Below are 112,130 nucleotides of genomic sequence, written 5' to 3' on the forward strand. Positions count from 1 at the left end.
TAAGTGCTTGATTTTCAAGCCCCTTCAGCATCTGCGCCGGAAGTGGGGCGCATTATAGGGGAGTTTCAGGACAGGTCAACAGGTTATTTCAAGAATCTTCAATAAAGCGGAATGGGCGCCAGGCGATAACCCGCCTCGGTCGCGATGATCCGGTACTGCTTGATCTCGCCAGGGGTCAACAGAATGGACTGGGAGACGCTGCTCGCCATGGGCGCTGCGCAACCACCCGGACCGGAAGAGGTAAGGCTCACGGCGATTTCGCCAGGCGGCAGATTAAAGGAAGCACTCTGGCCCGCCATGAGGGTACCGGCCAGTCGCCCCTGTATCACCAGACCTATGTCGCATCCCGATCCGGAATAGGCATCGCCTCGGGTGATCATGAGGATGCCCGGCTGACCCGTCCCGCCCTGGGGAACCTGAGCCGATGCGAAAGAGCTGCAGAGCAAGGCCGTCAGTACACCGATAAGCAACTTCATGACTATCTCCTGCGGGGTCGCCAAGCACCTTAGCACTGCGCAGCCCCCTGTGCGCTGTTTCGCAGCAGGGCCGCTGCAGGCGCCGCTTCAGGGCACGAAAACTGAGCAAGTGGTCAGGTTTGGTGCCACGCCAAGCATCCGAAAATTTCCATAATCCTTATACAAGGCTTTGAAAAATAACTATTTTCGCCCGCCCACCGGAGCTTGGCGTCGATCTTGCTGAGCACGGCGGACGCTGCACATAACGAGAAAGCACTTCCAGGAGCCTACATGCGCAAGACCCTAACTACCGCGCTGCTGACCACCAGCCTGCTCGCAGCCGGTGTCGCCAACGCCGCAGACAGTCCACTGCTGTGGCATGGCGAAAGCCTCACCTATCTATATGGCAAGGATTTCCGGGTCGATCCCCGTATCCAGCAGACCGTCACCTTCGAGCATGCCAGCAGCTGGACGTGGGGCGATCTCTTCCTCTTCGTCGACAGCATCTGGTTCAACGGCGCGACCAATGCCAGCGATGGCCACCAGGGCTTCTATGGCGAGCTCAGTCCACGACTGTCCTTTGGCAAGCTGTCCGGCCGGGATCTTTCCTTTGGCCCGGTCACCGATGTGCTGCTCGCCACTACCCTGGAATACGACCAGAACGATGGCGAGGGCGCCGGCCGTGATCAGCGCAACTATCTGGTCGGTCCGGGTTTCGACCTCAAGGTGCCGGGCTTCGACTACTTCCAGCTGAACCTCTATTACCGCAAGCCGGATGGCGGCAGTGCGCCCTCGGGTGCCTGGCAGCTCACGCCGGTATGGGCCTACACCCTGCCCCTGGGCAATTCGGATCTGCTCATCGATGGCTACATGGACTGGGTGATGAACAACAAGGGCAGCTACCACGCCAACCTGCACTTCAATCCACAGGTCAAGTACGACCTGGGCAAGGCCATGGGTTACGAGGCCAAGCACCTTTATGTGGGTACCGAGTACGACTACTGGTCGGACAAGTACGGCATCAAGGACAGCGAGGGATTCCGTACCGACCAGAGCGTTTTCAGCTTCCTGGTGAAGTATCAGTTCTAGTCAGGCCAGACCCACTTGCGGCGCTGTAGCCACCTTCCGGCCAGCCGCGCCACTGCGAGGTAATCATCATGCCCAGTCCCGTCCGCGATGATCTGCTCTATGGCCTGGACGATCGCCCGGCCCCGCTCGCGGCCTTTTGCGCTGCCCTGCAGCACGTCCTGGCGAGCTTCGTGGGGATCGTCACCCCACCGCTGATCATCGCCGGGGCCCTGGGTCTGCACGAGCACCTGCCCTATCTGATCAGCATGGGGCTGATGGTGTCGGGCGTCGGCACCTTTCTGCAGGCTCGCGGTGCCGGTGGGCTGGGGGCGGGCATGATCTGCCTGCAGGGCACCAGCTTCTCCTTTCTGTCCGCGGTGCTGGCAGCCGGGATGCTGGTCAAGCAACGCGGCGGGACACCGGAGGACATCCTGGCGATGATCTTTGGCGTCTGCTTCTTTGGCGCCTTCGTCCAGATCGGCCTGAGTCGTTGCCTGGGCCTGCTGCGCCGGGTGATCACGCCCCTGGTGACCGGTATCGTCATCACCCTGATCGGCATCAGCCTGATCAGGGTGGGCATCACCGATCTCGGCGGGGGCGCCAAGGCCGCCAACTTCGGCGCGCCGATCAACCTGGCCCTTGGCGGCCTGGTCCTGGTGGTCATCATCGGCCTGAACCTGTCGCGGCGACCCTGGTTGCGGCTGTCGGCGGTGATGATCGGATTGCTGGTGGGCTCCCTGGTCGCCTGGAGCTGTGGTCTGCTGAAACCCCAGGCATTGCCGGATCTGCCCCTGGTCAGCGTCCCCCTCCCCTTTCGTTTCGGTTTCGCCTTCGACTGGTCGGCCTTCCTACCGGTCGCGCTGATCTATCTGATCAGCACTCTGGAGACCACCGGCGACCTGACCGCCAATTGCCTGATCTCGCGGCAACCCATCGAAGGCCCCGGCTATCTGCGGCGGTTGCGGGGCGGGGTCCTGGGTGACGGCGTCGCCTGCCTGCTCGCGGCCACCTTCAACACCTTTCCCAGCACCACCTTCGCGCAGAACAACGGGGTGATCCAGCTGACCGGCGTGGCCAGCCGCCATGTCGGCTACTGGATAGGCGCCATCCTGCTGGTGCTGGGTCTGTTCCCCATCCTGGGCGCCGTCCTGCAGCAGATTCCCAAGCCGGTGCTGGGCGGTGCGACCCTGGTGCTGTTCGGCAGTGTCGCCGCGGCTGGAATACGGTTGCTGGCGCAGTGCACGCTGGATCGTCGCAGCCTGCTGATCATCGCCACGTCTCTTGGCGTGGGCCTGGGTATCGCCAGCCAGCCGACCCTGCTGGATCAGCTGCCACCACTGGTGAAGAGTCTCTTCGACACCGCGATCACCAGCGGCGGCATCACCGCCATCCTGCTCAACCTGCTGCTGCCCGAAGAGCGCAGTGCAGCGCTGACGGAATGCAGCTCGCCGGCGCCGCACCCATAAAAGAGCCCTTGTGTCCGGGACCGGGGGTACGCTATTGATGCCTGCCGCGCCTTTGGATCCTGTAGTTGTCATGACCCTTCTCGTACCCGCCCATCACGCCGGCCAGGACAAGCCGGCCGGACGCATCCGGCAGAAGAATGAGGAGCTGATCCTGAGCGCGGCGGAGGAAGAATTCGCCCGCCACGGCTTCAAGGGCACCAGCATGAACACCATCGCCCAGCGCGTCGGGTTGCCCAAGGCCAATCTCCACTACTACTTCAACAACAAGCTCGGTCTCTATATGGCCGTGCTGGGCAACATCCTCGAACTCTGGGACAGCACCTTCAACCACCTGACCGTGGATGATGATCCGGCCGAGGCCCTCAGCCGCTACATCCGCGCCAAGCTGGAATTCTCGCGGCGCCAGCCGCTGGCCTCGCGGATCTTCGCCATGGAGATCATCGGCGGCGGTCACTGCCTGTACGAGTATTTCGATCAGGACTACCAGACCTGGTTTCGCAGCCGGGCAGCGGTGTTCGAGGCCTGGATCGCAGCCGGCAAGATGGATCCGGTGGATCCGGTGCACCTGATCTTCCTGCTGTGGAGCAGTACCCAGCACTATGCCGACTTCGCCAGCCAGATCTGCCAGGTGACGGGACGCAACCGCCTGACCCGGCAGGACTTCGACGAAGCGGCGCGGACCCTGACCCATGTCATCCTCAAGGGACTGGGTCTCCAGGCGCCATGACCTTCACCCTGATCCGGGATGCCGCCTGCGAAGAAGAGGTGCGCAAGAGTCGTTTCCTGGCCCTCGCCGCGCCCGTCACCACCGTGGAAGCGGCCATGGCCTTCATCGAGCGCGTGAGCATACCGACCGCGACCCACAACTGCTGGGCGTGGAAGCTTGGCAATCAATACCGCTTCAATGACGACGGCGAGCCCGGCGGCACCGCGGGCCGGCCCATCCTCGCCGCCATCGAGGGCCAGGATTGCGACCAGGTGGTGGTGGTGGTCATCCGCTGGTACGGCGGCATCAAGCTGGGTACCGGCGGCCTGGTACGCGCCTATGGCGGTTGCGCCGCCCGCTGTCTGCAACAGGCGGACCGGCAGCCGCTGGTGGTGCGGCAGGACTGTGGCTTCGCCTGTACCTATGCGGAGTGGCCGCTGATCAAGGCGCGCCTGGCAGTCCTGGCGGTGGTGGTGCTCGAAGAGGACTACCAGGCGCTGGAGATCGCCCTGCGGATCGCGGTGGAACCGCAGCGTCGCGACGAGGTGGCGACCCTGCTGACCAATCTGAGCAGCGGTCGGATCGTTCTGCGCTCGCTTTAGCGGCACGACCTTTGCCGTCTGGTGGTGCACGCCGTTCCGATTCGCACCGCCCTGGCGCATCCCTGCGTCAATTCCCCGTTGCGCTCTGTCTGGCGGCAAAGCTGAACCTGCCGAGAGCTGCGATGCGCCCCAAAAACGCGCAATAAGCAGCCGCCAGGCATGTTTTTGGTGCAACTCTTAGCGACGACTGCCCTGATGAACGAATTGCCTTCTGCCGTGGCGACCCTGGTCCACAGTGCCAATACCCTGTTCCTGCTGCTGGGCGCCGTGATGGTGCTGGCCATGCACGCCGGTTTCGCCTTTCTCGAAGCCGGCACCGTGCGGCACAAGAACCAGGTGAATGCCCTGTCCAAGATCCTCGCCGACTTCGCCATTTCCACCCTGGTGTATTTCTTCGTCGGCTACTGGATCGCCTATGGCGTGACCTTCTTCGCGCCCGCCCAGGTGCTGACCGCCGACAGCGGCTACGGGCTGGTGAAGTTCTTCTTCCTGGCCACCTTCGCCGCGGCCATTCCCGCGATCATCTCCGGCGGCATCGCCGAGCGGGCGCGCTTCGTGCCGCAGCTGTGCGCCACCGCGCTGATCGTGGCCTTCGTCTATCCGTGCTTCGAAGGCCTGATGTGGAACAACAACCTGGGGCTGCAGGACAGCTTCGAAGCGCTGTTCGGCGCGCGCTTCCACGATTTCGCCGGCTCGGTGGTGGTGCACGCGGTGGGTGGCTGGCTGGCCCTGGCGGCGGTGCTGCTGCTGGGGCCGCGTCAGGGTCGCTATCGCGAAGGCCGGCTGGTGGCCTTTCCGCCGTCGAACATTCCCTTCCTGGCGCTGGGCTCCTGGATCCTGATCGTCGGCTGGTTCGGCTTCAACGTGATGAGCGCCCAGAGCCTGGCGGGTGTCAGCGGGCTGGTGGCGCTGAATTCGTTGATGGCCATGGTCGGCGGGACGGCGGCTGCCCTGCTGCTCGGGCGCAACGACCCCGGCTTCCTGCACAACGGCCCCCTGGCGGGGCTGGTCGCCGTCTGCGCCGGTTCCGACCTGATGCATCCCATCGCCGCCCTGGCCACGGGCCTGGTGGCGGGCGCCCTGTTCGTCTGGGCCTTTACCGCGGTGCAGACGCGCTGGAAGCTGGATGACGTCCTGGGCGTCTGGCCACTGCATGGCCTGTGCGGCGCCTGGGGTGGCATCGCCTGCGGTCTGTTCGGCCAGACGGCGCTGGGTGGCCTGGGCGGGGTTAGTCTGCTGGCGCAACTGGCGGGCACGGGACTGGGTATCGCCATCGCCCTGATCGGCGGGCTGGCCGTATACGGGTTGCTCAAGGCCGTGCTGGGCTTGCGGCTGAGTCAGGAGGAGGAATACCAGGGCGCCGATCTGTCGATCCATCGCATCGCCGCCAACAGCCACGATGGCTAGTGGCCCAGGTTACCCACAGGTAGCGTGTACAGTGATGTGGATAACCCGTGCATGAAGTCACGAGAACGCCACAGAGACCGGTCTGGCGGCGACTGGTGAAGAAATGAGCACGTCGCGGGTGTCGTGGGAGCAACCGTGGATGGCGGGCATCCGGTAGCCGGCCGGCAACCGGAATCGGTAGAGTGGGCGATCCTTTTTCCAGGAGCGCTCCATGCCTGCCCTTTCGACCCTGCTGCCCTGGCTCCGCGAGGTGGACCGCACCACCCTGAAGGCGGATCTGGGGGCGGGTCTGCTGGGCGCTGTCCTGGCGCTGCCCCAGGGCGTGGCCTTCGCCACCCTGGCCGGACTGCCTCCGCAATATGGCGTCTATGGCGCCGTGGTGCCCTGCATCGTCGCCGCGCTGGCGGGTTCCAGTCGCCATGTGGTGACCGGTCCGACCAACGCCAACTCCCTGGCCCTGCTGGCGGCGCTGTCGCCGCTGGCGCTGGCGGGCTCAGGCCCCTACATCGATCTGGCCCTGGCGGTGACCCTGCTGGTCGGTCTGCTGCAACTGACCGTGGGCGCCCTGCGCCTGGGCGCCGTGGCCAACTTCATCTCGCCTTCGGTGCTGCTCGGCTTCATGAGCGGTGCGGCCGTGCTGATCGGGCTCTATTCGCTCAAGGACCTGTTCGGGTTGTCGCCGCCACTGGGCACCTCGGCCTTCGGCGTCCTCGGCTATGTCCTCGCCCATCCGCTGGCGATCCACTGGCCCTCGCTGGTCATCGGCGTGGTGACGCTGGTCGCCACCCTGCTGCTGCGCCGGCTGCGCCCGCGCTGGCCGACCATGCTGCTGGGCCTGCTGGCCGGTTGCCTGAGCGCCTGGATCCTGGAGCGCAGCGTACCGGGCGCGGCTCAGGGGATCGCCACGGTCGGCCGGATCCCCTCGGCGCTGCCGCCTTTCCATCTGCCCGACGTCACCCTGCAGGATCTGGGCAATCTCTCCGGGATCGCCGTGGCCCTGACGCTGGTGGCCCTGGGACAGTCGCTGTCGATCGCCAAGGCGGTGGCCCAGCGTTCCGGACAGCGACTGGACGTCAATCGCGAATTCCGTGGCCAAGGGCTGGCCAATCTGGTCGGCGGCTGCTTTTCGGCCTATGTCTCCTGCGGCTCGCTGAATCGCTCCATGCCCAATTTCGAAGCCGGGGCCCGCACCCCGCTGGCGGCGGTGTTCGCCGCCCTGCTGGTGGTGGCGCTGGTGGCCTTTGGCGGCGCCCTGATCGCGGCCATTCCGCTGGCCGCCATCGCCGCCACCCTGCTGCTGGTGGCGCGCGGCCTGCTGGACCTGGGGCGCTGGCGCGAGGTGCTGAGGGTCAGTCGCACCGAGGCGCTGGTGGCCGGGGTGACCTTGCTGGCGACCCTGACCATTCCCCTGGACCGCGCCGTGCTGCTGGGCACCCTGGTATCCCTGGTGGCCTACCTCTATCGCACCTCGCACCCGGCGATCCGCCCGCTGGTACCGGATCCGCGAACGCCCGAGCGCCGTTTCACGCCGCTGGACGAACTGGGCCAGCCGGCGCAGGAGTGTCCGCAACTCAAGCTGGTACGGGTGGAAGGCTCGGTGTTCTTTGGCGCCGTACCCCATGTCGGCGATCAGCTGGATGGCTTTCGCAGTGCCCAGCCCGGGCAGAAGCATGCCCTGTTCATGACCAAGAGCATGAACTTCATCGACCTGGCGGGTAATGACCTGTGGCGGCGGGAATGGCGCGAGCGCCGGGCCCAGGGTGGCGATCTCTATTTCCACCGCCCGCGCACACCGGTGCTGCAGCTGTTCGCCAAGACCGGGTTTCTCAAGGAGCTGGGCGACGGCCACGTCTTCTCGTCCAAGGACCAGGCCCTGCGCAGCATTTATCCGCGGCTGGATCCGGAGGTCTGCCGCAGCTGCACCGCACGGACCTTCGTCGAATGCGCGGCGCGCGCGGCGGAGCAGGCGCCGGGCGCGGACGCCGCCCGGACGGACTGCTAAGCTGGCGGTTTCCTTCTGCCGCCGGAGATCCCCATGACCGCTGCCCTGCGTCTCGCTCGCCGCCTCGCCCTGACCGCTCTGCTGTTGCCGGGCCTGGCCCTGGCCCACGGCCATCTCAAGAGCGCCGAGCCCGCGCCGGACAGCACCAGCCCGGCACCGAAGCAGCTGAGCCTGAGCTTTTCCGAAGGGGTCGAGGCGTCTCTCAGTCAGGTACAGCTGCAGCGGCTGGATGGCCAGGCCAGCACGGCGATCACCACCGGCAAGGTGATTTCCGGTCGCGACGAGCGCACCCTGGAGGTGCCGCTGGAGGCGCCGCTGGAAGCGGGTCGCTACCAGGTCAAATGGCGGGTGCTGGCCAAGGACGGACACAAGACCCAGGGCGATTATCGCTTCACCGTCCAGTAAGGATGGACGGCGGACTGGCGACGCCCGATGCCTGGCGCCCCCTCGCCCGCGCCCTCTTCCTGCTGCCACTGCTGCTGACCTGGGGCTATCTGGCGCTGGCGCTCTGGCTGGGTCGCCCCGCTTTGCGCGGCTGGCTGCTGGATCGGGCGCGCCCTGCGGCCCGCCTGCTGGGGGCCCTGCTGCTGCTCGGGGTGCTGAGTCAGTTGCCGCTGCAAGCCGCGCTGGTGGGCGATGGCTGGACGGATGCCTTCAACCTGCCACTGTGGCAGCTCTATCTGGCCACCGCGGCCGGCCATGGCTGGCGCTGGCAATTGCCAGTGGGCCTGTTGCTGGCGCTGTGGCTGCTGGTGGGACCGGGGATTCGCGGCAGTCGGTGGCTGTGGGGATTCAGCGGTCTGCTGCTGGCCAGTCTGGCCCTGGGTGGCCATGCCGCCGCGACGGCGGGCGGGCTTGGCCTGGCGCACCAGCTGAACCAGGCCCTGCATCTGCTCACCACGGGGCTCTGGCTGGGCAGTCTGCCCGGGGTGCTGCTGTGCCTAGGGCGGCCACCGGCCCGGCTCAGGGGGGAGGTCCAGCGGCTGCTGCGGGGTTACTCGCTACCGGGGCAGATCAGCGTGGCGCTGGCCTTGCTCAGCGGTGCGCTGAACAGTCTGCTGATCCTCGGACCGGCCGGCCTGCTGCGGCTGACGCCCTACTCCGCTCTGCTGCTGGCCAAGGTACTGGTGGTGGCGACCATGGTCGTCCTGGCGCTGGCCAATCGTTATCTGCTGGTACCGCGACTGAGCCAGGGACCTCAGGCATGGCAGCTGCTACGCCGGGCCACGGCCATGGAGATCGCCTTGGGGATGGTCGCCGTGGCGCTGGTGGCGGCCTTCTCGGGTCTGGATCCCTTCAGCTGAAAGCCGGGGCGCCCACGGTCGCCCCGGCCCGCCTCAGAAATAGACGTTCATGCCCAGGTAGATTTCCTTGGTGCTGTCGAGCTCGGTCGAGCCGAGCTTGGTGCCGTCTTCGTCGATATCGGGCTTGGCGTTGCTCCGCAGGTAGCGATAGCCGGCTTCCAGGGAGGTGCGGTCGTTGACCTGCTGCAGGATGCCCGCCTGGACGCCGGCCAGGTAGCCGGTATCACCGTTGTGGCTGTAGCTGGAGCCATCCTGGGTGACCCGCGTCAGACCCAAAGTGCCACCGCCGAACAGCTTGGTGCTGTTGCTCAGCGGGTAGAAGGCATCGTAGCTGCCGGTGAGATCCTGCTGCCGGAGCTTGATGCCATCGCTGCTGCCGCTGACCTGGTCGAGGGTCGCGTAGTAGCGCCCGGCGTCGTTCTGCTGGCCGAGGCGCAGACCCCAGGTGTTGTTGCCGTCGATGGCGCCGTCAGTGTCGGGGCTATTCAGGTTGCGGTCGAGGGCGTGGCTGTTGTCGAAGTTGTCGTAGCTCTTGCCATAGGTGAGGCCGGCGAAGTTCTGGGTATCGGCGGCGAAAACCGAGTGGCTGGCCAGGGCCAGCAGGCCGAAGAGGACGACACGGGATTTCAGGGCGTTCATGTTGATGACTCCTCACGCAATTCGAATACAGCCCGACCGGCTGCGCGGCCATCTTCGGCGGACGCGGATTAGCGCAGGATTAAGGAGACTGAATCGGAACTGAACGGCGAGAGAGGTGGAGAGCGAAGCGACCAGACCGCCCATTGCAGGCGGTCCGGCAGGGAAGGATCAACGCTGACGATGGTACTCGGTCACGCGCTGGACTTCTTCCTTGGAGCCCAGGAACACCGCCACCCGCTGGTGCAAGCCGTCGGGCTGGACATCGAGGATGCGCTGGTGACCGTTGGTGGCCGCGCCACCGGCCTGCTCCACCAGCAGGGCCATGGGATTGGCCTCGTACATCAGGCGCAGTTTGCCGGGCTTTTCCGGTTCGCGGGCGTCGCGCGGGTACATGAAGAGGCCGCCGCGGGTAAGGATGCGATGGACATCGGCCACCATGGAGGCGATCCAGCGCATGTTGTAGTTCTTGCCCAGGGGACCTTCCTTGCCCGCCAGCAGCTCGTCCACGTAGCGCTTGACCGGGGCTTCCCAGTGGCGTTGGTTGGACATGTTGATGGCGAATTCGGCGGTGGTCTCGGGAATGGTGATGTCTTCGTGGGTCAGCACGAAGCTGCCTAGTTCGCGATCCAGGGTGAAGCCCTTGACGCCGTCGCCCAGGGTCAGCACCAGCATGGTCTGGGGACCGTAGATGGCGTAGCCGGCGGCCACCTGCTCGGTACCCTTCTGCATGAAGGCTTCTTCGGTCACGTCACCGGTGGTGCTGCTGACGAAGTCCTTGCGCAGGATGGAAAAGATGGTGCCGACGGAGACATTGACGTCGATGTTGGACGAGCCGTCCAGGGGATCGAACATCAGCAGGTAGGCGCCCTTGGGATAGTGACCGGGGATCTGATGGACCTGGTCCATTTCCTCCGAGGCCATGCCGGCCAGGGTACCGCCCCACTCGTTGGCTTCCAGCAGAATCTCGTTGGACAGCACGTCCAGCTTCTTCTGCACCTCGCCCTGGACGTTCTCGGTGCCCATGCTGCCGAGCACGCCACCCAGCGCCCCCTTGGACACCTCGTAGCTGATGCGCTTGCACGCCCGTGCCACGACTTCGATGAGGAAGCGCAGGTCGGCCGGGGTTTTGTGGCTGCGGGTCTGCTCGATGAGGTAACGACTGAGGGATATCCGGGACATCGCGGTGCTCCTTGTAATGATGGGCGCGAGTGTAGCGCCAAAGCTCAAGCTCCGTCTCAAGCAGAGCGGACCGTCAGGCCAGGTCTGCCAGCCAGTGCCGATTCCGGGCTCTATCGCCAGGGCGAGGAGGCGCCGGGCAGCGGCGGCCGACAGGGAACGCGTGCCTAGCGCGCGTTCGGGGTCTCCACGGCCAGCAGTACGCCTCGGCCAACACGGAGATTTTCGGCGCTGGGATAGACTGCCGAGTCGGGTTCCAGTTCAGGCTGACGGCTGTCCAGCTGTATCACCCAGTGATGTCCGTCACGTGACGAGGGCAGTCGCAGGTCGATTTCCTCCCGGCGCGGCTGGAAGGCCAGCCAGATCCGTGCGGCCTGGGGCTGCTCCTCGCCATCGAGGGGCTCCAGGGTGAGGGCGAGCGGCAGGCTGGCCCCGGCCTGCCAGCGGCCGTCATCCATGGGCGCACCGTCGGCATCGAGCCATTCGATCCGGACCCAGCCACAGGGATCGGGTCGTCCCAGCAGCCGCTGTGCCTGCAAGGCCGGTAGCTCCTTGCGCAGCGCCATGAGGCGGCCGACAAAGGCAGTCTGCAGCCTTCCGGCGGGGCTGGCGGCCTGCTGCCAGTCCAGCCAGGATAGCTCGTTGTCCTGCACATAGGCATTGTTGTTGCCCTGCTGGGTACGGCCGAATTCGTCGCCGGCGGTGAGCATGGGTTCGCCCCCGGCGAGGATCAGGGTCGCCAGCAGGGCGCGCTGGTCGGCGGCGCGGGCCGCCAGGACGGCCGGATCGTCGCTCGGGCCTTCGACGCCGTTGTTCCAGCTCTTGTTGTCGGTGGTGCCGTCGCGATTGCCTTCGCCATTGGCCTCGTTGTGCTTTTCGGCATAGCTGACCAGGTCGGCCAGGGTGAAGCCATCGTGGGCGGTGATGAAGTTGACGCTGGTGCGCAAGGTGCGATCGCCCGCGGCGAAGAGATCGGCGCTGCCGGCCAGACGGGTCGCCAGGGCGCCTCTCAGGCCTTCGTCGCCGCGCCAGAAGCGGCGCACGTCGTCGCGGAAGGCGTCGTTCCATTCCTGCCAGGGTGCGCGAAAGGCGCCGACCTGATGACCGCCGGGGCCGATGTCCCAGGGTTCGGCCACCAGCCGCACCTCACGCAGTACCGGATCCTGGGCGAGGGCCTGCAACAGCGGTGCATCGCGGTCGAAGCCGCTTTCCAGACGACCGAGCGCGGGCGCCAGGTCGAAGCGGAAGCCATCGACGCCGGCGGCGGTGACCCAGTGGCGGAGGCTGTCCAGGGTCAGGCGCAGTGCCGGCGGGCTGTAGAGCGCCAGGCAGTTGCCGCAACCCATGTCGTTGATATAGCACGCCGGATCATCCGGCTGCAGGCGGTAGTAGCCGGCATTGTCCAGGCCGCGCAGATTGAAGGTGGGGCCGAGTTCGTCGCCTTCGCCGGTGTGGTTGAAGACCACGTCGAGCAACACCTCGAAGCCGGCGGCCTGCAGGGTGGTCACCGTCTCGCGCAATTCGCTTAGGGCCTCGTGCCCCGCCAGCCGCGGATCGACGGCGGCCATGAGCACCGGGTTGTAGCCCCAGTAGTTGGCCAGGCCCAGGGCCGGCAGATGACGATCATCGGCCCAGGCGGCGATGGGCAGCAGCTCAAGGGTGGTGACGCCGAGGCGCTGCCAGTGTTCGATCAGGGCCGGATGCCGCAGCGCCGCCAGGGTGCCGCGCTGGCGGGCGGTCACCTCCGGATGCAGCCGGGTCTGGCCGCGCACGTGCAGCTCGTAGATCAGTCCGGCGCCGCGGCGCTTGGGCCCTGGCGTCAGGCTGTCGACCGGCGGCAGGACGATGGCCTTGGGGACATGGGCGCCACTGTCGCGCGCGTCCGGACGATCGGGATCATCGGGATGAAAGCCATAGGTGCTGGGGTACAGGTGGAAGGGCCGGTCCACCGCCAGGGCCCAGGGGTCCACCAGCAGTTTGTTGGCATTGAATCTGAGGCCGTCCCGGGGACGATAGGCACCCTGGGCGCGCAGGCCGTATTTCAGACCCGCCTTGGCACCGGCCAGGAAGCCATGCCAGACGCCGCCTTCGTGCTCGCGAAAGGCCAGCCGCTGGGTCTCGACCTCGCCCTGGGCGTCATAGAGGCAGAGTTCGACCGCTTCGGCGGCCGGCGACCAGACGGCGAAGTTGATGCCGCCCTCGACGAGGGTGGCGCCGTAGTGGGCGGGATTGCCCGCTTCGAGGCGGGTAGAGATGCGGGGCATGGGGACTCCGGTGACAGGCTTGCGGGGCGGATGCTGCAAGAATGTAGACGTCGTGGAAGGCGGGGGTTCTCAATCGGGGGATGGCTGATCGTGGCCCTAGCCGGCCACCGTAGGCTGGGTTGAGCGCAGCGAAGCCCAACATCACCTCGGGGCTGACAGTGTTGGGCTTCGACGATAGAGCCGTCTCAACCCAACCTACAGGCCACCGCAGGTTGGTTGAGCGCAGCGAAGCCCGACATTGGCTCGGGGATCGGCAAGGTTGGGCTGCGACGATGGAGCTGTCCCAACCCAACCTACGGGCCGCGAAACGTGCTCGACTACAGCGCCTTCCAGATCTCCGTGGCGTATTCGCGGATGGTGCGGTCGGAGGAGAACCAGCCCATGCTGGACGTGTTGATCACCGCCGATTGCCACCATTTGTCCGGCTGCTGCCAGCGCATTTCCACCTGGCGCTGGGCGTCCCAGTAGGCGTCGAAGTCGGCGCAGACCAGGAAGCGGTCGTGCCAGGTCAGGACGTCGAGCAGGCTGTTGTAGCGGGCCGGATCCTCGGGCGAGAACTGGCCGCCGCGCAATCCGGCGAGTACCTGGGCCAGGCGTGGCGAATTCTCGATGATGTCCGAGGAGATGCCGCCGCTGCGCTGGCGCTCCTCTACCTCGGCCGCCTTGAGGCCGAAGATGAACATGTGCTCTTCCCCGATCAGCTCGCACATCTCCACGTTGGCGCCGTCCAGGGTGCCGATGGTGAGGGCGCCATTGAGGCCGAACTTCATGTTGCTGGTGCCCGAGGCTTCCATGCCGGCGGTGGAGATCTGCTCGGACAGGTCCGCCGCCGGAATGATGACCTCCGCCAGGCTGACATTGTAGTTGGGCAGGAAGACCACCTTGAGCAGGTCGCGGGTCAGGGGATCGTTGTTGACCACCCTGGCCACGTCGTTGGCCAGCTTGATGATCAGCTTGGCCTGGTGATAGCTGGCGGCGGCCTTGCCGGCGAAGATCTTGACCCGCGGCGTCCAGTCACCATTGGGGTTGTCGCGGATGGCCTGGTACAGCGCGATGGTCTGCAGCAGATTCATCAGCTGCCGCTTGTACTCGTGGATGCGCTTGATCTGGACGTCGAACAGCGCGGCGGGGTCGAGGTCGATCTCCATCCGCTGCTTCACCAGACTGGTGAAGGTGTCCTTGTTGCGCTGGCGCTGCAGGGCGAAGCGCTCGCGGAAGTTGCTGTCGCTGGCATAGGGCTTGAGCTGCGGCAGGGTCTTTTCCGGATCATGCAGCACACCCTGACCCAGGGTATCCACCAGCAGGTCGGTGAGCGCCGGATTGGCCTGGTGCAACCAGCGGCGGAAGGTGATGCCGTTGGTCTTGTTGTTGATGCGATCAGGATAGAGGCGGTGCAGCGAGCGGAAGACCGTCTTGCGCATCAGGTCGGTGTGCAGACCGGACACGCCATTGGTGCTGTGCGAGCCGAGGAAGGCCAGGTTGCCCATGCGCACGCGGCGACCCTGGCTTTCGTCGATCAGGGAGACATAGGAGATCATGGCGCCATCGGTCTCGCCGCGGGCCCGCAGGGAGTCGAGGAACTGTGCATTGATCAGGTAGATGATCTGCATGTGCCGCGGCAGCAGGCGCTCCATCAGCTGCACCGGCCAGGTCTCCAGCGCCTCGGGCAGCAGGGTGTGGTTGGTGTAGCTGAGGGTGCCGACGGTGGTGCTCCAGGCGGCGTCCCAGGGAATGCCGTGGACGTCCACCAGCAGCCGCATCAGTTCGGCCACGGCGATCGCCGGGTGGGTGTCGTTGAGCTGGATGGACACGTGCTCGGGCAGACTGAGCAGGTCGTTGTGCTGCTTGAGGTGGCGGCGGGTCAGGTCGGCCAGGGAGGCGGCGACGAAGAAGTACTCCTGGCGCAGGCGCAGTTCCTGGCCGGCTTCGCTGCTGTCGGCCGGATAGAGCACCCGCGAGATGCTCTCGGCGCGCGCCTCGTTGGCCACGGCGCCGACATGGTCGCCGGCGTTGAAGGTTTCCAGGTGGAGGATCTCCAGCGGTCGCGCACGCCAGAGTCTCAGGGTGTTGGCGCCCTCCCCGCCCCAGCCGATCACCGGGGTGTCGTAGGCCACCGCGCGGATGCGTTCGCCGGGCGTCCAGGTCTGGCGGCGCGGATCGCCCTCGCCATAGGGGGCGACGTGGCCGCCGAAGCCGATCTCGTACACCACCTCGGCGCGCTCGAATTCCCAGGGGTTGCCGAAATCCAGCCAGTTCTCCGGCTGCTCCAGCTGGAAGCCGTCGGCGATCACCTGGCGGAACAGCCCGTGTTCATAGCGGATGCCGTAGCCGTGGCTGGCGATGCCCAGGGTGGCCATGCTTTCCATGAAGCAGGCGGCCAGCCGACCGAGGCCGCCGTTACCCAGGGCAGCGTCCGGCTCCAGGCCGCGGATGCGTTCCAGGTCGACGCCCAGGTCGGCCAGGGCACGGCGGGTCTCTTCGAGGATGCCGAGGTTGGACAGGCTGTCGATCAGCAAGCGACCGATGAGGAATTCCAGGGAAAGGTAGTAGACCCGTTTCTGGCCGGTGCGATAGGCGTCGCGGGTGCGACTCATCCAGCGGTCGACGATGTAGTCGCGGGCGGCCAGGGCGGTGGCCTGGAACCAGTCATGGTCGAGGGCGTTGTCGGGATCCTTGCCGACGGCGTAGGTGAGCTTGGAGAGGATGTTGGTACGGAGCGCGGAAACTTCGTTGGGCGAGATGAAGCGGGGTCTCGTCATCAGGATTGACCTCTGCAAGCGCTTAGGAATCAGATCGCGAAGTGGCCGCGGATAATGCGGCGCGTGCCGTTCGCCTTACTTTTAGGCGAAACGGCGGGGACGTCCAAGCTTTTTTTCGACACATCAGACGGTTAGCCGTCTCCCAGCCCTTCTCTCTAGCCCGAGGTTTTCACTATGCGCAAGACCCTGCTCATCACTGGTGCAAGTCGTGGCATCGGCCGCGCCACGGCCCTCGGCGCCGCCCGCCGCGGCTGGAACGTCGCCTTCAACTATCGCCAGGACGAGGCCGCGGCCCGGGCCACCCTGGCCGAGATCGAGGGCCTGGGCGCAGAAGGCCTGGCGCTGTGCGGCGACGTGGCCGACGAGGCCCAGGTGCTGGCGCTGTTCGAGCGCACGGTGGAGCGCTTCGGCGGGCTGGACGGCTTCGTCAACAATGCCGGCATCGTCGACCATTCCCAGCCGTTGGTGGACATGAGCGCCGAGCGCCTGCGGCGGATGTTCGAGGTCAACGTCTATGGCGCCTTTCTCTGTGCCCGCGAGGCGGCCCGCCACCTGTCGCGGGAGCGCGGCGGCCGCGGTGGCGCCATCGTCAATGTCTCCTCCATCGCCGCCCGCCTGGGTTCGCCCAACGAATACGTCGACTACGCCGCCAGCAAGGCGGCGCTGGACACCCTGACCCTCGGCCTGGCCAAGGAACTCGGTCCGCACGGGGTAAGGGTCAACGCGGTGCGACCGGGCGTGACCCTCACCGACATCCATGCCAGCGGTGGCCAGCCGGGGCGTGCCGAGCGCCTGGGGGTGAGCACCCCGCTGGGGCGTGCGGGTGACGCCGAGGAAATCGCCGCCGGCATCCTCTGGCTGCTGTCGGACGAAGCCTCCTACACCAACGGCGCCCTGCTGGATATCGGCGGTGGACGCTAGGGTCTAGTCGCGCCGGGGTGTGAGGGCATTGAGCACCTGTTGCGACAGCGCATGGTAGAGCGGCACCGGCATCAGCCAGCCGGAGACGGCGGCGGCCAGCAGGCAGGCCGCCAGCACCGGCAGCGCCATGTCCGGGCTGTGGGCCAGCTCCAGGGTGATGACGGTGGCGGTCAGCGGAGTACGGGTGACGCCGGCGAGGTAGGCGGCCAGGCCCAGCAAGGCACACTGGGCCAGACTGATGCCCGGCAGCCAGTCGACCAGCCAGGGGCCCAGGGCCGCCCCTACCGCCAGCGAGGGCGAGAACAAGCCGCCCGGGACCCCGGCCAGGTAGGAAACGACATTGGCGAGAAATTTCCACAGCAGGAAGTCGCCCCCGGTCACGGGTTCGCCGGCGAGGATGGCATGGGTCTCGGCATAGCCGGTGCCGAACACGTGCTGGCCGGAGCACAGCCCCAACGCCGCCAGCACCAGGCCACAGCCGGCGGCGAAGGCCACCGGGCGCCGCCCGCGCAGGGCATTCAGACGGCCCAGCCAGCCTCGGTCGGTGGGCAGCACCAGGCGGCCGTAGCACCCGCCGAGCAGTCCGCCGATGACGCCGATCACCGCCACGCCGATCCAGCCCAGGCCCCAGGTCAGGTGCAGGTCCAGGGCGCCGAGATAGCTGTAGGGGCCGACGATGCCCAGGGTGACGATGCCGCCGAGCAGCACGGCGGTCAGCACCAGGCCGCTGAAACGCTGCTCGAAGGTGTGGGTGAGTTCCTCGATGGCGAAGACCACCCCGCCCAGGGGCGTGTTGAAGGCGGCGGCGATCCCGGCGGCGCCTCCGGCGAGGATGAGTCCGGACAGGGTGCGGCGGCCATGCAGGCCGAGGCGCTTGCCGAAGCCGTAGAGCAGTGCGGCGCCGACGTGCACGGTGGGCCCTTCCCGACCCACGGAGCCACCCACCAGCAAGGCGCCGGCCGTGAGCAGCAGCTTGGCCAGGGCGATGGGTGGCGCCAGCAGCCGGGCGCGCAGATCCGCTTCGGGTCGTTCGAGGGTGGCGATGACCTGGGGGATGCCGCTGCCACGGGCATCGCGCAGCGCGCCCTGGGTCAGCCAGACCAGTCCGGCGAAACCGAGCGGCGTCACCAGCCAGGGCCAGAGGGCGCTGTGCTGCAGCAGCTGCTGAAAGAGGCCGAAGGAGGCGTCGGCCAGCCAGGCGAAGGCCAGCCCGGCCAGGCCCACCAGCACCGCGCCGACCCAGAAGGCGATGCGCTGGCGCCACTCGCGCAGCCGACGGCGCCGGCGATGGCGCAGCAGATGCAGCCGACGCCGGGCGGCGACTTCGGGATCGGTATCGGGAAAGACGGGATCGGACATGGAGAAGAGGACACCAGGAGGCGAGAGCCTCCCAGTGTAACCTCTTGTTACAGCGCTATCGTCAGGGCCCTGATCAGGCCGCGGGGACCAGTTCGGTGGCGGCCTCGTTGCGCTTGAGCACCGCGTAGATGACCCCGGTCACCAGACTGCCGGCGGCGATGGCGCCCAGATACAGCCAGGCATGGCTGATGGCGTTGGGGATCAGCAGCACGAAGAGGCCACCGTGGGGCGCCATCAGCTTGCAGTTGAACAGCATCACCAGGGCGCCGGTGAGGGCACCGCCGATGACGCTGGCCGGGATCACCCGCAGCGGGTCCTTGGCGGCGAAGGGAATCGCCCCCTCGGAAATGAAGCACAGCCCCAGCACCGAGGCCGCCTTGCCCGCCTCGCGCTCGCTCTGGGCGAACTTGTGGCGCGCCAACAGGGTGGCGATGCCCATGCCGATGGGCGGCACCATGCCGGCTGCCATGGTGGCGGCCATGGGACCGTAGGTCTTGGACGCCAGCAGGCCGACGGTGAAGGCATAGGCGGCCTTGTTGATCGGGCCGCCGAAGTCGATGCACATCATGGCGCCGAGGATCAGGCCGAGCAGCACGGCGTTGCTGGTGCCCAGGTTGTTGAGGAAGTCGGTGAGTCGACTCAGGGCACCGGCCACCGGGGTGCCGACCAGATAGATCATCACCAGGCCGACGATGAGGCTGGCGAACAGCGGGATGATCAGGATCGGCTTGAGCGCCTCGACGCTGGCCGGCAGTTTGACGTGCTGGGCGATGGCCTTGGCCACGTAGCCGGCCAGGAAGCCAGCGATGATGCCGCCGATGAAGCCACTGCCCAGACTGGCGGCCAGCCAGCCGCCGATCATGCCGGGCGCGAGGCCCGGACGGTCGGCGATGGAATAGGCGATGTAGCCGGCCAGTACCGGGACCATCAGCTTGAAGGCCGATTCGCCGCCGATCTGCATCAGCGCCGCCGCCAGGGTGCCCGGCTCCTTGAAGGCCTCGATGCCGAAGACGAAGGACAGGGCGATCAGCAGACCGCCCGCCACCACCATCGGCAGCATGTAGGACACCCCGGTGAGCAGGTGCTTGTAGACACCCGCGCCTTCCTTCTTGGCGGGCTTGGCGCCCTCGCCCGCCGCTGGCGCGGCGCTGCCGGCCAGGGTTTCGCCCTCGGCCAGGGCCTTCTTGATCGTCGCCTCGGGTTGCTTGAGGGCGACCCCGGTGCCGCAGCGATAGACGCGCTTGCCGGCGAAGCGCTCGACATTGACCTCGATGTCGGTGGCCAGCAGCACCACGTCGGCGTCGCGGATGGCCTCGGCCGGCAGCGGATTGCGCGCCCCCACCGAGCCCTGGGTTTCCAGGTGCAGGCGATAGCCGAGCTTCTTGGCCGCGTTCTGCAGCGCCTCGGCCGCCATGAAGGTGTGGGCGACCCCCGTTGGGCAGGCGGTGATGGCCACCAGCCGTGGCGTCTCGCTGGCACTGGCCGGCGCGCTCGGCGCAGCGCCACTGGTTGCCGGGGCCTGTTCCAGCACCTTCGCCTCGCTGGCGGCGCGTTGCAGGAAGGCATCGACGTCACGCAGGGCTTCGGCCGGCGCGGCGCGATAGACACGCTTGCCGACGAAGCGGGACAGGTCGACCGCCCCGGTATGGACCACCACCACCAGTTCGGCGCGCGCCACCTGGTCGTCGGTCAGCAGGGTGGCCTCGGGGCCGTCGTGGATCTCGACGCTGGTGGTCCAGCCGCGGCGCTGGGCGGCGGCGTCCAGCAGGCGCGCACTGAGCACGCTGGTGACCATGCCGGTCGGGCAGGTCGTGACGATGGCGATGTTCATGGGTTTACCCCTGATTCTTGTTCTAGCGGAAAGTCGGGAAGGACGCGTACCTGCACCTGGTCTTCGAAGACGGCGAGTTGCGCGGGATCGTTGATGCCGAAGCCGATCTGGGTGACCGCCAGGGCCGCGATGGCGGTGGCCGTGGTCAGGGTGCGCTCCGGCGACTGGCCGGTGAGCAGGCCGTGCAGCATGCCGGCCAGCAGGGAATCCCCCGCCCCGACGGTGCTCGCCACGGTGACCTTGGGCGGCTGCGCCTCCAGGGTCTGCCGACCGTACCAGCGCACGCCGTCGGCGCCCTGGGAGATCACCAGGTGCTCGATGCCGAGGGCCCGCAGCTGCTCGACCAGCAGCGCCTGCTCGGTGGCGGTCTCGGCCGGTGCACCACAGGCTTCGGCCAGTTCCTCGGTATTGGGCTTGATCAGCCAGGGACCGGCGGCCAGGGCGGCGCGCAAGGCGGCGCCACTGGTGTCCAGCGCCACCGGCAGACCCAGCGACTTGAGGCGACCGACCAGCGCGGCCAGCCACTCGGGCGTCACCCCGCGCGGCAGGCTGCCGGCCACCACCACGGCGTCATGGCCGGGCGCGAGACGATCCAGGGTCTCGAGCAATTCCTGCTGGGCCGCGGCGGACACCTCCGGGCCGGGCCCGTTGATGTCGGTGATGCGCCCGGCGGCCTCGGCCAGCTTGAGATTGCTGCGGGTTTCGCCGGCGACCCGGACGAAGGCATCGGTGAAGCCGCGGCGGGCGAACAGCGCCTCGAAGGCGGTGGCGTTGTCGGCACCGAGAAAGCCGCTCACGGTCAGGTCATGGCCAAGATCGGCCAGCACCTGGGCGACGTTGATGCCCTTGCCGGCGGCATGGACGATCACCGCCTCGCTGCGATTCACCGCGCCGGGCTTGAGCTCCGGCAGCTGGACGGTGAGGTCCAGCGCCGGGTTGAGGGTCAGGGTGAGGATGCGGCTCATCGCAGGGCCTCCACGCTCTGCCGCACTTCCGCGGCGGTGGCCAGTTCCAGGGCGCGGGCGGCGCAGGACTGCACCAGGCGCAGCTCCAGTTCGCGAACCCGGGCCTTGACCAGGGGCACGCTGCGGGCCGAGACCGACAGCTCGTCCACACCCAGGCCGACCAGTACCGGCACCGCCAGGGGGTCGGCCGCCAGCTCGCCGCAGACGCCCACCCACTTGCCGTGGGCATGGGCGGCACGCACCGTCATGTCGATCAGGCGCAGCACGCTGGGATGCAGGCCATCGGCCTCGCCGGACAGCAGCGGGTGGCCGCGGTCGATGGCCAGGGTGTATTGCGTCAGGTCATTGGTACCGACGCTGAAGAAGTCCACTTCCGGAGCCAGCACCGGCGCCAGCAGCGCGGCCGAGGGCACCTCGATCATGATGCCGACCTGCAGGTCGGTGGTGGGGATCTCCTCGCGCAGGCGGTCGAGGATGTCACGCGCCTGGCGCCACTCCTCGACCCGGCCGATCATGGGGAACATGATCCGCAGTGGCCGGCCGTCGGCGGCCTTGAGCAGGGCGCGCAGCTGGGTTTCCAGCAGCTCGGGGCGGCGCAGGGTCAGGCGGATGCCACGGATGCCGAGGAAGGGATTCTCTTCCGGCGGCAGCGGCAGATAGGGCAGCGGCTTGTCGCCACCGACGTCCAGGGTGCGCACCACCAGCGGCTTGCCGGCCAGGCCATCGAGGGCGCGGCGGTATTCCTGCTCCTGGGCGGCCTCGTCGGGCGCGCTGTCATGACTCATGAACACCAGCTCCGTCCGCAGCAGGCCGACGGCTTCGGCGCCCTGCTCCACCGCGGCGGCGGCCTGGGCGGTATCGCCCAGGTTCACGGCGATCTCGACGTGGTGGCCATCGCGGGTGGTGGCGCTTTCGAACCGCCGGGCCTCGGCGGCGCGGCGGCGCTCGGCCTGGACCTCGCGCTCGCGCTGCACGGCCTCGATGCGGCCGGCATCCGGGGCGATTTCCAGGGTGCCCTTGTCGCCATCCAGCAGCAGCACGCTGCGCGGCGCCAGGTCCAGCACCCGGCGACCGGCGCCGACGATGGCCGGGATGCCCAGGGCGCGGGCGACGATGGCGCTGTGGGAGCTGGCGCCACCACGGGCGGTGAGGATGCCGCAGACGCGCTCGCGATCCAGCCGCGCCACATCGCCCGGACCGACCTCGTCCATCACCAGCACATAGGGTTCTTCGGGTTCGCGGGCGGATTCGACCCCGCACAGCTGGGCCAGTACCCGACGACCGACGTCGCGCAGGTCGGCGGCGCGTTCGGCGAGCAGCCGGTCGTGCAGGGCTTCCTGCTGGCTGGCCGCTTCCTCGATCTGGGCGTCCCAGGCCGCGGCGGCGCTGGCGTTGGCCTTGAGCCGGGCGGCGATGCCCTGCTGCAGATCCGGGTCTTCCAGCATCTCCAGGTGGGTCAGGAAGATCTCGCGCAGGGCGCTGGCCTCGCTGCGCGCGATGAGCGCCTCGATGTCGGCGCGTACCGCGGCCAGGGCCGTGTCCAGGCGCTGGCGTTCGGCGGCGGCGCCTTCGCCAGTGGCGGGGTAGTCGAAGTGCTGGGGTGCCACCACATGGGCCGGGCCCACGGCCAGGCCGGGGGCGGCGGCCACGGCCTGGGCGCGATCGCCCGGGGCCAGCGGCAGCTGTTCGGAGGGGTCCACCAGGCTGATGGCGGTGACCCGGGCGGCACCGGCCGGAGCCGGGGTGCTGGCGGTGACCGGTTCCACTTCTTCGCCGAGACCGGCCTGCACGGCGCCGATCAGATCGTTCAGCGCGGCCGCGGCCGGGGTGCCGGGCTCGACCAGGAATTCCAGGGTCTGGCCGCGACGGGCGCCGAGCGCCAGCAGCCGCGACAGACTCTTGGCCGAGACCGGGGCGCCGTGGTCTACGCGCACGCGGATCTCGCCGTCATAGGCCTTGGCCAGCCGCGCCAGCTCCTTGGCTGGACGGGCGTGCAGGCCATGGGCATTGGCCAGCACCACCTGGGCACTGGGCCAGTCCGGGGCGACTTCGCCGCCCAGGGCTTCGAGCACGGCACGCCGGGAGGTGGCCTGGGCCAGCTCCTGGCCACGGCCGGCGACGAGCAGATCGCAGAGGCGTTCGAGCAGGGCGCGATGGCCCTCGCCCAGGCTGGCGAGGCAGAACAGGCCGCGCACCGGCTGCTCCTGCACCTGCAGGGTCTGCAGCGGGGTGACGAAGGCCAGGCCGGGGCGTTTCACCGCAGTCTCGCTGTTCAGCCACCAGAGGCCGTCGCCCAGCGGCAGCGGCTGGCTGGCCTGCAGGGCACCGGCGAAACCGGCCCCCACGCATTCCATGTGCTTGAGCATGCGCGCACCCTGCCAGGCCAGGTCTTCCAGGTCCTCGGCATCGATGGCCAGCTGCACCAGTTCTTCATCCAGCGCCAGCGCCTGGGGCGCGCCCTGCAGCAGGTCGAGGATCTGCTGGGGTTCGCGGGCGTCGCGCAGGGCCTGTTGCAGGTCGCTTTCGCCCAGGGCGCGGGTCAGCAGCTGCAGGATGCGCAGGTGTTCGTCGGATTTGGCGGCGATGGCGATGGCCAGGTAGGTCAGCTGACCGTCGCCCCAGTCCACCCCGTGCGGGAATTGCATCATCCGCACGCCGGTGACGAACACCTGGTCGCGGGTCTGCGGCGTACCATGGGGAATGGCGATACCCTGGCCGAGGTAGGTGGAGCCCTGGGCCTCGCGGGCCTTGAGCCCGTCGAGATAACCCGGGGCGACCAGACCGTCGGTCACCAGGGACTCGGCGAGCATGGCCAGGGCGGTCGCTTTGTCCGGCGCCTGCTGGGCCATGCGGATATGCTGGGCATTGAGTTCGAACATGGAAGGATACCTCCGGCGCCGCGCGCCTGATCCTGGCGCCGTGCCTTTCTTGTAATAGATGCTTGCCGGCTCGCTCAGCCCTGCAATCGCGTCGGGAGAGGCGTGGCAGGGCCCTTGGCAGATTCGTGCCAGCCCTCGGACAACAGAAAGCTGAAACGTTTCACCCAATGGGACTGGAACGTTACTCGATAATCGCCGATCCTTGAAGCACAACACACAATAAAGACCGTCTCGCCAGCGCCGTACAGCGCCAGGCCATTCAGGTCCCATGAGGAACAGGCGTGAAACTCAGCGACATCGCCCAATTGGCCGGCGTATCCCTCACCACCGCGAGCTACGTCATCAACGGCAAGGCCGCGCAAAGACGCATCAGCGCGGCGACCGTGGCGCGGGTCATGGCCGTGGTCGAAGCCCACGGCTACCAGCCCGACCAACGTGCCGCCGGCCTGCGCCGCGGGGCCACCCACACCCTGGGCTTCCTGCTGCCCGACCTGGAGAATCCCAGCTACGCGCGCCTGGCCAAGCAGCTGGAACGCCGGGCACGGGCGCGGGGCTATCAGCTGCTGATCGCCTGCACCGACGACAATCCCGACAGCGAACGCCAGCTCATCGCGCTGTTTCGCGCCCGCCGCTGCGACGGCCTGTTCACCGCCAGCAGCCTGGCCGAGGACGACGCCCCCTACCGGCAACTGCAGGAACACAACATCCCGATCATCGCCATCGACCGCCAGCTCGATCCGGCGCAATTCTGTTCGGTGGTCAGCGACGACCACACCGCCGGTCGGCAACTGGCGGCCACGCTGCTGACGCCGGACACCCACAGCATCGCGCTGATCGGCGCCCGCCCCGACCTGGCCATCAGCCGCGCCCGCGCCGCCGGCTTCGCCGCCGCCCTCGCCGATCATCCGGCACGCCACTGGGAGCGACATGCCCCCCACTACAGCCGGGAAGGCGGTCGCGCCCAGGCGCTGGCCATGATCGAAGAGCTCGGCCACTGGCCCGAGGCGCTGCTGACCACCTCCTATGTGCTGCTGCAGGGCGTGCTGGACGTGCTGCGCGATCATCCGCTGGGCGAAGGCGACACCCTGCGCCTGGCCACCTTTGGCGACACCCAGTTGCTCGACTACCTGCCGTTCAAGGTCAACGCCATCTCCCAGCAGCACGAAGTCATCACCGAGCGCGCCCTGGAGCTGATGCTGGACGCCCTGGAAAACGACCACTACCTGCCCGGAGTGCAGGCCATCCCGAGGGTGCTCAAACGCCGCCTGTCATGAGCCTGCTGATCGACACCCACAACCACCTGGACTATCCCGGCTTCGACGCCGCGCGACCGGGCCTGCTGGCCGAATGCGCGCGCCTCGGGGTGGTCCGCCAGGTGCTGATCGGCGTCGAGCGCAGCCAGTGGCCGCAACTCTGGCGGGTCGCCACGGCTAACACCGGCCTCCATGCGGCGCCCGGCCTGCATCCGCTGTACCTGCAGCGCCATCAGGAGGCCGATGTCGAGGCGCTCCGGGCCTTCTGCCTGGAACGCCGCAGCGATCCCCGCCTCTGCGCCCTGGGCGAGATCGGTCTGGACTATTTCGTCGCGGCGCCGGACAAGGCGCGCCAGGCCTGGTTCTTCGAGCAGCAGGTGCGCCTGGCCATGGAACTGGAGTTGCCGGTGCTGCTGCACGTGCGCCGCGCCCATGCCGATGTGGTCAGGATCCTGAAACGTCTCAAGCCACCCCGGGCCGGCATCGCCCACGCCTTTTCCGGCAGCTATGAAGAAGCCCGCGAATACCTGCGCCTGGGCTTCAAGATCGGCCTGGGTGGCGCGCCCACCTGGCCGCAGGCGAAAAGACTGCAGCGGGTACTGCCACAGTTGCCGCTGGAAGGCATCGTGCTGGAGACCGATGCTCCCGACATGCCACCGGCCATGCATCCGGACGTGCGCAACAGCCCCACCCATCTGCCGGCCATCTGCGCCGCTCTGGCGCCCCTCTGGCAGGTCTCACCCGAGACCCTGGCCACCGTTACCACCCGCAATGCCTGCGCAGTGTTCGGCTGGGACGCGGAGCGGCTGGCCTAGACGTCGCCGTCCTGCAACTCGGCGTACAGACGCTGCCAGTCGAACGCCGGTCCCGGATCGGTCTTGCGCCCCGGGGCGATATCGCTGTGGCCCTGGATGCGCTCGGCGGTGATCGCCGGATAGGCGCGCTGCAGCGCCCGCGTCAGCCGCCCCAGGGCACGGTACTGGGCGTCGGTGTAGGCCAGGTCGTCCGTGCCTTCCAGTTCGATGCCCAGGGAGAAGTCGTTGCAGTTCTCGCGTCCGTCGAAGAACGAAACGCCGGCATGCCAGGCGCGTTGCGCGCAGGAGACGAACTGGGTCACCGCCCCGTCGCGCTCGATGAGAAAGTGCGCCGCCACCCTCAGCTCGGCGATCTCCGCGAAGAAGGGGTGGGCCGAATGATCCAGGCAATTCTGGAAGAACGCCTGGACGCAGCCGGTGCCGAATTGCCCGGGCGGCAAGCTGATGTTGTGGATCACCAGCAGGGACACCTCGGTCCCTGTCGGGCGTTCGTTGTGGTTGGGCGAAGGACACAGCCGCGCCTCGCGATACCAGCCATCGACGAACACCCTGTCCATCAGCGGGCCTTGGCCTTGAGCGCGTCACGCAGCGCGCTGGCGTCGCTGAATTCACGCTGGCTGACGAAGCGACCATGGTCGAGGGTCACCCAAAGCACCTTGTCGGCAGCGCCCGGAAAGCGCGGCACGATGCGCGATTCGCGATCGAGCAGGACCCGGTAGCCATACTTGCGCATGGCGGGTACGGCAAACATCCGGGTGATGGCTGCCGGCATGCTGCTGATGTCGGCGATGTAGGCCACCCGGGTGCCGTCGATATAGTTTGCCGGCTGGTCGCGCATGGCTTCCTTGACCAGGCCGGAGCCGCTCATGCTGCGCGCCACCAGCAGGACCTGCAGCTGGTCGTCGAAGGTATAGGGCTGGTCACGCTGATCGAGCAGGGTGAAGGGCGCCACCCGCTCGCCGGGTTCGAGCGCCAGGGCGGTTAGGGGCAGCAGCAGGCACGACAGCAACAACGCCAGAACTCCAGCGCGCATGGCATCCTCTCTTGAACGGTCTATCGAGGCCGTTATCCTGCCCTACCGCTCGAATTGGCACCACCATCGCGTCGAGGAGCCCCATGATCCCCCTCAAAGAACTGCTCGCCCATGTCCCCCAGTCCGGCGAGGTGCGCTGGATCGGCGTGCGACCCGCCTCCCGCGCACCCATGGTCGAGATCGAGGCCGTGGAAGCCCGGCGTGACGCGGGCCTGACCGGCGATCATGCCCGCCCTACCGCGCGCAACCAGCGCCAGGTCACCCTGATCCAGTGGGAACACCTGCCGGTGGTGGCCGCGCTGATCGGCAAGACCGTCGCACCCGCCGATCTGCGCCGCAATCTGGCCATCGCCGGGATCAATCTGTTCAGCCTGAAGAACCGGCGCTTTCGCATCGGCCAGGCGATCCTAGAGACCACGGGCTGGTGCCAGCCCTGCGCGCGCCTGGAAGAACGCCTCGGCCCGGGGACCTTCCAGGCCATGCGCGGCCATGGCGGCCTCACGACCCGGGTGCTGGAAAGCGGCATCATCCGCCTGGGCGATCGGGTGGAAGTCCTGGATTGACCCCAGTTTCTCCAAGGTCGAATGGCCGGGTCAGCCCGGTTAAACTAGCACTACCTCTCGTCGCCGCAGATGTCCTTACCAGAGCAGATGCAAGCCGCTTCCCTTGAAAGTCATGACTTTTCGCCCATCTTCCTTGCTAGATGTCTCGACTCGCGCGCTTCGACGACCCCAGATTTCCACCGGCCCGGGACTGCGCCCGCTTGCGGCGACGCGCCCGGTCCGGCTCATGCTTTCCTTCTCTATGAGTGCTCTCCATGACCCATCGCATCGTTATCGTCGGCGGCGGCGCCGGCGGCCTGGAACTGGCTACCCGCCTGGGCCGTAGCCTCGGCAAGCGCGACCAGGCGCAGATCGTGCTGATCGACGCCAACGCCACCCACCTGTGGAAACCGCTGTTGCACGAGGTGGCCGCCGGCTCGCTCAACTCCACCGAGGACGAGCTCAGCTATGTCGCCCAGGCCAAGTGGAACCACTTCGAATTCCAGCTCGGACGCATGACCGGGCTGGATCGCGAGCGCCGCAAGGTGCAACTGGCCGCGATCGAGGACGACGGCGCCATCCTGGTCCCGGAACGGGAGATCGGCTACGACTCCCTGGTGCTGGCCATCGGCAGTACCACCAACGATTTCGGTACGCCGGGCGCTGCGGAAAACTGCATCTTCCTCGACACCCGGGCCCAGGCCGAACGCTTCCACCGCAAGCTGCTGACCCACTACCTGCGCGCCCATGTCAGCGAGCAGCCGGGCGAATACATCGAGGTGGCCATCGTCGGTGCCGGCGCCACTGGCGTGGAACTGGCCGCCGAATTGCGCAATGCCGCCGAAGAGCTGCAGGCCTACGGCATGGACCGCATCCGTCCCGAAGACCTGCGCATCACCCTCGTCGAGGCCGGTCCGCGCATCCTGCCGGCGCTGCCCGAGCGGATCGCCGGCCAGGCGCACCGCACCCTGGAGAAGCTCGGCGTGCGGGTGCTGACCGGCTCGGCGGTCAAGGAGGTCCGCGCCGACGGCCTGCAGACCGCGGGCGAATTCGTTCCGGCCAGCCTCAAGGTCTGGGCCGCCGGTATTCGCGCCCCGGCCTTTCTCAAGGACCTGGCGGGCCTGGAGACCAATCGCATCAACCAGCTGGTGGTCAACTCGACGCTGCAGACCACCCGTGATCCGAATGTCTTCGCCCTGGGTGATTGCGCGGCCTGCCCGCTGACGCCCGGCGACACCCGCACCGTGCCGCCGCGCGCCCAGTCCGCCCACCAGCAGGCCTCGCTGCTGGTCAAGACCTTCAAGGCGCGGCTGGAAGGCAAGCCGCTGCCCGACTATGTCTACAAGGACTACGGCTCGCTGATCTCGCTGTCGCGCTTCAGCGCGGTGGGCAATCTCATGGGCGGCGCCCTGGGCAGCCTGACCCTGGAAGGCTGGCTGGCACGGACCTTCTATGTCTCGCTGTACCGGATGCACCAAGTCGCCCTCTATGGCCCGCTGCGCGCCCTGGCGCTGTTTGCCGGCGATCACCTGAGACGCAAGACCGAACCGCGCCTCAAGCTGCACTAAGCGTTTGGCGCAGGCATGAAAAAAGCCGTCCCTCGGGACGGCTTTTTTGCCTTGCGCAGAACACTCAGGACGACGACTGGCCCCGCAGGTTGCCGATCACCGAGGTCATGGCCCGGTCGAACAGCAGGGCATCGTCCAGCAGCCGCACCCGACCTTCCTGGTAATCCAGCGCCAGTTCCTCACGGGTGCGATCCAGCACCTTCATGCCGGTCCGATTGACGAAGACCAGACGACCCATGGGCCGGATGACCGCGGCCAGCTTGCAGCGCAGCTTCTGCTCGACATCCTGGATCTCCAGCCAGGCGCCCACTGAGAGGGCATCCACCCACTCCAGGGAGTCGCTGGTCAGCCCGGTGATCCGCTCGCCTGCGCGTGGCAGCTCGAAGGGTTCGTCGGCAGGGGCCGCTGTCGGCACCACAATCTCCTTGTCCGCCGCCGCATCCGCCAGTTCGGGACGGGTCTGCTGAAAGGTCTGGACGTGCAGGGATTCGAGTTCGGTGAAGAATTCGGAGGTAGAGAAGGGATCGAAGGCCGCGCTGGCCAGGCCTTCCCGCAGTGCCTTGAGCAGGCCGGGCACCATCTCCAGCAGGCGCTGGCGCGACGCCACGTCGTGGTGCGGCTGGATGCTCCAGATCAGATCGTCCATGGTCTTGAGCGCTGCGCGCCATTCGCTGGAATCATAGCCCTGCTTCAGGCAGGTCAGCAGCAGCACCTGGCTCCAGGCTTCGCGCAGGACGCGCTGCACGGCAGCTGGCAACGGGTGTTCCTGCAGGCGCTGACTGAGGACGTGCTCGACCTGCAGCCGAGCGATCTCGGCGCGCGCCCGGCCTTCCTCGGCGTCGCGGGTGCGCTGTTCGAGCAATTCGCTGCGCCGCTGTTCGTCACTGACATAGGCCATGAAGTCGGCCAGCAGCTCGGCGAAGATCTCCGGATCGTCGACGAAGTCGGACAGCAGGCGCTGCACGATCTGCTCGATCTTCTGATAGAGGCCGTCACGCTGCAGATCGCTCTGCTCGCCCCAGCCCAGGGAAGCGGCGGCGATCTCGTTGAGCAGGCGCCGGGCCGGATGGCTGCCACGGCTGAAAAAGGTCTTGTCGAGGACCGCGACCTTGAGCATGGGAATCTGCAGGCGGGCGATCAGCGCCTTGAGCGAATCCGGCAGGGTGAGGTCGTCGAGAATGAATTCGAACAGCATCGCCACCAGGTTGATGACGTCTTCGTCGACCTGCCCCACCACGCGCTTTCGACCCGAGCGCTCGCTGATGCGACCCAGGGCCACACCCAGTTGCGCCTTGAGGTCGTAGCCCTCCAGCGACTGGCTGGAGATCTGCTGCTGCAGGTGCGACAGCAGGCGCATGAGGTCGTAGCTGGTGATGACCTGGCCATCACCGGTCGCGACGCCTTCATCCGCAGCCATTGCGCCACCCAGGGCCGCACTGGTCGGCGTCCGCAGCTGGGCCAGCAGGCCCTGCAGGGTGCCGAAGAGCTCCTGGCCGTCGTCTTCGCTGTTGACGTGGGCCGGGGTGCGTCCGCTGTAGCCCTTGGCCGAGCGGCTCGGCACCTGCTGGGGAATGGCCTTGAGCTGGGGCAGTACGCCCGCATCGACCAGCTGCCGATTGGATTCCGCGTACAGCTGACCCAGACCGTTGAGCACGAAGCGCTCGAACAGCTTGTAGATGATCAGCTTGACCTTGATGTCGGTGTCGAGATCGCGACAGGCTTCGACGAAGGCCTCGCACAGCCGGCGCGGGCCCAGCGGATGGGTCGAGTCGTCCAGCTTGCTCGACAGCTGGGTATTGAATCGGATGGTCAGGTGGCTGATGGCCATGGCGTTGTTGCTGAGCGCCTTGGCCACCATGGTGTCCACGGCGACGCTTTCTTCCAGCGCATCGTTCTGCACCAGGCTGAGGTCTTCGTAGGAGACGCTGTCCAGGCGCATTTCCGGCTTGCTGCCGACCAGGTTGTTCAGCGCCGCGAAGCGCTCGAAATACTGCTGGAGAAAGCTGCGCTCGATGCTCTTGCGTCTGAGGCGCAGATCGCGCATCGCTTCGAAGTAGAGGCTTTGTTCCTGGTTGCTGCCTGCCCGATCGGCCATTTCAAACAGCGCATCGTCGGCGTTGTCGAACAGCTGCTGCAAGGAAGCATTGAGTCGCTGAGCGGCGCGATCCCTGACCGGTAAAAGCACTGCAGGCAATCGGGAAGATGACTCCCCGAGCGCCTTGAAATGAACTACGTTTACGTCGTTCTGCACCACCGCCTCCCACAACCGTCCTTGCGTTCGGCTGAATCGCGTTCCACTACAGGAGCATTGAACAACGTTGGCCGCCCTGGCCGCGAGGTGAAACGTTGTCGATGTGCCATTATTTGCTTTGCAAAGGCATCGACCAATCGGCATCTGCACAGTACATGACAGGGTTCACAAGGCACCTGTCAGTCAGTGCCTGCCCTTAGAATAACTCAACGTTGTCTATCTCAGATCGTCAACCTCCCCTAAAGTTGCCCGCTCGCCTCCCGCAGCCCCTTTCGGAGTCCTTTCATGTCCAGCGCTACCCTCCCCGATCTTGCCCAGGTCATCACCGACAATGTCGCCGCCGCGCTGCGCGAAGACGTTGGCAGTGGCGACCTCACGGCCGGTCTGATCCCTGCCAGCCAGCACGCCCGGGCGCGGATCATCACCCGCGAGGCCGCGGTGGTGGCGGGCACGGCCTGGGTCGATGAGGTGTTCCGGGTGCTGGATCCCGCGGTGGAGGTCCGCTGGCAGGTGGCCGATGGCGAGCGGGTCGCGCCCGACCAGGTGCTGTTCGAACTCGCGGGGCCCGCGCGCGCCCTGCTCACCGGCGAGCGCAGCGCGCTGAATTTCCTGCAGCTGCTGTCCGGCACCGCCACCCGCTGTCGTCACTATGCCGACTTGGTGCAGGACACCGCCGTAAGGCTGCTGGATACCCGCAAGACCCTGCCCGGTCTGCGCCGCGCCCAGAAATACGCGGTCACCTGCGGCGGCTGCTACAACCATAGAATCGGGCTGTTCGACGCCTTCCTGATCAAGGAAAACCACATCGCCGCCTGTGGCGGCATCGCCCAGGCCGTGGCCGCCGCCCGGCAACTGGCGCCGGGGCGTCCGGTGGAAGTCGAGGTGGAAAATCTGCAGGAACTGGAGCAGGCCCTGAGCGCCGGCGCGGACATCGTCATGCTGGACGAGCTGAGCCTGGCCGACATGCGCACGGCGGTGGCCCTGACCGCAGGCCGGGCCAAGCTGGAGGCCTCGGGGGGCGTCAACCAGGACACCCTGCTCGGCATCGCCGAGACCGGTGTCGACTACATCTCCATCGGCACCCTGACCAAGGACGTCAAGGCCGTCGACCTGTCCATGCGCATCCTGAATTGAGCGGGATAGGCAAAGGGCCTCGCGGCGGCTAGACTCCGCAGCCGCGCCCTTTGCGCACCGGCTTCGAGCGGTCCTGACGACCGCTCGCCTCTCGCGACACTCGAACAAGATCGAACCCGTGACCAAAGATCAACTTCGCGCTGAACTGGAACGCCAGGCCCAGCGCTATCAGGATGTCTACGGTGGCGAAATCGTCACCTACGCCGCGCAACCCAAGCCCGATCGCAAGCCCTGGAAGAAGCGGCCGACCGTACAGGACGAGGTGTTCGCCTCGGAATTGCGCAAGATCGCCGACCTCAAGGCCAAGACCAGCGACGAGTCCATCGCTCAGGACACCTGAGTCGAGTCTTCAGCCCCGCTGTCCGGAGCGTCCGCCACGGCGTCTCCGGCGCCTTGCCGTGCCTGCAGCCGCCGCCAGAGCGCCGCGGCGGCACTGAAATCGGCGCCGCCTTCCAGGCTCATCGCCTGCAGGTCGTAGCGGGCCAGGCACCCTTCGCCCAGGCGCGGCGGCTGCTCCGCGGTACCGGGAGCAGCCACCGGGGAATCGCTGTCAGTCGAAGATGACGGTCTTGTTGCCATGGACCATGACCCGTTCTTGCAGGTGGTATCTCAGACCGCGGGACAGCACCATCTTCTCGACGTCCTTGCCCAGCCGCACCATGTCCTCGACATTGTCCCGGTGGCTGACGCGCTCCACGTCCTGCTCAATGATCGGGCCGGCATCCAACTCTTCGGTCACGTAGTGGCAAGTGGCGCCAATCAGCTTCACGCCGCGCTGCGAAGCCTGGTGGTAGGGCTTGGCGCCGACGAAGGACGGCAGAAAGCTGTGGTGGATGTTGATCACCTGATGGGCATAGCGCGCGCAGAGATCCGGCGGCAGGATCTGCATGTAGCGCGCCAGGACCACGGTGTCGGCCTGGTGCAGATCGATCAGCCGCGACACCTCGTCGAAGGCCGGCTGCTTGTTGGCGGGATCGACCGGCACGTGGAAGAAGGGAATGCCGTGCCACTCGACCATGCTGCGCAAGGTGTCGTGGTTGGAGATGACGCAGGGGATCTCGCAATCCAGCTCGCCGCTGTGCCAGCGGTGCAGCAGGTCGGCCAGGCAGTGGGATTCGCGGCTGGCCATGAGCACCACGCGCTTGCGCTGGGCCGAATCGGTGATCCGCCACTGCATGGAGAATTCCCGCGCGATGGGCGCGAAGGCCTGACTGAAGCCGGCCAGATCGAAGGGCAGTGAATCGGCGCGGATCTCATGGCGCATGAAGAACCAGCCACTCTCCGTATCCGAATGATGACTCGCTTCGGTAATCCAGCCGTTATAGGTCGCCAGGAAGTTGCTGACCTTGGCCACGATACCTACCCCGTCCGGACAGGCGATCACCAGACGAAACGTTTGCATAGCACAACCTCGAACGAAAAGGGGCTGCATTCTAGGCGCAGTCGCCTGCAGCGTCGAGCGGTGCAAGGCGCCACGGGGCGCGTCTGTACGGCGAGGGTAAAGACTTCGCAAAGGACAAGTAAGGGCCGACAAGTTCAACTGTTGTCCTGCTGAAAGTTGCTCGCCTTTTGCCAACATCGTTGTTGCGACCAATGCCGCTTTAATTATCGGGCCGTCATGCGGACAGTTTACTTATCCCGATAGCTAATCTATGATCGATGCAGACTTTCATCTCTGCATCACTCAGAACAAAGGCCGTTTATGTCGCTCATCAACGAATATCGTCAGACCGAAGAAGCCATCAAGGAATTGCAGGAGCGCCTGAAGTCCCTGCAAGAGGATGACAAACTGCAGCGCGAGCTGGAATTCGAAAAGAAACTCCGTTCGCTGATGGGTGAGTATCAGAAATCCCTGCGTGACATCATCGGCATTCTCGACACTGAAGCCAAGCCCGCACGCCAGACCCGCACTCCCAAGGCCAGCAGTGGCAGTACGCCCAAGCGCGCCCGTAAAGTTAAGCAATACAAGAATCCGCACAATGGCGAAGTGATTGAAACCAAGGGCGGCAATCACAAGACGCTGAAAGAGTGGAAAGCCAAATGGGGTTCGGACGACGTCGAATCCTGGGCAACGCTGCTGGATTGATCAGAAAGAAACGCCGGCCAGCCGGCGTTTTTTCTGCCTGCGCGGCAGAAGGTTAGCGCAACCCGCCGGCTCCGCAGCCGGCCAATCTCCAAACGCCGATCGCCAGTTCGGATACTCCGCTGCCGCGACCGTTCGCAGCGCCTTTCATAGTGCCCAGGCAACAGCCTTTTCAGCTGAAGCTGCGGTCATTGGTCGCGGCACTCGTGGCTATGCAGGCCTTTTCTGTTGGCAAAGGTCTCTGGACGACATCCGTTGTTTGCGATTTCAGGCAACAGGATTATCCAACCGCTGCATCAACGCCCGAACATGGGCGGACCAGACCTCGAGAATAGGTACTCGCTCGATGGCCACCTCAGGCCGCAGTTGTTCGGCCAGGGTAATGAACTGGGTGCAGGTCATATGGCCCTGACCCTCTTCACCCAGTAGGCGCTGCCGACAGAATTGTCGCCAGCGAGCCCCCTCTTCCGCGGTCAGCAACTCGGGAAAGTTGCGCGCTCGATAGCGAAAGAACAGCTCCGGATGTCGCTCGTCCTGAAAGGGCCAAGTGCGGCTGCCAAGTTGCTCTGCCGGACACTGATGAACTTGTTCGCAGAGTTGCCGTTCTTCGGCGGCGATGAAACCGTCGTACAGTCTCACTTCGGCATCCTGTTCCTGGGCGGCAAAATTAGCTGCCTCGGCATAGAGCGCCTGCACCTTGGGTTGCCAGGTCGTACGCTGGTCGAGCAACTGGCGGACGCGGCGCCAGACGACCGCCAGATCGAATTGCAGCCGCTCCGTGTCGGCAGGGCGCAAGACGCTGAAGGGCGCCAGAATCGGACACTTGTTGACCTGTACCAGCTTCAGCGGCACCGGCAGGTCACCCTCGGCCAACGCCTCCCGCCGGGTATAGAGGCGTTCGCGCAGGGTCTCGACATCCAGTTCCAGCAGCGGCTCCGGCGCCAGGCCGAGATCGCAGACGATCAACGCGTTGCGATTGACCGGATGCCAGGCCAGCGGCAGGACGGGTGCGAGAAAATGTCGCTCGGCGCTGAAGCGGCCGGAGACGTGCAACAGGGGTTCGAGCAGGCGAATGCGCGCCAGTGCCGCCTTCTTCTGGCGCTGCGCCCAGAGATAGTCATAGAGCCTTGGCTGCCGCTGCTTGACCAGACGCGCCAGGGCCAGGGTCGCGCGGACATCCGCCAGGGCATCGTGGGCCTGGGCGTGTTCGATGCCGTTGGCGACGGTCAGACGGTCCAGGCGCAGGGAAACGCGCTGCTCGTCCTGCGGCCAGCTCAGGCTCTCGGGGCGGAAGGCATAGAGCGCCCGGACCAGGCCGAGCACATCCCAGCGACTGTTGCCCTGCTGCCATTCGCGGGCATAGGGGTCGTGAAAGTTGCGGTACAGACTGTGCCGCACCATTTCGTCGTCGAATCTGAGGTTGTTGTAGCCGACCGCGCAGGTGTTGGGACGCCGCAACTCCTCGTGGAGGCGCTGGACGAAGTCACGCTCGCGCAGCCCCAGCCGCTGCAGGGTGGCGGGCAGGATACCGGTAACCAGGCAGGCGGCGGGATGGGGCAGGACGTCCTCGCTCAGTTGGCAATGCAGATTGAGCGGCGCCTCGATTTCGTTGAGCTCCAGATCGGTACGCACCCCGGCCACCTGCAGCGGTCGATCCCGCCGTGGATCGATGCCCGTGGTCTCGAAGTCGTACCAGAAGATACTTTGCGTCACACCGCCCTCCCCTAGAATCGGCGCAGTCTAGCATCGTCGCGCGCCTTGCTCCCGGGCGCCCGCACCCGCTAGGCTCTGGCGCCTGTCTACCGCGTATTCTCTCTGCCCATGCGTCCAGTCGATCGGCTCTCCCTTCGCTCCAGGTGCCGAGGTATCGGCGTACGCCTGGGCTCTGCCGTCTGGGCGCTGACCCTGTCGCTGGCCTGCCTGGCCCAGCAGGAGCCGCTGTCCTGTCCGCTGCCGCCACAGACCGACAGCGGCCCGGCCAGCCTGCGCCTGACCCATCAGGGACTCGACAGCCGGACCGCACGCCAGCTCGCTACCCAACTCGGCGCGACCACCCGCGGCACCGATCCCCAGGCGCTGGCAGCGGCCTATTTGCAGCACTTCGGCAGCCAGGTGCAGCGCGGCCAACCCGAGCAGCTCGCCGAGCTGCCGGCCGGGGACGTCAGGTTCTGGCTGGCCGGCAATCCGCCCCTGGCGGAGGCTCAGGCCCAGGCGCTGCTGGACTGGGTCGAGGCGGGCGGCCATCTGGTGGCCGTCGCCGATGACAGCACCCTGGCGCTCAGCGCGACCCTGGGCGTTCGCCCCATGCCGACCCGCGAGCTGGGAGGTGCCGCCCCGCCGATCATGGCGCTGCCGCTCTGGCCCAACCTGACCCAGCTCTATCTCGCCGAGGACGACGCCCCCGCCTACCTCGGCTTCGACGACAGCCGCCATCTGTTCGATGTCGGTGATCAGGCGGTGGCCTGGGCCAGCAGCGCCAGCGCCACCCATATGCTGATGCTGCCCTGGGGCGACGGCAGCGTGACCCTGTTGTCGGACAGCGAACTCTGGAGCAACGCCCACCTCGCCCAGTACGACAATGCCTGGCTGCTGTGGTACCTGACCCAGGGCGCGCCGGTGACCCTGATCGCCCCGGCGCCACCGCTCCCCCTGTGGCTGGAGGCCCTGCAACGCTATGGCCTGGCCCTTCTGCTCCTGACGCTGGCGCTGGGTCTCTGGCTGAGACGCCGCCAGGCCAGCCCGGCGCCCCGTCGCGATGCCGGACACTGGCCCGAATTGATCGCCATCCTGCAGCGCGATATCCAGCGTGAGGTGCACCGCCGCCGCCCCGAACTCGTCGACCAGGGCGTGGCCGAGCGCTGGCAGTATCTCGCGCGCCTGAGCGGCCTGAGTACCCGCGTGGTGGGCGAGGCGATGCGGCCCAGCCCGGCACGCCTCTCCGCTCGCGACTTCACCCGCCGCATCGTCCAGCTGCGCCTGTTGCACCTGGCCGTGCGCCCCCCGTTTCCGAGGACTCCCGATGACCGACAGCTCCCCTCCTGACGCCACCCCGGCGGACCCCGGCGACACCGGCGTCAAGGCCCGCGCCCTGGCCCGGCTGCAGGCCCTGCGACAGGCGCTGCTCAAGGTGCTGCCGCAGCAGGATGCCGCCGTGGACGGTCTGCTCGCCACCCTGCTGGCCGGCGGTCACCTGCTGCTGGAAGGCCCGACCGGCTCCGGCAAGACCCTGCTGGTTCGCGCCCTGGCCGCCAGCCTGGACGCCGGCTTCGCCCGGCTGCATTGCCATCCGGGTCTGACCCCCGCCGAGGTGGCCGGCGAAATCGTCACGGACGCCGGCAGCGACAGTGCCCGTCTGCGGCGAGGCCCCCTGTTCAATTCCCTGGTCCTGCTCGAAGACCTGCATCGAGCGCCGCCGGTGGTCCTCCAGTTGCTGGACGACGCCCTGCAGGGCCGCCAGTTGAGTCTGGGCGGCCGCCCGGTGCCCTTGCCGGCGCCCTTCATGGTGATCGCTACCCGCACCCCGGGCAGCGACCTGCCGCTGGCGCTACGGGATCGCTTCCTGGCGCACCTGCGACTGGAGTGGCCGGCGGAGGGTCAGGAGCTCGCCGCCCTGCGCCAGGCCGTCCAGCAGGGTCACGGCGATCCCCTGGAAGCCGCGACCCTGCGCCCGCTGCTGCAGGCACGGGATCTGCCAGCCCTGCAGCGACTGGTGGGCGGTCTGCCGGTCGCGGAGCCGGTCCTGGAGCATGCCGTGCGCCTGATCCGTCTCACCCGGGAATGGCCGGCCTTCGAGCAGGGTGCCGGACCGCGCGCCGGCCAGGCCCTGCTGCGTCTGGCCCAGGCACAGGCCTTTCTGCGGGGTGGCGACGGCGTGACGCCCGAGGATGTGCGCACCCTGCTGCCCGCCGTGCTGCGGCCGCGGCTGCGGCTGACGCCAGAACGCGAATTCGAGGGTGACAGCCTGGATGGCCAGATCCTCAAGCTGCTGGGGCAATGTCCGGCACCGCGCCCATGATCCCGCGCTGGCTACCCCTGGCACTGGGCGTCCTGGCGCTGCTCAGCCTGATCCTGGGCTGGCTGGCGCCTCCGCGCTGGCAGGCCCTGCCGGCCGCAGGGGCGTTGCTGCTCCTGGGGCTGGCCCTGCTGGAGCACCCGCGATGGCGGAAGACCCGGGCGCATCCGCCGCTCCTCGCGCCGGCCGCCAGGGCACGTCTGCGGGCGAATACACCTGTGCAGCTGTTGATCGCCAGCCCGGGACTGGCAAAGACCGACGGGCACGAAAGCCGCGAACAGGCACTGGGCTTTTGGCAGGCGCTGGCGGCCAGCGGCAATAGGCTGCGGCTCTACGGCCTCGATCCCGAGCTGCGCCTGCTGGCGGCAGCTACGCCTATCCGACCCTTGATGCCGGTTGACCTTCCTCAGTCGGACTCAGGCGCGACGGCTGATCTCAAGGCGGCACTGGCGCGGCTTTGCGGCCAGGCGCAACCCGGCAGTGTCCTGGTAGTAGTGGCGCCACTGGAGGAAGCCATGATGGCTTGGCTCAGCCGTCTGGAGCTGGCCCAACGCGGCCTGCAGCTCTGGCTGGTCGACACCGCGCTGGAGGAGATGACGGAGCCCGACGAAATCCGTACCTGGCGCGACGCCCGCCGCTATGCCGAGGCCTGGCAGATCAGGATTCAGGGCGAGCGACTGGCCGCACGCCTGGAGAGAAGGGGAATCCGCTGGCTGCCTGCCAGCGCGACGGCGGATCTGCAGACCCGCCTGTTGCAGCTATGGAATGCCGGCGACCCGGGTCAGACCGCCGACTGAGAAAGGCGACCGAAGGTGAAATAGTGCTGCAGCACCCCGATCAGCTCGGCGAATTCGGCCGGTGGCTCGGCGACGCTGAAACCGGAATCGTAATTGCCCGGGGTCACGTCTTCGTGGCTCCACTGGCAACGGGCATCGAAGTCGACGAAGTGCAGCTGACCGTCCTGCCCCGGAATCTTCAGCCGGAGTTCGAAGCGCGCATTCACCAGCATGGGCAGCTGACTGATCATCAGCAACCCCTCGCGGGAGATGTTGCCGATGTACCCCATGGGCTTGTCGGTGAAGCGGTTGAACACCTTCAGATAGTAGGGCAGCTGGTGGCGCTCGATACGACGATTCTGAGTCATGGTGCGATTCATCCTGCACACGGTAAAGCCACGTTACCGACAACGTCCTGGAAAGCTCAGCGCTGCGGTAGTTTTCGCACCGGCTGGGGCGTCGCAACGGCCGTTCCGCCATCTAGCCCCAATTGGCGCAGGGTGTCCAGTCGGGCCTGGGCCCGAAAGGCGTATTCGCTGGCCGGAAAGCGGGCCTGGATGAAACGATAGGTCTGGGCGGCGTCGGCGTACAGCTGCTGCTGCTCGAGACACTGGCCACGCAGCATGGAGAATTCCGGCTGCAGCCACGGGCGGGCGCGACCCTTGCGCTCGGCCTGGGAGATCTGCAGCAGGGCATTGGTGCAGTCGCCTTCAGCATAGGACTTGTAGGCGGCGTCGAGATAAGAATTCATCGAAACGCTGGTGCAGCCGGTCAGGCCGAACAGCAGGAACAGGCAGAGATAAGGGCGCATGGAAAGTCCTCCTGCTCGCTAGATCGGCGCCGGGGCGCGCTTCTTGAGGGCAAACGACCATTGGTGTGACGGAGCTGCGAAAAGCCGTCATGTGCTGGCCACGCGACAGCGCTACAATGAGGTGCGCTTCGTGTTCTACGTCGACTCGGCGCTGAGGCGCCGACTCATGGTTGCAATCCGCTAAAGGAAAGACTGCATGATTTATCGCCGTACCAAGATCGTCGCCACCCTCGGCCCGGCCAGCAATTCGCCGGAAGTCCTCGAGCAGCTCATCATCGCCGGCATCGACGTCGCCCGCCTGAACTTCTCGCATGGAACGCCCGACGAGCACCGGGCCCGTGGTCAGCTGGTACGGGATCTCGCCGCCAAGCACGGTCGCCATGTCGCCCTGCTCGGCGACCTCCAGGGTCCGAAGATCCGCATCGCCAAGTTCGTCAACAAGCGCATCGAACTCAAGGTCGGCGATCCCTTCCGCCTGTCCATCGCCCATCCCCGCACCGAAGGCACCGAAGAAGTGGTCGGCATCGACTACCCGGGCCTGGTCACCGACTGCCGCGTGGGTGACGAACTGCTGCTGGACGATGGTCGCGTGGTCCTGCGCGTGGAAGGCATGACCGCCACCGAACTGCATTGCACCACCCTGATCGGCGGCCCGCTGTCCGACCACAAGGGCATCAACCGGCGTGGCGGCGGCCTCACCGCCCCCGCGCTGACCGACAAGGACCGTGAAGACATCAAGCTGGCCGCCTCCATGGAGGTCGACTACCTGGCCGTGTCCTTCCCGCGTGATGCCGAAGACATGCACGAAGCCCGTCGCCTGATGGAAGCCGCCGGTGGCAAATCCTGGCTGGTGGCCAAGATCGAGCGCGCCGAAGCCGTGGCCGACGACGAAGCCCTGGACGGCCTGATCCATGCCAGCGACGCCGTGATGGTGGCCCGGGGCGACCTGGGCGTGGAAATCGGCGATGCCGAGCTGGTGGGCATCCAGAAGCGCATCATTTCCCACGCCCGTCGCCTCAACAAGGCGGTGATCACCGCGACCCAGATGATGGAGTCGATGATCAGCAGCCCGATGCCGACTCGTGCGGAAGTCTCCGACGTGGCCAACGCCGTGCTGGACAACACCGACGCCGTGATGCTCTCCGCCGAAAGCGCCGCCGGCCAGTACCCGGTGGAAGCGGTGAAGGCCATGGCGCGCGTCTGCGTCGGTGCCGAGAAGCAGCCCACCAGCAAGCTGTCCAGCCACCGCCTGGGCCATACCTTCACCCGCTGGGACGAGAGTATCGCCCTGGCCTCCATCTACGTGGCCAACCACTTCCCCGGCGTGAAGGCGATCATCAGCCTGACCGACACCGGTTACACCCCGCTGATCATGTCGCGCCTGCGCTCCTCGGTACCGATCTTCTCCTTCGCGTCCAGCCGCGCCACCCAGGCCCGCACCGCGCTGTTCCGCAACGTGCACACCATCCCCTTCGACCCGACCACCATGCCGGCGAACAAGGTGAGCCAGGCAGCGGTGGACGAGCTGCTCAAGCGCGGCATCGTCGAGCACGGCGACTGGGTCATCCTCACCAAGGGCGACAGCTACACCAAGCGTGACGGTACCAACACCATGAAGATGTACCGCGTAGGCGATCTGCTGGTCTGATCCCTGCCGCCGGTCCTTGACCGGTGCCGACGAAAAAGCCCCGAACAGGCGACTGCTCGGGGCTTTTTCTTGGACGGCCGGAGGTGGGCATACGGCAGGACCGTACTAGAAGCCCTTGAAGGCGAGATAGGCCAGATGCAGGGCCGCGGCCCCCAGCACACCCAGGCTACAGACGATGAGGATGCCACGCTGCAGCGAGCGCAATCGCCCCTCTCGGCGGGCCGCCAGACGCGTGGCGTCGATCAGCGCAACGTTGGCCACCGGTGATTCACGCATCGTCTCGCTCCCCTGGCATTCTTAATGCACTATATTCTCATTCTCACATAGATCAAGGGAGTCCGACGAGCGCCTGCCGGACTGTGGCAGAATAGCCGGTTTGGTGCGAACAGCCTGGGTGAACGATGGCGTTACGTTTCGAACGGCTCAAGTGGCAGGACTGGAAAGGCGCCTTCACGGAGCGCAACTACGAGCGTGGCCGGCGGCTGGCACTCGACGGCCTGGTGCAGCTGCGCTCGGCGGCCAGGGGCCAGCTCTATGCCGAATGCAGCAGCCCGGCCGGGCCGGCCTATCGGCAGGCGATCAGCCTGCGCGCGGGCGAGACCGCCTGGCGGGTCGACGCCCGCTGCACCTGCCCGGTCGGCCGCAACTGCAAGCATGCCGCCGCCGCGCTCATCGAGCTCGAACGGCTGCAACGCAGCGAGGCCGACCTGCCAGCCACGCCGGTTGCCAATCCGGAGCTGCCACAACCGGTCCTGACCCTCGGCAGCCATACCCAGATCGATTACGACCGGCACATCGGCAAGATGCGACCCACGGTGCGTCATCGCGCCGCCCTGGCCTTCGCCTACGGCCCGCGGCGACTGTTCGGCGCCCCGCCGCGCACCCCCGACGCCGACTATCCCGCGCGCCAGTTGCCGGCCGAACAACGCTGGCGACAGACGCTGCTCGATCATGGCCTGCGCCTGGCGACCCGGCGCAGCGCCGCGCTGCCCGACGACAGTGGCGAGATGTTCGAATTGCCGGACGACACCGCCTGGCTCAGATTCGTGCAGCAGGTCATCCCCGGTCTGCGCGAAGCCGGCTGGCAGATCGAGGCCCATCCCGAATTCACCTTCGACCTGACACCGGTGGAAGGCTGGTACGGTCACCTCGAAGAGGTGCAGGACCCGACCGTCGCGAACGGCCAGTTCGATGTCGAGCTGGGCATCCGCCTGGGCCAGCGCCGCGTCAGCCTGATTCCGCTGCTGATCGACGCCCTGCGCCGCGAACCCTCCCAGTACGAGCCGGCGATGCTGGCCAAGCGCGCCGACGACGAACCCGTGTTGCTGCGCATCGATCCCCCGCGCCTCGCCGGCCAGCAGGGCCGGGTGCAACGGGTCGCCGTGCCCCTGGGTCGGCTCAAACCGATCCTGCAGATCCTCGGCGAGCTCTATGCCACCGACCGCCTCACCCATGACCGCGCCCTGCGCCTGCCGCGCCTGGACGCCGCGCGCCTGGCCGAGCTGGACGAGCGCCTGCCGCTGGAATGGGAAGGTGGCGAGCGCCTGCGCAGCTTCGCCGAACGGCTGCGCAGCTATGCCGCCGAGCCCGTCGTCCTGCCGGACACCCTGCACGCCGAACTGCGCCCCTATCAGCGCGACGGCGTGGCCTGGCTGCAGGCGCTGCGCGAACTGGACGTCGGCGGTATCCTCGCCGACGACATGGGCCTGGGCAAGACGCTGCAGACCCTGGCGCACATCCTCGTCGAACAGGCTGCCGGGCGTCTGACCGCACCGGCGCTGATCGTCATGCCCACCAGCCTGATCCCCAACTGGCAGGACGAGATCGCCCGCTTCGCTCCCGGACTGCGCGTGCTGACCCTGCAGGGCAGCGCCCGCAGCAGTCGCTTCGAGCGGATTCCCGAGCACGACGTGGTGCTCACCACCTATGCGCTGTTGCCCCGCGATGCGGAACGGCTGGCCGACTACGATTTCCACCTGCAGGTACTGGACGAGGCCCAGTCAATCAAGAACGCCGCCACCAAGGCCGCCCAGGCCGCCCGCCACCTGCGCGCCCGCCATCGTCTCTGCCTGACCGGCACGCCGCTGGAAAACCACCTGGGCGAACTCTGGTCGCAATTCCACTTCCTGATGCCCGGCTGGCTGGGCGACGAGAAAGGCTTCAAGCAGGCCTATCGCATTCCCGTGGAGCGCGAAGGCGATGTGCAGCGCCTGGCGGCGCTCAAGGCGCGGGTGCGGCCCTTCATGCTGCGCCGCACCAAGCAGCGGGTCGCCAGCGAGTTGCCGCCCAAGACCGAGATCGTTCAGCTGGTCGAGCTCAGCACGGCGCAGCGCGAGCGCTACGAAGACCTGCGGCTGCTGCTGGACGAACGCGTTCGCGCCGAGATCGCCCGTCAGGGCATCGGTCGCAGCCAGTTGCTGATCCTCGATGCCCTGCTACGGCTGCGCCAGGTCTGCTGCGATCTGCGCCTGGTGCCCAACGAAGACGCCAGCGTGACCAAGCCCTCGGCGAAGCTGGCCGCGTTGAACGAGCGCCTCGACGCCCTGCTCCCCGGCGGCAGTCGGGTCCTGGTGTTCTCCCAGTTCACCAGCATGCTCGATCTCATTGCCGCCGACCTCGACCAGCGCGGCATCGAGTACGTCACCCTGACCGGCGAAACCCGGGATCGGCGCACCCCGGTGCAGCGCTTCCAGAATGGCGAGGTGCCGGTGTTCCTGCTCAGCCTCAAGGCCGGTGGCAGCGGTCTCAACCTGACGGCGGCGGACACGGTGATCCACTTCGATCCCTGGTGGAATCCGGCCGCCGAGCAGCAGGCCAGCGACCGCGCCTACCGCATCGGCCAGGATCGTCCGGTGTTCGTCTACAAGCTGATCGCCCGCGGTACGCTGGAGGAACGCATCCAGCAGCTGCAGCAGGAAAAGGCCCGTCTGAGCGCCGGCATCCTCAGCGAGAACAGTGGCGACTGGCGCCTGACCGAAAGCGACCTGGCCCAGCTGCTGGCGCCGCTGGATCGCTAGCAAGCCAGGCCAAGGGTCTCTCTGACGCCGCGGGGCGCCCCGCGGCGTCAGAGAGACCGGGAAGGCCCTCGCTGCGCTACTTGTCGCCCGCGCCCTCGCCCACCACATCGCCCGTCGCATCCAGCACCTTGCTGGAAGGGAATCTGTTCGAGGCGACGCGGACCGCCAGCACCGACAGCGACAGCAGAAAGATGCCGCCGCAGAGATACAGCAGCCCGACATCCGGCGGCCGATGATGAGAGACGTCACCGATCAGGTAACGGGTCAGGGCAGTGATGGCGATATAGAGCAGAAAGCGGATGGGCAGGTGGTTGGTCTTGAAGTAGATGCCGACCATGGCACCCAGCTCCAGATAGATGAAGAGCAGCAGGATGTCATCGATGCTCGCCTGGCCCTTGTCGAACATCTCCATGAAGGCCATCACCGAGGCCCAGGCCGTGGCCGCGCCTATGGCGAACAGGCCGAAGTAGTGGAAGCCTTCCACCATCAGGTTGCCGAGGGAGTTCGCCCCGTCGTGCATGCGTTTGCGACCGTTGTCTGCCCATTTCATGGCGTGCTGCTCCCTCCATAAGAGTGAGGATATCCACTCGAAGATTCGTCCATTCCGGAATTCCCGTTCTCGAGGTTGTTCTGGCACCAGCCGCTCTTATAGCGAGAAGCCGGATCGCCGACCAGTGCGCAACTGTCGCAGACTGGACGGCCCGGCGCTGGCAGGCTAAAACCTGAGGAAAAGCCCTCGAGGGCGCTGGAGTCTACTGTGGAAGCGCGTCTATCTTGCCTCGCCTGCCTGGACCGGCCCGATCCCCGGCTGCTGGAAGCCGCCCTGTGGATCGCGGCTGAGCACCACGACCAGATCGATCCACCGGCCCTGCTGCACTCGCTGGACGACCTGGCGCTGCGCCTGGTCGCCACCCTAGATGGCGATGCCAGTCACTCCGAGCGGGCCCAGGCCCTGCTGCGGCAGCTGTGCGATGCCGGCTTTCGCGCGGCCGAGTGGCCCCTGAATCCCACCGCCGCCCTGCTCGACGAGGTTCTGGCGCGGCGGCGCGGCCAACCGCTGTCGATCGCCCTGGTGGCGCTGGAACTGGCCCGGCGTCTGGAGATCGACCTGCAGGGCATCGGCTTTCCCGGGCATTTCCTGTTGCGCGTTCCCGGCGCGGATCATCTGCTCGAACCCTTCGGCGGACGCCGGCTGTATATGAACGACTGCCGCCAGTTGCTGGTGGATCAGTTCGGTCCCGCCGCGCAACTGCAGGCGAGCTACCTGGCGCCCCTCGGTCCGCGACAGATGATGCAGCGCCTCTCGCGCAATTTGCGTGAACTGCATCGGCAGGGCGACCAGCCGCTGGCAGCGCTCAAGGATGCCCAGCGCGTCATCGAGCTGGGTGCGGCCGGGGTCATCGATCACCTGGCGCGCGCCGACCTGTACCGCCAACTCGACTGCCCCCAGGCCGAGCGCTACGACCTGCAGCACGCCCTGCTGATCAGCGAAGACGATGCCGAACGCGAGCAGGTGCGTCGGCGACTGGAGCAACTGGGCGCGCCTTCCGCCACCCTGCACTAGCCACGCAGCAACCAGAGCACCAGCTGGGCGCCGAGCAGATTGCTCAATCCGGCCAGCACCATGACCAGGCCGGCCACGGTGCCCTCCTCCAGACCGACCTCGTAGGCCTTGCTGGTCCCCACGCCATGGGCGCCCATGCCGAACAGGGCACCGCGGGCCAGGGCCGACTTGAGCGGCAGCAGCTTGATCAGCAGGCTGCCGAGGATGGCGCCCCCCAGGCCGGTGATCATCACGAAGGCCGCGGTCAATTCGGGGACGCCCCCCACGGTGGCGGACATCGGCATGGCGAAGGGGGTGCTGATTGAGCGCGGCAGCATGGACAGCAGCACCCGGTCATCGAGCAGCAGCAGCCGGGCCAGCAGCCAGGAACTGCCGATGGCCACGCCACTGCCGACGCAGAGACCGGCCAGCAGCGCCTGCCAGTAGCGCGCCAGCAGGCGGCGTTGCTGCCAGATCGGCACGGCAAAGGCCACCGTCGCCGGGCCCAGCAGGGTGATCAGCCAGTGGCTGTAGTGGGCGTACTCGGCATAGCTCACCTGCTGCCAGAGGGTGGCGGCATAGAGCAGCACCGTGACGAAGATGATCGGACTGACCACATACCAGCGCAGCCGGGCATAGAGCAACCGACTCAGCGCATAACCCGCCACCGTCAGCAGCAGCCAGAAGAGTCCGGGCAGATCAAGCATCGCGACGCCCCCGGCGGCGGAACATCCAGTCCACGGTATAGGCGGTCGCCACCATGGTCAGCACGGTACTGAGCAGGATGGCCAGCAGGATGCGCACGCCCTCCTGCCGCAGCAGCGGACCGTAGTCGAGCAGGCTCAGCAGGGCGGGAATGAAGAACAGCAGCATCTCACCCAGCAGCAGGCGCACACCACCCTGCAACCACTCGGGCTCGACGATGCGCGCGGCCAGCAGCACCAGCAGCATGGCCAGGCCCACCACGCCGCCCGGTACCGGCAAGGCGAAATAGGTGGCCAGCCAGGTACCCACGCCCCACAGCGCGCCCAATCCGCACAGCTCCAGAGCCAGGCGCAGATATCTATTCACCCAAGGCTCCATCTCAACTCTTCATCAGGCGCTCAAGGATACCGAGGCTGAGGGAACGAGGACAGCAAACCGGGCCAGGCGGCGGGCTCAGGGCGGGTAAAGCAGCTTTGCCGCCTGGGCAAGATCAGCCCAGGGCGGCGATGACCGCGGCGACCCAGCGCTCGGCATCTTCGTCCGGCGTGACCGTTTCACTGGCATCGATGCGCAGCATGGGCAGCAATTCGCGCAGCCCCAGCTCGGCAAACAACTCCTGCATCAGCTCGCCACCGCCGCAATAGGTGTCGCCATAGCTGGAATCACCCAGGGCCAGTACCGCGCCGGGCCGTCCAGACCAGGGCGGCAGCCGATCGCGCAGCTGGAAATACAGGGATTCCAGGTTGGCGGGCAATTCGCCCATGCCGGTGGTGGAGGTAATGGCCAGCAGGGCCTCGGGTGCGAAGGCCTCGAGGCTGGCGAGATCGCTATTGGGCTGGTGCCAGACCTCATGGCCTGCCGCGGTCAGCCGTGCCTTCACCTGCCGGGCGATATCTTCCGCGGTGCCATAGACCGAGCCATTCAACAGTGCGACTTTCATACGGACCTCTTGCGTGGAATCCCGTCCAGTATGCCTGGCGCGGCCCGGCTTGGCGCTCCGTCAGCAAGACGACTCCGCTGGCAACCCCGGCTGCACTCAAAGGTCTCAAGGCTTGTTATGCTAGCGCCGCCTGCTACCCCAGGCGTTTTCGCCACCTGTCCGCCTACCCGGCGGCGTGACGGCATCCGGCCTATCCGGCCCGATCGCCCGGAGTTAGAGCATGAATCAGCCTGTTACCCTCATGGTCGCGCGGCGCGTCGCGGCCGGCCAATACGATGCCTTTCTGATCTGGCTGCGCGAAGGCGAAGCCCTGGCCACCGGGCATCCCGGCTATCTCGGTTCGGGGGTCCTGACCCCGCCTCCAGGCGACAACCTGGTACAGATCATCTTTCGCTTCGCCTGTCCCCAGACCCTCGATGCCTGGGAGCACTCGGAGACGCGGCGCCTCTGGCTGGAGCGTGGCCAGGGTCTGTTCGAAGCGCCCCTGGCACGGCGCGCCCAGGGCATGGACGACTGGTTCGGCGCGGGCATCCAGCCACCGCCGCGCTGGAAACAGAGCATCGCCGTCTGGCTGGCGTTCTTTCCCATCTCGCTGCTGTTCAATGCCGCTTTCGGCGATTACCTGGCGCATCTGCCGTTGTTGCCGCGCATCCTGCTGAGCACCCTGATCCTCACTCCGGTCATGGTCTGCGTCTTCATTCCGCTGATCACCCGGGCGCTGAGGGGCTGGCTGCACAACGCCTCGTCGCGGGCCAACGACTGGCGAGGTAGCGCCCGCTAGGCCAGCACGGATCGGCCTGCATCCTGACGCGTCGAATGCGTACAATAGCCGCGGCCAGTACCCTGGCCGCCTCGCTCATCAGGATCGGGTACCCTTATGTCCGCAACCCTTCCCCTTCTGGTCACCGGTGCCAATCGCCGCGTCGGTCTCGCCTTGACCCGCCGGCTGCTCGCGGAGGGCCAATCCGTCATCGCCGTCTATCGCGACGACCCGGGCCCCTTGCGTGAGCTGGAGATCGAGGCCTATCAGGTCGATCTGGCGGAAGAGGCACAGCGCGACACCCTGCTGCAGCAGCTGCATGAACGCCATCCGGCGCTGCGCGGCATCGTGCACAACGCCTCGGTCTGGGCCGAAGACGGCCTGGACAATCTGCGGCTGCTCTATCGCCTGCACCTGGAAGCGCCCTACCACCTCAATCTGGGCCTGCAGGACCTGCTGCTGGCCGCGCCGCGCGCCGACATCATCCATATCGGCGACGACAGTGCCACGCGCGGCAGCCGCAACCACATCGGCTACGCCGCCACCAAGGCCGCCCTGCACAACCTGACCCTGTCCTTTGCCGAAGCCCTGGCACCCAGGGTGCGGGTCAACACCATCGCGCCGGGCCTGCTGATCTTCAAGGAAGGCGCCGACGAGGCCTATCGCCAGGCGACCCTGGACAAGGCGCTGCTGGATTTCGAACCCGGCGCCAATCCCATCGTGGATACCGTGCTCTATCTACTGTCGACCCAGTACGCCACCGGCAGTACCTTCACCGTCAACGGCGGGCGCCACCTGCGCCATGGCCGCCGCTAGCAAGAGGAATCAGTCATGACCGAACAAGACCGTCTGGAACTGGAAGCCGCTGCCTTCCGCACCCTGGTCGAGCACCTGCGCAAGCGCACCGATGTGCAGAACATCGACCTGATGAACCTGTCCGGTTTCTGCCGCAACTGCCTGTCCAAGTGGTACAAGGCCGCGGCCGACGACAAGGGCCTGGAGCTTAGCCTGGACGATGCCCGCGAGGCCGTCTATGGCATGCCCTATGCCGACTGGAAAGCCCAGTACCAGACCGAGGCCTCGCCGGCCCAGGCCGCGGCCTTCCAGGAGCAGCAGAGCAAATGAACGATCTCGCCCGCTTTCGCGCCCGCCTGGCCCAGGGCGACCATGCCTTCGCCGACACCCTGGCCTTTGTCGCCGAACACTACCGCTACCAGCCCACTGCCTTTCGCAACGGCGAGGTGGACAATGCCGCGGGCCAGAACGAAGGCTCCTGCAAGACCCTGGGCCTGGCCAGACTCGAGGGGCTGAGCGATGAAGAGGCCCTGCTGGCCTTTGGCGAGCACTATCGCAGCGTGTTGCAGACGCCCGAAGGGAGCGATCACGCCAATATCCGCGCCCTCATCGCCCATGGCCTGGCCGGCGTGAGCTTCCAGGACGAGCCCCTGACGCGTCGCTAGGCCTTTCAGCGACCATAAAAAAAGCCCTGCGGATGCAGGGCTTTTTCTTGGACCGGGCTCAGACGGCAGCCGCGGGTCTCATGTAGGAAATCGGTGCCAGACCGGAGTCTTCGAAGGTCACCACTTCCCAGGCATCACGATCGGCCAGCAGCGCACGCAGCAGGCGATTGTTCATGGCGTGGCCGGACTTGTAGCCGCGGAATTCGCCGATGAGGCTCTTGCCGAGCAAATACAGGTCGCCGATGGCGTCGAGGATCTTGTGCTTGACGAATTCGTCTTCGTAACGAAGACCGTCTTCGTTGATTACACCCTTCTCGTCCACCACGATGGCGTTGTCGACGCTGCCGCCCAGGGCCAGGTTGTGCGAACGCAGGAATTCCAGGTCACGCATGAAGCCGAAGGTGCGGGCACGGCTGACTTCCTTGAGGAAGGAGGTGCTCGAGAAATCCACCGAGGCTTTCTGGGTACGGTTGTTGACCACCGGGTGATCGAAATCTATTTCGAAGGTCACCTTGAAGCCGTCGAAGGGCACGAAGGTGGCGCGCTTGTCACCGTCGACGACGCTCACTTCACGCTTGATGCGGATGAACTGCTTGGCCGCTTCCTGTTCCTGCAGACCGGCGGACTGGATCAGGAACACGAAGGGACCGGCGCTGCCGTCCATGATCGGTACTTCGACCGCGGACAGCTCGACGTAGGCATTGTCGATCCCCAGACCGGCCATGGCCGACAGCAGGTGCTCAACGGTACCGACCTTGACGCCACTGTCACTGAACAGGTTGGTCGACATGGTGGTTTCACCCACGTTCTCGGCCCAGGCCGGGATTTCCACGACCGGATCGAGATCGGTGCGACGGAACACGATCCCCGTATCGACGGGAGCCGGCTTCAGGGTCAGGTAAACCTTTTCCCCGGAATGCAGGCCGACGCCAGTGGCGCGAATGGTGTTCTTGAGGGTGCGTTGTCTAATCATGCCAGGGCCGCTCGGTCGCAGGGTGCGAATGGTGTTCAACGAAGTCGCGATGATAGCAGATGCGAAAATCGATGCCCACTAATCACACCCTGGCTTGTGATATACCCGATCAATCAGCCTGACGACGCAGGAAGGCCGGGATGTCCAGGTAATCCAGGTCGTCGTTGGGATTGACCTTGGTCGCCGCTGCCGAGCCGCCATGATTCTGGCTGCCACGACCGGAGCGCATCGAGGTCGGGTACTTGAGGTCGTCGTAGTTGACCGGAGCGGTTTCCTGACGGGCCGCAGCCAGGGTCTGAGCGGTATTGTCCACCACCTTGACCGGCTTCTCGATGCGCGCACCCAGGCCGGTGGCGACCACGGTGACGTGCAGCTCGTCGCGCATTTCCGGATCGATCACCGCGCCAACCTTGACGGTGGCGTGCTCGGACGCGAAGTCCTCGATGATCTCGCCGACGGCGGCGTATTCACCCAGGGACAGGTCCAGGCCAGCGGTGATGTTGACCAGGATGCCGCGGGCGCCATGCAGGTTGACGTCTTCCAGCAGCGGGTTGCGGATGGCGGCTTCGGTGGCTTCGCGCGCACGGTTCGGACCGCTGGCGTGGCCGGTACCCATCATGGCCATGCCCATCTCGCCCATCACGGTCTTGACGTCGGCGAAGTCGACGTTCATCAGGCCGGGACGCTGCATGATGTCGGAGATACCGCGAACGGCGCCGGCGAGGACGTCGTCAGCCTTGGCGAAGGCGGCCAGCAGGCTGGCGTCCTTGCCCAGAATGGTCAGCAGCTTCTCGTTGGGGATGGTGATCAGCGAGTCGACGCATTCGGACAGGGAGCGAATGCCTTCGTCGGCGACCTGCATGCGCTTGCGGCCTTCGAAGGGGAACGGACGAGTGACCACGGCAACGGTCAGGATACCCATTTCCTTGGCCACTTCAGCGATGATCGGCGCGGCACCGGTACCGGTGCCACCGCCCATGCCGGTGGTGATGAAGACCATGTCGGCGCCTTCGAGGACTTCGGCGATGCGCTCACGATCTTCCATGGCCGCCTGGCGGCCGATTTCCGGGTTGGTGCCCGCACCAAGACCCTTGGTGACGCCCGGGCCGAGTTGCAGCACGGTACGGGATGTGACGTTCTTCAGGGCTTGGGCGTCGGTATTTGCACAGATGAATTCGACGCCTTCAACACCGCTTTTGACCATGTGGTTGACGGCGTTGCCACCGCCACCGCCCACGCCGATGACTTTGATCACGGCGCTTTGTGGAATGTTGTCTACGAGTTCGAACATGGTCCCCTCTCTTCCTTTCGGATCTTCGCCTACTGCCGCGGTTTAATTGTGAATTACAAGTTGCCCTGGACCCAACGCTTCATGCGTTCCAGGACTGTGGATTTGGTTTCGCTGCTATATCCGCCAGAAACAACCGGCAAGGGATCGGTCTGCTTTTGCAGGCCATAGAGCAACAGGCCGACGCCTGTGGAATAGATCGGGTTGCTGATCACGTCAGTCAGACCCTTGACCGTCTGGGGCACCCCCAGGCGTACCGGCATATGGAAAATCTCTTCCGCCAGTTCGACCGCGCCTTCCATCTTCGCGGTACCACCGGTGAGTACGATCCCTGCGGGGATCAGATCCTCGTAACCACTGCGGCGCAGTTCCGCTTGCACCAGTGTGAATAGCTCATCGTAACGGGGCTCGACCACTTCCGCGAGGGCCTGACGCGACAATTCTCGCGGCGGACGGTCACCCACGCTGGGCACCTTGATGGTTTCGCCCGGCCCAGCCAGTTTCGCCAAGGCACAAGCATACCGAATCTTGATTTCTTCGGCATATTGCGTTGGGGTTCTCAAGGCCATGGCAATGTCATTTGTGACTTGGTCGCCAGCAATGGGTATCACCGCCGTATGGCGGATGGCGCCCTCGGTGAAGATGGCGATATCGGTGGTGCCGCCGCCTACATCCACCAGGCAGACGCCCAGTTCCTTTTCATCGTCGGTCAGCACGGAATAGGCCGAAGCCAGCTGTTCGAGAATGATGTCGTCGACTTCCAGACCGCAACGACGAACACATTTCTCGATGTTCTGCGCGGCGTTGACGGCGCAGGTGACGACATGGACCTTGGCCTCCAGACGCACGCCGGACATGCCGAGGGGCTCGCGCACCCCTTCCTGGTTGTCGATCACATAGTCCTGGGCCAGGGTGTGCAGCACGCGCTGGTCGGCGGGGATGGCCACCGCCTGGGCGGCATCGAGCACCCGCTCGATGTCCGCAGGGCTCACTTCACGATCGCGGATCGCCACGATGCCGTGGGAATTCAGACTGCGAATGTGATTGCCGGCAATGCCGACGAAGGCCGAATGGATCCGGCAACCGGCCATCAGCTGGGCTTCTTCGATGGCCCGCTGGATGGAGGCGACGGTGGATTCGATGTTGACCACCACGCCCTTCTTGAGCCCGCGCGACGGATGGGTGCCGATTCCGACGATCTCGATCTGACCATCGGAAGACACCTCGCCGACCAGAGCCACGACCTTGGAAGTGCCGATGTCGAGGCCGACGATCATCTTGCCGCTTTGCACGCTTGCCATAGTAAAAAACTTCTCCTCAATGCTTGGCCGGTTCGGTCACGGGGGTGGCGGCGACAGCGGGATCACGCCAGGCCACGGCCAGACCGTTCGGATAACGCAGATCGATCCGCGCGATATTGTCCATCTGTGCCTTGAGCACCTGATCGTACAGGCGCATGAAGCGCCGCATCTTTTCCACCAGCTGGTCGCGGCCGAACACCAGTTCCAGGCCCTGACCGGTGGTGAGGTACCAGCTGCCGCGCTCGTGCATTTCCAGTCGCGACACGGTGTAACCGAGCGGCCGGAGCATCTGGCTGAACATCTGGTACTGCTGCATCACCTGCTGCTGGGCCCGCTTGGGACCGTACAGCCGCGGTAGATTGTCATAGTTGGCCAGATCCTGCGGGGCAAAAGCCTCACCCTGGTTGTTCAGCAGCGCCTCGTCACCCCAGCGGGCGATGGGCATCTGCTCTTCCAGGCGGATGCTGATCTCGTCCGGCCAGACCCGGCGGACCTCGGCATGGGCGATCCACGGCATGGTTTCCAGCTCGTGGCGCATGTCGGCCAGGTCGACCTGGAAGAAGGTGGTGCCCACGAAGGGAGCGATGCGCTGCTGCACCGCGCCCTGGCTGATGTAGGAGAGATCGCCCTTGACGCTGACCTTGGCGATCGGCCGGTCGGCATAGGGCAGCAATCGCTGGGCACCCTCATAGGTGCCGAAGCCCAGCCCCAGTAGCAGGAATGGCCAGAGGATGCGCTTGAGCAGACCCAGGCTCGGGCGTGGCAGGCGTGTCGACAGCGGCTCTTCGGCGACCAGGCGACTGGCGCCCCGTTGCTCGACGTTGCGCGACCGACCGAAGCCGGGCTGGTTGTGACGTAGGGTGGCGACCAAGGTTCAGCCCTCCACGTGCGCGCCGGCAACAGCGGTTGCCGGCAAGGGGTTGTATGGATGACGGCTCATGCCGAACTCCCGGCGGTCGCGGCGGTGGCGAACAGCGGGTGGTTGAGCAGTTGCGGCGCCAGCGCGCCGATGTCGCCCGCGCCCTGGCAGAGCAGGATGTCGCCCGGGCGCAGCAGTGGCTTGACCAGCGGCGCGATGTTGCTGCCGCGTTCGACATAGATGGGATCGAGCTGGCCGCGCTGGCGGATGCTGTGGCAGAGCTGGCGGCTGTCGGCGCCGGGAATGGGCTCCTCACCGGCCGGATAGACTTCCATCAGCAGCAGGACGTTGGCATCGGCCAGCACCTGGACGAAGTCTTCGTAGAGATCGCGGGTACGACTGAAGCGGTGCGGCTGATAGACCATCACCAGCCGGCGCTCGGGCCAGCCACCGCGCACGGCCTTGATCACCGCGGCGACTTCACGCGGATGGTGGCCGTAGTCGTCCACCAGCATGACGCTGCCACCGGCAACCGGCAGTTCGCCGTACACCTGGAAGCGCCGCCCTACCCCCTGGAAGCCGGACAGGCCATTGAGGATGGCCTCGTCGCTGACGCCTTCGTCGGTGGCGATGGCGATGGTCGCCAGGGCGTTGAGCACGTTGTGCACGCCCGGCATGTTGACCGAGACCGCCAGCGGCGCGCGGCCTTCGCGCAGCACGGTGAAATAGGTGCGCATGCCTTCCTGGCGGATGTCCACGGCCCGGACGTCGGCGTCCTCGGCGGTGCCGTAGGTGACGGTGGGCCGGGCGACCTGGGGAATGATCTCGCGCACCACCGGATCGTCGACGCAGAGCACGGCCAGGCCATAGAACGGCAGGTTGTGCAGGAAATCGACGAAGGTGCGCTTAAGCCGATTGAAGTCACCCTCGTAGGTGCTCATGTGGTCGGCGTCGATATTGGTGACCACGGCGACCATGGGCTGCAGGTGCAGGAAGCTGGCGTCGCTCTCGTCGGCCTCGGCGATCAGGTAGCGGCTGGTGCCGAGCTGGGCATTGGTACCAGCGGCATTGAGGCGCCCACCGATGACGAAGGTCGGGTCCAGGCCTTCGGCCGCGAACACCGAGGCGATCAGACTGGTGGTGGTGGTCTTGCCATGGGTACCGGCGACGGCGATACCGTGGCGATAGCGCATCAGCTCGGAGAGCATCTCGGCTCGGGGCACCACGGGAATACGCTGCTCGAGGGCGGCGGAGACCTCCGGATTGGATCTGTTGATGGCACTGGACACCACCAGCACATCGACCTGATCCAGGTTCTCGGCGCGATGGCCGATGTAGATGCGCGCGCCGAATTGCTGCAGGCGCGCGGTCACCGCGGATTCCTTGAGGTCCGAGCCCGAGACTTCGTAGCCCAGGTTCAGCAGCACCTCGGCGATGCCGCACATGCCGACGCCGCCGATACCGACGAAGTGGATGCGCCGGATGCTGCGCATACGCCGAACCTCGGCCTGAATGGCACTTTGCGACTTAACCACGGGCAACCTCCAGGCAGGCGTCGACGACTGCACGGGTGGCATCGGGTTTGGCCAGGGCACGGCTGCGAGCGGCCATGCCGGCAAGACGTTCGGGATGCATCAGGACCTCGGTAAGCTGCGCGGCGAGATCCGCCGGGCGTGTGGAATGTTGCGGCAGCACCACACCGGCACCGGCGCGCTCCAGGAAGCGCGCATTGCTGGTCTGGTGGTCGTCGATGGCGTGCGGCAGGGGGATCAGCAGCGCCGGCAGACCGGTGGCGGTCAGTTCGGCGACGGTCAGGGCGCCAGCCCGGCAGATCACCAGATCGGCCCAGGCATAGGCGCCGGCCATGTCGGCGATGAAGGGCTGGACATCGGCCTCCACGGCGACGTTGGCATAGCGCTCGGCGGTCACCTCGGCATGCTGGCGGCCGGCCTGGTGGCGCACATTGGGTCGCAGGCCCGCGGGCAGCTGGGCCAGGGCGTCGGGCAGCAGCTTGTTGAGCGGCTCGGCGCCCAGACTGCCGCCCAGCACCAGCAGATTGGCGACGCGCTCTTCCAGCGGGGCGCGGCTCACCGGGGCGAAGAGTTCGGCGCGCACCGGATTGCCGGTGGACAGGCGCTTGGCGGACGCCGGGAAGGTGTCGGCGAAGCCTTCGCAGACGCGCGCGGCCATGGGCACCAGCAGGCGGTTGGCGGTGCCGGCATGGGCATTCTGTTCGTGGATCACCAGCGGAATGTTGCACAGCCTGGCGGCCAGGCCACCCGGACCGGTGACGAAGCCGCCCAGGCCCAGCACGCAGATCGGCTTGAGCCGGCGCATGAGTCCCATGGCCTGCATGAGTGCCCCGCTGAGTTGCAGCGGCGCCTTCACCAGGGAGCGCACGCCCTTGCCCCTCAGGCCGGTGACCGGAATGTGGTGCAGGGTGATGCCGGCCTTGGGCACCACGTCGTTCTCGATGCCGCGCGGGGTACCCAGCCAGTGCACGGTATAGCCGCGGGCTTCGAATTCACGGGCGCAGGCCAGGGCCGGGAAGACGTGCCCGCCGGTACCGCCGGCCATGATGAGGACGTTAGCGGACATCGGCGAAATCCTCTTCGGTGAATTCCACATCCTCGGTATCCACCAGGGTGCGTCGCTCCCACTCGATGCGCAGCAGCAGGCCCATGCTCACGCAGCAGATCACCAGGGAGCTGCCGCCGTAGCTGAGGAACGGCAGGGTCAGGCCCTTGGTCGGCAGCAGGCCGACGTTCACGCCGATGTTGATCAGGAACTGGCCGATCCAGAGCATCGACAGGCCGTAGGCCACATAGGCCGAAAAGAACTGCTTGGACTGCTCGGCCCAGTGACCGATGAACAGTCCGCGCACGCAGACGAAGAGGAACAGGCCGACGGTGGCCATGGCGCCGATCAGGCCGAGTTCTTCGGCCAGCACGGCGAAGAGGAAGTCGGTATGGGCCTCGGGGAGGTAGAACTGCTTCTGGATGCTGTTGCCCAGGCCGAGACCGGTCCAGCCGCCGCGACCGAAGGCGATCAGCGCCTGGGTCAGCTGATAGCCGGAACCGAACTGGTCGGCCCAGGGATCGGTGAAGGTGATCAGACGCTGCATCCGGTAGGACTGGGTCTGCACCAGCACGAACACCGCCAGCACGGCCAGGGCGACCATCATCAGGAAGCGGAACAGGCCGACGCCGCCAAGGAACAGCATGGCACCGGCGGCGCCCATCATCACCACGGTGGCGCCGAAGTCGGGTTCGCGCAGCAGCAGCATGGCCATCGGCAGGAGCACGATGAAGGGCTTGAAGAAGCCGGCCCAGGTATGGCGCACCTCATGCTGGCGGCGAACCAGGTAACCGGCCAGATAGAGCACCACGAAGACCTTGGCGATCTCCGAAGGCTGCACGTTGAAGATGCCGAAGCCGATCCAGCGCAGGGAGCCGTTCACCTCGCGACCGATGCCGGGCACCAGCACCGCCACCAGCAGGAGGAAGGCGATGATCAGCAACGGAAAGCCGAAGCGCTGCCAGGTGGCCATGGGGATCAGCATCACCACGCCGCAGGAGACGAAGCCGATCGCCAGATAGACCAGGTGGCGGTACATGAAGTACAGCGGATTGCCCGACTGGGCGGCGGCCACCTCGGAGGAAGCCGAGGTCACCATCACCAGGCCGAGGCCGAGCAGCAGCAGGCAGCCCGCCAGCAGCGGGAAGTCCAGGTCGATGCCGTGGCGACTAGCCAGCGGCGAGGGATAGGGGCGCAGCAGGCTGAGGATCATGCCAAAGCTCCCACGGCCTGGGCGAACAGCCGTCCGCGTTCTTCGAAGTTGCGGAACATGTCGAGACTGGCGCAGGCCGGCGACAGCAGCACGGCGTCGCCTGGCTGGGCCAGCCGGCGGCTCTCGGCCACGGCTTCTTTCAAGGTGGTGACACGCACCTGTTGCACGGTGCCCGGCAGGATCTCGGCGATCCGTGCCGCATCGCGCCCCAGCAGCACCACGGCGCGGCAATGACGCGCGATGGGCTCGCGCAGGGCACTGAAATCGGCGCCCTTGCCGTCGCCCCCGGCGATCAGCACCAACTGGCCGGCGATGTCATCACCGAGGCCTTCGACCGCAGCCAGGGCGGCACCGACATTGGTCGCCTTGGAATCGTTGTAGTAGTTGACGCCCGCGACCTCGCCGACCCACTGGCAGCGATGCTCCAGCCCCGGGAAGGCGCGCAGGGCCTCCAGCATGGGTGCCAGCGGCAGACCGACAGCCTGGCCCAGCGCCAGTGCGGCCAGGGCATTGCTGTGGTTGTGCGTGCCGCGGATCTTGAGTTCCTCGACATCCAGCAGGTTGTCGAAGGCCAGCGCCAGATAGCGACGCCCCTCCTCCTCGCGAATGCCGAAGGCACGGAAATCGGGCCGCCCCAGGCCGAAGGTCAGGCGCGGCACGTCATCGCCGATCAGCGGCCGCGACAGCGCATCGTCGCGATTGACCACCACCTGGCGAACGCCGCGGAAGATGCGGTGCTTGGCCTGGTGATAGGCCGGCATGCCGGTGTAGCGATCCATGTGGTCTTCGCTGAGGTTGAGCACGGTGGCCACCTCAGCATTGAGTCGCTCGCAGGTCTCCAGCTGGAAGCTCGACAGCTCCAGCACATAGAGCTCCACGTCATCGGCCAGCAGATCGAGCGCCGGGGTACCGAGATTGCCACCCACGGCCACCCGCTTGCCGGCGCGGAGTGCCATGTCCCCCACCAGGGTGGTGACGGTGCTCTTGGCGTTGGAACCGGTGATGGCGACGATGGGTGCCTGGGCCTGGCGCGCGAACAGATCGATATCGCCGGACAGCCGCACGCCACGGGCGGCGGCTTCCTGCAGCGCCGGCGTTTCCAGGGCCAGGCCGGGACTCACATAGAGCTCCGCCGCGCGGGCGAGGAAGTCGACATCCAGCTCGCCGCAGCGCACCTCGACCTGGGGGTACTGGGTTCTCAGGGTCTCCAGTTCCGGCGGCTGTTCCCGCGTGTCGGCCACGGCAAAGGGCACGCCACGGCGCGCGAGAAAGCGCACCAGCGACATGCCACTCTTGCCGAGGCCGACGACGATACGGAACTGGTCGGAAGCGATGAGCACTGCGATTACCTCAGTTTCAGGGTGGCGAGACCGAACAGCACCAGGATCACGGTGATGATCCAGAAGCGCACGATGACCCGCGGTTCGGGCCAGCCCTTCAATTCGAAATGGTGGTGGATCGGCGCCATGCGGAAGACGCGCTTGCCGGTCAGCTTAAAGGAGGCGACCTGGATGACCACCGAGAGGGTCTCCATGACGAAGACGCCACCCATGATGAACAGCACCACTTCCTGGCGGACGATCACGGCGATGGTGCCCAGGGCGGCGCCCAGCGCCAGGGCGCCGACGTCACCCATGAAGACCATGGCCGGATAGGTGTTGAACCAGAGAAAGCCCAGGCCCGCGCCGATCAGGGCGCCGCAGAAGACGATCAGTTCGCCGGAGCCTTCCACATAGGGAATCAGCAGGTAGTCGGCGAATTTCACGTTGCCCGACAGGTAGCAGAAGATGCCCAGGGCACCGCCGACCATCACGGTGGGCATGATCGCCAGGCCGTCGAGACCGTCGGTGAGGTTGACCGCGTTGCTGGAGCCGACGATGACGAAGTAGGTCAGCACAACGAAGAAAATCCCCAGCGGGATTTCGATGTTCTTCAGCAGCGGCAGGATCAGCGTGGTTTCGATCGGCGCCTTGGCCGTGACATAGAGGAAGATCGCCGCCCCCAGGCCGAATACCGATTGCCAGAAGTACTTCCAGCGACTGGGCAGACCACGGGAATTCTTCTCGATCACCTTGCGATAGTCGTCGACCCAGCCGATGGCGCCGAACAGGAAGGTCACCGCCAGCACGGTCCAGACGTAACGGTTGTGCAGATCGGCCCACAGCAGGGTGCTGATGCCGATGGTGGTCAGGATCAGGGCGCCGCCCATGGTGGGGGTGCCGGACTTGGACAGGTGCGACTGGGGGCCATCGTTGCGCACGGCCTGGCCGATCTGGCGGATCTGCAGGGTGCGGATCATCCAGGGGCCGAGCCACAACGACAGCAACAGGGCGGTCAGAACGCCCAGAATGCCGCGCAGGCTGAGGTATTGGAAGACGGCGAAGCCCTTGTAGAACTGTTGCAGGAACTCCGCCAACAGCAGCAGCATCAGTGTTTCTCCTCGGTGTTGATAGCGCAGAGCGCGGCGACGACCTTGTCCATCGCGGCGCTGCGGGATCCCTTGATCAGCAGGGTGGTTCCGGCCCGGTCCTCGTCCGCCAGGGCCTCGATCAGGTGTTCGCGATCGGCGAAATGCCGGGCCTTGGCGCCATAGGCGCGGGCCGCATGGGCCATCGAAGGACCGACGCTGTAGAAGGCATCCACTTTGCCGCGGGCGTGCTCGCCTACCTCGCGATGGCCCTGCTCGGTCCACTCGCCCAGCTCGGCGATGTCACCCAGGACCACCACCCGACGGCCCGGCAGGGCCGCCAGCAGGTCGATCCCGGCCTTCACCGACGCGGGGTTGGCGTTGTAGCTGTCGTCGATGACCTGGGCACCGCGCTGGCTGGTGCGGGTCAGGGTGCGGCCCTGGACCGGTGCCGCGGCGGCGAGGCCACGGGCGACGGTGGCCAGTTCCAGCCCCAGGCTGAGGGCTGCGGCCGCGGCGGCCAGGGCATTGCCGACGTTGTGGGCACCCAGCAGTTGCAGGGTGACCGGCGCCTCGCCCTGGGCGGTGTGCAGGAGGAAGCTCGGGCGGCCCTGGGCGTCCAGGGTCACCTGACTGGCGCGGACATCGGCGCGGGCGTCCAGGCCGAAGGCGACGACGGTGCGACCGGCCGCGCGGCGCTGCCAGGTCTCGAAGGCGGCGTCGTCGCGGTTGAGCACCACGGTGCCCGCCTCGGCCACGCCTTCGATGATCTCGCCCTTGGCTTCGACGATACGATCGACGCCGCCGAATTCGCCCACATGGGCCTGGCCGGCGTTGGTAATGATAACGACATCCGGGCGTGTCAGGCTCACGGTGTAGGCAATGTCGCCGACATGCGAAGCACCCAGCTCGATGACGCCATAGGCGTGCTCGGCGGCCAGTTGCAGCAGGGTCAGGGGCGCGCCGAGGTCGTTGTTCAGATTGCCCTGGGTAGCCAGGGTGGCGCCCTGCTGACGCAGGATGGCGGCGAGCAGCTCCTTGACCGTAGTCTTGCCACTGGAGCCGGTCACGGCGGCGAGCCTGCCCTGGAACAGGTCACGATTGAAGGCGCCCAGGCGACCCAGCGCCAGGCGGGTATCGGCGACCACCAGTTGGGGCAGCTGGACCTCGGGCACGGCCCGCTCCACCAGGGCAGCCGCGGCGCCCTGAGCGGCGACGTCGGCCAGATAGGCATGACCATCGAAGCGCGGCCCGGTCAGGGCCACGAAGAGCTGCCCGGCCACGGCCTTGCGGCTGTCGGTACCGACGCCGTCGAACAGGGCATCGGCGCCCAGCAGGTTGCCGGTCAGGGCCTCGGCCACTTCGGTGAGGGTAAAGGTTCTAAGCATGCTGTCGCTCCCAGGCGGTCAGGGCCCGCTCGGCCTGGTCGAGATCGGAAAAGGGATGACGGACACCGGCGATTTCCTGGTAGGGCTCATGGCCCTTGCCGGCCAGCACCACGATGTCCTGGGCGGTCGCCGCGGCCACGGCCTGGGCGATGGCCGCTTCGCGCCGGCCGGCGAAGCTCACCTGTTCGGGATGCGCGAAGCCGGCGCGGATGTCGGCAACGATGGCGGCCGGATCCTCGGTACGGGGGTTGTCGTCGGTCACCACCACCTGATCGGCCAGGCGCTCGGCCACCGCGGCCATCTCCGGCCGCTTGCCGCGATCGCGATCGCCGCCACAGCCGAACACGCAGACCAGGCGCCCCTCGGCACCGACATGGGGCCGCAGGGCGGTGAGCACCTTGTCCAGGGCATCGGGGGTGTGGGCGTAGTCCACCACCACCAGCGGTCGCCCGGCACCACCCAGGCGCTGCATGCGTCCGGCCGGACCCTGCAGCTGCGGGAGGATGGCGAGGATGTCGGCCAGCGAATGACCGAGACCCAGCAGGGCACCGATGGCGGCCAGCAGGTTGCTCAGGTTGAAGCGCCCGATCAGCTGGCTGCGCAGCTCGCCGGCGCCCTGGGCGGTGACCAGCTGGGCGCGCACGCCGTGGTCGTCGAAGTGGATGGCCTGGCAATGGAGGCTGGCCGTCGGATCGCTCAGGCTGTAGGTCAGGGTCGCGGCCGGGCTTGGGCGAGCCGCCAGCTCGCGGCCAAAGGCGTCATCCAGATTGAGGACGCGGGTGCCGAGCCCCGGCCAGGCGAACAGCTGGGCCTTGGCTTCGCCATAGGCGGCCATGGTGCCGTGGTAATCGAGGTGATCGCGGGACAGGTTGGTGAAAACCGCGACCTTGAAGGCCAGCGCCGCCACCCGACCCTGGGCCAGGCCATGGGAAGAGACTTCCATGGCCACGGTAGCGGCGCCGTCCTCGGCCAGTTCCGCCAGGGTCGCCTGCAGCCTGAGGGCATCCGGGGTGGTGTGGCGGCCTTCGGCGAGGGCGCCATGAAAGCCGCTACCCAGGGTGCCGACGATGCCGCAACGCTGACCGAGCAGATCGCAGGCCTGGGCGATCAGCTGGCTGACACTGGTCTTGCCATTGGTTCCGGTGACGCCGACCAGGGCCAGGCGCCGACTGGGCTCGTCATGGAAACGACCGGCAATGGCAGAAAGCCTTGCGGCAAGGCCCTCGACGGCGACCAGGGGGATGTCCAGGGCCGGCAGCGCGGGGGCGTCCTTCGCCTCATAGGCGATGGCCGCGGCGCCTCGTTCGGCGGCGCTGGCGACATGGGCACGGCCGTCGCTGTGCAGACCGGGAATGGCGAGGAACAGCGAGCCCGGGCGGACTTCGCGACTGTCCAGTGCCAGACCGCCGATGTCGACGGCAGTGGCAGCTTCAGGCAGGAGGTCGGTCAGCAGGCGGCTCATCGATCACGCTCCCCGACCAGCAGCGGCTTGCCGGCCTGGGCCTGCTGCACGGGCAGCGGCTGGAGGTTGTCCGGCTGGATGTTCATCAGGCGCAGGGCGCCGGACATCACGCGGCTGAATACCGGCGCCGAGACCACGCCACCGTAGTAGCCGCCCTTGCTCGGACGATCGATCACCACCACCGCGGCCAGGCGCGGATTGCTGGTCGGGCCGAAGCCGGCGAACAGCGAGCGATAGGAATTCTCGGCATAGCCACGGGTGCCGGTGCTGGTCTTGCGCGCGGTACCGCTCTTGCCGGCGACGTGGTAGCCCGGCACCTGGGCGCGGAAGGCGCCGCCCGGGGCTTCCACGACCTGCTGCAGCATGCCCTGCAGGGTCTTGGCAACGCGTTCTTCCACCGCCTGGTCGCTGGCCGGGGCCTTGTCCAGGCGCACCATGGACAGCGGCACGGAGCGACCGTCGTTGGCCAGCACCGAATAGGCGTGGGCCAGCTGCACTGCGGTCACCGCCAGGCCATAGCCATAGGACAGGGTCGCGGTCTCGGCCGGGCGCCAGGTGCGATGGTTGGGCAGATTGCCGACCCGCTCGCCGGGAAAGCCCAGACCGGTGTCCTGGCCGAGGCCCACGGCGCGCATGGCGTTGTAGATGTTCTCGCCACCGACGTCGAAGGCGATCTTGCTCATGCCGACGTTGCTGGACTTGATGAGGATGCCGGTCAGGTCCAGGGCGCCGTCGCTGTGGGAGACGTCCTTGATGGTGTAGCGACCGATCTGCAGCGAACCCGGATAGACGTTGACCTTGTCGGTCGGCTTCCAGCGGCCGCTGGCGAGCGCCGCGGTCATGGAGATCGGCTTCATCACCGAGCCGGGTTCCATGACGTCGATCATCGCCCGGTTGCGCATGGCGGCCGGTTCCAGACTGCGACGATTGTTGGGGTTGTAGGTGGGCATGTTGACCATCGCCAGGACCTCGCCGGTCTTGACGTCGACGATGGTGAGGCTGCCGGCCTCGGCTTCGAACTGGGTCAGGGCATTGCGCAGTTCGCGCGCGGCGAGATACTGCAGCCGCAGGTCGATGGACAGTGCCAGGGTATTGCCCGGCTTGGCGTTCTTGGCGACCTGGACATCGCGGATCAGCCGACCGCGGCGATCCTTGACCACCTGGCGACGACCCGGCACGCCGGACAGCCACTCGTTGAAGGCCAGCTCGATACCTTCGCGCCCGTGATCGTCGATGTCGGTGAAGCCGACCACATGGGCCGCCACCTCACCCGCCGGGTAGAAACGCCGAAATTCCTCGATGTCGTAGACACCGGGAATCTTGTGCGCCTTGACCTGGGTCATCACCGCATCGCCCTGCTCGGGCGTGAGGCCGCGGGCCAGGTAGAGGAATTCCTTGCTGGCGTTTTGCTCGATGCGCTTGGCCAGTTCCGCTCGCGGCTGGCCGACGGCATCGGCCAGGGTCGCCCAGCGATCCTCGGCGCCCAGCAGTTCCTTGGGATTGATCCACAGCGTGGTGACCGGCGTACTCACGGCCAGGGGCTCGCCGTTGCGGTCGGTGATCAGGCCGCGGTGCGCGGGAATGGGAATGGTGCGCACGCTGCGCGCATCGCCCTGCCCCTTCAGAAAGGCCCGGTCGATCACGTGCAGATCGACGATGCGCCAGATGATGGTGCCGACCATGACCAGCAACAGCCCGATAATGAGGCTGAAGCGCCATGGCAGGCGCGCGATCAGGCCTTTCACGGATTGACCATCCGGATTTCGGCCGGGTCGGGAATGCGCATCTGCAATTGGCCGCTGGCCAGGGCCTCGACGCGACTGTGGGCGGTCCAGGTGCTCTGTTCCAGCAGCAGTCGACCGTATTCGGCCTGAGCCTTGTCGCGGATGGCCATCTCGCCATAGAGGGTATTGAGCAGCTGGCGATTCCAGTGGGCGCTGTAGGCCACGGCTACCGCCGACAGCAGTACGCCGGCGAACAGAATCAGCATGACGCTGCTGCCCAGGGGCAGTTTCTTGACGAAGAGCCGGCTCATTTCAGCTTCTCGGCAACGCGCATCACGGCGCTGCGGGCGCGGGGATTGGCGGCCAGTTCGGCTTCGCCGGCATAGACCGGCTTGCCCAGCAGGCGCAGCGAGGGTTCGAAGACCGTGGCGCGGATCGGCAGGTCGCGTGGCAGCTGGTCGGCCTCGCCCTTGGCCAGTCGGCGCATGAATTGCTTGACGATGCGGTCTTCCAGCGAGTGGAAGCTGATCACCACCAGCCGGCCACCCACGGCCAGCTGCTCGTAGGCCGCCTGCAGGCCCTGCTCCAGATCGCTCAGTTCGCGATTGATGTAGATACGCAGTCCCTGGAAGGCGCGGGTAGCCGGATGCTTGCCCTTTTCCCAGGCCGGATTGGCCTCGGTAAGCACCTTGGCCAGGTCGCCGGTACGTTCGAAGGGCTGGACTTCACGGCGCTGCACCACGGCGCGCGCCATGCGCTTGGCGAAACGCTCTTCGCCGAATTCCTTGAACACCTGGGCGATGTCGGCCTCGGGCGCCGTGGCGATCCAGGCGGCGGCGCTCTGCCCCCGACTCGGATCCATGCGCATGTCCAGGGGACCGTCCTGCATGAAGCTGAAACCGCGCTCGGGATCGTCGAGCTGGGGCGAGGATACGCCCAGGTCCAGCAGCACGCCATCGACCTGGCCGGACCAGCCACGGCTGACGAGTTCATCGCCCAGTTCGGCGAAGCTGCGCTGGACGATCTCGAAGCGCGGGTCTTCCGCGGCCAGGGCCTGGCCCGCGGCGATCGCCTGGGGATCCTTGTCGAAGCCCAGCAGCCGCCCCTCTCCACCCAGCAGGCGCAGCACGGCCCGGCTGTGTCCGCCGCGGCCGAAGGTGCCGTCCAGATAACGGCCGGCCGGCTGGATCGCCAATGCCTGTACGGCCTCGTCCAGGAGAACGGAGACGTGGTGGAAGACTGGGTTCATGGTCACAGGATCAAATCGCGCATTTCATCCGGCATACCGCCGGGTTCCTTAATCGCCAGGAGATCCGCGTCGCACACGGCACTCCAGGCGTCCTCATCCCATAACTGGAACTTGTTGAGCTGACCGACCAGCATCACGCGGCGGTCCAGCTTGGCGTATTCACGCAGGCGCGGCGGAACCAGGAAACGGCCACTGCCGTCGAGTTCCAGATCCACCGCATTGCCGATCAGCAAGCGCTGCAAGCGGCGAGTCTCCTCACGTAGCGAGGGCAACTGCCGCAGCTTGCTTTCGATGATTTCCCATTCCGGGAGTGGATAGACGCAAAGGCAGGGGTCGACGGCATCGATCGTCACGATGAGCTGGCCGGCACAACGCTCCAGCAGCTCGTCACGATACCGGCTCGGCATCGCGGCGCGCCCCTTGGCGTCGAGACTGATGGCGTTCGCTCCCCGGAACAATTTCGCGTCCTCTAATAGGCTGTCCTTGCCATTAAATCCCACTTCGCCCCACTTCGTACCACCGGCCGCCACTATATTGAGGAGGGCCGGTTTCAGTCAAGGTAAGCGAGGGGGTAGCCAGGCCGCGTGGGACGCGGATTTCGAGCAAATTGCACGAGTTCACGGCCAGGACGAACGACATTGATTTCCGACAAACGGAAATGAAGTCAATTGATTGGCTCAATTGATTAAAGTGATGTCTTAAGAAGAGGTCGCAGACCCCGGGCGCAGAGGCCCAGGAGGGAGGGGGTGCGAGAGCCGACCTGTAAGCCGGGTTCTGTCGAGGACAGTCATTCCTCTGGGACAACCATCGCTGATTGCCTCTAGCGACCTACCCGAATCCAGCGCGGGCCACGCCTATGGATTCCTATTTGGTCTTGCTCCAGGTGGGGTTTACCTAGCCACGAACTGTTGCCAGCCGTGCGGTGCGCTCTTACCGCACCTTTTCACCCTTACCGGCGCTTGCGCGCTTAGGCGGTTATTTTCTGTGGCACTTTCCGTAGGCTCACGCCTCCCAGGCGTTACCTGGCACCTCGCCCTATGGAGCCCGGACTTTCCTCCCTCGCAACCCTTGCGGATCACGACAGCGACTGCCCGGTCGGCTCTCGCGGCGCAAGGGTATAGAGACTGGGGGCGGATAACAAGGAAAGATGCCCACTAATTCACCCTGACTCAGCCCGGTTCGCCCTTGCGCTCCAGGGCCAGCTGATAGAGCTGGTTCTTGCGTGCGCCGGTGATCTGGGCGGCCACCGCGGCGGCGCGCTTGATCGGCAACTCGGCCAGCAAGAGATCAAGGATGCGCAGAGTCTCGGCATCGACCTCCGCGTCCTCCGGCGCCGCCCAGCCGCCCACCAGCAGCACGCACTCGCCGCGCTGCTGATCCAGATCCGCGCGAATCCAGGCCAGCAGCTCGCCAGCGGGCAGGCCGCGCAGGGTCTCGAAGGTCTTGGTCAATTCGCGACCGAGGACGATGTGCCGCTCAGGCCCGAAAGTGGTCACCATGTCGGCCACGCAATCCTCGAGTCGATGGGGCGCCTCGTAGAAGATGAGGGTGCGCGGGTCTTCGCGCAGCGCCGCCAGGCGTCCCTGCCGGCCTACCGCCTTGGCCGGCAGGAAACCTTCGAAGCTGAAGCGATCCGAGGGCAGACCGGCTGCCGACAGCGCCGCGACCAGGGCGCAAGCGCCGGGAATCGGCGAGACCCGGATGCCCTGGGCGCGCGCCGCGCGCACCAGGTGGAAGCCCGGATCGGAAATCAGCGGCGTGCCCGCATCGGAGATCAGGGCGACGTCTTCCCCCGCCAGCAGCCGGGTGATGAAGCGGCCACCGGCATCGCGCTCGTTGTGATCGTGACAGGCCGCGAGCGACGTCTCGATGCCGAAATGGCGCAGCAGGCGCGCCGAATGACGGGTGTCTTCGGCGGCGATCAGGGCCACTTCGCGCAGGACCTTGAGCGCGCGGGCGGTGATGTCGTCCAGGTTGCCGATGGGCGTGGCAACCACATAAAGAGTACCCGGCGAAATCATGATGAAACCTGACGGACTGGAAATAGCCCAACAGTGTACGCCGCTCTCGCCCTCGGCGTTCGCAGCGCTTGGGTGCTGTGAGACAATCACCCCCTTTCCAGACATTTGCTCAGGAACCACAGCATGAAGTTCCGCCTGCGTCCGCTGCTCTGCGCCACCGCCTTCGCCCTGCTCGCCGCCTGCAGCAGCTCGCCCGTCAACAACTCCCTCGGCGACCTGCCCCAGTCCAGCCAGGCCAGCATCGAGCAGCTGCTGAACCAGGCCGGCTCCAGTCAGTCCGAGCAGGCCAATCTGCTGCGCCTGACCGCCGCCGACAAGGCCTATGCCCAGCAGAATTCCCGCGAAGCGCGGCAGATCCTGGGCTCCATCAATTTCGAAGGCCTCAAGCCGGCACAGCAGATGTTCGCCCAGACCCTGCTGGCCCAGCTCGACCTGCTCGACAAGCAGCCGGCCCAGGCGCTCAAGCGCTTCGACCACCCGAGCTTCGCCCAACTGGGCGAACTGCCGGCCCAGCAGCAGATCCGCAGCGGCCTGACCAAGGCCGAGGCCCAGGCCGCCAACGGCCAGCCGCTCGCCGCCGCCCAAGAACGCATCTTCCTCGGTCCGCTGCTGGACGGCGATGCCGCCCATGACAACCGCGAGCAGATCTGGCAACTGGTGACCAACCTGCCGGACGCGCAGTTGCGCCAGAGCGTGAAGGACGCCGATCTCAATGGCTGGCTGGCGCTGGCCGCCATCACCCGCGGCAACCTGGCGCTGGATCAGCAGCTCGCCGCCATCGAGGAATGGCAGAAGCAGAACCCCGGCCATCCCGCCGCGCGCAATCTGCCCGATGACCTGGAGCGCCTGAAGACCCTGGCGCGGGAACCGCTCAGTCGCGTCGCCCTGCTGCTGCCCCTGCAGGGTCAGCTCGCCGGCGTCTCGCGCGCGCTGCAGGACGGCTTCATGGCCGCCCGCTACGAAGCCCTGGCCGCCGGCCAGAGCGCCCCGGCCGTGACCGTCTACGACAGCACCCAGATGGGTTCGCTGGACGCCTTCTACCGCCAGGCCCAGGCCGCCGGCATCCAGCTGGTGGTCGGCCCGCTGGAGAAGAACTTCGTCAAGCAGCTGGGCGATCGCCCGCAACTGCCGATCAATACCCTGGCGCTGAACTATGGCGACAGCCAGGGCGCCCAGCCGCCGCAACTCTTCCAGTTCGGCCTGGCCGCCGAGGACGAGGCCCGCGAAGCCGCGCGTCGCGCCTGGGCCGACGGCAAGCGCAGTGCCGGCGCCATGGTGCCCCAGGGTGACTGGGGTGCCCGCGTGCTGGCCGCCTTCCAGAACGAGTGGCAGCAACTGGGCGGTCGCCTGGTCGCCGCCGAGCGCATCGGCCAACCGGTCGAGATCGCCAACCGCATCACCAGCCTGTTGCAGATGCGCCAGGGCATGGACTTCATCTTCCTCGCCTCGACCCCGGCCCAGGCCCGCCAGATCAAGCCGATCCTGGTCTACCAGAACGCCCGCGACCTGCCGGTGTACGCCACCTCCAACCTCAACAGTGGCGTCAACGAACCCGGCGTGAACCAGGATCTCAACGGCATCCTGTTCTGCGAAACCCCCTGGCTGCTCGAGCCGAGCAATCCGCTGCGCGCCAAGATCACCGCCCAGTGGCCGCAGGCCGGCACCAGCATCGGTCGCCTCTACGCCATGGGCGCCGACGCCTACCTGCTGGCGCTGCACCTGCAGCAGCTCAAGGCCCTGCCCAACTCCGAGTTGCCCGGCCTGTCCGGCAATCTGAGCGTGGCGCCCGACCAGCGCGTGGTGCGGCACCTGCCCTGGGCGGAATTCCGCAACGGCGTGGCTCAGCCACTGCCGGCCAACAATACGCCGCTGCCGACCACCAGCGTGCCGGCCTCGCTCAGCACCCCGTGAAGCAGGCGCCGCATCTCCAGCGCGGCAGGCAAGCCGAGGATCGCGCCCTGCAGTTCCTGCAGACGCGCGGCCTGCGGCTGATCGCCCGCAACTGGCGCTGGCAAGGCGGCGAGCTCGATCTGGTCATGCTCGACGGCGATACAGTAGTATTCGTCGAGGTACGCGCCCGCAGGCACACCGCCTGGGGCGGCGCCGCGGAAAGCATAGATGCCCGCAAGCGGCAGCGACTGGTCAACAGCGCCGCCCTCTTTCTGCAATCCGAAGCGCGCTGGGCCAAGCGGCCCTGTCGTTTCGACGTGATCGCGATCGGCCCCGGGGCCGACGCATCCCCTCAGGCACTCGAATGGATCAAACAGGCCTTCGACGCCTGAGGCCCTCCACAGCACAGGTCAAAGATATCGCGATGGACACCCACGCCCGCATCCAGAAGCTCTTCCGGGACAGCATCGAAACCAAGCGTCAGGCCATGGAAGTCCTGATTCCGCATATCGATCTGGCCAGCCAGGTCATGGTTGCGGCCCTGCTCAACGAAGGCAAGATTCTCACCTGCGGCAATGGCGGCTCCGCCGGCGACGCCCAGCACTTCTCCTCGGAACTGCTGAATCGCTTCGAGCGCGAGCGCCCCAGCCTGCCGGCCCTGGCCCTGACCACCGACACCTCGACGCTGACCTCAATCGCCAACGACTACAGCTACAACGAGGTGTTCTCCAAGCAGATCCGCGCCCTGGGTCAGCCGGGCGACATCCTCCTGGCCATCTCCACCAGCGGCAATTCCGCCAACGTGATCCAGGCGATCCAGGCTGCCCACGACCGCGAGATGACCGTGGTCGCCCTCACCGGCCGCGACGGCGGCGGCATGGCCTCCCTGCTGCTGCCCGAAGACGTCGAGATTCGCGTGCCGGCCAAGGTCACCGCCCGCATCCAGGAAGTGCACCTGCTGGTGATCCACTGCCTGTGCGACCAGATCGATCAGCAACTCTTTGGAAGCGAAGAATGAAGAAGGCTCCCCTGCTCGCCATCCTGGCGCTGTCCTTTGCGGTCGTCGGCTGCAGCAACGTGGTCACCGCCAGCCGTGACAAGCCCATCGACGACAACCGCGGCACCCGCACCCTGGGCAGCACCGTGGACGACGCCCTGATCGAGACCAAGGCCTCGGTCAACATCTCCAAGGCCAATGCCGATCTGGCCAGCTCGCACATCGTGGTGGTGAGCTACAACGGCGTGGTGCTGATCGCCGGCCAGACGCCGCGTGCCGATCTCAAGGCCCAGGCCGAACAGGCCGTGCGCAGCGTGCAGCGGGTCAAGACGGTGCACAACGAACTGCAGGTGACCGGCAATTCCTCGCTGCTGGCGCGCAGCAACGATTCCTGGCTGACCACCCGTATCAAGACCCAGATGTTCGCTGACGAAGACATCCCCGGCTCGCGCATCAAGGTGGTCACGGAGAACGGCATCGTCTATCTCCTGGGTCTGGTGACCCAGCAGGAAGGCGCCCATGCCGTGCAGCTGATCCAGAGCGTCTCGGGCGTGCAGCGCATCGTCAAGCTGTTCGAATACATCAACTGACCGGTATTCGCCGCCCAATAAAAAGCCCCGCTGATGCGGGGCTTTTTATTGGGCGGCGTGCCTTAGGCGGCCTGCCACTCGCTTTCGGCCTCGTCGCGAGTCTTGGACAGGCGTACCTGGCTGCCCTCCACCGACTGGACCCAGCTCAGCGGAATGTAGTGATGCTTGCCATCGGCATCCTGATCGCGCTTGGTCAGCTTGATGCGATCGGCGCCTTCCATATGGTCGACGGTGCCCACGTGCTGGCCGTCCGAACCGACAACTTCCGCATGCTCTTTGATCTGGGTTGCATCTACCATGGTGGTTCTCCGGCAGGTTAAGAATCAAGAGGCCGCTCTCTGAGTGCCTGCAGGATAGGAGACGCAAGACGCCGTCTGGGTTCGGCCTGTGCCGACGAAAGGCCAGCATGGCGGTCAGCAGCCCGAGACCTGTGAAGAGGATCCATCGATGAGCGACGAGCCAAGCAAGCTGACCCGTTCCAAGGAGCGCTGGGCCCAGGAGGGACGCTTCCTCAGCGGCCAGGGTGCGCGCCCGGAAAGCGAGCGCCTGCCGCCTGGCCAGCACCGCGTCAGCAACTGGCCGGTCCTGGACCTGGGCGTACGCCCGGAGGTCAGCCGGGAGCGCTGGCAACTGGCGGTGACCGGCGCGGTGCGCAAGACGCTGCGCTGGAACTGGGAGACCTTTGCCGCGCGGGCGACCCGCGAGGCCATCAGCGACATGCATTGCGTCACCACCTGGTCACGCTATGACAATCGCTGGATCGGTCTGCCGATAGACGAATTGCTCGACGAGGTGCAGCCGCGGGACGAGGCCACCCATGTGCTCCTGCATAGCTACGACGGTTACATCACCAATCTGCCGCTGGCCGATTTCGCCGCGCCCGGCGCCATGCTGGTGCACAGCTGGGAAGGCCAGCCGCTGACGGCCGAACACGGGGGACCGGTACGGGCCCTGATCCCGCATCTCTATCTGTGGAAGAGCGCCAAGTGGCTCAGGCGCATCGACTTCCGGGTCGGCGACACCCCTGGCTTCTGGGAGATGCGCGGCTATCACGACCGCGGCGATCCCTGGCAGGAGCAGCGCTACTCCGACGACGCCTGAAGGCGCCTCAGTGCGCCGCGGGGGCCAGCTGCAGCTCCACCGGATCACCGGGATTGAGACTGCGGATACGGAATTCGTCGCGGCTGAGGCTGAGGATTTCCGTGGGATAGGTGATGCCTTCCTCGATCATGTTCAGGCCCTTTTCGGTGCGCGTCCAGCGCCCCAGGGAGGGCTGGCTGCTCGGCGACGCCATCACCAGGGTGCCGTCGCTGAGGAAGACGTAGAGCATCCCCGGCTCGATGCTGTTGCTGGTCTTGATCTGCCAGACCTTGTTGACGAAGCCTTCCTGGGCACTGCCCTGCTTGCCGCGCCCGCCCTGACCGTAGCCGATCAATCCGGCCACGATACAGAGCGCGCCTATCACCAGCACCACCACGCGCCAGTAACGACGCGCCTTGTCTTGCAAACTCATGTCACTCCTTGGGTGTTCTTGAGGCTGGCCAGGTAGGTGCCCAGCGGGGGACGCTCCTGGAAATAGCCATGCAGGCCGGCAAAGATCGAATCGGCCAGCTGCTTCTGGTGGCGACTGTCGAGTAGGCGCCGGCAGTCGCGATCATTGGAAATGAACCCCGTCTCGACCAGGATCGAGGGGATATCCGGCGATTTGAGCACAGCGAAGCCCGCCTGCTCCACTCGTTTCTGGTGCAGGTTGGTGATGCTCGACAATTGCCCCAGCACCTTGTGGCCCAGGTCCAGGCTCGACGAGATGGTGGCGTTCATCGACATGTCCAGCAGCACGCCGGCGAGCATGGGATCGCGTCCCTTGAGAATCTCGTTGGCGCCGATCAGGTCGACGTTGTTCTCGCTGTCGGCCAGGAAGCGCGCCGTGGTGGACGTCGCTCCCCCCTCGGACAGGGCGTAGACCGAGGCCCCGTAGGCGGTGCGGCGCGGCGCGGCATCGGCATGCACTGAGACGAACATGTCGGCGTTGTAGCTGCGGGCGACCTCGACGCGCTTGCGCAGCGGCACGAAGAAGTCGTCGTTGCGCACCAGCTTGGCCTTGAAGCCCTTCTGCAGGTTGATGCGGCGCGCCAGATTCTGCGCCACGATCAGGGCGATGTCCTTTTCGCGGTCACCCCGGGCGCTCAGCGCACCCGGGTCCTTGCCGCCGTGACCGGCATCGACCACCACCATGATGTCGCGACCCGTGGCCAGGCCCTTGCCGCGCTTGACCTCAAGTGGCGGCTCGGCATCGGCCGGCTTGCGTGCAGCCACCACCGGCGCCCCGGCCCGCTTGAGATCGAGCACCAGGCGATTGGCCGCGCCCTCGCCCGGACCGAGGATGAAGCTTTCCACCTCCACCGGATGGGCCAGCTCCAGCACCACCCGGGTGTCCTGGGCGCCATAGTGAGCGCTGCGCACGGCCCGCACCGGCGACCCCTGCAGGGCGAGGTGGTTGAGCACCGCGGGGGCCTGGGTATCGGCGAGATCGAGAATGATGCGATCCGGCGCGACCAGGGTGAAGGTCTTGTAGCGCACCGGTCCGGTGAGATCGAAGACCAGGCGGAGCTTGTCGGCATCCTGCCAGGCCCGGGCGCCCTTGAGTTGCTGCCGGGCGGCAAACGCCGGCAACCCGACGGGCAAGGTCATGCCAGCCAGGATCAGATTGAGCAGACGACGGCGATTCATGAGGTCCTCGCGAGAAACGAGAAACGGCTGGGAAGTTACAACATAACGCTAAAGATCGCCTGCCGCCTGGCCTCTGTCAACTGCCGTTCGGACAAAATAATCCTTAGAAAACGGGGGCATAGCGTTCGTTTGCAGAATCAGCTTTAGATACAGTCACTTGCCGGGGCCAGCGGCCGGTCCGTCAAAGTGGCAAACAGCGAGAAGTGCGACGGAGAGCGAATTTATCGGCGCCGCCATCGTCGAAGTGTCAGGCACTTCCGCCTTTGAAGGGATCACACCATGAACAAGAAGATTGCTGTCGCGACCGCGCTGCTGGCTGGCACCGTGCTGGCGGGCTGCGCCTCGGTGAAGAACACCGCCGACTACACCGTGGGCCGCGTCGAATTTCGCGAGCAACCGCTGGTGAAGCAGGTGGACAAGGGCATGAGCAAGGCTGACGTGCTGCGCATCGGCGGTACCCCGTCGAGCACCTACACCCGCAAGTTCCGTCCCGGCACCTGCAACAACTATGTGCTCAACAAGGACGGCAAGGAGCAGGTCTATTCGATCGGCTTCGACAGCATGAACCGTGTCGACAGCAAGGACTTCGAGACCTGCGAAAGCGCCGACCGCGCCTGAGCCGGGCGCTGACCGGCCGGCCAGGCCGGGTGTCCTGAAGGACGCTGGCGGCGTCTGATGGACAGGATGGGCGAGCGGCAGCACCATGGGCCCTCGCCATCCCCGATCGCTGCGCCAACCTCCTGCACTGTGGATCGACGCAGGCGCGGCCAGCGCCGCCAGGCTCTACCCATCGTTCCAAGGAATTCAGGCATGTCCAGACGTCACCTCATACTCACAGCTGCGGTGCTTTCCCTGACTGGCTGCGGTGGCTATGACTACAGTTGCGATGCGGCCAAGACCGCCGAGCTGGTCCGTCAGCAATACGCCCAGACCATCAACGAGATCTATGCGGACGACATCGCCGCCGGCCAGCCCGCGCTGGAAGCCGGTCAGGTCTCGCTGGTCGACATCAAGACCCAGGAAGAGCCCTCGGACAGCGGCGAAGCGGGCTTCTATACCTGCAACGCGACCGTCGAGGCCACCTGGCCTAAGGCCGCCCTCGAGCGCCTGGCCCCGGCCGCTGCCCAGCTGGCCAGTGTTGGCGCCATCCTCGAGAACGGCCACCTGCGCCATGCGCTGAGCTACGAGTCCTCGCTGGAAGGCAGCGACAAGCAGCGCGTCGACATCACCCTGCCCGAAGCCGTGGACCTGAGTCTCAAGACCCTGGCCGGCCAGGAGCCCATGGACGAATACCTGGAAGATGCCCCCGACGGCGAACAGGAAGCGCCCTGATCCGTCCGGCGCCGGCCTGCTGTGCAGTGCTGGCGCCCGGGTGTATGATCCAAATTCCCCTCCGCCAGCATCCTCCGGCGGGTTCGTGAGCCCTGGCACCCCCTGCGGAGATCCCGCATGGCGTGGCCGCCCTCCGGCCCGGCAACCGTCACTCCGCGTTTGCACCGTGCCTCGTCTGCGCTCACGATGACCAGAACCGTGATCTAGAAAGCCGCCTCGGAGAGACGCTTCATGCCTGACTATCGCTCGAAAACCTCCACCCAGGGCCGCAACATGGCTGGCGCCCGGGCGCTCTGGCGCGCCACCGGGATGAAGGACGAAGACTTCAAGAAGCCCATCATCGCCATCGCCAACTCCTTTACCCAGTTCGTGCCGGGCCATGTCCACCTCAAGGACCTCGGCCAGCTGGTCGCCCGGGAGATCGAGAAGGCCGGCGGCGTGGCCAAGGAATTCAACACCATCGCCGTGGACGACGGCATCGCCATGGGTCACGATGGCATGCTCTATTCGCTGCCCAGTCGCGAGATCATCGCCGACGCCGTGGAATACATGGTGAATGCCCACTGCGCCGATGCCCTGGTGTGCATCTCCAACTGCGACAAGATCACCCCCGGCATGCTGATGGCCGCCCTGCGCCTGAACATCCCGGTGGTGTTCGTCTCCGGCGGCCCCATGGAAGCCGGCAAGACCAAGCTGGCCAGCCACGGCCTGGACCTGGTGGACGCCATGGTCATCGCCGCCGACAGCTCGGCCAGCGACGAGAAGGTCGCCGAATACGAACGCAGCGCCTGTCCCACCTGTGGCAGCTGCTCGGGCATGTTCACCGCCAACTCCATGAACTGCCTGGTCGAGGCCCTCGGCCTGGCCCTGCCCGGCAACGGCTCGACCCTGGCCACCCACGCCGACCGCAAGGAGCTGTTCCTGCAGGCCGGCCGCACCATCGTCGACCTGTGCCGCCGCTACTACCAGGAAAACGACGAGTCGGCGCTGCCGCGCAACATCGCCTGCCATGCGGCCTTCGAGAACGCCATGACCCTGGACATCGCCATGGGCGGCTCGACCAACACCATCCTGCACCTGCTGGCCGCCGCCCAGGAAGCCGAGGTGGACTTCGACCTGCGCGACATCGATGCCCTGTCGCGCAAGGTGCCGCAGCTGTGCAAGGTGGCGCCTAACATCCAGAAGTACCACATGGAAGACGTGCACCGCGCCGGGGGCATCTTCAGCATCCTCGGCGAACTGGCGCGCGGCGGTCTCCTGCATACCGACCTGCCCACCGTGCACAGCCAGACCCTGGGCGACGCCATCGAGCAGTGGGACATCACCCTGACCCAGGACGAGGCGGTGAAGACCTTCTTCCGCGCCGGTCCCGCCGGTATCCCGACCCAGGAAGCCTTCAGCCAGGCGACTCGCTACGACACCCTGGACGACGACCGCGCCGAGGGCTGCATCCGCAGTGTCGCGCACGCCTACTCCCAGGAAGGCGGTCTGGCCGTGCTCTACGGCAACATCGCCCTGGACGGCTGCGTGGTGAAGACCGCCGGCGTGGATGAATCCATCCATGTGTTCGAGGGCAATGCCAAGGTCTTCGAAAGCCAGGACGCCGCGGTGCGCGGCATCCTCGCCGACGAGGTGAAGGCCGGCGACATCGTCATCATCCGCTACGAAGGGCCCAAGGGCGGTCCGGGCATGCAGGAGATGCTCTACCCCACCAGCTACCTGAAGTCCAAGGGCCTGGGCAAGCAATGCGCCCTGCTCACCGACGGTCGTTTCTCCGGCGGCACCTCGGGCCTGTCCATCGGCCATGCCTCGCCGGAAGCCGCGGCGGGCGGTGCCATCGGCCTGGTGCGGGACGGCGACAAGGTGCTCATCGACATTCCCCAGCGCAGCATCAACCTGCTGGTGAGCGACGAAGAGCTGTCCCACCGCCGCATCGAGCAGGACAAGCTGGGCTGGAAGCCGGCACAACCCCGTGCCCGCCGCGTGACCACCGCGCTCAAGGCCTATGCCCTGCTGGCCACCAGTGCCGACAAGGGCGGCGTGCGCGACAAGGCCCTGCTGGGCTGATATCGCGGGCTCCGGGCGACGGCATCCGCCGTCCCCCGGACGCTCCGTTCCACCTTCCCTCCTGCCTTCCCCGCTCTATTTCGCCCCTCCGCCTGCGTGCGTTCCTCTCCGCTTCGCCTGCCGTTTCTTCAGCAGGAGAACTCCTCGCCATGACCCCATTCCAGAGGGGTTCCACAGTTGCTTGGCTTGCTATTTTTGTAGAAGCACAGCTTGTGATTCAGCTCACACATCGCTGTAATCGAGCCGCTAGGCCGTTGAGTGATCAAAGGCTACCCTCCGTCTGCCGCTGAATTGATTCAGCGATAAGTTTGTAGTCAGGTTGGTTTCCAATGGTCACACCTATAGCGATCTTCCGCTCGAGCACGGCGGATCGGGTGCTGGCCAGGCACTGAGTTACACCACAACAATAAATAGGGAACATAAATGAATAAGAAAAAGGCTATCCCCCTGGCCAGGGTTTCGGTCGCGTCCTTGATGAGCACCCTCCTCCTGATCCCCGCGGCACACGCCTTCGAAACCACCGGCTATTTCCGCGCCGGCCTGGGAGACTCCTCCGGTTCCAATTCGATGCGCTGCTTCAAGCTGCAGGGCGCCCAGTCCAAGTATCGTCTGGGCAACGAATGCGAACAGTACGGTGAATTCGCCGCCAAGCAGGACTTCCTGACCCTGGACGATGGCTCCGCCGTGGGCGTCTTCGGCATGGCCAGCCTCTACAACCAGTACGATCGCACGCCGACCTTCAATGGTGACAACGGCCAGGTTCGCCTGCCCCAGGCCTATGCCTACTGGAACAACGTCGCCGCACTGAACGGCGGTAACGTCTGGGCCGGTCGCCGCTACTACAAGCGGAACGACATCCACATCTCCGACTTCTTCTACTGGAACCAGAGCGCCACCGGCGGCGGTATCGAGGACGTCAACATCGGCGGCCTGAAATACAGCGTGGCCTTCTCGCGCAAGGACAACCAGAACCAGAAGGACTTCCAGAACCGCTTCGACTTCAACGTCGCCGGCTTCAACACCAATCCGAACGGCTCGCTGGAAATCGGCGTCAGCTACCTGGACAAGCCCACCAACCAGCCCAATGCCAACAGCGGCATCGCGGTGACGTTGCAGCACAAGCAGGCCAACTTCATGGGCTGGGGTGGCGTGAACACCTTTGCCGTGCAGCGCGGCCAGGGCCCGGGCACCGCCCTGGGCAGCACCGGCGATCCGACCCTGAGCAGTTCGGACGTCTCCTACCGCGTGGTGGACTTCTTCGACTGGCAGATCAGCCGCTACTGGGGTGGTCAGGTCGCCGCGGTCTACCAGAAGGACGAGCGTCCGAACGGCAACGACCTGCGCTGGACCTCGCTGGGCGGCCGTCTGGTGTACGGCATCACCGACCAGTTCAAGTTCTCCACCGAACTGGGTCATGACCAGGTGCAGGCGCCCGGCGGCACCCGCAAGCTGACCAAGCTGACCCTGGCACCGACCTGGTCGCCCAAGGGTCCGGAATTCAAGACCCGTCCCGAATTCCGCCTGTTCTACACCTATGCCGCCTGGAACCGGGCCGCCCAGCAGGCCGCCGATGACTTCGACGCCGGCTCCGCGCTGTCGAGCACCGGCAACTTCGGCAACGACCTGCACGGCTCCAACATCGGCTTCCAAGTCGAGCAGTGGTGGTAACAGCTCCACCGCGACCGGCGCCCTGCCGGTCGCGTTCCTGTCTCCGAACCTGAGCGCACAACAATGAAAAGAACCGTCTCCCTCGCGTCCTTCGCCGGTTGCCTGTTGGCTGCTGCCCTCGCCAGCGGCACCGCCCAGGCAGCCCCCGTGTCCGCCTGCCTTATCACCAAGACCGATACCAATCCCTTCTTCGTGAAGATGAAGGAAGGCGCCACCGCCAAGGCCAAGGAGCTGGGGGTGACGCTCAAGGCCTACGCCGGCAAGATCGACGGCGACAGCGAAAGCCAGGTGGCCGCCATCGAGACCTGCATCGCCGACGGCGCCAAGGGCATCCTCATCACCGCCTCGGACACCAAGGGCATCGTGCCGAATCTGCAGAAGGCGCGTGAAGCCGGTCTGCTGGTGATCGCCCTGGACACCCCGCTGGATCCGGTGAGCGCCGCCGACATGACCTTCGCCACCGACAACCTGCTGGCCGGCAAGCTGATCGGCCAGTGGGCGCGGGAAACCCTGGGTGACAAGGCCAAGGACGCCCGGGTGGCCTTTCTCGACCTGAACGCCTCCCAGCCCTCGGTGGACGTCCTGCGCGACCAGGGCTTCATGCTCGGCTTCGGCATCGACCCCAAGGATCAGAGCCGCATCGGCGACGAGACCGATCCGCGCATCGTCGGCCACGACGTGACCAACGGCAACGAGGAAGGCGGCCGCGCAGCGATGGAGAATCTGCTGCAGAAGGACCCGACCATCAACGTGGTGCACACCATCAACGAACCGGCCGCCGCCGGTGCCTACGAGGCGCTCAAGGCCGTGGGTCGCGAGAAAGACGTGCTGATCGTGTCCATCGACGGCGGTTGCCCGGGCGTGCACAACGTCGCCGACGGCGTCATCGGCGCCACCTCCCAGCAGTACCCGCTGCAGATGGCGGCGCTGGGCATCGAGGCGATCAAGACCTTTGCCGACACCGGCAAGAAGCCGACGCCCACCGAAGGCAAGAGCTTCGTCGACACCGGCGTGAAGCTGGTGACGGACAAGCCGGTCCCCGGCATCCAGTCCATCGATAGCAAGACCGCCCTGCAGAAATGCTGGGGCTGACGGCCTCTCGTCCAGGCTAGAGAAGATCGATCGCCCCGCCTGAGCGCCCGTCGCACCGGCGCGGGCGATCGACTCCCGGCCGCTTTCCCGCTCTCAGGAGATTGCCATGAGCGATCCGACCTCGCCCTCCCCCTCCGGCCAGCCCTTCGAACAGGTGCTCAAGCACAGTGCCACGGAGGTCGCCTCCTTCGCCCGTGACGAACGCAGCCCGCTGGTCAAATTCCGTCACTTCCTGCATTCGCGCCCCTCGGCGGTCTCGCTGCTGGTGCTGCTGCTGTCGCTGGGCATCTTCGGCGCCCTGCTGGGTGGCAAGTTCTTTTCCGCCTTCGCCCTCACCCTGATCCTGCAGCAGGTCGCCATCACCGGCATCGTCGGCGCCGCCCAGACCCTGGTGGTGGTCACCGCCGGCATCGATCTCTCGGTAGGCGCCATCATGGTGCTGTCCTCGGTGGTCATGGGCCAGTTCACCTTCCGCTACGGCCTGCCGGTGGAGCTGTCGATCCTCTGCGGCCTGGCGGTGGGCACCCTGTGCGGCATGGCCAACGGCTGGCTGATCGCCCGCATCAAGCTGCCGCCCTTCATCGTCACCCTGGGCATGTGGCAGATCGTGCTCGCGGCCAACTTCCTCTACTCGCGCAACGAGACCATCCGCGCCCAGGAAATCGGCACGACCGCGCCGCTGCTGCAGGTGTTCGGCGACAATTTCCGCCTGGGTGGCGCGGTCTTCACCTATGGCGTGATCGCCCTGGTGGTGCTGGTCGCCCTGCTCTGGTACGTGCTCAACCACACCGCCTGGGGCCGCCACCTCTATGCGGTGGGCGACGATCCCGAGGCCGCGGCGCTGGCCGGGGTCAACGTCCGCCGTATGCTGATCACCGTGTACGGGCTGTCGGGGCTCATCTGCGCCTTCGCCGGCTGGGTGCTGATCGGCCGCATCGGCTCGGTCTCGCCCACCGCCGGCCAGTTCGCCAACATCGAATCCATCACCGCGGTGGTGATCGGCGGCATCTCGCTGTTCGGCGGCCGCGGCTCCATCCTCGGCATGCTGTTCGGCGCCCTGATCGTCGGCGTCTTCGCCCTCGGCCTGCGGCTGCTGGGCACCGACGTGCAATGGACCTATCTGCTGATCGGCACGCTCATCATCGCGGCCGTGGCTATCGACCAATGGATCAGAAAGGCGGCCAGCTGATGACTACCGAACCCCTGCTCATGGCCCGTGGCCTGGTGAAGCGCTATGGCCGCGTCACCGCCCTCGACCACGCCGACTTCGACCTGCTGCCCGGCGAGATCCTCGCCGTGATCGGCGACAACGGCGCCGGCAAGTCCTCGCTGATCAAGGCCATCTCCGGCGCCCTGCGGCCCGATGAGGGCGAGATCCGCTTCGAGGGCCAGCCGGTGCAGTTCGCCTCGCCCATCGCGGCGCGGCGGGCCGGCATCGAGACGGTCTACCAGAACCTGGCGCTGTCGCCGGCGCTGTCCATCGCCGACAACCTCTTCCTGGGTCGCGAATTGCGCAAGCCGGGACTGCTGGGCACCCTCTGCCGCACCCTGGACCGCAAGGAAATGGAGCGCATCGCCCGGGAAAAGCTCTCCGAACTGGGCTTGATGACCATCCAGAACATCAACCAGGCGGTGGAGACCCTGTCCGGCGGTCAGCGCCAGGGCGTGGCCGTGGCCCGGGCGGCAGCCTTCGGTTCCAAGGTGATCATCCTCGACGAACCCACCGCGGCGCTGGGGGTGAAGGAGTCGCGCAAGGTGCTGGAGCTGATCCTCGACGTACGCGCCCGCGGCATCGCCATCGTGCTGATCTCCCACAACATGCCCCATGTGTTCGAGATCGCCGATCGCATCCACATCCATCGCCTGGGTCGCCGGCTGACGGTGATCGATCCGCGCCAGCACTCCATGGCCGACGCCGTGGCGCTGATGACCGGCGCCCAGACGGTCGCCGCCTAGGCGCAGGCCAGGCCACGGGTCTCCCAGGCCACGGCCGAGCGGGAGACCCGCGGCCCGCCTGATCTCCAGTGATCCGCCCCCGCAGGAAAAACCTGACTGGCCGCTCAAGTTATCTCCTACAGGCACCGATAAAGTCCGACAATTAATTAATTATCGGAGTCACCCCGCCGTGCCTGCCCTGTCGTTGAAACAGAAACTCTCGTTGTCTGCCACCGCGGCCGTCCTGGTCGTGGGGGTGGGTCTTACCGCCATCAACTTCTTCAATACCCGTACGGCGCTGGAAGCCTCCACGGTCGAGCAGCTGAAGACCGTCAGCTTCGTCTTCAACGGCGGGGTGCGCCAGTGGCTGGACGGCAAGGCCGCGGCGCTGGGGGCCCTGGCCGCCGACACCGAGGAGGCGAACCTCCCGGCCGGGCTCAACCAGGTCAAGCATTCCGGCGGCTTCGACAACGTCTTCTATGCCCGGGGCGATGGCAGCCAGGTCAATGCCAATGGCGTCCAGCTGCCGCCGGACAACAACGATCCGCGCAAGTGGCTGTGGTACCAGCAGGCGCAGCAGAATCCCGGCAAGGTGTTCTTTTCCATTCCCACCGTGGCGGCGGCCACCAAGCAGAACGTGCTGTCGCTGGGTTGGGCCCTGCAGTCGGCGGGCAAGACCACTGCGATCCTTGGCGCGGACGTCAGCATCAGCGACATCCTCGACCAGCTCAAGCGCGTGCAACTGCCGGGCGCCGGCAGTGCCGTGCTGGTCAACGGCCAGAACATCGTCCTGGGCCACGAAGACGCCGCCCTGCTGGCCAAGCCGATCACCGAGCTCTTTCCCCAGCTCGACGCGGACACCCTCCAGCGCCTGGCCCAGGCGCCCGGCGAGCGCCATGTCGAAACTGCCGCCGGCCAGCGCCTCTATGCCGCGCCCATGAATCACAATGGCGAAACCCTGGTGATGATCGTCGACAGCGGCGTGCTCATGGCGCCGCTGCAACGCCAGCTGTGGATCAGCCTAGGCATCCTGGCCGTGGTGCTGGGCGGCTCGCTGCTGCTGATCAACCTGCTGTGCAGCTATCTACTTAGGCCGCTGGGCGTGGTCTCCAGCGGCCTGCAGGTGATCGCCGACGGCCAGGGCGATCTGACCCGCCGCATCGCCGTGCAGAGCAGCGATGAGGTCGGCGGCCTGGCCGGCCACTTCAACCAGTTCGTGGCCAGCCTGCACGGCCTGATCGGTGGCGTGCGTCAGCATGCCCAGAGCGTGGACGCCGAATCGCAGAAGGTGCTGCAACGCAGCGCCGCGGCCACCCAGGAACTGGGTCGCCTGCAGCAGGAGATCACCCTGGTGGCCACGGCCGTGACGGAGATGTCTTCCGCCACCCAGGAGATCGCCCGCAATGCCGAGCAGACCGCCGAGGCCATCCGCCAGTCCTCCGACAGCACCGCCCAGGGCCTGACCCTGGTGCAGACCAGCAAGGAATCGATCAACAGCCTGGCGCGGGAAGTGGATGACGCCACCCGGGTGATCGGCGAACTGGACCACCACTCCCAGGCCATCGCCAAGGTGCTGGACAGCATCCAGAGCATCGCCGAGCAGACCAACCTGCTGGCGCTCAACGCGGCCATCGAGGCGGCCCGCGCCGGCGAGCATGGCCGCGGCTTCGCGGTAGTCGCCGACGAGGTACGGACGCTGTCCCAGCGGACCCAGGCGTCGACCCGGGAGATCAACGAGACCATCGGCACCCTGCAGCAGATGACCCGCCAGGCGGTGCAGCGCATGGACAGCAGCATGGCCATCGCCGAGCGCAGCGTCGCCGACGTGGAACGCGCCTCCAGCGCCCTGGAAGAGATCGCGCAGAGTGCCGGCGTCATCTCCGAGATGTCCCTGCAGATCGCCACGGCGGCCGAGGAGCAGACCTCGGTCACCGAGGAGATCACCCGCAACGTCATCACCATCAAGGGCCTCGGCGACACCCTGGCCAGCGGCGCCGAGGATTCGGAGCGCCAGTCGCGCTCCCTGCAGCATCACGCCGCCGACCTCAATCGCGACGTGGCCCGCTTCATCCTGTAAGTCGTCAGGCACGGCCGCCGCCCTCCCAGGTCGGCGGCCGTGTCCTGGTCGAAGACCCTGCGCCCCGGCGCGGGCATCCGGTAAGATCGGCGCTTTTTCCGCGACGACTCCGCCCATGTCCCAGCCTTCCCGCTCCGAACTGCTCTACGGTCCCCAGGACCGACCGCGCCCGCTGATCGCCCTGCTCGCCGCCATCCAGCACCTGCTGGCGATCATCGTGCCCATCGTCACCCCCGGTCTGCTGATCTGCCAGGCCCTGGGCGTCTCGCCGCGCGACACCAACCTCATCGTGTCCATGTCGCTGGTGATCTCCGGCATCGCCACCTTCGTCCAGTGTCGCCGCTTCGGGCCCTTCGGCGCCGGGTTGCTGATCGTCCAGGGCACCAGCTTCAACTTCGTCGGTCCGCTGATCGCCGGTGGCGCCCTGATGGTCAAGAACGGCACCCCGGTGGAAGCCGTGATGGCGGCCATCTTCGGCGTGGTCATGGCCGGTTCCTTCGTCGAGATGGGCGTGTCGCGGGTGCTGCCCTTCGTCAAGCGCCTGATCACCCCGCTGGTGACCGGCATCGTGGTGCTGATGATCGGCCTGACGCTGATCAAGGTCGGCCTGATCAGCATGGGCGGCGGCTTCGCGGCGCTGGGCAACGGCACCTTCGCCAATGGCGAGAATCTGCTGCTGTCGGGCACCGTGCTGGCCACCATCGTGGTGCTCAATCGCATTCCGCTGCGCGGCCTGCGCAGCAGCGCCATCGTCGTCGCCCTGCTGCTGGGCTACGCCCTGGCAGCCTGGCTGGGTCGGCTGAATTTCACCGGCATGCACGAGGCGGCCTGGGTGCAGATCCCCCTGCCTCTGCACTTCGGCCTGGGCTTTTCCTGGTCGCTGTTCGTGCCACTGCTGGTGATCTACCTGGTGACCTCGCTGGAAGCCATCGGCGACATCACCGCCACCAGCAAGGTCTCCCGCGAACCGGTGGAAGGCCCGCTGTGGATGCAGCGGATCAAGGGCGGGGTGCTGGTCAATGGCGCCAACTCGCTGCTGGCCGGACTGTTCAACACCTTTCCCAGTTCGGTGTTCGCCCAGAACAACGGGGTGATCCAGCTGACCGGCATCGCCAGTCGCCATGTCGGCCTGTGGATCGCCGCCATCCTGGTCCTGCTGGGGCTGTTCCCGGCGGTGGCCGGGGTGATCCAGGCGGTGCCCGAGCCGGTGCTCGGTGGCGCGGCCATGGTGATGTTCGGCGCGGTCGCCGCCTCGGGGATCAACATCCTCGCCAGCGTCGAGCTGGACCGCCGCGCGCTGCTGATCATCGCCGTCTCCCTGGCGCTGGGCCTGGGCATTTCCCAGGTACCGGAATTTCTCGCCCATATGCCGGCCGGCCTGAAGGCGGTACTGGAATCCGGCGTCGCCACCGGCGGCCTGTGCGCGCTGCTGATGAACTGGTTCCTGCCGGAGACGCCCAGAGCCGCCGACTAGAGCGAGCTTTTTCATCCGCGGGCTGAAGTTCCGCGCAGGGGTGCCGATAAGCCTGGCAAGTCACCTGTGGGCTTGCCGCGATCGTCGTTTCGACCGTGGGCGACCCACCCAGCAGAGCGCCCATGATCAGCCCGGATGTTCCTGTCGTTAAGGTCCCGCTGCGCGAATATGCCGTCCTGGCGCGTGCCATGGGCGCCACCGTCTTTGCCCAGAATCTCGAAAAGCAGCCGGGCGAACTGGTCGGCTGGCGCTTTCCCAAAGGCTGCTTCGTGCAGAAGGCGCACTTCCAGAGCCTGCTGGGCCGCCAGCCGGAGACCCTCTAGGCGTCGCCTTCCAGCGCCGCGAGCAGGCGCTGCGCCTCGTGCAGTTCGGTCTCGTTGAAGACGGCGACGCCAGCGCGCTTCAGCGCCGCCGCCGTGACCCCCTCGCCCGCCACCCGGGTGCCGCTGAAGCTGCCGTCGTAGTTTTCCCGATTGCCGCAAGACGGACTGCGCGCCTTGAGCACCGCCAGGCGGATGCCATGGCGCGCGATCAGTTCGAGCGCGGCCTCGGCCCCGGCAACGAAGGCCAGAGTCACGTCCTCTCCGCTATCGGTCACCACCGGCAGCCGACCGTCCAGCACCGCGCCGCCCTGGCCACCGGGTATCTCCGCGGGCGGCCGCGGCGTGGGCAAGCCCCCGGCCACCTCCGGACAGAGGGGCACGATGCGCCCTTCCGACTGCCAGACGCCCAGCAGATCGAAGGGGCCATGGGCGCCGCCGTCATAGCGCACCCGATGCCCCAGCAGGCAGCGACTCACCAGTATCTTTTCCATGCACCCTCCCCGGTCAGCCGACAAGTCTACGCCTTAGGCCTGCAGCGGATTGTCGCCACGCCGGCGGAACCAGCCGGTCAGCGACAGCCGCTCGCGGGTGGCCGGCAGCACCTCGTGGGGCAACTGGCCGGAGAGAAAGCACACCAGGCTGCCGCCCAGGGGCAGGACATCCTGCTGGCGTTGCTCGTCGAGATAGAGGCGCAGCTCGCCACCCTGCTCCGGCAGCCAGGCGTCGTTGAGATAGAGCACCAGGGAGACCATGCGGCGGTCATCGTCGCGGAAGCGATCCAGGTGCCGTGCATAGAAGGCGCCGGGCGGATAGAGGGCGAAGTGGCTCTCGTAGTCTTCCAGCCCCAGGAACAGGGAGCGGTTGAAGGCCTCGCGCAGGGTGTCCATGAGGTGCAGGTAGCGCTGCACGCCGGGATGCTCATCGTCCGGGTCCAGCCAGGCGATATGGTCGCCGCGGACGCCCTCGCGGATCAGTGGGCTTTCGCCGCGGCCGATGCCGGCGCGTTCTAGTTCGCCACGGGCGTGGCGCAGCCGACATTCGGCGGCCAGCTCGGCGGTGAGGTCCAGGGGCAGGAAGATGCTCTGCCGCGACCAGCCGTGCTCGGCGAGATCGTCGACGATACGTTGCAGCAGGGGATGCTCGGGGTGCAGAGCCATCGCGGAAACCGTCAGAACCGGGCCAGGCCGGCGGGATGCCGAGTGTAAGAGAAGTCGGCCACGGCTGCGCGCCCGCCTTGACCAGGCGACGAATGCCCGGGATGAGCGCCTCGACAGTCAGCCTGGGGTTGCCGACAATGGCGGACTTTCCGGCTCTGCGCCGCTGCCCGAGGTGTCCATGCGCGTTTTGTTCGCTTCCCTGCTTTTCGCCATCAGCCTGCCCGCCCTGGCCGACGATACGGTCAGTCTCTATCAGGCCGCAGGTTGGCCCGAGCAGCGCGGACACTTCCGCGACGCCCTGCAGGCTGCCCAGCAGCGCTACCAGAACAGCCTGCCGCCGGCGCTCTACCAGAGCCTGGTGGACAACAGCAACAAACGCTACACCGCCGCGGCCATCGACCAGCGCGCCCTGGCCGCCTTGCGCCAGAGCTTGGCGGCCGACGGCCCCGCCCTGCAGTTCTTCCAGTCGCCGGTGGGCCGCAAGGTGGTCGCCGCGGAGATCGCCGCCACCCGCAGCGATCAGCTGGCCAAGAACGCCAATGGCGTGCCCCAGATGCAGGCCAGTCCGGCCCGGCGTGCCCAGGCCAAGCGCCTGGCCACCGCCCTGCCCGTGCGCGAAGCCGGGGCCGAGGTCAGCGTGGCCCTGGCGGGCCTCGCCGCCGACAGCCTGAGTTCGATGCTGCCGGGCCTGATGGGGCAGCAGCAATCCGGCGGCATGATCGAGCAGCAGCGCCAGCGCTTCATCCAGCAGATGAATGCCGGTGACCTGGAAAACACCCTGCTCTATGTCTATCGCACCCTGAACGACAGCGAACTCGGCCAGTTCGCCGACTTCGCCAGCTCGCCCAATGGCAGCGCCTATTACCGCGCCGCCGTGGCTGCCCTGCGCGCCGGCCTGGGCGGCGGCGGTCAGTAAGCCGGCTCAGGCGAGACGGTCGTCCAGCCAGCGGAAATAGCGCTGGCGCAGGGCGGCGGTCTCGTTGACCAGATGGTGCCGCGCTTCCGGCAGGCGCAGCACCTCGGGCCGCGCGAACTTGGCCTCCAGCACCCCCAGGTTGTGCCGCCAATCGACGGTGAAATCCTGCTCGCCCTGGATCACCAGCAGGCTGCGGGTACTGGCCGGCGCCCTCTCCAGTTGCGGAATCCAGCGCGCCAGGGCGCCAACCCACTGCGCCGGCAACTCGCGTGGCTGCAGGTCGTCCTGCTGCAGGAAGTCGAGAAAGGCCGGATCCCCGGAATTCACCGAGAAGCGCCGTGGCAGGGCGCGCACGAAGGGCTTCACCAGGCGATAGGTCCACAGGCCCTGGCGCCAGGCGTGGGGCCTGACCAGGGGCGCCAGCAGGATCGTCTCGCCCAGCTCGGGAGCCGGCTCACCGCGCAGCAGATAGTCCAGCAGAATGGCGCCGCCGGTGCTCTGGCCGAGCAGGTGCCAGGGCCGCGGCAGGTCCAGGCGCCGGGCCTCGGCGATCAGGGCCGTCAGGGCGGTCTGGTATTCGGCGAAGTCGTTGATGCTGGCGCGGGTCCCGCTCGACAGGCCATGCCCGGGCAGGTCGCAGGCCAGCACCGCCAACTGCCGTGACAAGGCCCAGTCCACCACGTGGCCATAGAGGCCCATGTGGTCGTAGTAGCCGTGCAGCATCAGCAGGCTGCCCCGCGGCTCGCGCGGCCACCAGCCTTGCACGGCGAGCTGGTAGCCGCCGGCGGCCAGCGCGCCCAGGGCCACGGTGACCTCCGGCCGCGCGAGGCTGTCCGCCAGGCGGTAATGGGCGCGATAGCCCTGGTGGTCGAGATCCGGCGGCAGGTCGCGCCGCAAGGGCACCAGTGCCTGGCGCAGTCGGTCTAGATCGAAGAGAGGCGTCATGGCTCGGTTCAGCGTGAAGTTGCCGCCATGATCGACGTCCAGGCAACCGCGGGACAAGGGTCTGCCAGCAGACTTTTCCAATTGTTTCAAAATGCGCAACTCTCCCCTGCGCAAAGGTGTGTGAATATTTCACTGCCTAGGCAGTATTCTGGATACGCTTGATTGCCTGGGCAGATACTGCAATGTCACATTTCGACCGTAGCAACTTTCCGCTGCGCAATTCCGTGGGCCACCTGATTCACCTGGCGAACCAGTACAAGGATCGCGTGCTGGACAGTCACCTCGCGCCCTACGACATCACCGCTGCCCAATTCAAGGTGCTGCTGCTGCTCGCCCGCGACCAGACCGACACCCCGGCCGAGCTCAGTCGCTGCCTGTCCCTCGACAGCGGCGCCATGACCCGCATGCTCGATCGCCTGGAAGCCAAGGGCCTGCTGCGCCGCGTGCGCAGCCTCAGCGACCGCCGCCAGGTACGCCTGGAGCTGACCGAACAGGGTCAGGCCCTGAGCAGTGAACTCATGCAGATCGGCGTGGACGCACTCAACGACCTGACCCACTGCCTGGATCGCCAGGAGCTGGATGACCTCGAACGCCTGCTGCGCCGCCTGCTCAGCCCCTCCGGCCTGCTGCCGGAGACCTCTGGAGACCTCTGACCCATGACCTTTCGCCTGCCATTGACCGCCCTCTGCGCCGCCCTGCTGCTGGCCGGCTGCGTGTCGTCCGAGGGGCTGCACACCCAGGGGCGCGCCGTGGATCCGGCGACGCTCAAGGGCGAAGCCACCTTTGCCAGCGATCGCCTCTCCCCCGCCCAGTGGCCGAGCGCCGACTGGTGGACCCGGCTGGGTGATCCGCAACTCGACAGCCTGATCCGCGAGGCCCTGCGCGACAGCCCTTCGCTGCAGGAAGCCGATGCGCGCAGTCGCCAGGCCGATGCCGCGGTGCTCGCCGCCGATGCCGATCGCTATCCGCAGATCGACGCCAATGGCGGCGTGACCCGCTCGCGCCTGGCGCGGCCGGACGACCCCCTCGGCCAGGGTGACCGCTACAGCACCCTGCGCCAGTTCGACGTGAGCGGCAGCTACAGCTTCGACCTCTGGGGCGGCCAGCGCGCCGCCTGGGAAGCCGCCCTCGGTCGCGCCCGCGCCGGCGAGGTGGATCGCCAGGCCGCGCGCCTGACCCTGGCGGCCAACGTCAGTCGCGCCTACAACCAGCTCGGCCTGGCCTATGCCAGCCTGGACGTGGCCCAGCAGGACCTGGAACGCACCCGCGGCATGCTCGACCTGGCCCAGCGCCGGGTCGACGCCGGCCTCGACAGCGATTACCAGCTGCAGCAGACCCAGAGTCTGGAAGCCAGCTCCGCCTCGGCCCATACCGCCGCCGAACAGCAGGTGCGTACGGCGCAGATCCGTCTCGCCGTGCTGCTGGGCAAGGGCCCCGACCGCGGCGCCGAGATCCCGCGACCGAAGCTGATCGCTCCCGCTGCGGTGAATCTGCCGGCCCAGCTGCCCGCCGAACTGGCCGGGCGTCGCCCGGACCTGATCGCCGCCCGCTGGCGCGTGGAGGCCGCGAGCAAGGACATCACCGCCAGCAAGACCAACTTCTACCCCAATCTCAACCTGACGGTGGCCGCCGGCAGCAAGGCAATCCTCGGCGATGCCCTGTTCGGCGGACCGGCGCGCTTCTTCAACGTCGGCCCGGCGCTGTCGCTGCCGATCTTCGACGGTGGGCGCCGCCGCTCCGATCTCGCCAGCCGGGACGCCGACTACGACCTGGCCGTGGCCCAGTACAACCAGACCCTGGTGCAGGCGCTGGGCGACATCGCCGACGCCATCACCCGCCAGCGCTCGCTGGACCAGCAGATCGTCGAGCAGCAACGGGCCCGCGACATCGCCAAGAGCTCCTTCGACATCGCCACGCAGCGCTATGGCGCCGGCATCGGCAACTACCTCGACGCCCTGACCGTCGAGCAGCAACTGCTGCAGGCCGAGCGCCAGCTGGCCAGCCTCCGGGCCGATCGCATCGACAGCGGCGTGCTGCTGATGCAGGCCCTGGGCGGCGGCTTCCAACCGTCCAACCTGCCGCCGGCACCCGCCGCCGCGGCCACACACTGATACCGAGAGCCCGACCATGGCCGATTCCGCCGCAACCCCCAACGACAATGCCCAGGAGCAGAAGCCACAGCGCTCCGGCAAACGCAAACTCCTCCTGCTGCTCCTGCTGCTGGTGGTGATCCTGGCCGGCGTAGGCGTCTACTGCTACCACCTGTTCTATGGCCGCTTCCACGCCAGCACCGACGACGCCTACGTCAATGGCAACCTGGTGCAGATCACGCCCCAGGTCATCGGGACCGTGACCCGCATCGCCGTGGACGATGGCGACTTCGTCCGCCAGGGCCAGCCGCTGGTGGAGTTCGATCCCAGCGACACCGCCGTGGCCCAGCAGAGCGCCGAGGCCAACCTGGCCAAGACCGTGCGCCAGGTGCGCGGCCTGTTCAGCAACGTCGACAGCTACAAGGCCCAGGTGGCCGCGCGGCGCGTCGAGGTCGAGCGCGCCCGTGCCGACTACGCCCGCCGCCAGCAACTGGCCAAGGGCGGTGCCATCTCCAAGGAAGAACTGGCCCATGCCCGGGACACCCTGGTGGCGGCGCAGAGCTCCCTGACCTCCGCCCAGCAGCAACTGGACACCAACCAGGCGCTGGTGGACGACACCGAGATCGCCTCGCACCCGGACGTCAAGGCCGCCGCCGCCCAGCTGCGCCAGGCCTATCTGAACCATGCCCGCAGCACCCTGGTGGCGCCGGTCAGCGGCTATGTCGCCAAGCGCTCGGTGCAGGTCGGCAGTCGCGTGCAGCCCGGCGCGGCGCTGATGGCCGTGGTGCCCCTGGACCAGATCTGGATCGACGCCAACTTCAAGGAAACCCAGCTCGCCGAGATGCGTATCGGCCAGCCGGTGGAAATCCATTCCGACCTCTATGGCGACGATGTCCGCTATCGCGGCGTGGTGGAAAGCCTGGGCGTGGGTACCGGTAGCGCCTTCTCGCTGCTGCCGGCGCAGAACGCCACCGGCAACTGGATCAAGATCGTCCAGCGCCTGCCCGTGCGGATCCGCCTGGAAGGCGACAACCTGGACAAGCACCCGCTGCGCATCGGCCTGTCGACCGTGGTCGACGTCGACCTGCACGACCAGGACGGCGCCCGCCTGCCCACCACCACGCCGCAGCAGCCGCGCTACAGCACCGACGTCTACGACCATCAGCTGGCCGAGGCCGATCAGTTGATCCAGCAGATCGTCCACAACAACGGTCCGGCGGCGCGCGCCGCGGGCGTCGCCAAGCGCTGACAGCCAAGGAGGCTCCCTGGCGAGCCTCCCCGTCCACCCCTTCTGGTAATCCGTCATGAGCGATAACGCCTTTCGCCCGGCGAGCCTGGTGCTCGCCACGGTGGGCCTGTCCCTGGCCACCTTCATGCAGGTGCTCGACACCACCATCGCCAACGTCGCCCTGACCACCATTTCCGGCAACCTCGGGGTGAGTTCGGAACAGGGCACCTGGGTCATCACCGCCTTTGCCGTGAGCAACGCCATCGCCCTGCCGCTGACCGGCTGGATGGCGCGGCGCTTCGGCGAGGTCAAGCTGTTCATGGCCGCCGTGGTGCTCTTCGTCATCACCTCCTTTCTCTGCGGCATCGCCACCTCCATGCCGGAGCTGGTGATCTTCCGCGCCATGCAGGGCTTCGTCGCCGGCCCGCTCTACCCGATGGCCCAGACCCTGCTGCTGGCGATCTTTCCGGCGGCCAAGCGCGGCATGGCGCTAGCGCTGCTGGCCATGGTGACGGTGGTGGCGCCCATCATCGGCCCCATCGCCGGCGGCTGGATCACCGACAACTACAGCTGGCCGTGGATCTTCTTCATCAACATCCCCATCGGCATCTTCGCCACCCTGGTGGTCTGGAGCCAGCTGGGCAAGAAACCGGAAAAGCTGGTGCACCAGCCCATCGACTATGTCGGGCTGATCCTTCTGGTACTGGGCGTGGGCGTGTTGCAGGTGGTGCTGGACAAGGGCAACGACCTGGACTGGTTCGAATCCAACCTGATCTGCCTGGGCGCGGCCTTTTCCGCCGTGGCCCTGACCGCCCTGGTGATCTGGGAGCTGACGGACAAGCATCCCATCGTCAACCTGCGGCTGTTCCGCTATCGCAACTTCAGCTTTGGCACCCTGGCGCTGGTGCTGGGCTATTCGGGCTTCTTCGGCATCAACCTGCTGCTGCCCCAGTGGCTGCAGACCCAGCTCGGCTACACCCCGGTGTGGGCGGGTCTGGCCGCGGCGCCCATCGGCATCCTGCCGGTGATCCTCTCGCCGCTGGTGGGCAAGTTCGCGCACAAGACCGACCTGCGCCTGCTGGCCGGTGGCTCCTTCCTGGTGATCGGAGCGTCCTGCTTCATGCGCGCCACCTTCAACAACGAGGTGGACTATCGCCACATCGCCGAGGTACAGACCTTCATGGGCCTGGGCGTGGCGCTGTTCTTCATGCCCACCACCAGCATCCTGCTGTCCAGCCTCAAGCCGTCGGAGCTGGCGGATGGCGGCGGCCTGGCGACCTTCCTGCGGGTGCTGGGCGGCAGCTTCGCCTCGTCCCTGACCACCTGGCTGTGGCAGCGCCGCGCCATCCATCACCATGCCCAGCTGACCGAGGACGTCACCGTCTACAGCCCGGCCACCCAGCATTACCTGGACGCCCTCGGCGGGCCGTCGCAGCAGGCCTATGCCCAGCTGGACAAGGTGGTGGAAGGCCAGGCCTACATGCTCTCCACGGTGGACTACTTCACCCTGCTCGGCTGGATCTTCATGGGGCTGTTCCTGATCATCTGGCTGGCCAAGCCGCCCTTCGCGGCCAAGCCCGGCGCCGGCGGCGGCGACCACTAAGAACCTGTTCACGATCTGCTGCGCGTCGGCTAAACGGCGTTGAAAACGGCTTCGGAATGCTCATTTACCACTCGTAAACTCCGCTTCCTCAGCCGTTTTCGCCTTGTTTATCTCTAGCTCGCGAGATCGTGAACAGGTTCTAAGGAATGCCGTGCTGGGTCTCCAGGTAGTCGGCGATGTCGCGCAGGTCGTCGGCGTCGCCGATGCCCCAGAATCTCATCTTGGTGCCCGGCACCTTCCGCTCGGGGTCGCGCAGAAAGGCCGCCAGGGCTTCGCGGTCCCAGGCGAAGCCGGCGTTGCGCATGGCCTCCGAGTAGTGGTAGCCGGCTAGACTCCCGGTCTGGCGACCGAAGAGGTCGTTGAGCTGGGGCCCGAAGCCGGACTGGGCGCCCGGCCCCACCGAATGGCAGTTGTGGCAGCGGCGCAGGAAGAGGTTGCGGCCGTTGTCGGCATCCGCCCAGGCCGCCTCCCCGCCCAGCAGCGTCAGCAGGACCACCCCGGCCAGGGCCCTCATCGCTGGCAATTGCGGCAATAGACGCTGGCGCGCTGACCGAGGCGGATCTCCTGCAACCCCGTGCCGCAGACCTTGCAGAATTCGCCCTTGCGTCCGTAGACGAACAGCTCCTGCTTGAAATAGCCCGGCGCGCCGTCCCCGCCGATGAAGTCGCGCAGGGTGGTGCCGCCGCTCTCGATGGAGCGTGCCAGGACCTTCTTGATCTCTTCGGCCAGGCGCTCGTAACGCGCCCGAGAAACGCTGCCGGCGGCACGGCGGGGATCGATACCCGCGGCGAACAGCGCCTCGGCGGCGTAGATGTTGCCCACCCCCACCACCACGGCGTTGTCCATGATGAAGGGCTTGACCGCCATGCTGCGCCCGCGCGACAGCTCGAACAGGCGACCGCCGTCGAAGGCCTCGGTCAGCGGCTCGGGCCCCAGCTTGCTGAGCAGCACATGGGCATGGGGGTCCTGGGTCCAGAGCAGCGCGCCGAAGCGCCGGGGATCGGTGTAGCGCAGCGACAGTCCGGATTCCAGTTCGATGTCGACGTGCTCGTGCTTGGCCGGCGGCTGGTCGGCGGGCACCAGGCGCAGGCTGCCGGACATGCCCAGGTGACCGATCAGGGTGCCACTCTCGGCGCGGATCAGCAGGTACTTGGCGCGTCGCTCGACGGCCTCGATGCGCTGTCCGGAGAGGCGCACGTCCAGGTCCTCGGGTACCGGCCAGCGCAGCCGGCCATCGCGGACGATGACCCGGCGCACACGCTGACCGACGACATGGGGCGCGATGCCCCGGCGAGTGGTTTCGACTTCAGGTAATTCGGGCATGAGGATCCAGGAGGATTGCGGACGCCTTAGTAATTGATCCGACCGCTGCCCATTTCAAGGATGGTTTCCTTGAGCGACTCGAAGTCGTATTCGGACAGGCCGACGTGATCCAGTACCCGCGGCGCGATGGCCTGCCACTCGTGGTCCTCGTCCTGGCCACCGAGGGCGCGATAGCAGCGGCAGATGTGCTCGGCCATCTTCAGCAGCGCCAGCAGATTCTTTATCTGGATGTCGGTGGACGAGTCCTCGTCGAAGACCGACTGGGCGTTGTGGTGATTGGCGATGGCCTGGCCGACGTGTTCCGGCAGGCGCCAGGAGCGGGAGATGAAATAGCCCACCACGGCGTGGTTGGTGCTGAAGATGCGGTTCTCCACGTCCACCACCCGCACCTGCTCGTTGACGCTGGCATAGGCCTCTTCCAGCACCGCCATGTAGTTGGGGAAGCGCTTGAGCATCAGCGGGATGCCGCAGTTGTGGAACAGACCCAGGGCATAGGCTTCGTCCGGGGTCGGATAGCCGGTCTTCTTGGCCAGGCTCAGGCAGGTCTCGGCGACGTCCTGGGCGGTGTCCCAGAAGCGGTTGAGGATGACGATGGTCTCGTCGGTGAGCTCGCCCTTGATCGACTGGGCGTTGATCAGGTTGATGACCGACTGGCTGCCCAGCAGGTTGACTGCCCGCTGGATCGACGTGATGCGGTTGCTGAGGCCGAAATACGGCGAGTTCACCAGTTTGAGCAGGGCACCCGAGAGCCCCGGGTCCTGGCCGATCAGGCGCGAGATGACCTTGAGATCGGGGTTGGGCATGAGCTGTTCGAGTTGCAGATCCACCATGATCTGCGGCTGCGGAGGAATGCTGATGCCTTGCAGGGCCTGACGGATCTGCTCCTCGGTCAGCTGAGGGGACGCTTGGGACATGGGGACTACTCTGCGATGGATGTCGCAAATCTACTCTGCGCCGCCCGGCGATGCCATCGGGCGCGACGAAGGAACTTAGCAGGGGCAAAACGAGCCGGATTCAGGAGCGCTGGCAAAAGGCTAGCCTAACCGAATTCCCCTCGAGGTAACCGCAACCATGGCTACATCCCTGAACGGCAAGAAAATCGCCATCCTGGTCACCGACGGCTTCGAGCAGGCCGAACTCACCGGCCCCAAGCAGGCCCTGGAGCAGGCCGGCGCCGAGACCCACATCATCTCCGCCGAGGACGGTGAGGTGCGCGGCTGGGACGGCACCGAGCCGGCCGACAGCTTTCCGGTAGACCTCACCTTCGCCGCGGCCAATGCCGGTGACTATGACGCCGTGCTGCTGCCCGGCGGCGTGGTCAATGCCGACACCATCCGCATCGACGAGCAGGCCCAGCAGCTGACCAAGCAGATCGCCGACGCCGGCAAGCCGGTCGCCGTCATCTGCCACGGGGCCTGGCTGCTGATCTCCGCCGGCCTGGTGCAGGGCAAGACCCTGACCAGCTGGCCATCGCTGACCGACGACCTGAAGAATGCCGGCGCCACCTGGCAGGACCAGGAGGTCGTCGTTGACGGTCAACTGGTGAGCAGCCGCAAGCCGGACGACATCCCAGCCTTCAATCGCGAGTTCATCAAGCTGCTGGCAGGCTGAATCATCAAGACTGGCACTTTGATCTCATAAGACTGAACTTATGGCAAAGTGCCAGAGTCCTATCGAGTGCCCCCAAAGCACTTTTAGCCCGCCCTGCCCGGCGGGCTTTCTTTTGCCTGGTGTTTGGCCCGGAGCTTGTTCAGAATCTTGCGAGCTAGAGCCAAACAAGGCGAAAACGCCTGAGGAAGCGGAGTTTACATAGGTTAAATGAGCATTCCGAAGGTGTTTTCAACGCGGTTTGGCCGACGCGCAGCAGATTATGAACAGGCTCTTAGGCCTGGAAATCACCTTGCAGATCCACCAGGTGACGCTCGATAGCGGCCAGGCGCTGACCCTGGTCGTTCAGGCCCAGCCATTCCAGCTTGAGGTGCGCCTCGAACGGCAGCAGATAGGCCAGCTGGCAACCCAGGGCCTGGCGGTCGGCGACTTCGCCGCCCATGTCCAGGCTGGCGACCATGGGATGCTGGGCCAGGGCCACCAGCAGCGCCATGAGATCGGCGTCGCCATCGCGCAGCGGCTGGGGAGCGGTTTCGGGCAGCCACTCGACTTCACCCACCACCAGGTGGTCGGCCTGCTCTTCCTGGCTCAGCAGGCGAAAGCGCCGCCCGCCTTCGATGCGAATGCCCAGCAGGCCGTTGCTCTGCTGCTGCCAGTCGCGGATCAGCGCCTCGCAGCCATAGGCGCCCAGGCGGTTAGGCGCGCCACCGGTCTCGCGGCCTTCGAGGATGGTCACCACGCCAAAGCTGCTGCCCTGCTTGAGGCAGCGACCGAGCATGTCCACATAGCGGGCTTCGAACAGCTGCAGATCGAGGCGGCAGCCGGGAAACAGAGTGGTGTTGAGCGGAAACAGGGGCAGCGTCATGAAACCTCCGGGGCTTGAGGGTCCTGCTGGATAGAACATCGTGCGCCGCCGAAGGCTCCCGCGCGGCGACGCGCGGAGCCTGGTCGGGTCAGAAGCGATAGACCTCGGCGCCGGTGCGGATGGGCACCACGGCCGGCAGCGTCGGCCGGGCCTGGGCCTCTTCGACGAGTTTCTTCGGCTCCTTGCGCGCCATTTCGGTCTCGCGTCGGCCGCGCTGGGCGACCTTGGTGAGATCGGTGGCCAGCCGCGCCGACAGTTGCTGCAGCAATTCGCCCTGGGCCCGCACCTGGGCCGCGCGATCGCCCGTGTGCCGGGTCTGCAGGTGGATCACCTCGGTGTCCAGCAGCCGACCCTGGCCGTCGCGCAACTGCCAGCTGGCATCGAGGGTGGCAGGCGCCTGGTCACCGGCATCGAGGCGGGTCACCACCAGTTCCACCCGGTACTGCGGATCGAAGCCTGCGGGTTGCTCACCCACCACCACCCGGCCGCTGTTGAGGCGACCGGCGAGCTGGCGCTGCAGCAACTGGCGCACGTTGGCGTCGAGCGGTCCGGCCCAGTGATCGCGGGTGGTCCTGAGACTGCCGTCGGGCTGGCGCTCCAGCAGCACGTCGCGCTGCAGGTAGTCGGCCAGCTGCAGGCTTTCGATCCATACCGCAAGGCCGCGCTCACTGCTCGCCGGCGCACGCGCATTGCCGCCATCGAGCTGGTAGTAGTGGCTGGGGCCGAGGCTGGCACAGCCACCCAGGCCGGCCAGCAGGCCAGCGAGCGCCAGCCTGGCAAGACACATCCGTTTCATCGAGGCTCTCTCTCGACGGGCAGCGAGGCCCGGCGAGTCCTGGTCGAAAAAATCCGGGCTATGCTAGCGGCTGACCGCGGGCGGCTCAAGTTTCCACCTGTAGCGAGTCCACCCGCTGGAAGCCCCGCGGCAGCTTGTTGCCGCGCCGGCCGCGCTCGGCACGGTAGTGCTCCAGGTCGCTGCCCTTGAGGGTGTAGGGCCGTTTGCCGGCCTGCAGCGTGAGGGAGGCGCCGGCCGGCACCACGGCCAGATCGACCACGTATTCCTCGCGCTTGGCGACCCGTTCGCCGGGAATGGAGATCAGCTTGTTGCCCTTGCCCTTGGCCAACTGCGGCAGCTCGGTGATGGCGAACACCAGCAGCCGCCCCTCGTTGGTGACCACCGCGAGGGAGGTGTTCTCCAGAGAGGCCACCGGCTTCGGGGACAGTACCCTGGCGCCGTTGGGCAGGCTGATCAGTGCCTTGCCGGCCTTGTTCTTGGCCTGCAGGTCCTCGCCCTTGACCACGAAACCGTAGCCGGCGTCCGAGGCCAGGACATAGAGGCCGCTGTCATCCGGCAGCAGCAGGCATTCGAAGCTGGCCCCCGGCGGTGGCGTCAGGCGTCCGGTCAGGGGCTCGCCCTGGCCACGCGCCGACGGCAGCGAATGGGCGGCGACGGAATAGCTGCGCCCGGTGGAGTCGATGAACACGGCGAACTGGTTGGAGCGACCCAGGGCCGCCGCCTTGAAGCCATCGCCAGCCTTGTACGACAGGCCGGTCGGATCGACGTCGTGGCCCTTGGCCTGACGTACCCAGCCCTTCTCGGACAGCACCACGGTCACCGGCTCGGTGGGCATGAGTTCGGTTTCGGACAGGGCCTTGGCCTCGGCCCGGGCGACGATGGGCGAGCGCCGGGCGTCGCCATAGGTCTCGGCATCCTTGATCAGCTCGTCACGGACCAGGTTGCGCAGCTTCTTGTCACTGCCCAGCAGGGTCTGCAGACGCTTCTGCTCCTTGAGCAGCTCCGCCTGTTCGCCACGGATCTTCATCTCCTCCAGGCGCGCCAGCTGGCGCAGGCGGGTCTCGAGGATGTAGTCGGCCTGGTCCTCGGAGAGTTCGAAGCGGGCCATCAGCGCCTGCCTGGGATGCTCTTCGGTGCGGATGATGTGGATGACTTCATCCAGGTTGAGGAAGGCGATCAGCAGGCCGTCCAGCAGGTGCAGGCGACGCTCGACCTTGTCCAGGCGGAACTGCAGGCGGCGGCGTACGGTGCCGATGCGATAGATCAGCCATTCCTGGAGGATCTGCCTGAGGTCCTTGACCTGGGGCTTGCCGTCCAGGCCGATGACGTTGAGGTTGACCCGGTAGCTGGACTCGAGATCGGTGGTGGCGAACAGGTGCTGCATCAGCTCGTCGGCATCGATGCGGTTGGAGCGCGGCACGATGACGATGCGGGTCGGATTCTCGTGGTCCGACTCGTCGCGCAGGTCGGCCACCATAGGCAGCTTCTTGGCCTGCATCTGGGCGGCGATCTGCTCCAGCACCTTGGAACCGGAGACCTGGTGCGGCAGCGCGGTGATGACCACGTCGCCGTCTTCGCGGCGGTAGACGGCGCGCATGCGCACCGAGCCGCGACCGGTCTCGTAGATTTTGCGCAGGTCGGCGTGGGGCGTGATGATCTCGGCTTCGGTGGGGAAGTCCGGACCCGGCACGTGTTCGAGCAGCTCGGGAATGCCGGCGATGGGATCGTCCAGCAGGCGCACGCAGGCGGCCGCCACCTCGCGCAGGTTGTGCGGGGGGATGTCGGTGGCCATGCCCACGGCGATGCCGGTGGTGCCGTTGAGCAGCAGGTTGGGCAGCCGCGCCGGTAGCACCGCCGGCTCGTTCAGGGTGCCGTCGAAGTTGGGCACCCAGTCCACGGTGCCCTGCCCCAGTTCGTTGAGCAGCACCTCGGAATAGCGCGACAGGCGCGCCTCGGTGTAGCGCATGGCGGCGAAGGACTTGGGATCGTCCGGCGCCCCCCAGTTGCCCTGGCCATCCACCAGCGGATAGCGATAGGAGAACGGCTGCGCCATGAGCACCATGGCCTCGTAGCAGGCCGAGTCGCCGTGGGGATGGTATTTGCCGAGGACGTCACCCACGGTACGGGCGGACTTCTTGTGCTTGGCGTCGGCGTCCAGGCCCAGTTCGCTCATGGCATAGATGATGCGGCGCTGGACCGGCTTGAGACCGTCGCCGATATGCGGCAGGGCGCGGTCCATGATGACGTACATGGAGTAGTTCAGGTACGCCTGCTCGGTGAAGTCGGCCAGCGAACGGCGTTCGACGCCATCCAGGCTCAGGTCGAGGGGTGCACTCATGGGAATCCTTTGGTGTTACGTCGGTAATCGGGTGGCTTGCCTTTATCGTGGCCATGGGTTGCTCCTACCGGAGGAGCGACCCATGCCCGCGATGGGCACGCCCAATGAGTCAGGCGCTCAAAGCAGCACTTCGGCGCGATCGCCCTTGGATTCCAGCCAGCTCTTGCGGTCGCCGGATCGCTTCTTGGCCAGCAGCATGTCCATCATCTCGAGGGTGCCGGGCACGTCTTCGAGGGTCAGCTGCACCAGGCGCCGGGTGTTGGGGTCCATGGTGGTCTCGCGCAGCTGCAGCGGATTCATCTCGCCCAGGCCCTTGAAGCGGGTCACCTGGGGCTTGCCGCGCTTCTTTTCCGCCGCCAGGCGATCCAGCACGCCGTCGCGCTCGGCTTCGTCGAGGGCGTAGTGCACCTCCTTGCCGAGGTCGATGCGATACAACGGCGGCATGGCCACATAGACGTGGCCGGCATCCACCAGCGGACGGAAGTGCTGCACGAACAGGGCGCACAGCAGGGTGGCGATATGCAGGCCGTCGGAGTCGGCGTCGGCGAGGATGCAGATCTTGCCGTATCTCAGGCCGCTCAGGTCGGCGCTGCCCGGATCGATACCGATGGCCACGGCGATGTCGTGCACCTCCTGGCTGCCCAGTACCTCGCTGCCGTCCACTTCCCAGGTGTTCAGGATCTTGCCGCGCAGCGGCATGATGGCCTGGAATTCCTTGCTGCGCGCCTGCTTGGCACTGCCGCCGGCGGAGTCGCCCTCCACCAGGAACAGCTCGGAGCGCATCGGGTCCTGGCCGGCGCAATCGGCCAGCTTGCCGGGCAGCGCCGGACCCTGGGTGATCTTCTTGCGCTCGACCTTCTTGCCCGCCTTGAGGCGGCGACCGGCGTTGTTGATGGCCAGTTCGGCGATCTGCTGACCCAGCTCCGGATGGGCGTTGAGCCAGAGGCTGAAGGCGTCCTTGACCACGCCGGCGACAAAGGCCGCGGCCTCGCGGGAGGACAGACGCTCCTTGGTCTGGCCGGAGAATTGCGGCTCCTGCATCTTCATCGAGAGGACGAAGGCGATGCGCTCCCAGACGTCTTCCGGGGCCAGCTTGAGGCCGCGCGGCAGGAGGTTGCGGAATTCGCAGAATTCGCGGATGGCGTCCAGCAAGCCCTGGCGCAGGCCGTTCACATGGGTGCCGCCCTGGGCGGTGGGAATCAGGTTGACGTAGCTTTCCTGCACCGATTCGCCGCCCTCGGGCAGCCAGAACAGCGCCCAGTCCACCGCTTCCCGGGCCGAGGCCAGGCTACCGTGGAAGGGTGCTTCGGGCAGCCGCAGGGCATCGCCCACGGTGTCGATCAGATAGGATCTCAGCCCGTCTTCGTAATGCCATTCGCTGCGCTCGCCGCTGGCTTCGTCGAAGAAGCTCACCGCCAGGCCCGGGCAGAGCACCGCCTTGGCCTTGAGCACGTGCTTGAGACGGCTGACGGAAAACTTCGGCGAATCGAAGTACTTGGGGTCCGGCCAGAAGTGCACGCTGGTGCCGGTATTGCGCTTGCCAACGCTGCCGACCACGGCCAGTTCGCTGGCCTTGAAGCCGTCGGCGAAGGCCATGCCGTATTCGTTGCCCTCGCGCTTGACGCGCACCTCGACCCGGGTCGACAGGGCGTTCACCACCGAGATGCCCACACCGTGCAGACCGCCGGAGAACTGGTAGTTCTTGTTGGAGAACTTGCCGCCGGCGTGCAGCTTGGTAAGGATCAGCTCGACGCCGGAGACGCCCTCTTCCGGATGGATGTCCACCGGCATGCCGCGACCGTCGTCGATCACCTCGAGGGAGTTGTCGGCGTGCAGGATCACCTGCACCTGCCGCGCATGACCGGCCAGGGCCTCATCCACGCTATTGTCGATGACTTCCTGGGCCAGGTGGTTGGGCCGGGAGGTGTCGGTGTACATGCCAGGGCGCTTGCGCACCGGATCGAGTCCGGAGAGGACTTCGATGGCGTCGGCGTTATAGGCGTTCTGCGTGGCCATGGGGTCTCTATTCGAAGGTGTTGAAATCCAGCTCGCGCCAGAGCGCCGGGTCGAAGCCGGCCAGCTCCAGCAACAGGGGCAGCTGGCGATGGAAGCCCTGGAAGCCGTGGTCGCCGCCCTGCTCGATGCGCAGGGTACAGCCGCCGTAGTAGCGTTCGGCGTCACGGTAGTCGAGGGTCTCGTCGCCGGTCTGCAGCCAGACGTGGAAACGCTCGGGATCCGCCGGCGCCGCGACTTCCTGCGCCCGCATGGCCTCGACGTGGGCCTCGGTGAGGGTCCAGCTCTCGCCGGTATGGTGATTGCGCTGGGGCCCCAGGTAATGCTCCATGAAGCGCCAGGGCCGGACCGCCGGGTTGATCAGCACGGCCTTGAGCCCGTGGCGCTCGGCCAGGACGGTGGCATAGTAGCCGCCCAGGGAGCTGCCGACCAGCAAGGGGGCGTCCAGCTCGGCCAGTTCGCGCTCCAGGAGGGCGAAGGCGGCGTCGGCATCGTTGGGCAGCGCCGGCGCGCGCAGGCGGTCCGCCAGGCCGAGTCGGGTCATGCAGGCGGTGAGCTGCCGCGCCTTCAAGGACGCGGGTGAGCTGTTGAAACCATGGATATAGAGGATAGACGGCATCGGGCCGCTCCTACTGGATAAATAAACAGGTAAAGAATAACCCGTTTCGACCCTCGCGACCAAGGCAACCGACCGGCGTCAGCCCTGGCAGCCCTAGTAGCCCGCGGCGCTGTGATCCACGGTGAAGGCATGCTGTTGCAGGCGTGAGACACCGGTTTCCAGCTTGCCGTCGGGCAATAGGCGCAACCAGCGATAACCCGGGGCCTGGTCGCCCGCCTTGAAGTCCTCGCTGCCCGGCTCGAATTGCAGACCGGTGGAGGGCGAGGCCAGCAGGCGTACGCCGTTGCGCAGTTGATCGAACTCCTGGTGGATGTGCCCCCAGAGCACCACCCTGACCTGGGGATGGCGATCCAGTACGGCAAACAGCTCGTCCGCCCGGTGCAGGCCCAGGGGCTCCATCCAGCCACAACCCACGGGTACCGGGTGGTGGTGCAGGCAGATCAGTGCCGGACGCTCGGGCGCGGCGCTCAGGGCCTCGTCCAGGGCCAGCAGCTGTTCCTGCTCCAGCTCACCGAACACGCAGCCGCGCACGGTGCTGTCGAGCAGGATGAGGCGCCAGGCGCCCAGGTCGGTGACGGTTTCAAGGAAATCGCGATCGCCGCAGGCCTTGGCCATGGGCGCGTTCTCGTCATGGTTGCCGGCCAGCCAGCGCATGGGCGCGGCCAGGGGTTCGGTCAGCTCGCAAAAGCGTTGATAGGAGGCCACGGAGCCGTCCTGGGAGAGGTCACCGCTGGCCAGCAGCAGATCGATGCGTGGCTGCTCCCGTACCACCTGGGCCACCACCTGTTGCAGGCTGGCTGCCGTATCGATACCCAACAACCGACCGTTGGCGCGCGCGAACAGATGACTATCGGTCAATTGGACGACGAGGGGAGCATTGACACTATCCGGCAAACTCACCAAAGCCTCCTAGGCATAAGGGGACAACGAGCGCAGGCAGGGTGCAGAAAAGTTCCCGGGAACTTGCGTGCATGCTTCACATTTTCGCAGCTTGCACCGCGCGAGGGAAGCCGCGGCTGTCAGCGTTGCGCCCCAGTGCTCATCGCTGCAGGATAGGTTCAGCTTCGTGGCCACAGGCCAGGCAGTGACTCAGCCACTCACCGAGAAACAGATTGAGCTGACTCTTTTCGTCAGGCTGATACATCGCCTGGTTGGGATAGGGATAGCGTCCGAGCAGGTGCCGGGAGGCCCCGGCCGACACCACTTCCGCCATCCGCGCATCGTGATAGACGCGCACTTCCAGTTCGGGCACCGGCAGCCAGGGCAGTCCCAGCTCCTGACGCACCCGCAAGACCGTCGTATAAGGACAGGCCTCGGTGACTTCCAGGGCGAGCACGCCCAGCGGGCGCTCGCCTTGCGACAACATGACGCGGCGCGATACCACGGCTTCGCGCATCTTGGGCAGAAGCCGCATCAGCCGCACGTAGTTGGCCTCGCACGTGGCCTGCAGGCCCGGCAGGTCAACTCGATAGCGATCTCGCAGTTTCAGCCCCATAACCCCCGTACCTCGGCGCGATTGAGCGCCAACCATTGCAGGGCGATGATTGCCGCTGCGTTATTGATTCGACCGTCGCGAACCCCTGCCAGTGCCTCGTCCAGCGACCAGACATGGACGCGAATGTCCTCGCCCTCCTCTTCCAGACCATGGACGCCACCGGCATCCGCGGTGCTGCAGCGACCCAGGTAGAGATAGACCTGTTCGTCGCTGCCGCCAGGCGAGGGGAAGTAGGTGGAGATGGGCCAGAGCGATTGCAAGGTCAGCCCGGCTTCTTCCTCGGCTTCCCGATGAGCGACCGCCTCGACGGCCTCGCCCTGCTTGTCCACCAAGCCCGCCACCGGCTCAAGCAGCCAGGGATGAGCGGTCTTTTCCATGACGCCGACGCGAAACTGCTCGATCAGCACCACCTCGTCGCGCACGGCGTCGTAGGGCAGCACGCAGACGGCATCGGGACGCACGAAGACCTCGCGCTCCAGTTCCGGGCCCAGGGCACCGGAGAACTGGCGATGGCGCAGCCGGAAACGGGCCATGCGGTAGAAGCCCTGGAAGCAGATTTCGCGACTCAGGATTTCAACGGCGGGCGCCTGGGATTCGTTGGCTTCGGTCATGGGCGCTCCAGCGCTGATTGAAGGTGATCAGATCATCCTAGCGTGCCGCCTGCGCTCGTGCAGCCCCTGGCGCGCCAAGTCGCGAAAAGGACAACAAGCCGGGAAACCTCCGCCCGCCCCTGGCAAACTTATAGGGCCAGACGGGTTCGAAAGCCGTCGTTCTCCGTTTCCATGACAAGGAATCCCATGCGTATCCGCCCGCTCCTCCTGCTCGCCGGCCTGCTGCTCGGTGGTTGCCAAAGCGTCTTCGGCCCCAACCTCGACAAACCCCTCGCGCCTCGCCACCAGGCCTGGGAGCACCGCCCGGCCGGTTGCCAGGGCGAAGACTGCCCGCTGATCAACATCGACTACGTGGAATTCGGCGACCCGGCGCTGGACGCCCTGGTGCAGCGGCACCTGCTGGGCCTGGCCCGCGCCGAGCCGGGCGCGGCCATCCCTGCCTCGCTGGGAAGCTACGAGCGGGATTTCCTCGCCAAGGCGCAGCCGCGCTGGAGCAGCTATCTGCAGGCCAAGGTGCGTGAACAGCATGACGGCCTGGTGATCATCGAATTCTCCAGCTACCTGGCCAACGGCGGTGCCCATGGCCTGGCCGGCCGCGACTTCGTCACCTGGGATCGCCATCTCGACCGGCAGATCACCCTGGGCGACATGCTGGTGCCGGGGCAGGAAGCCGAATTCTGGCGCCTGGCGCAGCTGTCGCGCGAGGCCTGGATGCTCAGCAACAACGTTGGCGATGCCGAATTCCGCCAGCAGTGGCCCTTCCTCAAGACCAACAACGTGGCCCTGGACTTCGGCGCCCTGACGCTCAAGTACGACATCGGCAGCATCGCCCCCTACGCCATGGGCCACCCGGAGCTGAAGATCCCCTATCCCAAGCTCAATGGCATCCTCAAGGGCGAGTATTTCCCGGGCCGGGGCAAGGCGCGGCAGCCGTAGTCCGCCGTGTTGGGCTTCGACGATGGAGCCGTCTCAACCCAACCTACGTCAGGCCGCAACCGCCGTAGGTTGGGTTGAGCGTAGCGAAGCCCGACAGATCCGACTCAGTCGTAGGGTGGATGACGGCGCAGCCTCATCCACGCGTGCCGACTTGTCCCCACCCCAACCCTCCCCCCGCAAGCGGGAGAGAGGGCAGTTAGGCGTAGGTTGGGTTGAGCGCAGCGAAGCCCAACAGCTCGGCCTATACCCGCTTCAATCCCAACAGCGCCTGCGCGGTGCCGGCCACCACGATGGCCGGCAGGGTCGCGCCCCAGGCCGGCAGCAGCGTCGGCAACAGGTGGTAGACGGCCACGCCCAGGGCCCAGGCGATCAGGGATTCCAGGCGCAGCGCCCGTACACGCTGCGGAGCCTTGCGGCGGCGCAGCAGGAAGTGATCCACCAGCACCACGCCGAACAGCGGGGCGAACACCGAGCCGATCAGCAGCAGGAAGTGTTCGTACTGCGCCAGGGGCACCAGGAGCGCCAGCAGGGTGCAGAGGATGCCGATGGCCAGGGTCAGTTGCCAGATCTTCACCTGGGCGAGGAAACCCGTCGCCACGGCTGCCGAGTGATAGGCGGCGAAGGCGTTTTCCGACTCGTCCAGCAGGATCAGCAGCAGTGGCAGGCCCAGGCCGGCCACGGCCAGGGCGCGCAGCAGAGCGTCGGCCTCACCGCCGCTGGCGAAGGCCAGGGTATAGGCGAAGCCCAGACCCATCAGCCAGAGGTTGCCGCAAAAATAGCCCAGCAGGACGCCGCGACCGGCGCTGCGACCGGTGCGGGCGAAGCGGGTGTAGTCGGCGATCACCGGCAGCCAGGACAGCGGCATGGCCACCACCAGGTCGAAGCCCAGCGCCTGGGTCAGGGAACCGTTGCCCGGGCGCTGCCAGAGCGCGGCCAGGTCGGCGCGCAGGAACAGGTCCAGGGTCAGCCAGGTACAGGCTCCGAGCAGCAGCCAGATGCCCCAGCGACTGAGAAAGCGGCGGACGAAGGTCAGCGGACCGGCCACCGCCAGTGCCGTGGCCAGGGCGCCGAAGACCAGGGTCCAGAGCACCGGCGAGGCCCAGCCCTGCAAGCCCCAGCTGCCCAGCAGCACGCTGGCCGCCTCGCGCATCACCACCAGTTCGAAGGCACCCCAGCCGATCAGCTGGGTGATGTTGAGCACCGCCGGCAACAGTGCGCCGCGTTGGCCGAGACTCTGGCCCAGGGCGCTCATGCCGGCCAGACCGGTGTCGCTGCCCACCAGGCCGGCAGCCGCCAGCAGCAGCACCCCGACCGCGGTGCCGAGCACCAGCACCAGCAGGCCATCGGCCAGACCCAGCCCGGGCGCCAGCAGCGCGCCGGCCTGGGCCACCATCAGGCCGATGCCGAGGGAGAACCAGAGGGTGAAGAGGTCGCGCCCGCCAAGGATGCGGCGGTCCGCCGGAACGGGGACGGTTGGGGTGTAGAGGCCGGGGGCCTGGGCCATGATGGGTCTCGTGAGCAAGGGATTGAGGACACCCAGCGTCGTGGGGTGCCGCTGGGCATTGTTGGGCTTCGCTGCGCTCGGCGCCAACCTACGGAAACAGCGTGCGGGCTTGGCCTAGGCAGCCGTAGGTTAGGCTGAGACAGCTCTACCGTCGAAGCCCAACAGTGCGGGATCGACCTGGACAACGTTGGGCTTCGCTGCGCTCAGCGCCAACCTACGAAAGCCCTATACCTGCTTGTAGATCACCCCGCCTTCGTCCTTGAAGCGCGCCGCCTGTTCCTGGAAGCCGGCCTCGATGGCCTTCTGCTCGTCGGTCAGGCCGTTTTCCTTGGCGTAGTCGCGGACTTCCTGGGTGATCTTCATGGAGCAGAACTTGGGTCCGCACATGGAGCAGAAGTGCGCCACCTTGGCCGAGTCCTTGGGCAGGGTTTCGTCGTGGAAGGCGCGCGCCGTGTCCGGGTCCAGGCCGAGGTTGAACTGGTCTTCCCAGCGGAATTCGAAACGCGCCTTGGACAGGGCGTTGTCGCGGATCTGGGCGCCGGGATGCCCCTTGGCCAGGTCGGCGGCATGGGCGGCGATCTTGTAGGTAATGATGCCGGTCTTGACGTCGTCCTTGTTGGGCAGGCCGAGGTGCTCCTTGGGCGTCACGTAGCAGAGCATGGCGCAGCCGAACCAGCCGATCATGGCGGCGCCGATGCCGCTGGTGATGTGGTCGTAGCCGGGGGCGATGTCGGTGGTCAGCGGGCCGAGGGTATAGAACGGCGCCTCGTCGCAGCACTCCAGCTGCTTGTCCATGTTCTCCTTGATCAGCTGCATGGGCACGTGGCCGGGGCCTTCGATCATGGTCTGGACGTCGTGCTTCCAGGCGATCTTGGTCAGCTCGCCGAGGGTTTCCAGTTCGCCGAACTGGGCGGCGTCGTTGGCGTCGGCGATGGAGCCCGGGCGCAGGCCGTCACCCAGGGAGAAGCTCACGTCGTAGGCCTGCATGATCTCGCAGATGTCTTCGAAGTGGGTGTAGAGGAAGTTTTCCTTATGGTGCGCCAGGCACCACTTGGCCATGATGGAACCACCGCGGGAGACGATGCCGGTGACGCGCTTGGCGGTCAGGGGCACGTAGTGCAGGCGCACCCCGGCATGGATGGTGAAGTAGTCCACGCCCTGCTCCGCCTGCTCGATGAGGGTGTCGCGGAACAGCTCCCAGGTCAGTTCCTCGGCGACGCCGCCGACCTTTTCCAGGGCCTGGTAGATGGGCACGGTGCCGATGGGGACCGGCGAGTTGCGGATGATCCACTCGCGGGTCTCGTGGATGTGCTTGCCGGTGGATAGGTCCATCACGGTGTCGGCGCCCCAGCGGATGCCCCAGGTCAGCTTCTCCACCTCTTCCTCGATGGAGGAACCCAGGGCGCTGTTGCCGATGTTGCCGTTGATCTTCACTAGGAAGTTGCGGCCGATGATCATCGGCTCCAGCTCCAGGTGGTTGATGTTGGCCGGGATGATGGCGCGGCCGCGGGCCACCTCGTCGCGAACGAATTCCGGGGTGATCTCCTGGGGGATGCTGGCGCCGAAACTCTGGCCGCGGTGCTGGTTGCCGAGCAGGCCGGCGGCGCGGGCCTCCTGCAGCTTCATGTTCTCGCGGATGGCGATGTATTCCATCTCCGGGGTGACGATGCCTTGGCGGGCATAGTGCATCTGGGAGACGTTGCGCCCGGCCTTGGCCCGGCGCGGCTGGCGCGCCAGGTCGAATCTCAGGGCGGCGAGACTCGGATCGGCGAGGCGCGCCTGGCCGAATTCGGAAGACAGCCCGGCCAGCAGCTCGGTGTCGCCGCGCTCTTCGATCCAGCGCGAACGCACGTCCGGCAGGCCCTTGCGCAGGTCGATGCGCACCGCCGGATCGGTGTAGGGACCGGAGGTGTCGTAGACGCACACCGGGGCGTTCTGCTCGCCGCCAAAGGCGGTGGGGGTGTCGGCGAGGGCGATTTCCCGCACCGGCACGCGGATGTCGGGACGCGAGCCGGTCAGGTAGACCTTGCGCGAATTGGGCAGCGGCTGGGTGGACTGGCGGTCGACGCGGGTGAAGTCGGTGACGTTGTTCTGCTTGTTCATCGAGGCTCTCCTGGTGGGCGCGTTGCCGAGGGAAGAACCTGGACGAAGGGTGGGCACGCAAGAAGACGCAAGCCCGGACGGATGGCGACCACGGATGGAGACGGCGGACGCCCTCTTGTTCCCTACGCAGGTTGACGCACCGCCATGCGGCGCGCCTAGCCTGATCAGGTTCAACGGGATCCGGGACTACCCGATCTCAGCGCCTCGTAGCGCACCCCGACAAGAACGCGGCCAGTGTAAACCCAGAGCGGCAGAAACTTCGACCGCTATTTCCTCTCCTATGGCGGATTCGGACGAAGCCACTACACTGGCGCGGTCCCTCAAGGAAGGCTCCAAGAATGCGAAGATTCCTGCTGCTCGCGGCGCTCTGCAGCTCGGCCGGCCTGGTCCAGGCCCAGGTCGCCGGCAATGGCCTGCTCGACGTCTATCGCGAAGCGCTGGACAACAACGCCGACCTCGCCGCCGAACGTGCCGGGCTCGGCGCGCAGCGCGAGGCGGTGCCCCAGGCGCGCGCCGGCCTGCTGCCGCAGATCGGACTCGGCGCCCAGTTCAACGACACCCATACCAGCCTGCAGCTCAAGGACAATCCGGCGCTGGGCGTCCAGGGTGGCCGCTACGACAGCGACCGCAGCAGCCAGCTGATCCAGGCCAGCCTCAGCCAGCCGCTGTTCCGCGCCGACCGCTGGTTCCAGCTCAAGGCCGCCCAGGCCGCCACCGAGCAGGCCGAGCTGCAATTCTCCGCCGCCCAGCAGCAACTCATCCTGCAGACCGCCGAGGGATATTTCAGCGCCCTGCGCGCCCAGGACGCCCTGGCCACCGCCCGCGCCGAGGAAAAGGCGCTGTATCGCCAGCTGGACCAGTCCCGCGAGCGCTACAAGGTCGGTCTGACCGACGACACCGACGTGCTCCAGGCCCAGGCCAGCTTCGACAACGCCCAGGCCAACCGCTCCCAGAGCGAGCAGCAGGTGGCCGACGCCTTCCAGGCGCTGACCCGGCTGACCGACCGCGACTACGGCAGCATCGCCGGCATCCGCCACGACCTGCCGATCCTGCCGCCGCAACCCAACGATGCGCGGCTGTGGGTGGACACCGCCATGCGCCAGAATCTGCAGCTGCTAGCCGCCGGCCAGGGCGTCAACGCCGCCCAGGAGACCTTGCGCCAGCGCCGCGCCGGGCACCTGCCGACGGT

The 112,130-nt window shown here is 66.7% G+C and carries 106 protein-coding genes, 1 other RNA gene, 1 pseudogene and 1 riboswitch (1 of these 109 running past the window's edge); of the genes and pseudogenes, 50 read left to right on the top strand and 58 right to left on the bottom strand.

Annotation, left to right across the window (positions count from 1 at the left end):
* Positions 1-98: 98 nt before the first annotated feature.
* Positions 99-476: a hypothetical protein gene (locus FHR73_RS16685; protein WP_183632784.1), complete on the bottom strand. Its 378-nt coding sequence runs from the start codon at positions 474-476 to the stop codon at positions 99-101.
* A gap of 270 nt (positions 477-746) precedes the next feature.
* Between FHR73_RS16685 and FHR73_RS16690 the strand changes: the two genes are divergently transcribed.
* From FHR73_RS16690 to copD, 8 genes are all read left to right on the top strand, one after another.
* Entirely contained in the window at positions 747-1,544 is a 798-nt protein-coding gene (locus FHR73_RS16690; RefSeq protein WP_183632785.1) for an outer membrane protein OmpK, read from the top strand.
* A 68-nt stretch (positions 1,545-1,612) separates the two neighbouring features.
* Entirely contained in the window at positions 1,613-2,989 is a 1,377-nt protein-coding gene (locus tag FHR73_RS16695; protein ID WP_183632786.1) for a uracil-xanthine permease family protein, read from the top strand.
* 70 nt (positions 2,990-3,059) lie between these two features.
* Positions 3,060-3,716, top strand: coding sequence for a TetR/AcrR family transcriptional regulator (locus FHR73_RS16700; protein WP_183632787.1), 657 nt, complete (start codon positions 3,060-3,062; stop codon positions 3,714-3,716).
* A complete protein-coding gene (locus FHR73_RS16705; RefSeq protein ID WP_183632788.1) occupies positions 3,713-4,297 on the top strand; it encodes a YigZ family protein in 585 nt (194 codons plus the stop codon). Before FHR73_RS16700 ends, FHR73_RS16705 begins: the two co-directional genes overlap by 4 nt.
* A gap of 195 nt (positions 4,298-4,492) precedes the next feature.
* Entirely contained in the window at positions 4,493-5,704 is a 1,212-nt protein-coding gene (locus FHR73_RS16710; RefSeq protein ID WP_183632789.1) for an ammonium transporter, read from the top strand.
* A 211-nt stretch (positions 5,705-5,915) separates the two neighbouring features.
* Positions 5,916-7,706, top strand: coding sequence for a SulP family inorganic anion transporter (locus tag FHR73_RS16715; RefSeq protein ID WP_183632791.1), 1,791 nt, complete (start codon positions 5,916-5,918; stop codon positions 7,704-7,706).
* Positions 7,707-7,739: 33 nt separating this feature from the next.
* Positions 7,740-8,111, top strand: a complete 372-nt coding sequence (gene copC / locus FHR73_RS16720) for a copper homeostasis periplasmic binding protein CopC (protein WP_183632793.1) — start codon at positions 7,740-7,742, stop codon at positions 8,109-8,111.
* A 2-nt stretch (positions 8,112-8,113) separates the two neighbouring features.
* Complete coding sequence (gene copD / locus FHR73_RS16725; protein ID WP_183632795.1) at positions 8,114-9,010, top strand: copper homeostasis membrane protein CopD; 897 nt, start codon at positions 8,114-8,116, stop codon at positions 9,008-9,010.
* 33 nt (positions 9,011-9,043) lie between these two features.
* Here the strand turns inward: copD and FHR73_RS16730 are convergent, their stop codons facing one another.
* The 4 genes from FHR73_RS16730 to FHR73_RS16745 form a co-directional block, all read right to left on the bottom strand.
* Entirely contained in the window at positions 9,044-9,649 is a 606-nt protein-coding gene (locus tag FHR73_RS16730; protein ID WP_183632797.1) for a hypothetical protein, read from the bottom strand.
* A 168-nt stretch (positions 9,650-9,817) separates the two neighbouring features.
* A complete protein-coding gene (locus FHR73_RS16735) occupies positions 9,818-10,828 on the bottom strand; it encodes a class 1 fructose-bisphosphatase (RefSeq protein ID WP_133862513.1) in 1,011 nt (336 codons plus the stop codon).
* A 164-nt stretch (positions 10,829-10,992) separates the two neighbouring features.
* Positions 10,993-13,089 (bottom strand): glycogen debranching protein GlgX, encoded by a 2,097-nt coding sequence (glgX, locus tag FHR73_RS16740; RefSeq protein WP_183632799.1) that lies wholly within the window; start codon positions 13,087-13,089, stop codon positions 10,993-10,995.
* 317 nt (positions 13,090-13,406) lie between these two features.
* Positions 13,407-15,848 carry a glycogen/starch/alpha-glucan phosphorylase gene (locus FHR73_RS16745; RefSeq protein WP_183632801.1) on the bottom strand — a complete coding sequence of 814 codons (2,442 nt, stop codon included), beginning with the start codon at positions 15,846-15,848 and terminating at the stop codon, positions 13,407-13,409.
* Positions 15,849-16,022: 174 nt separating this feature from the next.
* Here FHR73_RS16745 and FHR73_RS16750 point away from each other — a divergent pair, with 174 nt between their 5' ends.
* The gene (locus FHR73_RS16750; RefSeq protein ID WP_183632803.1) at positions 16,023-16,769 is read left to right on the top strand and encodes an SDR family oxidoreductase; all 747 of its coding nucleotides are present in this window, start codon (positions 16,023-16,025) and stop codon (positions 16,767-16,769) included.
* A 3-nt stretch (positions 16,770-16,772) separates the two neighbouring features.
* Here the strand turns inward: FHR73_RS16750 and FHR73_RS16755 are convergent, their stop codons facing one another.
* From FHR73_RS16755 to ptsP, 4 genes are all read right to left on the bottom strand, one after another.
* Positions 16,773-18,128, bottom strand: coding sequence for a chloride channel protein (locus FHR73_RS16755; RefSeq protein WP_183632805.1), 1,356 nt, complete (start codon positions 18,126-18,128; stop codon positions 16,773-16,775).
* A gap of 73 nt (positions 18,129-18,201) precedes the next feature.
* Positions 18,202-19,959 carry a PTS fructose-like transporter subunit IIB gene (locus tag FHR73_RS16760; protein WP_183632807.1) on the bottom strand — a complete coding sequence of 586 codons (1,758 nt, stop codon included), beginning with the start codon at positions 19,957-19,959 and terminating at the stop codon, positions 18,202-18,204.
* A complete protein-coding gene (gene pfkB / locus FHR73_RS16765; RefSeq protein WP_183632809.1) occupies positions 19,956-20,924 on the bottom strand; it encodes a 1-phosphofructokinase in 969 nt (322 codons plus the stop codon). Before pfkB ends, FHR73_RS16760 begins: the two co-directional genes overlap by 4 nt.
* Positions 20,921-23,803 (bottom strand): phosphoenolpyruvate--protein phosphotransferase, encoded by a 2,883-nt coding sequence (ptsP, locus tag FHR73_RS16770; RefSeq protein ID WP_183632811.1) that lies wholly within the window; start codon positions 23,801-23,803, stop codon positions 20,921-20,923. The genes pfkB and ptsP overlap by 4 nt, the downstream gene beginning before the upstream one ends.
* Before the next feature lie 281 nt (positions 23,804-24,084).
* Between ptsP and cra the strand changes: the two genes are divergently transcribed.
* Entirely contained in the window at positions 24,085-25,077 is a 993-nt protein-coding gene (cra, locus tag FHR73_RS16775; protein WP_183632813.1) for a catabolite repressor/activator, read from the top strand.
* Complete coding sequence (locus tag FHR73_RS16780) at positions 25,074-25,871, top strand: TatD family hydrolase (RefSeq protein WP_183632815.1); 798 nt, start codon at positions 25,074-25,076, stop codon at positions 25,869-25,871. Before cra ends, FHR73_RS16780 begins: the two co-directional genes overlap by 4 nt.
* Here the strand turns inward: FHR73_RS16780 and ampD are convergent.
* Both ampD and FHR73_RS16790 read right to left on the bottom strand, forming a co-directional pair.
* On the bottom strand, positions 25,868-26,428 hold the full coding sequence (ampD, locus tag FHR73_RS16785) for a 1,6-anhydro-N-acetylmuramyl-L-alanine amidase AmpD (protein ID WP_183632817.1): 561 nt from the start codon (positions 26,426-26,428) through the stop codon (positions 25,868-25,870). The two genes, FHR73_RS16780 and ampD, sit on opposite strands and share 4 nt — an antisense overlap.
* Positions 26,428-26,904, bottom strand: a complete 477-nt coding sequence (locus FHR73_RS16790; RefSeq protein ID WP_183632819.1) for an FAD/FMN-containing dehydrogenase — start codon at positions 26,902-26,904, stop codon at positions 26,428-26,430. The genes ampD and FHR73_RS16790 overlap by 1 nt, the downstream gene beginning before the upstream one ends.
* An 83-nt stretch (positions 26,905-26,987) precedes the next feature.
* Between FHR73_RS16790 and FHR73_RS16795 the strand changes: the two genes are divergently transcribed.
* Both FHR73_RS16795 and FHR73_RS16800 read left to right on the top strand, forming a co-directional pair.
* The gene (locus tag FHR73_RS16795; protein ID WP_183632821.1) at positions 26,988-27,467 is read left to right on the top strand and encodes an MOSC domain-containing protein; all 480 of its coding nucleotides are present in this window, start codon (positions 26,988-26,990) and stop codon (positions 27,465-27,467) included.
* 254 nt (positions 27,468-27,721) lie between these two features.
* Positions 27,722-29,014, top strand: a complete 1,293-nt coding sequence (locus tag FHR73_RS16800) for an NAD(P)/FAD-dependent oxidoreductase (protein ID WP_183632823.1) — start codon at positions 27,722-27,724, stop codon at positions 29,012-29,014.
* 64 nt (positions 29,015-29,078) lie between these two features.
* Here the strand turns inward: FHR73_RS16800 and FHR73_RS16805 are convergent, their stop codons facing one another.
* Positions 29,079-31,265, bottom strand: a complete 2,187-nt coding sequence (locus FHR73_RS16805) for a DUF1631 domain-containing protein (RefSeq protein ID WP_183632825.1) — start codon at positions 31,263-31,265, stop codon at positions 29,079-29,081.
* Between the two features lie 285 nt (positions 31,266-31,550).
* On the opposite strand from FHR73_RS16805, the gene nadC reads away from it, so the two are divergent.
* Positions 31,551-32,399, top strand: a complete 849-nt coding sequence (nadC, locus tag FHR73_RS16810) for a carboxylating nicotinate-nucleotide diphosphorylase (RefSeq protein WP_183632827.1) — start codon at positions 31,551-31,553, stop codon at positions 32,397-32,399.
* A gap of 118 nt (positions 32,400-32,517) precedes the next feature.
* Positions 32,518-32,739 (top strand): hypothetical protein, encoded by a 222-nt coding sequence (locus FHR73_RS16815; protein ID WP_183632828.1) that lies wholly within the window; start codon positions 32,518-32,520, stop codon positions 32,737-32,739.
* Here the strand turns inward: FHR73_RS16815 and FHR73_RS16820 are convergent.
* Together FHR73_RS16820 and purU are read right to left on the bottom strand one after the other, a co-directional pair.
* Positions 32,727-32,936 (bottom strand): hypothetical protein, encoded by a 210-nt coding sequence (locus FHR73_RS16820; protein WP_183632829.1) that lies wholly within the window; start codon positions 32,934-32,936, stop codon positions 32,727-32,729. The two genes, FHR73_RS16815 and FHR73_RS16820, sit on opposite strands and share 13 nt — an antisense overlap.
* A 13-nt stretch (positions 32,937-32,949) precedes the next feature.
* Positions 32,950-33,801: a formyltetrahydrofolate deformylase gene (purU, locus tag FHR73_RS16825; RefSeq protein ID WP_132832880.1), complete on the bottom strand. Its 852-nt coding sequence runs from the start codon at positions 33,799-33,801 to the stop codon at positions 32,950-32,952.
* 300 nt (positions 33,802-34,101) lie between these two features.
* On the opposite strand from purU, the gene mvaT reads away from it, so the two are divergent.
* Positions 34,102-34,485, top strand: coding sequence for a histone-like nucleoid-structuring protein MvaT (gene mvaT / locus FHR73_RS16830; RefSeq protein WP_007162030.1), 384 nt, complete (start codon positions 34,102-34,104; stop codon positions 34,483-34,485).
* A 264-nt stretch (positions 34,486-34,749) separates the two neighbouring features.
* On the opposite strand, the gene sbcB is transcribed toward mvaT, so the two are convergent.
* A complete protein-coding gene (sbcB, locus tag FHR73_RS16835) occupies positions 34,750-36,195 on the bottom strand; it encodes an exodeoxyribonuclease I (protein ID WP_183632830.1) in 1,446 nt (481 codons plus the stop codon).
* Between the two features lie 108 nt (positions 36,196-36,303).
* On the opposite strand from sbcB, the gene FHR73_RS16840 reads away from it, so the two are divergent.
* From FHR73_RS16840 to FHR73_RS16850, 3 genes are read left to right on the top strand one after another with little or no spacing between them, the layout of a single operon-like run.
* Positions 36,304-37,524 carry a DUF4350 domain-containing protein gene (locus FHR73_RS16840; protein WP_183632831.1) on the top strand — a complete coding sequence of 407 codons (1,221 nt, stop codon included), beginning with the start codon at positions 36,304-36,306 and terminating at the stop codon, positions 37,522-37,524.
* Positions 37,502-38,497 (top strand): MoxR family ATPase, encoded by a 996-nt coding sequence (locus FHR73_RS16845; protein WP_183632832.1) that lies wholly within the window; start codon positions 37,502-37,504, stop codon positions 38,495-38,497. Before FHR73_RS16840 ends, FHR73_RS16845 begins: the two co-directional genes overlap by 23 nt.
* Positions 38,494-39,291: a hypothetical protein gene (locus tag FHR73_RS16850; RefSeq protein WP_260175736.1), complete on the top strand. Its 798-nt coding sequence runs from the start codon at positions 38,494-38,496 to the stop codon at positions 39,289-39,291. Before FHR73_RS16845 ends, FHR73_RS16850 begins: the two co-directional genes overlap by 4 nt.
* Here the strand turns inward: FHR73_RS16850 and FHR73_RS16855 are convergent.
* Both FHR73_RS16855 and FHR73_RS16860 read right to left on the bottom strand, forming a co-directional pair.
* The gene (locus FHR73_RS16855) at positions 39,276-39,638 is read right to left on the bottom strand and encodes a PilZ domain-containing protein (RefSeq protein WP_158893279.1); all 363 of its coding nucleotides are present in this window, start codon (positions 39,636-39,638) and stop codon (positions 39,276-39,278) included. The two genes, FHR73_RS16850 and FHR73_RS16855, sit on opposite strands and share 16 nt — an antisense overlap.
* A 56-nt stretch (positions 39,639-39,694) precedes the next feature.
* Positions 39,695-40,081 carry a tol-pal system YbgF family protein gene (locus tag FHR73_RS16860; protein ID WP_183632836.1) on the bottom strand — a complete coding sequence of 129 codons (387 nt, stop codon included), beginning with the start codon at positions 40,079-40,081 and terminating at the stop codon, positions 39,695-39,697.
* Between the two features lie 196 nt (positions 40,082-40,277).
* Between FHR73_RS16860 and pyk the strand changes: the two genes are divergently transcribed.
* Positions 40,278-41,729, top strand: a complete 1,452-nt coding sequence (gene pyk / locus FHR73_RS16865) for a pyruvate kinase (protein WP_007162037.1) — start codon at positions 40,278-40,280, stop codon at positions 41,727-41,729.
* 105 nt (positions 41,730-41,834) lie between these two features.
* Here the strand turns inward: pyk and FHR73_RS16870 are convergent, their stop codons facing one another.
* Positions 41,835-42,005: a hypothetical protein gene (locus FHR73_RS16870; RefSeq protein ID WP_183632838.1), complete on the bottom strand. Its 171-nt coding sequence runs from the start codon at positions 42,003-42,005 to the stop codon at positions 41,835-41,837.
* A gap of 125 nt (positions 42,006-42,130) precedes the next feature.
* On the opposite strand from FHR73_RS16870, the gene FHR73_RS16875 reads away from it, so the two are divergent.
* Positions 42,131-44,746 (top strand): DEAD/DEAH box helicase, encoded by a 2,616-nt coding sequence (locus FHR73_RS16875; protein ID WP_183632840.1) that lies wholly within the window; start codon positions 42,131-42,133, stop codon positions 44,744-44,746.
* 76 nt (positions 44,747-44,822) lie between these two features.
* Here FHR73_RS16875 and FHR73_RS16880 read toward each other — a convergent pair whose 3' ends face one another.
* Positions 44,823-45,296 (bottom strand): phosphate-starvation-inducible protein PsiE, encoded by a 474-nt coding sequence (locus FHR73_RS16880; RefSeq protein ID WP_183632842.1) that lies wholly within the window; start codon positions 45,294-45,296, stop codon positions 44,823-44,825.
* 207 nt (positions 45,297-45,503) lie between these two features.
* Here FHR73_RS16880 and FHR73_RS16885 point away from each other — a divergent pair, with 207 nt between their 5' ends.
* Complete coding sequence (locus tag FHR73_RS16885) at positions 45,504-46,310, top strand: transglutaminase family protein (protein WP_183632844.1); 807 nt, start codon at positions 45,504-45,506, stop codon at positions 46,308-46,310.
* On the opposite strand, the gene FHR73_RS16890 is transcribed toward FHR73_RS16885, so the two are convergent.
* From FHR73_RS16890 to FHR73_RS16900, 3 genes are all read right to left on the bottom strand, one after another.
* A complete protein-coding gene (locus tag FHR73_RS16890; protein WP_183632846.1) occupies positions 46,307-46,996 on the bottom strand; it encodes an LrgB family protein in 690 nt (229 codons plus the stop codon). The two genes, FHR73_RS16885 and FHR73_RS16890, sit on opposite strands and share 4 nt — an antisense overlap.
* Positions 46,989-47,372, bottom strand: coding sequence for a CidA/LrgA family protein (locus FHR73_RS16895; RefSeq protein WP_183632848.1), 384 nt, complete (start codon positions 47,370-47,372; stop codon positions 46,989-46,991). The genes FHR73_RS16890 and FHR73_RS16895 overlap by 8 nt, the downstream gene beginning before the upstream one ends.
* Positions 47,373-47,484: 112 nt before the next feature.
* Positions 47,485-47,934 (bottom strand): flavodoxin, encoded by a 450-nt coding sequence (locus FHR73_RS16900; RefSeq protein WP_183632850.1) that lies wholly within the window; start codon positions 47,932-47,934, stop codon positions 47,485-47,487.
* Between the two features lie 220 nt (positions 47,935-48,154).
* Here FHR73_RS16900 and FHR73_RS16905 point away from each other — a divergent pair, with 220 nt between their 5' ends.
* From FHR73_RS16905 to FHR73_RS16920, 4 genes are all read left to right on the top strand, one after another.
* The gene (locus tag FHR73_RS16905; RefSeq protein WP_183632852.1) at positions 48,155-48,715 is read left to right on the top strand and encodes an antibiotic biosynthesis monooxygenase; all 561 of its coding nucleotides are present in this window, start codon (positions 48,155-48,157) and stop codon (positions 48,713-48,715) included.
* Between the two features lie 96 nt (positions 48,716-48,811).
* Positions 48,812-49,510 carry a dihydromonapterin reductase gene (folM, locus tag FHR73_RS16910; RefSeq protein WP_183632854.1) on the top strand — a complete coding sequence of 233 codons (699 nt, stop codon included), beginning with the start codon at positions 48,812-48,814 and terminating at the stop codon, positions 49,508-49,510.
* Between the two features lie 15 nt (positions 49,511-49,525).
* Positions 49,526-49,819 carry a DUF1244 domain-containing protein gene (locus FHR73_RS16915; RefSeq protein ID WP_183632855.1) on the top strand — a complete coding sequence of 98 codons (294 nt, stop codon included), beginning with the start codon at positions 49,526-49,528 and terminating at the stop codon, positions 49,817-49,819.
* Positions 49,816-50,154, top strand: coding sequence for a HopJ type III effector protein (locus FHR73_RS16920; protein WP_183632857.1), 339 nt, complete (start codon positions 49,816-49,818; stop codon positions 50,152-50,154). The genes FHR73_RS16915 and FHR73_RS16920 overlap by 4 nt, the downstream gene beginning before the upstream one ends.
* Before the next feature lie 58 nt (positions 50,155-50,212).
* Here the strand turns inward: FHR73_RS16920 and lpxC are convergent, their stop codons facing one another.
* The 17 genes from lpxC to rsmI form a co-directional block, all read right to left on the bottom strand.
* Positions 50,213-51,127 (bottom strand): UDP-3-O-acyl-N-acetylglucosamine deacetylase, encoded by a 915-nt coding sequence (gene lpxC, locus FHR73_RS16925; protein ID WP_017640702.1) that lies wholly within the window; start codon positions 51,125-51,127, stop codon positions 50,213-50,215.
* Positions 51,128-51,236: 109 nt separating this feature from the next.
* On the bottom strand, positions 51,237-52,418 hold the full coding sequence (ftsZ, locus tag FHR73_RS16930; RefSeq protein ID WP_007162050.1) for a cell division protein FtsZ: 1,182 nt from the start codon (positions 52,416-52,418) through the stop codon (positions 51,237-51,239).
* Between the two features lie 53 nt (positions 52,419-52,471).
* Complete coding sequence (ftsA, locus tag FHR73_RS16935; protein WP_017640704.1) at positions 52,472-53,716, bottom strand: cell division protein FtsA; 1,245 nt, start codon at positions 53,714-53,716, stop codon at positions 52,472-52,474.
* Positions 53,717-53,732: 16 nt separating this feature from the next.
* On the bottom strand, positions 53,733-54,587 hold the full coding sequence (locus tag FHR73_RS16940; protein WP_183632859.1) for a cell division protein FtsQ/DivIB: 855 nt from the start codon (positions 54,585-54,587) through the stop codon (positions 53,733-53,735).
* A gap of 65 nt (positions 54,588-54,652) precedes the next feature.
* Entirely contained in the window at positions 54,653-56,068 is a 1,416-nt protein-coding gene (gene murC / locus FHR73_RS16945; protein ID WP_221191600.1) for a UDP-N-acetylmuramate--L-alanine ligase, read from the bottom strand.
* Positions 56,069-56,102: 34 nt separating this feature from the next.
* Positions 56,103-57,173, bottom strand: a complete 1,071-nt coding sequence (gene murG, locus FHR73_RS16950; protein ID WP_183632862.1) for an undecaprenyldiphospho-muramoylpentapeptide beta-N-acetylglucosaminyltransferase — start codon at positions 57,171-57,173, stop codon at positions 56,103-56,105.
* A complete protein-coding gene (gene ftsW / locus FHR73_RS16955) occupies positions 57,163-58,362 on the bottom strand; it encodes a putative lipid II flippase FtsW (RefSeq protein ID WP_133862632.1) in 1,200 nt (399 codons plus the stop codon). The genes murG and ftsW overlap by 11 nt, the downstream gene beginning before the upstream one ends.
* Positions 58,362-59,705, bottom strand: coding sequence for a UDP-N-acetylmuramoyl-L-alanine--D-glutamate ligase (gene murD / locus FHR73_RS16960; RefSeq protein ID WP_183632864.1), 1,344 nt, complete (start codon positions 59,703-59,705; stop codon positions 58,362-58,364). The genes ftsW and murD overlap by 1 nt, the downstream gene beginning before the upstream one ends.
* Positions 59,706-59,710: 5 nt before the next feature.
* Complete coding sequence (mraY, locus tag FHR73_RS16965; RefSeq protein ID WP_007162057.1) at positions 59,711-60,793, bottom strand: phospho-N-acetylmuramoyl-pentapeptide-transferase; 1,083 nt, start codon at positions 60,791-60,793, stop codon at positions 59,711-59,713.
* On the bottom strand, positions 60,793-62,160 hold the full coding sequence (murF, locus tag FHR73_RS16970; RefSeq protein WP_183632866.1) for a UDP-N-acetylmuramoyl-tripeptide--D-alanyl-D-alanine ligase: 1,368 nt from the start codon (positions 62,158-62,160) through the stop codon (positions 60,793-60,795). The genes mraY and murF overlap by 1 nt, the downstream gene beginning before the upstream one ends.
* The gene (locus FHR73_RS16975; RefSeq protein WP_183632867.1) at positions 62,153-63,622 is read right to left on the bottom strand and encodes a UDP-N-acetylmuramoyl-L-alanyl-D-glutamate--2,6-diaminopimelate ligase; all 1,470 of its coding nucleotides are present in this window, start codon (positions 63,620-63,622) and stop codon (positions 62,153-62,155) included. The genes murF and FHR73_RS16975 overlap by 8 nt, the downstream gene beginning before the upstream one ends.
* Entirely contained in the window at positions 63,619-65,304 is a 1,686-nt protein-coding gene (locus tag FHR73_RS16980) for a peptidoglycan D,D-transpeptidase FtsI family protein (RefSeq protein ID WP_409258696.1), read from the bottom strand. The genes FHR73_RS16975 and FHR73_RS16980 overlap by 4 nt, the downstream gene beginning before the upstream one ends.
* Before the next feature lie 59 nt (positions 65,305-65,363).
* Positions 65,364-65,657 (bottom strand): cell division protein FtsL, encoded by a 294-nt coding sequence (gene ftsL / locus FHR73_RS16985; protein WP_183632869.1) that lies wholly within the window; start codon positions 65,655-65,657, stop codon positions 65,364-65,366.
* Complete coding sequence (gene rsmH / locus FHR73_RS16990; RefSeq protein ID WP_183632870.1) at positions 65,654-66,595, bottom strand: 16S rRNA (cytosine(1402)-N(4))-methyltransferase RsmH; 942 nt, start codon at positions 66,593-66,595, stop codon at positions 65,654-65,656. Before rsmH ends, ftsL begins: the two co-directional genes overlap by 4 nt.
* A gap of 2 nt (positions 66,596-66,597) precedes the next feature.
* On the bottom strand, positions 66,598-67,053 hold the full coding sequence (gene mraZ, locus FHR73_RS16995; RefSeq protein ID WP_007162063.1) for a division/cell wall cluster transcriptional repressor MraZ: 456 nt from the start codon (positions 67,051-67,053) through the stop codon (positions 66,598-66,600).
* Positions 67,054-67,342: 289 nt separating this feature from the next.
* Positions 67,343-67,698: RNase P RNA component class A (rnpB, locus tag FHR73_RS17000), an RNA gene on the bottom strand.
* A 66-nt stretch (positions 67,699-67,764) separates the two neighbouring features.
* On the bottom strand, positions 67,765-68,616 hold the full coding sequence (gene rsmI / locus FHR73_RS17005; RefSeq protein ID WP_183632872.1) for a 16S rRNA (cytidine(1402)-2'-O)-methyltransferase: 852 nt from the start codon (positions 68,614-68,616) through the stop codon (positions 67,765-67,767).
* A 123-nt stretch (positions 68,617-68,739) separates the two neighbouring features.
* On the opposite strand from rsmI, the gene FHR73_RS17010 reads away from it, so the two are divergent.
* The 4 genes from FHR73_RS17010 to FHR73_RS17025 are packed head-to-tail and all read left to right on the top strand — an operon-like array spanning position 68,740 to position 72,093.
* Positions 68,740-70,527, top strand: coding sequence for a penicillin-binding protein activator (locus FHR73_RS17010; RefSeq protein WP_183632874.1), 1,788 nt, complete (start codon positions 68,740-68,742; stop codon positions 70,525-70,527).
* Positions 70,524-70,898, top strand: coding sequence for a YraN family protein (locus tag FHR73_RS17015; RefSeq protein WP_183632876.1), 375 nt, complete (start codon positions 70,524-70,526; stop codon positions 70,896-70,898). The genes FHR73_RS17010 and FHR73_RS17015 overlap by 4 nt, the downstream gene beginning before the upstream one ends.
* Before the next feature lie 32 nt (positions 70,899-70,930).
* Positions 70,931-71,524, top strand: coding sequence for a phosphoheptose isomerase (locus FHR73_RS17020; RefSeq protein ID WP_007162067.1), 594 nt, complete (start codon positions 70,931-70,933; stop codon positions 71,522-71,524).
* The gene (locus FHR73_RS17025) at positions 71,521-72,093 is read left to right on the top strand and encodes a BON domain-containing protein (RefSeq protein WP_183632878.1); all 573 of its coding nucleotides are present in this window, start codon (positions 71,521-71,523) and stop codon (positions 72,091-72,093) included. The genes FHR73_RS17020 and FHR73_RS17025 overlap by 4 nt, the downstream gene beginning before the upstream one ends.
* Before the next feature lie 62 nt (positions 72,094-72,155).
* Here FHR73_RS17025 and FHR73_RS17030 read toward each other — a convergent pair whose 3' ends face one another.
* A complete protein-coding gene (locus FHR73_RS17030; protein ID WP_017640721.1) occupies positions 72,156-72,392 on the bottom strand; it encodes a DUF2171 domain-containing protein in 237 nt (78 codons plus the stop codon).
* Between the two features lie 148 nt (positions 72,393-72,540).
* Here FHR73_RS17030 and FHR73_RS17035 point away from each other — a divergent pair, with 148 nt between their 5' ends.
* Entirely contained in the window at positions 72,541-73,194 is a 654-nt protein-coding gene (locus tag FHR73_RS17035; protein WP_183632880.1) for a sulfite oxidase-like oxidoreductase, read from the top strand.
* Positions 73,195-73,201: 7 nt separating this feature from the next.
* Here the strand turns inward: FHR73_RS17035 and FHR73_RS17040 are convergent, their stop codons facing one another.
* Positions 73,202-73,606 (bottom strand): hypothetical protein, encoded by a 405-nt coding sequence (locus tag FHR73_RS17040; RefSeq protein ID WP_183632883.1) that lies wholly within the window; start codon positions 73,604-73,606, stop codon positions 73,202-73,204.
* Positions 73,603-74,823, bottom strand: coding sequence for an N-acetylmuramoyl-L-alanine amidase (locus FHR73_RS17045; protein WP_183632885.1), 1,221 nt, complete (start codon positions 74,821-74,823; stop codon positions 73,603-73,605). Before FHR73_RS17045 ends, FHR73_RS17040 begins: the two co-directional genes overlap by 4 nt.
* 279 nt (positions 74,824-75,102) lie before the next feature.
* Here FHR73_RS17045 and osmE point away from each other — a divergent pair, with 279 nt between their 5' ends.
* The 11 genes and pseudogenes from osmE to FHR73_RS17095 all read left to right on the top strand — a co-directional run bounded on the left by osmE (position 75,103) and on the right by FHR73_RS17095 (position 86,791).
* The gene (gene osmE / locus FHR73_RS17050; RefSeq protein ID WP_183632887.1) at positions 75,103-75,441 is read left to right on the top strand and encodes an osmotically-inducible lipoprotein OsmE; all 339 of its coding nucleotides are present in this window, start codon (positions 75,103-75,105) and stop codon (positions 75,439-75,441) included.
* 192 nt (positions 75,442-75,633) lie between these two features.
* The gene (locus tag FHR73_RS17055; RefSeq protein WP_132832850.1) at positions 75,634-76,155 is read left to right on the top strand and encodes a hypothetical protein; all 522 of its coding nucleotides are present in this window, start codon (positions 75,634-75,636) and stop codon (positions 76,153-76,155) included.
* A gap of 231 nt (positions 76,156-76,386) precedes the next feature.
* Complete coding sequence (gene ilvD / locus FHR73_RS17060) at positions 76,387-78,222, top strand: dihydroxy-acid dehydratase (RefSeq protein ID WP_183632890.1); 1,836 nt, start codon at positions 76,387-76,389, stop codon at positions 78,220-78,222.
* A gap of 474 nt (positions 78,223-78,696) precedes the next feature.
* Positions 78,697-79,890 (top strand): carbohydrate porin, encoded by a 1,194-nt coding sequence (locus FHR73_RS17065; protein ID WP_183632891.1) that lies wholly within the window; start codon positions 78,697-78,699, stop codon positions 79,888-79,890.
* 63 nt (positions 79,891-79,953) lie between these two features.
* On the top strand, positions 79,954-80,982 hold the full coding sequence (locus FHR73_RS17070; protein WP_007162077.1) for a sugar ABC transporter substrate-binding protein: 1,029 nt from the start codon (positions 79,954-79,956) through the stop codon (positions 80,980-80,982).
* A 106-nt stretch (positions 80,983-81,088) separates the two neighbouring features.
* Positions 81,089-82,171, top strand: a complete 1,083-nt coding sequence (locus tag FHR73_RS17075) for an ABC transporter permease (protein ID WP_183632892.1) — start codon at positions 81,089-81,091, stop codon at positions 82,169-82,171.
* Positions 82,171-82,938 (top strand): ATP-binding cassette domain-containing protein, encoded by a 768-nt coding sequence (locus FHR73_RS17080; RefSeq protein WP_042137188.1) that lies wholly within the window; start codon positions 82,171-82,173, stop codon positions 82,936-82,938. The genes FHR73_RS17075 and FHR73_RS17080 overlap by 1 nt, the downstream gene beginning before the upstream one ends.
* A gap of 334 nt (positions 82,939-83,272) precedes the next feature.
* Positions 83,273-84,136, top strand: a pseudogene (locus FHR73_RS22870) (cache domain-containing protein); the annotation flags it as partial.
* Positions 84,137-84,280: 144 nt separating this feature from the next.
* Entirely contained in the window at positions 84,281-84,994 is a 714-nt protein-coding gene (locus FHR73_RS22875; protein WP_371099673.1) for a methyl-accepting chemotaxis protein, read from the top strand.
* A gap of 115 nt (positions 84,995-85,109) precedes the next feature.
* Positions 85,110-86,468 carry a nucleobase:cation symporter-2 family protein gene (locus FHR73_RS17090; RefSeq protein WP_183632894.1) on the top strand — a complete coding sequence of 453 codons (1,359 nt, stop codon included), beginning with the start codon at positions 85,110-85,112 and terminating at the stop codon, positions 86,466-86,468.
* Positions 86,469-86,590: 122 nt separating this feature from the next.
* Positions 86,591-86,791 (top strand): hypothetical protein, encoded by a 201-nt coding sequence (locus FHR73_RS17095; RefSeq protein WP_007162082.1) that lies wholly within the window; start codon positions 86,591-86,593, stop codon positions 86,789-86,791.
* Here the strand turns inward: FHR73_RS17095 and FHR73_RS17100 are convergent.
* Positions 86,788-87,282 (bottom strand): DUF523 domain-containing protein, encoded by a 495-nt coding sequence (locus FHR73_RS17100; RefSeq protein WP_183632895.1) that lies wholly within the window; start codon positions 87,280-87,282, stop codon positions 86,788-86,790. The two genes, FHR73_RS17095 and FHR73_RS17100, sit on opposite strands and share 4 nt — an antisense overlap.
* A 33-nt stretch (positions 87,283-87,315) precedes the next feature.
* On the bottom strand, positions 87,316-87,948 hold the full coding sequence (locus FHR73_RS17105) for a 2OG-Fe(II) oxygenase (protein WP_183632896.1): 633 nt from the start codon (positions 87,946-87,948) through the stop codon (positions 87,316-87,318).
* Positions 87,949-88,126: 178 nt separating this feature from the next.
* Here FHR73_RS17105 and FHR73_RS17110 point away from each other — a divergent pair, with 178 nt between their 5' ends.
* A complete protein-coding gene (locus FHR73_RS17110) occupies positions 88,127-88,864 on the top strand; it encodes a DUF2059 domain-containing protein (RefSeq protein ID WP_183632897.1) in 738 nt (245 codons plus the stop codon).
* Between the two features lie 6 nt (positions 88,865-88,870).
* Here the strand turns inward: FHR73_RS17110 and FHR73_RS17115 are convergent, their stop codons facing one another.
* Positions 88,871-89,809: an alpha/beta hydrolase gene (locus FHR73_RS17115; protein ID WP_183632898.1), complete on the bottom strand. Its 939-nt coding sequence runs from the start codon at positions 89,807-89,809 to the stop codon at positions 88,871-88,873.
* A gap of 182 nt (positions 89,810-89,991) precedes the next feature.
* Here FHR73_RS17115 and FHR73_RS17120 point away from each other — a divergent pair, with 182 nt between their 5' ends.
* The 4 genes from FHR73_RS17120 to FHR73_RS17135 are packed head-to-tail and all read left to right on the top strand — an operon-like array spanning position 89,992 to position 94,730.
* Complete coding sequence (locus FHR73_RS17120) at positions 89,992-90,462, top strand: MarR family transcriptional regulator (RefSeq protein WP_007162087.1); 471 nt, start codon at positions 89,992-89,994, stop codon at positions 90,460-90,462.
* A gap of 3 nt (positions 90,463-90,465) precedes the next feature.
* Positions 90,466-91,920, top strand: a complete 1,455-nt coding sequence (locus tag FHR73_RS17125; protein WP_183632899.1) for an efflux transporter outer membrane subunit — start codon at positions 90,466-90,468, stop codon at positions 91,918-91,920.
* Positions 91,921-91,936: 16 nt separating this feature from the next.
* Positions 91,937-93,148 (top strand): efflux RND transporter periplasmic adaptor subunit, encoded by a 1,212-nt coding sequence (locus FHR73_RS17130; RefSeq protein WP_260175737.1) that lies wholly within the window; start codon positions 91,937-91,939, stop codon positions 93,146-93,148.
* A 55-nt stretch (positions 93,149-93,203) separates the two neighbouring features.
* A complete protein-coding gene (locus FHR73_RS17135) occupies positions 93,204-94,730 on the top strand; it encodes a DHA2 family efflux MFS transporter permease subunit (RefSeq protein ID WP_183632900.1) in 1,527 nt (508 codons plus the stop codon).
* Between the two features lie 139 nt (positions 94,731-94,869).
* On the opposite strand, the gene FHR73_RS17140 is transcribed toward FHR73_RS17135, so the two are convergent.
* Genes FHR73_RS17140 through FHR73_RS17150 form a run of 3 tightly spaced genes read right to left on the bottom strand, consistent with a single transcriptional unit; the run spans position 94,870 to position 96,904 of the window.
* Positions 94,870-95,244, bottom strand: coding sequence for a cytochrome c family protein (locus FHR73_RS17140; RefSeq protein ID WP_183632901.1), 375 nt, complete (start codon positions 95,242-95,244; stop codon positions 94,870-94,872).
* Positions 95,241-96,053, bottom strand: coding sequence for a bifunctional DNA-formamidopyrimidine glycosylase/DNA-(apurinic or apyrimidinic site) lyase (mutM, locus tag FHR73_RS17145; protein ID WP_183632902.1), 813 nt, complete (start codon positions 96,051-96,053; stop codon positions 95,241-95,243). Before mutM ends, FHR73_RS17140 begins: the two co-directional genes overlap by 4 nt.
* Positions 96,054-96,079: 26 nt before the next feature.
* Complete coding sequence (locus FHR73_RS17150; RefSeq protein WP_183633339.1) at positions 96,080-96,904, bottom strand: HDOD domain-containing protein; 825 nt, start codon at positions 96,902-96,904, stop codon at positions 96,080-96,082.
* Between the two features lie 220 nt (positions 96,905-97,124).
* On the opposite strand from FHR73_RS17150, the gene FHR73_RS17155 reads away from it, so the two are divergent.
* Positions 97,125-97,664, top strand: a complete 540-nt coding sequence (locus FHR73_RS17155; RefSeq protein ID WP_183632903.1) for a type 1 glutamine amidotransferase domain-containing protein — start codon at positions 97,125-97,127, stop codon at positions 97,662-97,664.
* A 271-nt stretch (positions 97,665-97,935) separates the two neighbouring features.
* On the opposite strand, the gene FHR73_RS17160 is transcribed toward FHR73_RS17155, so the two are convergent.
* The 8 genes from FHR73_RS17160 to FHR73_RS17195 all read right to left on the bottom strand — a co-directional run bounded on the left by FHR73_RS17160 (position 97,936) and on the right by FHR73_RS17195 (position 106,398).
* Entirely contained in the window at positions 97,936-98,526 is a 591-nt protein-coding gene (locus FHR73_RS17160) for an LON peptidase substrate-binding domain-containing protein (protein WP_183632904.1), read from the bottom strand.
* A gap of 88 nt (positions 98,527-98,614) precedes the next feature.
* A complete protein-coding gene (locus FHR73_RS17165; RefSeq protein WP_260175738.1) occupies positions 98,615-99,313 on the bottom strand; it encodes a membrane integrity-associated transporter subunit PqiC in 699 nt (232 codons plus the stop codon).
* Between the two features lie 94 nt (positions 99,314-99,407).
* Entirely contained in the window at positions 99,408-101,660 is a 2,253-nt protein-coding gene (gene parC / locus FHR73_RS17170) for a DNA topoisomerase IV subunit A (RefSeq protein ID WP_183632906.1), read from the bottom strand.
* 117 nt (positions 101,661-101,777) lie between these two features.
* A complete protein-coding gene (gene parE, locus FHR73_RS17175; protein WP_183632907.1) occupies positions 101,778-103,676 on the bottom strand; it encodes a DNA topoisomerase IV subunit B in 1,899 nt (632 codons plus the stop codon).
* Positions 103,677-103,683: 7 nt separating this feature from the next.
* Positions 103,684-104,292: a YqiA/YcfP family alpha/beta fold hydrolase gene (locus tag FHR73_RS17180; RefSeq protein WP_183632908.1), complete on the bottom strand. Its 609-nt coding sequence runs from the start codon at positions 104,290-104,292 to the stop codon at positions 103,684-103,686.
* A gap of 93 nt (positions 104,293-104,385) precedes the next feature.
* Positions 104,386-105,192, bottom strand: a complete 807-nt coding sequence (gene cpdA, locus FHR73_RS17185; protein WP_409258693.1) for a 3',5'-cyclic-AMP phosphodiesterase — start codon at positions 105,190-105,192, stop codon at positions 104,386-104,388.
* Positions 105,193-105,331: 139 nt separating this feature from the next.
* Positions 105,332-105,787 carry a DUF1249 domain-containing protein gene (locus FHR73_RS17190; RefSeq protein ID WP_132832828.1) on the bottom strand — a complete coding sequence of 152 codons (456 nt, stop codon included), beginning with the start codon at positions 105,785-105,787 and terminating at the stop codon, positions 105,332-105,334.
* The gene (locus FHR73_RS17195) at positions 105,778-106,398 is read right to left on the bottom strand and encodes an NUDIX domain-containing protein (RefSeq protein ID WP_007162102.1); all 621 of its coding nucleotides are present in this window, start codon (positions 106,396-106,398) and stop codon (positions 105,778-105,780) included. Before FHR73_RS17195 ends, FHR73_RS17190 begins: the two co-directional genes overlap by 10 nt.
* Positions 106,399-106,584: 186 nt before the next feature.
* Between FHR73_RS17195 and FHR73_RS17200 the strand changes: the two genes are divergently transcribed.
* Positions 106,585-107,334 carry an RsiV family protein gene (locus tag FHR73_RS17200; protein WP_183632910.1) on the top strand — a complete coding sequence of 250 codons (750 nt, stop codon included), beginning with the start codon at positions 106,585-106,587 and terminating at the stop codon, positions 107,332-107,334.
* A 241-nt stretch (positions 107,335-107,575) separates the two neighbouring features.
* Here FHR73_RS17200 and cytX read toward each other — a convergent pair whose 3' ends face one another.
* Complete coding sequence (gene cytX / locus FHR73_RS17205; protein ID WP_183632911.1) at positions 107,576-108,838, bottom strand: putative hydroxymethylpyrimidine transporter CytX; 1,263 nt, start codon at positions 108,836-108,838, stop codon at positions 107,576-107,578.
* 225 nt (positions 108,839-109,063) lie between these two features.
* The gene (gene thiC / locus FHR73_RS17210) at positions 109,064-110,941 is read right to left on the bottom strand and encodes a phosphomethylpyrimidine synthase ThiC (RefSeq protein WP_183632912.1); all 1,878 of its coding nucleotides are present in this window, start codon (positions 110,939-110,941) and stop codon (positions 109,064-109,066) included.
* A 102-nt stretch (positions 110,942-111,043) separates the two neighbouring features.
* A riboswitch (TPP riboswitch) is annotated at positions 111,044-111,170 on the bottom strand.
* Positions 111,171-111,279: 109 nt separating this feature from the next.
* Here thiC and FHR73_RS17215 point away from each other — a divergent pair.
* A protein-coding gene (locus tag FHR73_RS17215; protein ID WP_183632913.1) for a TolC family outer membrane protein crosses the window boundary here: on the top strand, positions 111,280-112,130 show its 5' portion. The gene runs 646 nt beyond the window's last position; the window shows 851 of its 1,497 coding nt (coding positions 1-851); the start codon lies at positions 111,280-111,282; its stop codon lies off the right edge, out of view.

The sequence above is a fragment of the Pseudomonas sp. AS2.8 genome (assembly GCF_014190935.1).
GTDB lineage: Bacteria > Pseudomonadota > Gammaproteobacteria > Pseudomonadales > Pseudomonadaceae > Chryseomonas.

Bases quoted from the DNA above. Each gene is read 5' to 3' on its own strand.
- FHR73_RS16685 (WP_183632784.1), bottom strand. From the start codon at position 476: ATGAAGTTGCTTATCGGTGTACTGACGGCCTTGCTCTGCAGCTCTTTC.
- FHR73_RS16690 (WP_183632785.1), top strand. From the start codon at position 747: ATGCGCAAGACCCTAACTACCGCGCTGCTGACCACCAGCCTGCTCGCA.
- FHR73_RS16695 (WP_183632786.1), top strand. From the start codon at position 1,613: ATGCCCAGTCCCGTCCGCGATGATCTGCTCTATGGCCTGGACGATCGC.
- FHR73_RS16700 (WP_183632787.1), top strand. From the start codon at position 3,060: ATGACCCTTCTCGTACCCGCCCATCACGCCGGCCAGGACAAGCCGGCC.
- FHR73_RS16705 (WP_183632788.1), top strand. From the start codon at position 3,713: ATGACCTTCACCCTGATCCGGGATGCCGCCTGCGAAGAAGAGGTGCGC.
- FHR73_RS16710 (WP_183632789.1), top strand. From the start codon at position 4,493: ATGAACGAATTGCCTTCTGCCGTGGCGACCCTGGTCCACAGTGCCAAT.
- FHR73_RS16715 (WP_183632791.1), top strand. From the start codon at position 5,916: ATGCCTGCCCTTTCGACCCTGCTGCCCTGGCTCCGCGAGGTGGACCGC.
- copC (WP_183632793.1), top strand. From the start codon at position 7,740: ATGACCGCTGCCCTGCGTCTCGCTCGCCGCCTCGCCCTGACCGCTCTG.
- copD (WP_183632795.1), top strand. From the start codon at position 8,114: ATGGACGGCGGACTGGCGACGCCCGATGCCTGGCGCCCCCTCGCCCGC.
- FHR73_RS16730 (WP_183632797.1), bottom strand. From the start codon at position 9,649: ATGAACGCCCTGAAATCCCGTGTCGTCCTCTTCGGCCTGCTGGCCCTG.
- FHR73_RS16735 (WP_133862513.1), bottom strand. From the start codon at position 10,828: ATGTCCCGGATATCCCTCAGTCGTTACCTCATCGAGCAGACCCGCAGC.
- glgX (WP_183632799.1), bottom strand. From the start codon at position 13,089: ATGCCCCGCATCTCTACCCGCCTCGAAGCGGGCAATCCCGCCCACTAC.
- FHR73_RS16745 (WP_183632801.1), bottom strand. From the start codon at position 15,848: ATGACGAGACCCCGCTTCATCTCGCCCAACGAAGTTTCCGCGCTCCGT.
- FHR73_RS16750 (WP_183632803.1), top strand. From the start codon at position 16,023: ATGCGCAAGACCCTGCTCATCACTGGTGCAAGTCGTGGCATCGGCCGC.
- FHR73_RS16755 (WP_183632805.1), bottom strand. From the start codon at position 18,128: ATGTCCGATCCCGTCTTTCCCGATACCGATCCCGAAGTCGCCGCCCGG.
- FHR73_RS16760 (WP_183632807.1), bottom strand. From the start codon at position 19,959: ATGAACATCGCCATCGTCACGACCTGCCCGACCGGCATGGTCACCAGC.
- pfkB (WP_183632809.1), bottom strand. From the start codon at position 20,924: ATGAGCCGCATCCTCACCCTGACCCTCAACCCGGCGCTGGACCTCACC.
- ptsP (WP_183632811.1), bottom strand. From the start codon at position 23,803: ATGTTCGAACTCAATGCCCAGCATATCCGCATGGCCCAGCAGGCGCCG.
- FHR73_RS16780 (WP_183632815.1), top strand. From the start codon at position 25,074: ATGAGCCTGCTGATCGACACCCACAACCACCTGGACTATCCCGGCTTC.
- ampD (WP_183632817.1), bottom strand. From the start codon at position 26,428: ATGGACAGGGTGTTCGTCGATGGCTGGTATCGCGAGGCGCGGCTGTGT.
- FHR73_RS16790 (WP_183632819.1), bottom strand. From the start codon at position 26,904: ATGCGCGCTGGAGTTCTGGCGTTGTTGCTGTCGTGCCTGCTGCTGCCC.
- FHR73_RS16795 (WP_183632821.1), top strand. From the start codon at position 26,988: ATGATCCCCCTCAAAGAACTGCTCGCCCATGTCCCCCAGTCCGGCGAG.
- FHR73_RS16800 (WP_183632823.1), top strand. From the start codon at position 27,722: ATGACCCATCGCATCGTTATCGTCGGCGGCGGCGCCGGCGGCCTGGAA.
- nadC (WP_183632827.1), top strand. From the start codon at position 31,551: ATGTCCAGCGCTACCCTCCCCGATCTTGCCCAGGTCATCACCGACAAT.
- purU (WP_132832880.1), bottom strand. From the start codon at position 33,801: ATGCAAACGTTTCGTCTGGTGATCGCCTGTCCGGACGGGGTAGGTATC.
- mvaT (WP_007162030.1), top strand. From the start codon at position 34,102: ATGTCGCTCATCAACGAATATCGTCAGACCGAAGAAGCCATCAAGGAA.
- FHR73_RS16840 (WP_183632831.1), top strand. From the start codon at position 36,304: ATGCGTCCAGTCGATCGGCTCTCCCTTCGCTCCAGGTGCCGAGGTATC.
- FHR73_RS16845 (WP_183632832.1), top strand. From the start codon at position 37,502: ATGACCGACAGCTCCCCTCCTGACGCCACCCCGGCGGACCCCGGCGAC.
- FHR73_RS16850 (WP_260175736.1), top strand. From the start codon at position 38,494: ATGATCCCGCGCTGGCTACCCCTGGCACTGGGCGTCCTGGCGCTGCTC.
- FHR73_RS16855 (WP_158893279.1), bottom strand. From the start codon at position 39,638: ATGACTCAGAATCGTCGTATCGAGCGCCACCAGCTGCCCTACTATCTG.
- FHR73_RS16860 (WP_183632836.1), bottom strand. From the start codon at position 40,081: ATGCGCCCTTATCTCTGCCTGTTCCTGCTGTTCGGCCTGACCGGCTGC.
- pyk (WP_007162037.1), top strand. From the start codon at position 40,278: ATGATTTATCGCCGTACCAAGATCGTCGCCACCCTCGGCCCGGCCAGC.
- FHR73_RS16870 (WP_183632838.1), bottom strand. From the start codon at position 42,005: ATGCGTGAATCACCGGTGGCCAACGTTGCGCTGATCGACGCCACGCGT.
- FHR73_RS16875 (WP_183632840.1), top strand. From the start codon at position 42,131: ATGGCGTTACGTTTCGAACGGCTCAAGTGGCAGGACTGGAAAGGCGCC.
- FHR73_RS16880 (WP_183632842.1), bottom strand. From the start codon at position 45,296: ATGAAATGGGCAGACAACGGTCGCAAACGCATGCACGACGGGGCGAAC.
- FHR73_RS16890 (WP_183632846.1), bottom strand. From the start codon at position 46,996: ATGCTTGATCTGCCCGGACTCTTCTGGCTGCTGCTGACGGTGGCGGGT.
- FHR73_RS16895 (WP_183632848.1), bottom strand. From the start codon at position 47,372: ATGGAGCCTTGGGTGAATAGATATCTGCGCCTGGCTCTGGAGCTGTGC.
- FHR73_RS16900 (WP_183632850.1), bottom strand. From the start codon at position 47,934: ATGAAAGTCGCACTGTTGAATGGCTCGGTCTATGGCACCGCGGAAGAT.
- FHR73_RS16905 (WP_183632852.1), top strand. From the start codon at position 48,155: ATGAATCAGCCTGTTACCCTCATGGTCGCGCGGCGCGTCGCGGCCGGC.
- folM (WP_183632854.1), top strand. From the start codon at position 48,812: ATGTCCGCAACCCTTCCCCTTCTGGTCACCGGTGCCAATCGCCGCGTC.
- FHR73_RS16915 (WP_183632855.1), top strand. From the start codon at position 49,526: ATGACCGAACAAGACCGTCTGGAACTGGAAGCCGCTGCCTTCCGCACC.
- FHR73_RS16920 (WP_183632857.1), top strand. From the start codon at position 49,816: ATGAACGATCTCGCCCGCTTTCGCGCCCGCCTGGCCCAGGGCGACCAT.
- lpxC (WP_017640702.1), bottom strand. From the start codon at position 51,127: ATGATTAGACAACGCACCCTCAAGAACACCATTCGCGCCACTGGCGTC.
- ftsZ (WP_007162050.1), bottom strand. From the start codon at position 52,418: ATGTTCGAACTCGTAGACAACATTCCACAAAGCGCCGTGATCAAAGTC.
- ftsA (WP_017640704.1), bottom strand. From the start codon at position 53,716: ATGGCAAGCGTGCAAAGCGGCAAGATGATCGTCGGCCTCGACATCGGC.
- murC (WP_221191600.1), bottom strand. From the start codon at position 56,068: ATGCGCAGCATCCGGCGCATCCACTTCGTCGGTATCGGCGGCGTCGGC.
- murG (WP_183632862.1), bottom strand. From the start codon at position 57,173: ATGTCCGCTAACGTCCTCATCATGGCCGGCGGTACCGGCGGGCACGTC.
- mraY (WP_007162057.1), bottom strand. From the start codon at position 60,793: ATGCTGCTGCTGTTGGCGGAGTTCCTGCAACAGTTCTACAAGGGCTTC.
- murF (WP_183632866.1), bottom strand. From the start codon at position 62,160: ATGCTTAGAACCTTTACCCTCACCGAAGTGGCCGAGGCCCTGACCGGC.
- FHR73_RS16975 (WP_183632867.1), bottom strand. From the start codon at position 63,622: ATGAGCCGCCTGCTGACCGACCTCCTGCCTGAAGCTGCCACTGCCGTC.
- FHR73_RS16980 (WP_409258696.1), bottom strand. From the start codon at position 65,304: ATGGTCGGCACCATCATCTGGCGCATCGTCGATCTGCACGTGATCGAC.
- ftsL (WP_183632869.1), bottom strand. From the start codon at position 65,657: ATGAGCCGGCTCTTCGTCAAGAAACTGCCCCTGGGCAGCAGCGTCATG.
- rsmH (WP_183632870.1), bottom strand. From the start codon at position 66,595: ATGAACCCAGTCTTCCACCACGTCTCCGTTCTCCTGGACGAGGCCGTA.
- rsmI (WP_183632872.1), bottom strand. From the start codon at position 68,616: ATGATTTCGCCGGGTACTCTTTATGTGGTTGCCACGCCCATCGGCAAC.
- FHR73_RS17010 (WP_183632874.1), top strand. From the start codon at position 68,740: ATGAAGTTCCGCCTGCGTCCGCTGCTCTGCGCCACCGCCTTCGCCCTG.
- FHR73_RS17020 (WP_007162067.1), top strand. From the start codon at position 70,931: ATGGACACCCACGCCCGCATCCAGAAGCTCTTCCGGGACAGCATCGAA.
- FHR73_RS17025 (WP_183632878.1), top strand. From the start codon at position 71,521: ATGAAGAAGGCTCCCCTGCTCGCCATCCTGGCGCTGTCCTTTGCGGTC.
- FHR73_RS17030 (WP_017640721.1), bottom strand. From the start codon at position 72,392: ATGGTAGATGCAACCCAGATCAAAGAGCATGCGGAAGTTGTCGGTTCG.
- FHR73_RS17035 (WP_183632880.1), top strand. From the start codon at position 72,541: ATGAGCGACGAGCCAAGCAAGCTGACCCGTTCCAAGGAGCGCTGGGCC.
- FHR73_RS17040 (WP_183632883.1), bottom strand. From the start codon at position 73,606: ATGAGTTTGCAAGACAAGGCGCGTCGTTACTGGCGCGTGGTGGTGCTG.
- FHR73_RS17045 (WP_183632885.1), bottom strand. From the start codon at position 74,823: ATGAATCGCCGTCGTCTGCTCAATCTGATCCTGGCTGGCATGACCTTG.
- osmE (WP_183632887.1), top strand. From the start codon at position 75,103: ATGAACAAGAAGATTGCTGTCGCGACCGCGCTGCTGGCTGGCACCGTG.
- FHR73_RS17055 (WP_132832850.1), top strand. From the start codon at position 75,634: ATGTCCAGACGTCACCTCATACTCACAGCTGCGGTGCTTTCCCTGACT.
- ilvD (WP_183632890.1), top strand. From the start codon at position 76,387: ATGCCTGACTATCGCTCGAAAACCTCCACCCAGGGCCGCAACATGGCT.
- FHR73_RS17065 (WP_183632891.1), top strand. From the start codon at position 78,697: ATGAGCACCCTCCTCCTGATCCCCGCGGCACACGCCTTCGAAACCACC.
- FHR73_RS17070 (WP_007162077.1), top strand. From the start codon at position 79,954: ATGAAAAGAACCGTCTCCCTCGCGTCCTTCGCCGGTTGCCTGTTGGCT.
- FHR73_RS17075 (WP_183632892.1), top strand. From the start codon at position 81,089: ATGAGCGATCCGACCTCGCCCTCCCCCTCCGGCCAGCCCTTCGAACAG.
- FHR73_RS17080 (WP_042137188.1), top strand. From the start codon at position 82,171: ATGACTACCGAACCCCTGCTCATGGCCCGTGGCCTGGTGAAGCGCTAT.
- FHR73_RS17090 (WP_183632894.1), top strand. From the start codon at position 85,110: ATGTCCCAGCCTTCCCGCTCCGAACTGCTCTACGGTCCCCAGGACCGA.
- FHR73_RS17095 (WP_007162082.1), top strand. From the start codon at position 86,591: ATGATCAGCCCGGATGTTCCTGTCGTTAAGGTCCCGCTGCGCGAATAT.
- FHR73_RS17100 (WP_183632895.1), bottom strand. From the start codon at position 87,282: ATGGAAAAGATACTGGTGAGTCGCTGCCTGCTGGGGCATCGGGTGCGC.
- FHR73_RS17105 (WP_183632896.1), bottom strand. From the start codon at position 87,948: ATGGCTCTGCACCCCGAGCATCCCCTGCTGCAACGTATCGTCGACGAT.
- FHR73_RS17110 (WP_183632897.1), top strand. From the start codon at position 88,127: ATGCGCGTTTTGTTCGCTTCCCTGCTTTTCGCCATCAGCCTGCCCGCC.
- FHR73_RS17115 (WP_183632898.1), bottom strand. From the start codon at position 89,809: ATGACGCCTCTCTTCGATCTAGACCGACTGCGCCAGGCACTGGTGCCC.
- FHR73_RS17120 (WP_007162087.1), top strand. From the start codon at position 89,992: ATGTCACATTTCGACCGTAGCAACTTTCCGCTGCGCAATTCCGTGGGC.
- FHR73_RS17125 (WP_183632899.1), top strand. From the start codon at position 90,466: ATGACCTTTCGCCTGCCATTGACCGCCCTCTGCGCCGCCCTGCTGCTG.
- FHR73_RS17130 (WP_260175737.1), top strand. From the start codon at position 91,937: ATGGCCGATTCCGCCGCAACCCCCAACGACAATGCCCAGGAGCAGAAG.
- FHR73_RS17135 (WP_183632900.1), top strand. From the start codon at position 93,204: ATGAGCGATAACGCCTTTCGCCCGGCGAGCCTGGTGCTCGCCACGGTG.
- FHR73_RS17140 (WP_183632901.1), bottom strand. From the start codon at position 95,244: ATGAGGGCCCTGGCCGGGGTGGTCCTGCTGACGCTGCTGGGCGGGGAG.
- mutM (WP_183632902.1), bottom strand. From the start codon at position 96,053: ATGCCCGAATTACCTGAAGTCGAAACCACTCGCCGGGGCATCGCGCCC.
- FHR73_RS17155 (WP_183632903.1), top strand. From the start codon at position 97,125: ATGGCTACATCCCTGAACGGCAAGAAAATCGCCATCCTGGTCACCGAC.
- FHR73_RS17160 (WP_183632904.1), bottom strand. From the start codon at position 98,526: ATGACGCTGCCCCTGTTTCCGCTCAACACCACTCTGTTTCCCGGCTGC.
- FHR73_RS17165 (WP_260175738.1), bottom strand. From the start codon at position 99,313: ATGTGTCTTGCCAGGCTGGCGCTCGCTGGCCTGCTGGCCGGCCTGGGT.
- parC (WP_183632906.1), bottom strand. From the start codon at position 101,660: ATGAGTGCACCCCTCGACCTGAGCCTGGATGGCGTCGAACGCCGTTCG.
- parE (WP_183632907.1), bottom strand. From the start codon at position 103,676: ATGGCCACGCAGAACGCCTATAACGCCGACGCCATCGAAGTCCTCTCC.
- FHR73_RS17180 (WP_183632908.1), bottom strand. From the start codon at position 104,292: ATGCCGTCTATCCTCTATATCCATGGTTTCAACAGCTCACCCGCGTCC.
- FHR73_RS17190 (WP_132832828.1), bottom strand. From the start codon at position 105,787: ATGGGGCTGAAACTGCGAGATCGCTATCGAGTTGACCTGCCGGGCCTG.
- FHR73_RS17195 (WP_007162102.1), bottom strand. From the start codon at position 106,398: ATGACCGAAGCCAACGAATCCCAGGCGCCCGCCGTTGAAATCCTGAGT.
- FHR73_RS17200 (WP_183632910.1), top strand. From the start codon at position 106,585: ATGCGTATCCGCCCGCTCCTCCTGCTCGCCGGCCTGCTGCTCGGTGGT.
- cytX (WP_183632911.1), bottom strand. From the start codon at position 108,838: ATGGCCCAGGCCCCCGGCCTCTACACCCCAACCGTCCCCGTTCCGGCG.
- thiC (WP_183632912.1), bottom strand. From the start codon at position 110,941: ATGAACAAGCAGAACAACGTCACCGACTTCACCCGCGTCGACCGCCAG.